At 66.7% G+C, this 114353-nt stretch carries 98 protein-coding genes (2 of these 98 only partly in view); 34 read left to right on the forward strand and 64 right to left on the reverse strand.

Annotation, left to right across the window (positions count from 1 at the left end; translation table 11 throughout):
- The 5 genes from E6C76_RS05475 to E6C76_RS05500 all read right to left on the reverse strand — a co-directional run.
- Positions 1-130: the 5' portion of a hypothetical protein gene (locus tag E6C76_RS05475; RefSeq protein WP_136347242.1), read on the reverse strand. It extends 335 nt beyond the left edge of the window; only the first 130 of its 465 coding nucleotides appear in the window; the start codon lies at positions 128-130; its stop codon lies off the left edge, out of view.
- A 917-nt stretch (positions 131-1047) separates the two neighbouring features.
- A complete protein-coding gene (locus tag E6C76_RS05485) occupies positions 1048-11940 on the reverse strand; it encodes a two-partner secretion domain-containing protein (protein ID WP_168734251.1) in 10893 nt (3630 codons plus the stop codon).
- A 19-nt stretch (positions 11941-11959) separates the two neighbouring features.
- Positions 11960-13660, reverse strand: coding sequence for a ShlB/FhaC/HecB family hemolysin secretion/activation protein (locus tag E6C76_RS05490; RefSeq protein ID WP_136347245.1), 1701 nt, complete (start codon positions 13658-13660; stop codon positions 11960-11962).
- A 303-nt stretch (positions 13661-13963) separates the two neighbouring features.
- Entirely contained in the window at positions 13964-14974 is a 1011-nt protein-coding gene (locus tag E6C76_RS05495; RefSeq protein WP_136347246.1) for a M48 family metallopeptidase, read from the reverse strand.
- On the reverse strand, positions 14974-16326 hold the full coding sequence (locus E6C76_RS05500) for a YjgN family protein (protein WP_136347247.1): 1353 nt from the start codon (positions 16324-16326) through the stop codon (positions 14974-14976). The genes E6C76_RS05495 and E6C76_RS05500 overlap by 1 nt, the downstream gene beginning before the upstream one ends.
- 172 nt (positions 16327-16498) lie before the next feature.
- Here E6C76_RS05500 and rquA point away from each other — a divergent pair, with 172 nt between their 5' ends.
- Positions 16499-17320, forward strand: a complete 822-nt coding sequence (gene rquA, locus E6C76_RS05505; protein ID WP_136347248.1) for a rhodoquinone biosynthesis methyltransferase RquA — start codon at positions 16499-16501, stop codon at positions 17318-17320.
- Positions 17259-17801: a glutathione peroxidase gene (locus E6C76_RS05510; protein ID WP_136347249.1), complete on the forward strand. Its 543-nt coding sequence runs from the start codon at positions 17259-17261 to the stop codon at positions 17799-17801. Before rquA ends, E6C76_RS05510 begins: the two co-directional genes overlap by 62 nt.
- 11 nt (positions 17802-17812) lie before the next feature.
- Here the strand turns inward: E6C76_RS05510 and E6C76_RS05515 are convergent, their stop codons facing one another.
- The 5 genes from E6C76_RS05515 to E6C76_RS05535 all read right to left on the reverse strand — a co-directional run bounded on the left by E6C76_RS05515 (position 17813) and on the right by E6C76_RS05535 (position 24609).
- Positions 17813-19915, reverse strand: coding sequence for a putative bifunctional diguanylate cyclase/phosphodiesterase (locus tag E6C76_RS05515; protein WP_136347250.1), 2103 nt, complete (start codon positions 19913-19915; stop codon positions 17813-17815).
- Positions 19916-19927: 12 nt separating this feature from the next.
- Positions 19928-20689, reverse strand: coding sequence for a substrate-binding periplasmic protein (locus E6C76_RS05520; RefSeq protein ID WP_136347251.1), 762 nt, complete (start codon positions 20687-20689; stop codon positions 19928-19930).
- A 49-nt stretch (positions 20690-20738) separates the two neighbouring features.
- On the reverse strand, positions 20739-22391 hold the full coding sequence (locus E6C76_RS05525; RefSeq protein WP_168734252.1) for a DUF342 domain-containing protein: 1653 nt from the start codon (positions 22389-22391) through the stop codon (positions 20739-20741).
- A 32-nt stretch (positions 22392-22423) separates the two neighbouring features.
- The gene (locus E6C76_RS05530) at positions 22424-23284 is read right to left on the reverse strand and encodes an HDOD domain-containing protein (RefSeq protein WP_136347253.1); all 861 of its coding nucleotides are present in this window, start codon (positions 23282-23284) and stop codon (positions 22424-22426) included.
- A gap of 176 nt (positions 23285-23460) precedes the next feature.
- Positions 23461-24609: a PQQ-dependent sugar dehydrogenase gene (locus E6C76_RS05535; protein WP_136347254.1), complete on the reverse strand. Its 1149-nt coding sequence runs from the start codon at positions 24607-24609 to the stop codon at positions 23461-23463.
- 134 nt (positions 24610-24743) lie between these two features.
- On the opposite strand from E6C76_RS05535, the gene pabB reads away from it, so the two are divergent.
- Both pabB and E6C76_RS05545 read left to right on the forward strand, forming a co-directional pair.
- Positions 24744-26522, forward strand: coding sequence for an aminodeoxychorismate synthase component I (gene pabB, locus E6C76_RS05540; RefSeq protein WP_136347255.1), 1779 nt, complete (start codon positions 24744-24746; stop codon positions 26520-26522).
- 122 nt (positions 26523-26644) lie between these two features.
- Positions 26645-29215, forward strand: coding sequence for a bifunctional diguanylate cyclase/phosphodiesterase (locus E6C76_RS05545; protein WP_136347256.1), 2571 nt, complete (start codon positions 26645-26647; stop codon positions 29213-29215).
- 45 nt (positions 29216-29260) lie between these two features.
- Here E6C76_RS05545 and E6C76_RS05550 read toward each other — a convergent pair whose 3' ends face one another.
- Positions 29261-29623 (reverse strand): hypothetical protein, encoded by a 363-nt coding sequence (locus E6C76_RS05550; RefSeq protein ID WP_136347257.1) that lies wholly within the window; start codon positions 29621-29623, stop codon positions 29261-29263.
- Positions 29624-29782: 159 nt separating this feature from the next.
- On the opposite strand from E6C76_RS05550, the gene E6C76_RS05555 reads away from it, so the two are divergent.
- Positions 29783-31054 (forward strand): bifunctional O-acetylhomoserine aminocarboxypropyltransferase/cysteine synthase, encoded by a 1272-nt coding sequence (locus E6C76_RS05555; protein ID WP_136347258.1) that lies wholly within the window; start codon positions 29783-29785, stop codon positions 31052-31054.
- A gap of 58 nt (positions 31055-31112) precedes the next feature.
- Here the strand turns inward: E6C76_RS05555 and E6C76_RS05560 are convergent, their stop codons facing one another.
- Positions 31113-34778 carry a DUF748 domain-containing protein gene (locus E6C76_RS05560; RefSeq protein WP_136347259.1) on the reverse strand — a complete coding sequence of 1222 codons (3666 nt, stop codon included), beginning with the start codon at positions 34776-34778 and terminating at the stop codon, positions 31113-31115.
- Positions 34779-35242: 464 nt separating this feature from the next.
- Between E6C76_RS05560 and E6C76_RS05565 the strand changes: the two genes are divergently transcribed.
- Positions 35243-36037, forward strand: a complete 795-nt coding sequence (locus E6C76_RS05565) for a UDP-2,3-diacylglucosamine diphosphatase (RefSeq protein WP_136347260.1) — start codon at positions 35243-35245, stop codon at positions 36035-36037.
- Here the strand turns inward: E6C76_RS05565 and E6C76_RS05570 are convergent.
- On the reverse strand, positions 36034-37233 hold the full coding sequence (locus E6C76_RS05570; protein WP_230976183.1) for an MFS transporter: 1200 nt from the start codon (positions 37231-37233) through the stop codon (positions 36034-36036). The genes E6C76_RS05565 and E6C76_RS05570 overlap by 4 nt on opposite strands.
- 152 nt (positions 37234-37385) lie before the next feature.
- Here E6C76_RS05570 and E6C76_RS05575 point away from each other — a divergent pair, with 152 nt between their 5' ends.
- The 3 genes from E6C76_RS05575 to E6C76_RS05585 are packed head-to-tail and all read left to right on the forward strand — an operon-like array spanning position 37386 to position 39351.
- Positions 37386-37853, forward strand: a complete 468-nt coding sequence (locus E6C76_RS05575) for a hemerythrin domain-containing protein (protein ID WP_136347262.1) — start codon at positions 37386-37388, stop codon at positions 37851-37853.
- Positions 37850-38080: a DUF2249 domain-containing protein gene (locus E6C76_RS05580; protein WP_136347263.1), complete on the forward strand. Its 231-nt coding sequence runs from the start codon at positions 37850-37852 to the stop codon at positions 38078-38080. The genes E6C76_RS05575 and E6C76_RS05580 overlap by 4 nt, the downstream gene beginning before the upstream one ends.
- Positions 38077-39351 (forward strand): hypothetical protein, encoded by a 1275-nt coding sequence (locus E6C76_RS05585; protein WP_136347264.1) that lies wholly within the window; start codon positions 38077-38079, stop codon positions 39349-39351. The genes E6C76_RS05580 and E6C76_RS05585 overlap by 4 nt, the downstream gene beginning before the upstream one ends.
- 12 nt (positions 39352-39363) lie before the next feature.
- Here E6C76_RS05585 and E6C76_RS05590 read toward each other — a convergent pair whose 3' ends face one another.
- The 3 genes from E6C76_RS05590 to pdsR all read right to left on the reverse strand — a co-directional run bounded on the left by E6C76_RS05590 (position 39364) and on the right by pdsR (position 42546).
- Positions 39364-39906, reverse strand: a complete 543-nt coding sequence (locus E6C76_RS05590; RefSeq protein WP_136347265.1) for a YaeQ family protein — start codon at positions 39904-39906, stop codon at positions 39364-39366.
- Positions 39907-40255: 349 nt separating this feature from the next.
- Positions 40256-41857 carry an ATP-binding protein gene (locus tag E6C76_RS05595; protein WP_136347266.1) on the reverse strand — a complete coding sequence of 534 codons (1602 nt, stop codon included), beginning with the start codon at positions 41855-41857 and terminating at the stop codon, positions 40256-40258.
- On the reverse strand, positions 41854-42546 hold the full coding sequence (pdsR, locus tag E6C76_RS05600; RefSeq protein WP_136347267.1) for a proteobacterial dedicated sortase system response regulator: 693 nt from the start codon (positions 42544-42546) through the stop codon (positions 41854-41856). Before pdsR ends, E6C76_RS05595 begins: the two co-directional genes overlap by 4 nt.
- Positions 42547-42734: 188 nt before the next feature.
- Here pdsR and E6C76_RS05605 point away from each other — a divergent pair, with 188 nt between their 5' ends.
- Positions 42735-44822 carry a marine proteobacterial sortase target protein gene (locus E6C76_RS05605; protein ID WP_136347268.1) on the forward strand — a complete coding sequence of 696 codons (2088 nt, stop codon included), beginning with the start codon at positions 42735-42737 and terminating at the stop codon, positions 44820-44822.
- 31 nt (positions 44823-44853) lie between these two features.
- Positions 44854-45543, forward strand: a complete 690-nt coding sequence (locus E6C76_RS05610) for a class GN sortase (RefSeq protein ID WP_136347269.1) — start codon at positions 44854-44856, stop codon at positions 45541-45543.
- Here E6C76_RS05610 and E6C76_RS05615 read toward each other — a convergent pair.
- The gene (locus E6C76_RS05615) at positions 45521-46696 is read right to left on the reverse strand and encodes an EAL domain-containing protein (RefSeq protein WP_136347270.1); all 1176 of its coding nucleotides are present in this window, start codon (positions 46694-46696) and stop codon (positions 45521-45523) included. The genes E6C76_RS05610 and E6C76_RS05615 overlap by 23 nt on opposite strands.
- 123 nt (positions 46697-46819) lie before the next feature.
- Positions 46820-48451 carry a methyl-accepting chemotaxis protein gene (locus tag E6C76_RS05620; RefSeq protein WP_168734253.1) on the reverse strand — a complete coding sequence of 544 codons (1632 nt, stop codon included), beginning with the start codon at positions 48449-48451 and terminating at the stop codon, positions 46820-46822.
- 220 nt (positions 48452-48671) lie between these two features.
- On the opposite strand from E6C76_RS05620, the gene E6C76_RS05625 reads away from it, so the two are divergent.
- From E6C76_RS05625 to E6C76_RS05635, 3 genes are read left to right on the forward strand one after another with little or no spacing between them, the layout of a single operon-like run.
- A complete protein-coding gene (locus tag E6C76_RS05625; RefSeq protein ID WP_136347272.1) occupies positions 48672-48914 on the forward strand; it encodes a hypothetical protein in 243 nt (80 codons plus the stop codon).
- Positions 48915-48928: 14 nt separating this feature from the next.
- A complete protein-coding gene (locus E6C76_RS05630; protein WP_136347589.1) occupies positions 48929-50926 on the forward strand; it encodes a peptidase U32 family protein in 1998 nt (665 codons plus the stop codon).
- Complete coding sequence (locus E6C76_RS05635) at positions 50923-51612, forward strand: hypothetical protein (protein WP_136347273.1); 690 nt, start codon at positions 50923-50925, stop codon at positions 51610-51612. The genes E6C76_RS05630 and E6C76_RS05635 overlap by 4 nt, the downstream gene beginning before the upstream one ends.
- On the opposite strand, the gene E6C76_RS05640 is transcribed toward E6C76_RS05635, so the two are convergent.
- The 4 genes from E6C76_RS05640 to E6C76_RS05655 all read right to left on the reverse strand — a co-directional run bounded on the left by E6C76_RS05640 (position 51606) and on the right by E6C76_RS05655 (position 55689).
- Complete coding sequence (locus tag E6C76_RS05640) at positions 51606-51830, reverse strand: SlyX family protein (RefSeq protein ID WP_136347274.1); 225 nt, start codon at positions 51828-51830, stop codon at positions 51606-51608. The two genes, E6C76_RS05635 and E6C76_RS05640, sit on opposite strands and share 7 nt — an antisense overlap.
- Positions 51820-52725 carry a ribosome biogenesis GTPase YlqF gene (gene ylqF / locus E6C76_RS05645; protein WP_136347275.1) on the reverse strand — a complete coding sequence of 302 codons (906 nt, stop codon included), beginning with the start codon at positions 52723-52725 and terminating at the stop codon, positions 51820-51822. The genes E6C76_RS05640 and ylqF overlap by 11 nt, the downstream gene beginning before the upstream one ends.
- A gap of 74 nt (positions 52726-52799) precedes the next feature.
- Complete coding sequence (locus tag E6C76_RS05650; RefSeq protein ID WP_136347276.1) at positions 52800-55151, reverse strand: putative bifunctional diguanylate cyclase/phosphodiesterase; 2352 nt, start codon at positions 55149-55151, stop codon at positions 52800-52802.
- Between the two features lie 7 nt (positions 55152-55158).
- Entirely contained in the window at positions 55159-55689 is a 531-nt protein-coding gene (locus E6C76_RS05655; RefSeq protein WP_136347277.1) for a molybdopterin-dependent oxidoreductase, read from the reverse strand.
- A 192-nt stretch (positions 55690-55881) separates the two neighbouring features.
- Between E6C76_RS05655 and E6C76_RS05660 the strand changes: the two genes are divergently transcribed.
- The 3 genes from E6C76_RS05660 (at position 55882) to moaA (ending at position 59044) form a co-directional block, all read left to right on the forward strand.
- The gene (locus E6C76_RS05660) at positions 55882-56961 is read left to right on the forward strand and encodes a 3-deoxy-7-phosphoheptulonate synthase (protein WP_136347278.1); all 1080 of its coding nucleotides are present in this window, start codon (positions 55882-55884) and stop codon (positions 56959-56961) included.
- Entirely contained in the window at positions 56958-57788 is an 831-nt protein-coding gene (gene serB, locus E6C76_RS05665) for a phosphoserine phosphatase SerB (protein WP_136347279.1), read from the forward strand. The genes E6C76_RS05660 and serB overlap by 4 nt, the downstream gene beginning before the upstream one ends.
- Positions 57789-57964: 176 nt before the next feature.
- Positions 57965-59044: a GTP 3',8-cyclase MoaA gene (moaA, locus tag E6C76_RS05670; RefSeq protein ID WP_136347280.1), complete on the forward strand. Its 1080-nt coding sequence runs from the start codon at positions 57965-57967 to the stop codon at positions 59042-59044.
- Here moaA and E6C76_RS05675 read toward each other — a convergent pair.
- Positions 59029-60273 (reverse strand): DNA recombination protein RmuC, encoded by a 1245-nt coding sequence (locus E6C76_RS05675; RefSeq protein WP_230976166.1) that lies wholly within the window; start codon positions 60271-60273, stop codon positions 59029-59031. The two genes, moaA and E6C76_RS05675, sit on opposite strands and share 16 nt — an antisense overlap.
- Positions 60274-60411: 138 nt before the next feature.
- Between E6C76_RS05675 and E6C76_RS05680 the strand changes: the two genes are divergently transcribed.
- From E6C76_RS05680 to E6C76_RS05705, 6 genes are all read left to right on the forward strand, one after another.
- Positions 60412-61674 (forward strand): EAL domain-containing protein, encoded by a 1263-nt coding sequence (locus tag E6C76_RS05680; protein ID WP_168734254.1) that lies wholly within the window; start codon positions 60412-60414, stop codon positions 61672-61674.
- Between the two features lie 114 nt (positions 61675-61788).
- Positions 61789-62343, forward strand: coding sequence for a sigma-70 family RNA polymerase sigma factor (locus E6C76_RS05685; protein ID WP_136347283.1), 555 nt, complete (start codon positions 61789-61791; stop codon positions 62341-62343).
- Positions 62340-63323 carry a FecR domain-containing protein gene (locus E6C76_RS05690; RefSeq protein WP_136347284.1) on the forward strand — a complete coding sequence of 328 codons (984 nt, stop codon included), beginning with the start codon at positions 62340-62342 and terminating at the stop codon, positions 63321-63323. The genes E6C76_RS05685 and E6C76_RS05690 overlap by 4 nt, the downstream gene beginning before the upstream one ends.
- Before the next feature lie 109 nt (positions 63324-63432).
- Positions 63433-63723, forward strand: a complete 291-nt coding sequence (locus E6C76_RS05695; protein WP_136347285.1) for a nucleotidyltransferase family protein — start codon at positions 63433-63435, stop codon at positions 63721-63723.
- Between the two features lie 125 nt (positions 63724-63848).
- The gene (locus E6C76_RS22690; RefSeq protein ID WP_211090146.1) at positions 63849-64094 is read left to right on the forward strand and encodes a HepT-like ribonuclease domain-containing protein; all 246 of its coding nucleotides are present in this window, start codon (positions 63849-63851) and stop codon (positions 64092-64094) included.
- A gap of 202 nt (positions 64095-64296) precedes the next feature.
- Positions 64297-66726, forward strand: a complete 2430-nt coding sequence (locus tag E6C76_RS05705; protein WP_136347286.1) for a TonB-dependent siderophore receptor — start codon at positions 64297-64299, stop codon at positions 66724-66726.
- Between the two features lie 351 nt (positions 66727-67077).
- On the opposite strand, the gene E6C76_RS05710 is transcribed toward E6C76_RS05705, so the two are convergent.
- From E6C76_RS05710 to E6C76_RS05870, 31 genes are all read right to left on the reverse strand, one after another.
- Positions 67078-67320 carry a DUF2274 domain-containing protein gene (locus E6C76_RS05710; protein ID WP_136347287.1) on the reverse strand — a complete coding sequence of 81 codons (243 nt, stop codon included), beginning with the start codon at positions 67318-67320 and terminating at the stop codon, positions 67078-67080.
- Positions 67317-68597, reverse strand: a complete 1281-nt coding sequence (locus E6C76_RS05715) for a TrbI/VirB10 family protein (protein WP_136347288.1) — start codon at positions 68595-68597, stop codon at positions 67317-67319. The genes E6C76_RS05710 and E6C76_RS05715 overlap by 4 nt, the downstream gene beginning before the upstream one ends.
- 2 nt (positions 68598-68599) lie before the next feature.
- Positions 68600-69592, reverse strand: a complete 993-nt coding sequence (gene trbG / locus E6C76_RS05720; protein WP_136347289.1) for a P-type conjugative transfer protein TrbG — start codon at positions 69590-69592, stop codon at positions 68600-68602.
- A complete protein-coding gene (trbF, locus tag E6C76_RS05725) occupies positions 69589-70293 on the reverse strand; it encodes a conjugal transfer protein TrbF (protein ID WP_136347290.1) in 705 nt (234 codons plus the stop codon). The genes trbG and trbF overlap by 4 nt, the downstream gene beginning before the upstream one ends.
- Positions 70294-70323: 30 nt before the next feature.
- Positions 70324-71688: a P-type conjugative transfer protein TrbL gene (gene trbL / locus E6C76_RS05730; protein WP_136347291.1), complete on the reverse strand. Its 1365-nt coding sequence runs from the start codon at positions 71686-71688 to the stop codon at positions 70324-70326.
- Positions 71685-72023 (reverse strand): hypothetical protein, encoded by a 339-nt coding sequence (locus E6C76_RS05735; RefSeq protein ID WP_136347292.1) that lies wholly within the window; start codon positions 72021-72023, stop codon positions 71685-71687. The genes trbL and E6C76_RS05735 overlap by 4 nt, the downstream gene beginning before the upstream one ends.
- Before the next feature lie 12 nt (positions 72024-72035).
- Complete coding sequence (gene trbJ / locus E6C76_RS05740; RefSeq protein WP_108497792.1) at positions 72036-72773, reverse strand: P-type conjugative transfer protein TrbJ; 738 nt, start codon at positions 72771-72773, stop codon at positions 72036-72038.
- Positions 72770-75220 (reverse strand): conjugal transfer protein TrbE, encoded by a 2451-nt coding sequence (trbE, locus tag E6C76_RS05745; RefSeq protein ID WP_136347293.1) that lies wholly within the window; start codon positions 75218-75220, stop codon positions 72770-72772. Before trbE ends, trbJ begins: the two co-directional genes overlap by 4 nt.
- A 12-nt stretch (positions 75221-75232) precedes the next feature.
- On the reverse strand, positions 75233-75505 hold the full coding sequence (locus E6C76_RS05750; protein ID WP_006472389.1) for a VirB3 family type IV secretion system protein: 273 nt from the start codon (positions 75503-75505) through the stop codon (positions 75233-75235).
- Positions 75502-75885 carry a TrbC/VirB2 family protein gene (locus tag E6C76_RS05755; protein ID WP_425268023.1) on the reverse strand — a complete coding sequence of 128 codons (384 nt, stop codon included), beginning with the start codon at positions 75883-75885 and terminating at the stop codon, positions 75502-75504. Before E6C76_RS05755 ends, E6C76_RS05750 begins: the two co-directional genes overlap by 4 nt.
- 5 nt (positions 75886-75890) lie before the next feature.
- Positions 75891-76958 (reverse strand): P-type conjugative transfer ATPase TrbB, encoded by a 1068-nt coding sequence (trbB, locus tag E6C76_RS05760; protein WP_136347294.1) that lies wholly within the window; start codon positions 76956-76958, stop codon positions 75891-75893.
- Positions 76955-77431 carry a ribbon-helix-helix protein, CopG family gene (locus tag E6C76_RS05765; protein WP_136347295.1) on the reverse strand — a complete coding sequence of 159 codons (477 nt, stop codon included), beginning with the start codon at positions 77429-77431 and terminating at the stop codon, positions 76955-76957. Before E6C76_RS05765 ends, trbB begins: the two co-directional genes overlap by 4 nt.
- Positions 77428-79443: a conjugal transfer protein TraG gene (locus tag E6C76_RS05770; protein ID WP_136347296.1), complete on the reverse strand. Its 2016-nt coding sequence runs from the start codon at positions 79441-79443 to the stop codon at positions 77428-77430. Before E6C76_RS05770 ends, E6C76_RS05765 begins: the two co-directional genes overlap by 4 nt.
- Positions 79444-79671: 228 nt before the next feature.
- Positions 79672-79917 carry an EexN family lipoprotein gene (locus E6C76_RS05775; protein WP_440607507.1) on the reverse strand — a complete coding sequence of 82 codons (246 nt, stop codon included), beginning with the start codon at positions 79915-79917 and terminating at the stop codon, positions 79672-79674.
- A gap of 14 nt (positions 79918-79931) precedes the next feature.
- Positions 79932-80876, reverse strand: a complete 945-nt coding sequence (locus tag E6C76_RS05780; RefSeq protein ID WP_033946871.1) for a LysR family transcriptional regulator — start codon at positions 80874-80876, stop codon at positions 79932-79934.
- A gap of 6 nt (positions 80877-80882) precedes the next feature.
- Positions 80883-81557 carry an MIP/aquaporin family protein gene (locus tag E6C76_RS05785; protein ID WP_136347297.1) on the reverse strand — a complete coding sequence of 225 codons (675 nt, stop codon included), beginning with the start codon at positions 81555-81557 and terminating at the stop codon, positions 80883-80885.
- Between the two features lie 150 nt (positions 81558-81707).
- Entirely contained in the window at positions 81708-82793 is a 1086-nt protein-coding gene (locus E6C76_RS05790; RefSeq protein ID WP_136347298.1) for a methyltransferase domain-containing protein, read from the reverse strand.
- 33 nt (positions 82794-82826) lie between these two features.
- Positions 82827-84587, reverse strand: a complete 1761-nt coding sequence (gene arsA, locus E6C76_RS05795) for an arsenical pump-driving ATPase (RefSeq protein ID WP_136347299.1) — start codon at positions 84585-84587, stop codon at positions 82827-82829.
- A gap of 34 nt (positions 84588-84621) precedes the next feature.
- Positions 84622-84978 carry an arsenic metallochaperone ArsD family protein gene (locus E6C76_RS05800; RefSeq protein ID WP_136347300.1) on the reverse strand — a complete coding sequence of 119 codons (357 nt, stop codon included), beginning with the start codon at positions 84976-84978 and terminating at the stop codon, positions 84622-84624.
- A gap of 124 nt (positions 84979-85102) precedes the next feature.
- Positions 85103-85435, reverse strand: a complete 333-nt coding sequence (locus E6C76_RS05805) for a PadR family transcriptional regulator (protein ID WP_211090122.1) — start codon at positions 85433-85435, stop codon at positions 85103-85105.
- Positions 85436-85645: 210 nt separating this feature from the next.
- Positions 85646-86734, reverse strand: coding sequence for a flavin-containing monooxygenase (locus tag E6C76_RS05810; protein WP_136347301.1), 1089 nt, complete (start codon positions 86732-86734; stop codon positions 85646-85648).
- Positions 86735-86797: 63 nt separating this feature from the next.
- The gene (locus E6C76_RS05815; RefSeq protein ID WP_136347302.1) at positions 86798-87163 is read right to left on the reverse strand and encodes an ArsR/SmtB family transcription factor; all 366 of its coding nucleotides are present in this window, start codon (positions 87161-87163) and stop codon (positions 86798-86800) included.
- 76 nt (positions 87164-87239) lie between these two features.
- Positions 87240-89222, reverse strand: a complete 1983-nt coding sequence (locus E6C76_RS05820; RefSeq protein WP_136347303.1) for a relaxase/mobilization nuclease domain-containing protein — start codon at positions 89220-89222, stop codon at positions 87240-87242.
- Positions 89223-89658: 436 nt separating this feature from the next.
- Positions 89659-90258 (reverse strand): S26 family signal peptidase, encoded by a 600-nt coding sequence (locus E6C76_RS05830; protein WP_136347305.1) that lies wholly within the window; start codon positions 90256-90258, stop codon positions 89659-89661.
- Positions 90255-90800, reverse strand: a complete 546-nt coding sequence (locus tag E6C76_RS05835) for a DUF2840 domain-containing protein (protein ID WP_136347306.1) — start codon at positions 90798-90800, stop codon at positions 90255-90257. Before E6C76_RS05835 ends, E6C76_RS05830 begins: the two co-directional genes overlap by 4 nt.
- On the reverse strand, positions 90797-91081 hold the full coding sequence (locus E6C76_RS05840) for a chromosome partitioning protein ParB (RefSeq protein ID WP_136347591.1): 285 nt from the start codon (positions 91079-91081) through the stop codon (positions 90797-90799). The genes E6C76_RS05835 and E6C76_RS05840 overlap by 4 nt, the downstream gene beginning before the upstream one ends.
- A complete protein-coding gene (parA, locus tag E6C76_RS05845) occupies positions 91078-91716 on the reverse strand; it encodes a ParA family partition ATPase (protein WP_136347307.1) in 639 nt (212 codons plus the stop codon). The genes E6C76_RS05840 and parA overlap by 4 nt, the downstream gene beginning before the upstream one ends.
- A 241-nt stretch (positions 91717-91957) precedes the next feature.
- The gene (locus E6C76_RS05855; RefSeq protein ID WP_136347309.1) at positions 91958-92803 is read right to left on the reverse strand and encodes a replication initiator protein A; all 846 of its coding nucleotides are present in this window, start codon (positions 92801-92803) and stop codon (positions 91958-91960) included.
- A gap of 26 nt (positions 92804-92829) precedes the next feature.
- Complete coding sequence (locus tag E6C76_RS05860; protein ID WP_136347310.1) at positions 92830-93114, reverse strand: helix-turn-helix transcriptional regulator; 285 nt, start codon at positions 93112-93114, stop codon at positions 92830-92832.
- A 111-nt stretch (positions 93115-93225) separates the two neighbouring features.
- Positions 93226-93996, reverse strand: a complete 771-nt coding sequence (locus E6C76_RS05865; RefSeq protein WP_136347311.1) for a DUF2285 domain-containing protein — start codon at positions 93994-93996, stop codon at positions 93226-93228.
- Positions 93997-94341: 345 nt separating this feature from the next.
- Positions 94342-94692, reverse strand: coding sequence for a DUF2958 domain-containing protein (locus E6C76_RS05870; protein ID WP_136347312.1), 351 nt, complete (start codon positions 94690-94692; stop codon positions 94342-94344).
- Positions 94693-94972: 280 nt separating this feature from the next.
- On the opposite strand from E6C76_RS05870, the gene E6C76_RS05875 reads away from it, so the two are divergent.
- From E6C76_RS05875 to E6C76_RS05885, 3 genes are read left to right on the forward strand one after another with little or no spacing between them, the layout of a single operon-like run.
- Positions 94973-95302, forward strand: coding sequence for a helix-turn-helix domain-containing protein (locus E6C76_RS05875; protein WP_456320486.1), 330 nt, complete (start codon positions 94973-94975; stop codon positions 95300-95302).
- Positions 95303-95310: 8 nt separating this feature from the next.
- Positions 95311-95874, forward strand: a complete 564-nt coding sequence (locus E6C76_RS05880) for a TIR domain-containing protein (protein WP_136347314.1) — start codon at positions 95311-95313, stop codon at positions 95872-95874.
- A 33-nt stretch (positions 95875-95907) separates the two neighbouring features.
- Positions 95908-96744: a macro domain-containing protein gene (locus E6C76_RS05885; RefSeq protein ID WP_136347315.1), complete on the forward strand. Its 837-nt coding sequence runs from the start codon at positions 95908-95910 to the stop codon at positions 96742-96744.
- A 100-nt stretch (positions 96745-96844) separates the two neighbouring features.
- On the opposite strand, the gene E6C76_RS05890 is transcribed toward E6C76_RS05885, so the two are convergent.
- The 6 genes from E6C76_RS05890 to radC form a co-directional block, all read right to left on the reverse strand.
- Complete coding sequence (locus tag E6C76_RS05890; protein ID WP_136347316.1) at positions 96845-97159, reverse strand: DUF736 domain-containing protein; 315 nt, start codon at positions 97157-97159, stop codon at positions 96845-96847.
- Between the two features lie 768 nt (positions 97160-97927).
- The gene (locus E6C76_RS05905) at positions 97928-98137 is read right to left on the reverse strand and encodes a hypothetical protein (RefSeq protein ID WP_136347318.1); all 210 of its coding nucleotides are present in this window, start codon (positions 98135-98137) and stop codon (positions 97928-97930) included.
- A 57-nt stretch (positions 98138-98194) separates the two neighbouring features.
- Positions 98195-100243, reverse strand: coding sequence for a ParB/RepB/Spo0J family partition protein (locus E6C76_RS05910; RefSeq protein ID WP_136347319.1), 2049 nt, complete (start codon positions 100241-100243; stop codon positions 98195-98197).
- A gap of 81 nt (positions 100244-100324) precedes the next feature.
- The gene (locus E6C76_RS05915; RefSeq protein ID WP_136347320.1) at positions 100325-101152 is read right to left on the reverse strand and encodes a DUF932 domain-containing protein; all 828 of its coding nucleotides are present in this window, start codon (positions 101150-101152) and stop codon (positions 100325-100327) included.
- Between the two features lie 757 nt (positions 101153-101909).
- Positions 101910-102293: an ATPase gene (locus E6C76_RS05925; protein WP_073673104.1), complete on the reverse strand. Its 384-nt coding sequence runs from the start codon at positions 102291-102293 to the stop codon at positions 101910-101912.
- Between the two features lie 275 nt (positions 102294-102568).
- Complete coding sequence (radC, locus tag E6C76_RS05930) at positions 102569-103078, reverse strand: RadC family protein (RefSeq protein ID WP_136347322.1); 510 nt, start codon at positions 103076-103078, stop codon at positions 102569-102571.
- A gap of 375 nt (positions 103079-103453) precedes the next feature.
- On the opposite strand from radC, the gene E6C76_RS05940 reads away from it, so the two are divergent.
- From E6C76_RS05940 to arsH, 7 genes are read left to right on the forward strand one after another with little or no spacing between them, the layout of a single operon-like run.
- A complete protein-coding gene (locus tag E6C76_RS05940; RefSeq protein WP_023912031.1) occupies positions 103454-103777 on the forward strand; it encodes an ArsR/SmtB family transcription factor in 324 nt (107 codons plus the stop codon).
- A gap of 4 nt (positions 103778-103781) precedes the next feature.
- Positions 103782-104276: an arsenate reductase ArsC gene (locus E6C76_RS05945; RefSeq protein WP_136347324.1), complete on the forward strand. Its 495-nt coding sequence runs from the start codon at positions 103782-103784 to the stop codon at positions 104274-104276.
- 42 nt (positions 104277-104318) lie between these two features.
- On the forward strand, positions 104319-104678 hold the full coding sequence (arsD, locus tag E6C76_RS05950; RefSeq protein WP_073673101.1) for an arsenite efflux transporter metallochaperone ArsD: 360 nt from the start codon (positions 104319-104321) through the stop codon (positions 104676-104678).
- Between the two features lie 13 nt (positions 104679-104691).
- The gene (gene arsA / locus E6C76_RS05955; protein ID WP_136347325.1) at positions 104692-106458 is read left to right on the forward strand and encodes an arsenical pump-driving ATPase; all 1767 of its coding nucleotides are present in this window, start codon (positions 104692-104694) and stop codon (positions 106456-106458) included.
- A complete protein-coding gene (gene arsB / locus E6C76_RS05960) occupies positions 106455-107567 on the forward strand; it encodes an ACR3 family arsenite efflux transporter (protein ID WP_136347326.1) in 1113 nt (370 codons plus the stop codon). Before arsA (E6C76_RS05955) ends, arsB begins: the two co-directional genes overlap by 4 nt.
- 14 nt (positions 107568-107581) lie before the next feature.
- Positions 107582-108004: an arsenate reductase (glutaredoxin) gene (arsC, locus tag E6C76_RS05965; RefSeq protein WP_136347327.1), complete on the forward strand. Its 423-nt coding sequence runs from the start codon at positions 107582-107584 to the stop codon at positions 108002-108004.
- Positions 107997-108719 carry an arsenical resistance protein ArsH gene (gene arsH, locus E6C76_RS05970; protein WP_136347328.1) on the forward strand — a complete coding sequence of 241 codons (723 nt, stop codon included), beginning with the start codon at positions 107997-107999 and terminating at the stop codon, positions 108717-108719. Before arsC ends, arsH begins: the two co-directional genes overlap by 8 nt.
- A gap of 8 nt (positions 108720-108727) precedes the next feature.
- Here the strand turns inward: arsH and E6C76_RS05975 are convergent, their stop codons facing one another.
- The 3 genes from E6C76_RS05975 to E6C76_RS22015 all read right to left on the reverse strand — a co-directional run bounded on the left by E6C76_RS05975 (position 108728) and on the right by E6C76_RS22015 (position 111419).
- A complete protein-coding gene (locus E6C76_RS05975) occupies positions 108728-109798 on the reverse strand; it encodes a PDDEXK nuclease domain-containing protein (protein ID WP_136347329.1) in 1071 nt (356 codons plus the stop codon).
- Positions 109795-111009: a tyrosine-type recombinase/integrase gene (locus E6C76_RS05980; RefSeq protein WP_136347330.1), complete on the reverse strand. Its 1215-nt coding sequence runs from the start codon at positions 111007-111009 to the stop codon at positions 109795-109797. Before E6C76_RS05980 ends, E6C76_RS05975 begins: the two co-directional genes overlap by 4 nt.
- A 254-nt stretch (positions 111010-111263) precedes the next feature.
- Positions 111264-111419, reverse strand: coding sequence for a hypothetical protein (locus E6C76_RS22015; protein WP_168734255.1), 156 nt, complete (start codon positions 111417-111419; stop codon positions 111264-111266).
- A 186-nt stretch (positions 111420-111605) separates the two neighbouring features.
- Here E6C76_RS22015 and E6C76_RS22695 point away from each other — a divergent pair, with 186 nt between their 5' ends.
- Complete coding sequence (locus tag E6C76_RS22695; RefSeq protein WP_136347331.1) at positions 111606-113657, forward strand: patatin-like phospholipase domain-containing protein; 2052 nt, start codon at positions 111606-111608, stop codon at positions 113655-113657.
- A gap of 294 nt (positions 113658-113951) precedes the next feature.
- On the opposite strand, the gene E6C76_RS05990 is transcribed toward E6C76_RS22695, so the two are convergent.
- Positions 113952-114353, reverse strand: partial view of a beta family protein gene (locus E6C76_RS05990; RefSeq protein ID WP_136347332.1) — the 3' portion only. It continues 726 nt past the right edge of the window; the window shows 402 of its 1128 coding nt (coding positions 727-1128); its start codon lies beyond the right edge, outside the window — the gene reads right to left on this strand; the stop codon is at positions 113952-113954.

A 114353-nucleotide genomic window follows, 5' to 3' on the forward strand; every position in this document is an offset into this window, starting at 1 on the left:
CAGCGGACGTGGCCCCAAGGGCACTGTCAATCCACACGCTTCGTCCTGCGAGCGGATACAGGAGCGCGCCCGTCGCAGCGGCGGTGACCGTCTGCCAAGCCCGGTAGTCCCCATTGTTCGGATTCGTCAATTATTCAAGCGCATCGAAGCCATCACCTACCATCACCTATATAGCCATTGCTTTATTTCAAAGCCACATAAAAAATACACCGAACACATATCCAATTATGGAAAATACAATTAAAGCCATATCGAACAAAGAAACACCCTCCCTCTTGATTTAGGCATTAAATATTTTTTGAAATACCCGCCCGCTACCACCAACACCAATGTTGCTGTTACAAATGACGCACTGGTACTCCCTTCCGAAACAGCCGGCATCCACCACAACCCAACCCACACACCCACCCCAAGAAAGAACAAAAATTCGGCAACAACAGACAACATAGAAAAAACAGACTTCATTATCTATTCTCACCAGCCGACCAACTCAAAATAAAGCTATTTAAATAACATCTGCTCACATTAATAACTTGAGCCCCTTTCGTTGAACAGACAATCTTTGACGCCGTTAAAAAACCAGAATTTCCATTAGAAATTAGCGCAATTTTATATGCACCATACGGATCCAGCTTGAACATGCCGGGGATGCTATCGTCGAGATACAGTTCGGCAAGAGCTATATATTCCGCACACCATCTTCATAGCCTTGCGCCTTATCAATGGCGCGTCTTCCATCAACAAAAAAAGGATTGATAATTTCCTGCACGCTTCAATTCATTTCACCCCAATTAACTAAGCATTCCAGCATCCTTTAGCTGTTTAATTGGGTCCCAACCATTGGATTTTATTTGATTCCTACTCCACCATTGCATCCCATTAGAAATCCATTTTTTACGTAAATCGGCATGAGCCACCACTGAATCATCATATCCAAATTCCGTCCCACAACAGGGGCATATATTATAAGAAGGGCAGCCAAAGTCATCGTACGCAGCCTCATCAAGGCAGGGGTATCCGCATACCGGGCAAACATAAGATTCACTACTATTGCGCATTGAAATAATCCAAATTAGATCCCTTACCATGAACTGCTGGATCGGGTTTGTAATATGTGCGGATATTTCCACTACTTGATATGACGCCAAATTCATCAGTAGCAGGGTTATAACGCACGACATCTCCATTAGGGCGTACTTTTTCAAGTACGCCCACAGGCTTTGAAACCGTTAAAAACCTATCCGCCTGGGATTGATACTCCAAGGCATTTCTGGCGCCAAAATCGCTACCATGGCGAGCAAAGTGATCATCAAGCTTCGCTTGATCGGCAAACTTCGCCCCGTTTCCAACTCCTTTTGCCCCCCCCTTCCCCGGCACCCCACCACTTGCTGCAGATCCGACAATAGCGGCCGCCAAAGCCGCTGCATCCGGAGACAGTCCCCGGTTCTCAAGCGCAACCTGTGCACCCGCTTGTGCCAGAACACCTGTAGCACTCAGATTCTGCATCTGGTAGACATGCAGGTCCCACTTGAACAAGCTAGGGATGCTATCGTCGAAATACAGCTCGGCCAAGCGCTCCTGGATACCCTGGCTGTCTTCCAGCAAACTGCCAAAACGTTGAATGCAATCCTGCGCATTGGCATTACATGCCGCAACGAGCCCATCATCATTTGCTACAGATAGTGCCCTGAACTTCTGTCTGACCTCGTCACAATTCCCCAGCGCCTCGCAGGAACGGGCTTCTGCTACCAAATCATCAAGGTTTTGGTGGTTCAAGTAGTTGTACTGCGTATCGTAGTTGGCGATGTCGGAGGCTAGTTGCGCATCGCCCCCCGAGACCGCCGAGGACACCGCCCCCACCAGTTGCGAGGCCATCGAGAGCAGTTGCGGATCCCCATCCACCAGCTTCGCCAGACCATCGACCAGCGCCTCGTTGGCCCCCGCCGCCAGTGCCCCGGTGGCAAAGTCCCCCGTAGCCGCTTGGCTGATCAGACCGCCCACCAGGGCCTTCACCAGGATCTTCTCGATGCTGCCGTTGTCCAGCCCGAGGTCGCCCACCAGGTTGAAGGCTCCCGCCGAGACCGTATGCACCGCCGCAGAAGTCAGCGCCGCGGCCAGGTTGTCGCTGAAGCTGCCACCGTTGATCGCCGTGCTCACCGTCGCCGACACCCCAGCGCGCGCCGCCTGATGCACCGCAAAACGGCCCACGTCCGAGAAATCGCTCAGGTTGAAGCCCGAAACCTTGCCCGTCACCGGGTCGGTCTTGCCGCCCAACGCCTCGTCGATGTACCCCGCCGTGATCCCCGCCACCAGCGCGCTGGTCACGTAGCCCTTCATGGCATCGCCCGAGAAGCTCAGCTTGAGCGCTTCGCCCAGATCCCCGCCGCTGTTGATCGTGTTGATCGCCATGTTCGACATGGCCGAGGTCGCCGCCGCGGTCAGTGCGGTGTTGGTCGCCGTACCCACGGCCGCATTGGTCACGCCCGCCACCGCACTGCTGGCCGCCCCCCACGTCATCACGGTGACCACGATCGCCACCACCAGCGCAAGCCCCGGGCCCATCCCCGAATGGCTGTACTTCCACTGGTCGTGCACTTCCTTCACGCGCTGCCAATCCACGTCCCCGCGCGCTTCCATCTCCTTCAGCCACGCCAGTTGCGGTTCGGCCTGCACCAGCGCGTCGATCGTCTGGCTCACCGTCTGCGCATTGACTTCCTTGATGTCGATGCTGATCCGGTCCGCCGCACGGATCGCCAGCTCACCTCCGGCCACCAGTTCGCTCTGGCGCAGCGTCTCGTCCGTCTTGCCCTTGCCCTTGGCGCTCTGCCAGGCGAAGCTGCTCTTGCTCTTCTGGTGGCTTTCCTGCTTCAGGTCCATCATCCCTTCGAAGGCGATCTCTCCGCCACTGTCCAGGGTCAGATCCCCGCCGCTGGTCAGCTTCGCCACCTGGTAGGTCTGGTCGCCGCCGCTTTCCAGCGTGACGCTTTCGCCCGCGCTCACCTGGCTGCCCACCTGGGTGATCACGGTCACTTCGTCGCGGCGCATCTTCTTGCGCCCGAAGCTGCCCTTTTTCTTCTTTTCGTACAGGCTGTAATCCTGGTTCTCGGCAGACAGCAGCGCCAACTCCTGCCCCGCGTACAGGTAGGCCTCGCCCCCGGCTTGCGCCGCGCTGGCCACCAGCGTCAGGTCCTCACCGGCCGCCAGCAGCAGGTTGCCCCCGGCTTCCACTTCGGCCGCCTGCTGGCGCACGCTGAGCTTTTCATCGTGGATCTTCTTGCGGCTGCTCCGGTAGCGGTAGTCCGTGTGCGAGACGTCGGCCGCCGCCTCAAGCGTCAGGTCGCCGCCGGCCAGCAGGAACGCGTCGCCCCCGGCTTGCACCCGGCTGGCGATCACCGCCAGGTCCTGGCCCGCCGACAGCGCCAGATCGCCCCCGGCGCTCACTTCGGACCCCAGCTGGGTGACGTACTCGGTCGAATAGGTGCCGCGCCGGATGCGGGCGAAGCTGCTTTGCCGGTCTTCGACTGCGGCGATGATCAGGTCGCCGCCGGCCGACAGTTCCACGCCCCCGCCGGCCGACACCACGCTGCCCAGGTTGTACAGGTCGCGCCCCGCCGACAGCACCAGATCCCCGCCCGCTTCGATGCGCCCGGCCGTATCGACCAGGCTGCGCGTGAAGGTGAGGCCGCTGGCCCGGGCGGTGAATTCGGTGACCGTGCGCTCGTTGATCAGGTCCCCGGTGAGTGCGGTGACGTCCACGTCGCGCCCCGCGAGGATGCCGCCCCGGGTGTTGAGCACGCTGTCGACCGCCAGCACCGACAACCGATCGCCCGCTTCCAGGAGGCCGCTGTTGACCACCTGCCCGGCCGTGGCCGAGAGGTTTCCGTCGGCCCGCAGCGTGCCCCGGTTGGCGAGCGTGTCCCCGGCGATCAGCGCCAGGTCGCTGCCCTGGATCAGCGCCCCGGTCGGGCCCAGCCGGCCTTCGGCCTGCGCCAGGTACAGCACCGGCACCAGCACTTCCTCCCCATTCACTTCATACGCTTCGAGCCACACAATGTCGTGCGTGAGCGCGGCCACCTGCTCGGCCGTCAGGCTCACCCCCACCGACAGGTTCAGCGCGTCCTTGCTCGCCACCGCGTTGTCCATCAGGTAGCGGTACATCGCTTCGTCCGAGCCCAGCCCGGCCAGATAGCGCTGCCCGGTACGCGCCACCACCGCTTCGCGGATCAGACGCTGCTCGTACAGCCCGTCGCCCAGCCGGCGCCAGGACGTGTCCCCGTCCTCGCCCAGCAGACCCAGCAGGTAGTCCGAGCCCAGGAAGTGGGCCAGTTCGGTCAGCGCAGGGTTCGTCTCGATCAGGTACGGGTGCTTCGGCACGCTGTACTCGACCGCCACGCCCTGGGCGCCAGGGGTGGCCGCGCCGCCGTCCGCCGCGGTGCTGGACGCCACCTGCACTTCACCGGCCTGAACGGCGGGCGCGGTCTGCGCCCGCTCGCCGGACTGAAGCTCCGTGGTGCTGGCCTGCAGGCCGCCGCCGTCGATGCGCACGCCATCGGCCTCGGGGGCGTCCACCTGCGTGGTGCGCTGCGCCTGCCCCAGCGTGCCGGCGGACAGGCTCCAGTCCGCGGCGCCGGAGGCGGTACTCGCCCCGGCCTCGCTGCCCGTCTCGCCGCTCAGGCGAAACAGGCCGTTCTGGCCCGTGGGCAGGCTGAAGCCCGGCAAGGTCAGCGGGTTGACCTGCTGCTGCGCGAGATCGGGCGGAAGCTGCGGATTCAATTCGACGACGGTGGTCGTGACCGGCGCGACGGGCACGACATCCTGCGTCTGGCCGCCTTGCTGGTAGGCGTAGTCGTGGGAGATGACGCCGTTGTTGAGGTTTTCGCTGGCGGTGATGGAAACCGCGCCCCCGGCCTGGATGACCGCGCCCTGCCCTTCGCCGGGAGTGGTGGTGGAGACTTCCAAGTCGCTCCACAATTTGAACACACTGCTCGTCGTGGGCGAAAATTCCAGCAGGTTGTCCGGGTCGTAGTAAGAGTTAGAGTAGGGAATGCCTTCGTCGTCCCACTCCAGGTAATCCGGGTTGTTGCGCAGGTTGTACGGGTAGATGTGGCTTTGGATGTAGCGACCGACCGTGCCATCGGTCACTGGGCCATGCCGGTAGATGCGGGTCCGTTCGATGGTGCCGGATACCGCGCCCTCGTTGCTGAACTGCCCGGTCTCGATGCCGATGTCGCCCGCCGCGGAAAGGGTGCTCAGCCGGTTGGCGAAGGTGGTGCCGACAAAGGAGAAATCGCCGCCCGCGGTGATGTGCGCAGGCGCGTCCGCGTCAATCTCGGTCTGGTAATACTCCCGGACGAAGTAGTCGACCGTGTAATGGTCGCCCCTGCAGTCGATGCAGCGCACCGCGATGCCTCCCGACAGCAACTTGCGGCTGATCTCGAAGACGTCGGCGGTGTTCTCCAGGGTATTCGCCCGAATGCCCATGTTTCCAACGCTTTCGATGGAGCCTGAGCGGTTTTCTATTTTTTCTGCGCTGTCCTGTGTGCCGGCCCCACGGATCAGCAGTCCGCCCAGGGCATACACATCGGCATGTCGGTTGATGAATCGGTCCGCGTGCAGCGCCATGTCGCCGCCACTGAAGATCAGCCCTTCTTCGTTGAGCAGGTCGGGCGTGTCCAGGGTCAGGTCCTCGGCACTGCCCAGGGTGCCGCGGTTGTTCAGTTGCGCGGCGGTGAAGTCGAGACTGCCGGCCGCGGTGATGCGCCCGAGGTTGTCCGCCTGTGCGCTGAACTGGAAGGTGGCCTTGCCGCCGGCGGCGATGGTGCCCAGGGCGGCCAGCTCCAGGCTGGCGGCGGAAAGGTCGAGCCCGCCCACGCTGCTCAGACGGCCCGCGCCGCCGTAGCCGCCCGTGAGCGCCAGCGAGAGCGTGCCGTCGCTGGCGATCAGGCCGTCGTTGGTCCAGTGGGTGCCGGTGCCGGTGAGCGATTCGCTGGCCAGCACCTGGCCGCTGGCGCTCTGCGTGAAGGTGCCCACCTCCAGGGTGAGGCGGCCGGCCTGCAGCACGCTGCTGTTGTGCCAGCTTTCCGCGCTCAGGGTCAGGCCACCCGCGGTGACGATGCGCCCGCCGGCCTCGGCGGCCTGCGCCGAGGCGATGCCGAATTCACCGCCGCCGGCGTGCACCAGGCTGCCGCCCTGGTTGCGCAGTTCGCTGATCTCCACGCTCAGGTCGCGGTTGGCGCTTTCCAGGACGCCGGCGCGGTTGTCGAGCAGGCCGCCCAGTTGGAGGACGGTCTCGCCCTGCTCGCCCAGCGCGCGCAACTGGCCGTCCCGGTTGTCCAGGCTGGCGGCACGGATGGCGAGCGCAGCGCTGCTTTCGACGATGCCTTCGCGGTTGTCGATGGCGCCGGAAAGGCGCAGATCGATGCTGCCGGCGCCAAGCGTGCCGGCACGGTTGTCCAGACCGCCGCCCGTGAGGCGCAGCGCGTCGCGGGCGTGGAGCACGCCCTGCCGGTTGTCGAAGGCGGCGGCGGACAGGCCGGCGTCGCCGCCGAGCGCATGGATGCGCCCGCCCTCGTTGAACAGGGTGCCGGTGGCGGCCAGATCGAGCCGCTGCCCCTGGATCAGGCCGCCCCCGTCCTGCCCGGCCGCACCGTTGTTCAGCCAGCCGGACAGCAGCGCGCGCACCTCGCCTTCCAGGCTGGCGAGGGTGCCCAGGCGGTTGTCGAGGTTGGCGGCGCGCAGGGCCACGTCGCCCGCCTGGCTCTGCAGCGTGCCGCCTGCGTTGAGCAGGTCGCCGTCTAGTTCCAGGGACAGGTCGCCCTGGCTCTGCAGGGCGCCACCCTGGTTGTCCAGGGTGCCGGCGGCCAGTTGCACCGTGGCGTCGCGGCTGTAGATCAGCCCGTCGCCGCGGTTGTCGACGGTACCGTCCACGCGGATCTCCAGCGCACCGTTGGCCGCCAGGGTGCCGCGCGCGGAATTGTCCAGGCTGCCGGCGTCCACGGTCGCCGCGTTCTGGCTGGCCACGGTCCCGCCGCGGTTGTCCAGCACCGCCGCGCTCAGGTTCAGCACGCCGCCGCTGGCGAGCTGGCCATCGGCGTTGAGCAGCGTGCCGTCGAGTTCGAGGCGGGCATCTCCCCCGGCGCCGATGTGTCCGGCGCGGTTGTCCAGGTCGCCGGCCGCAACGGCCAGCGTCTGCCCGGCACGCAGCAGGCCGCCCTGGTTGTCCACACGCCGGGCATCGATCGCCAGGGCCGTGCCGCTGTCGATCTGCCCGCCGCGGTTGTCCAGGGTGGCGCCGATTGCCAGGGTTTGCCCGGCGCCGCTGGAGAGGATGCCCTGCGCGCGGTTGTCCAGGCCGGCTGCGGCGAGGTCGAGGCGGCCGGCGGCGACCAGGGCGCCTTCGCCGCTGTTGAGCAGGTCGCCGGTCAGTTGCAGGTCGAGGTCGCCGCTGCGGCTCGAGACGGTGCCGACGGCGCGGTTGTCCAGGCTGCCGGCGCTCAGCGCCAGGCCCTGCCAGCCGGAGAGCAGGCCGCCGCGGTTGTCGGCCGTGCCGAGGATCAGGTTCAGCCAGTCGCGGCCGATGAGCGTGCCGGCACGGTTGTCCAGATGGGTGGCGGCGAGCGCCAGCACGCCCAGGCTGGAGATTTCGCCTTCGCGGTTGTCCAGGCTGCCCAGGTTCTTCAGGTCCAGCCGGCCACCACTGCTGATCAGGCCACCCTGGTTGTCCAGGTCGCCCTGGCGCAGATCCACGCTCAGCGCGCCTTCGCCGATCAGCATCCCTTGTTGCTGGACGAGCGCGCCGAGGCGCAGCTGCAGGTCGCCCTTGGCCGATACTTCGCCGCCCTGGCTGGAGTCCAGGCTGCCGGCGGTGAGTTCCAGCCCGCCCTGGCTGGTGACCAGGCCGCCGTCGCGGTTGTCCAGCGCGCCATCCAGGGTGAGCGCCAGGGTTTGCCCGGCCACCACGTAGCCGCCCCGGTTGTCCAGTTCGCTACCGCTCAGGAGCAGGCCGCCGCCGGCCTGGATCAGCCCTTCGCCGGCGTTGTGCAGGACGGTATCCACTTCGGCGGACAGGTCGTTGCGGGCAAACAGGGTGCCGGCACCGTTGTCCAGGCGGGCGGCGGCGAGTGCGAGATCCCAGGCGCTGACCAGGCCGGCGCGGTTGTCGAGGGCGCCGCCAAGCACGACGGACAGCACCTGCTCGCTGAGCAGACGGCCGCCCGCGTTGTCCAGGCGGGTCGCCGCCAGGGTGAAGCCCTTCGCGCTGGAGATTTCCCCGCCGCGGTTGCTCACTTCGCCCAGATTGCTCAGCAGCAGGTCGCCGGGGGCGCTGAGCAGTGCCCCGTCGTTGTTCAGCGTGCCGCCGTTCAGGTCCAGGCTCAGGCTGCTGCGGCTGAACAGTTCGCCGCCCGCCTGGTCCAGCCCGCTCGCGCGCACGTCGAGCGCGCCGACGCTGGCGATGCGCCCGCCGGCGTTGCCCACCTGCCCCGCCAGCAGGTCGAGGCGGTCGCTGCCGGTCAACTGGCCCTGGCTGTTGTCGAAGGCGCCGGTGGACAGCGACAGCGCGCCGGCCGCCGAGATCACCCCGCTGCGGTTGTCCAGCCCGGCGCTGCGCAGCGACAGTTCCGCGTCCGTGAGGATGCGCCCGCCCTGGTTGTACAGGGCGCCCGCCACCTCGACCGCCAGGGCGTCCGCGCTGGAGAGGCTGCCGCCCTGGTTGTCCAGGGACTTGGCCGTGACGTTCAGCGCGCCTTCGCTGGCCAGCAGGCCGGCGGCGTTGTGCAGGTCGCCGTCCAGCACCACGGACAGGCGGGTGTCGCTCGCCAGCGTGCCGCCCTGGTTGTCCAGGTCGGTGCCGTCCACCTGGACGGCCTTCTCGCCGTAGATCAGCCCTTCCTCGCTGTTGCGCACCTGCCCGGCGCTCAGGGTCAATTGGTCGGCCAGCAGGGTGCCGCCGCGGTTGTCCAGCTTGTCCGCTTCGATCCGTGCGCCCGAGCGGGTGGAAATTTCCCCGCCGCGGTTGTCGATTTCGGCGACCTTGAGGGTCAGTTCGCCGTTGGCGCCCAGTGTGCCGCCCTGGTTGTCCAGGCGCTGGCCGGACAGCGTCAGGTTGCCCTCGGCCAGCAGTTCGCCGTCGATCTGTTCGAGGTCGCCGACCTGGGCGAGCAGATCGCCCCGGCTGGCGATGCGCCCGGCGTCGTTGATCAGCTTGCCCGTCACCTGCAGGCTCAGTTCGCTGCCGCTGCGGATCAGCCCGGCGGTACGGTTGTCCACGCTGGCGGCAGACAGTGCCAGACGCTGGCCGGACAGCGTACCGGCGCGGTTGTCGAGGGCGCCGCCAAGCACGATGGATAGCACCTGCTCGCTGAGCAGGCGGCCGCCCGCGTTGTCCAGGCGGGTCGCCGCCAGAATGAAACCCTTCGCGCTGGAGATTTCCCCGCCGCGGTTGGTCACTTCGCCCAGATTGCTCAGCAGCAGGTCGCCGGGGGCGCTGAGCAGTGCCCCGTCGTTATTCAGCGTGCCGCCGTTCAGGTCCAGGCTCAGGCTGCTGCGGCTGAACAGTTCGCCGCCCGCCTGGTCCAGCCCGCTCGCGCGCACGTCGAGCGCGCCGGCGCTGGCGATGCGCCCGCCGGCGTTGCCCACCTGCCCCGCCAGCAGATCCAGGCGGCCTTCGCTGGTCACTTGTCCCTGGTTGTTGTTGAAGTCGCCTGTCTCCACCGCCAGTGCGCCGGCCGCCGAGATCACCCCGCTGCGGTTGTCCAGCCCGGCGCTGCGCAGCGACAGTTCCGCGTCCGTAAGGATGCGCCCGCCCTGGTTGTGCAGGGCGCCCGCCACCTCGACCGCCAGGGCGTCCGCGCTGGAGAGGCTGCCGCCCCGGTTGTCCAGGGATTTGGCCGTGACGTTCAGCACGCCTTCGCTGGCCAGCAGGCCGGCGGCGTTGCGCAGGTCGCCGTCCAGCACCACGGACAGGCGGGTGTCGCTCGCCAGCGTGCCGCCCTGGTTGTCCAGGTCGGTGCCGTCCACCTGGACGGCTTTCTCGCCGTAGATCAGCCCTTCCTCGCTGTTGCGCACCTGCCCGGCGCTCAGGGCCAATTGGTCAGCCAGCAGGGTGCCGCCACGGTTGTCCAGCTTGTCCGCTTCGATCCGTGCGCCCGAGCGGGTGGAAATTTCCCCGCCACGGTTGTCGATTTCAGCGACTTCGAGGGTCAGTTCGCCGTTGGCGCCCAGTGTGCCGCCCTGGTTGTTCAGGCGCTGGCCGGACAGCGTCAGGTCGCCCTCGGCCAGCAGTTCGCCGTCGATCTGTTCGAGTTCGCCGACCTGGGCGAGCAGATCGCCCCGGCTGGCGATGCGTCCGGCCGTGTTGTCCAGGCGGGCGGCGCTCAGGTCGAGAGACTGGGCGCTGACCAGGCCACCCACGTTGCCGAAGAGCTTCTCGACGCTCAGTGCAAGGCCCTGCCCGGACAGCAGTCGCCCGCCGCGGTTGTTCAGGCTGTCGGCCGACAGGCCGAGGCTTTCCACGCTGGAGATTTCCCCGCCGCGGTTGCTTGCCGCGCCCAGGTTGCTCAGCAGCAGGGGGCCGGCAGCATGGATCAGCGCCTCGTCGTTGTTCAGCGCACCGCCGTTCAGGTCCAGGCTCAGGCTGCCCTGGCTGAACAGTTCGCCGCCCGCCTGGTTCAGCCCGCTCGCGCGCACGGCCAGCCCGCTGCCGCTGGCGATGCGGCCCTCCCGGTTGTCCAGGATTTGACCGACGTCCGCCTGCAAGTGGCGGCTGGCGACCAGACTGCCGCTGTTGACCACATTCTGGCCGACGAGTTGGACGTCGCCGGCCGCGTTGCGGCTGTTGTCGGCATTCACGCCGGCCTCGACGTGCCCATGGTTGGTGAGTGTCGCGCCACTGCTCAGCACGACGGCATCGCGGGCGGCCAGCGTCTTGTGATTGACCAGGTCGCCGCTCGCTGCCAGTTCGAGCTGCGAGCCGGCGTAGAGCTGGCCGTGTGTCTCCAGCGCCCCGGCGCGGGCGTCGATCCGCCCCGCGGCCGCCGCATTGGCCACGCTCAGCTTGCCTTGTGCATCGATGCGGATGTCTCCCGCACTGGCTGCCAGATCGCCGGCAAGACGGACCCCCACGCCGGCTTCGGTGCCGAGCAGGACGATGCTGTTGGCGTACATGCCGCCCAGCGCGGAACTGTCGATGGCCAGCAGCGGCGCGCCGTCACCGGCTGCGAGCGCGGTGGCGCTCAGATCGTCCGCATCCACCTCGTTGCGCCCGGCGATCACGTTGAGCCGCTGCGCGTAGAGTTCAGCGTTGAGCCTGGCACTGCGGGTCACCAGGTCGAACTGGTCGACGTTGCTGGCATTCAGCCCGGTGCCGGCGATGGAGATTTCCCCGCCTTCGACGCGGAAGCCCGCCAGCCGGCCGTCGTCGATGAGCGGCGTGCCCGTGCTCAACGTGACGCGCGGGGTATTGAGGAAGCCGCAGCCATTGCAGGCGATCCCCCAGGGATTGGCAATGACCAGGCGCGCGGCCTTTCCGGCGATCTCGGTATAGCCGGACAGCTGGCTCGGCCGCCCGCCGGTGACTTCGTTGAGGATGAGGCTGGCCGCGCGGTCGCCGAGATGGGGGTTGCCGAGGATGTGCCCGCCCAGGCCGGTCTTCTGCACGGCGTCGGTGGCGTTGTTGAGGATCAGCCCCTGGCTGCCGACGTTGTAGTCGGTGAAGCGGTTGTGCGACAGCCCGCGTGCGTTGGGCGCGGCGATGTTGACCACCGGCACGCCGTTGCCGGCCTGGCCGAGCGTGGTCGTGCCGTTTGCCACCGTGATCTGGGCCAGCGCGGGCGCCATCGGGTTGAGGGTCAGCGTGGCGGTGAGCACCCAGGCCAGGCTGCGGCTGGCCGGGCTGTGCAGGTTCATCGGCGTTTCCGGCACAGAGGCGGTGGTGTTCTTCATGGCGGGAAAGGCGGCTCGGTCAGAGGAGGAGTTCGACGCGCAAGTGCAGCGGGTGCTCGCCGGCGGGCAGAACGTCCGGGCGCACGAGAGACTGGGCATAGGTCAGGCTGGCACGCAGGTGCTTGCCGCGTGCGCTCAGTTCGATGGCGCGGCCGCTGATGCGGCCGTGCTGGCCGGCAGGCTTGTTGTGGCGGTCGCGGGCGATGACGCCGACGTCCCACGCCAGGGTGACGCCGAACTCGCCCAGCACCGCGGGCAGCCAGGCCGCGGCGGCGGCGCCCAGCGCATCCGGGGCCACGGGCGTGCGCCAGCGCAGTTGGTTGCGCCAGTAGCCGCCGCTGTCGCCCGACAGGGACTGGTCCTGGAAGCCGCGCACCGAGCCGAGGCCGCCGATGCTGATGCGGCGCGGGCCGTAGAGCACGTCTTCGCTCTTCTGCGCGAAGACGAGGCTGTCGAAGGTGAAGGCCTGGCCCGCCAGCGCGAAGGGCTGCAGGAAGCTCGCGGTGAAGGTGTATTTGTCGTACTGCGCGTGCGGCTCGCCGGAGGCCGGGTGGCGGTCGGTCAGTCCGCCGAAGGCGCCGATGCCCCGCTGCCAGCCGAGGTCGAGGTTGACGAAGGCCGAACCGATGCGCCGGCCGTGGTTCAGGCCCAGCCCCGCTTCGGACAGGCGCGGGCTGCTGACTTTCAGCAGGCTGCCTTCGATGTAGTTGCGCGAGTCCACCTGGCCGATGGCGAAGTTCACCGCGGTCTTGCCGACGGCATCGCGGTGCAGCAGCCGCTCGGCGCGCAGTTCGTGGCTGCGGCTCTGGCCGGTGAGTGCGAAGGCGAAGCCGCTCGTCTCGTTGATGCTGCGGTAGTGACTCTGGCTGTAGGTATAGGAGAAGGTCCACCAGCCCCAGGGCAGGCCGTAGTGGAAAAAGCCGTTGTCGGAAGAAGGGTTCTTCCCGCCGTGCGTGTCGGCCCCGCCGCGCACCATGAGCTGGTCGGCCAGGCCGAGCGGGGAATCCAGCTCCAGGCCCACCGCCCATTGCTGCCGGCCGGTGCTGCGCTGGCCGTCGTTGTGCCGCGTGAAGGACAGGCGCCAGGGCTTCTCCGGCTGGTTGGCGATCACCGCGCGGCTCCCGCCGACGGCTTCGCCCGGGATCAGTTCAACGGTGGCACGGTTGGAAGGCAGGCGGTTCAACTGGTCCACCAGTTGTTCCAGTTCCCGCAGATTGAGCCGTTCTCCTTCTTGTCCGGGGAACGCCAGGTTCAGTTCGCGCACGCTCAGCCCGCTGTCCGGGCCGGGCTCGATGCGTTCCAGTTGTCCTTCGACGACGATGACTTCGAGCGTGCCGCTACTCAGATCCTGTTCGGCCAGGTAGGCCCGTGAGGTGACGTAGCCACGGTCGAGATACCAAGCAGTAATCCGCCGCAACAGTTCATTGAGATCGTCAACGGCAAGACAGCGACCTTCAAAGGGTTCCACGAGGCGGCGGCGCTCCTCTCCATCCAACAGCGTGGAGCCTTGCAGCTCGATCCGCTGGATATCAAAGCACTTCCCCGGTTCGGCGGGCTTCTCTGCGGGGGCAGGCATCACACCGGGCAATTCACGCAGTTCCTGCAGACGGCGCTGCTGTTCCTGCAGCAGGCGCTCCTGCCGCTCCCGGTTCAGATCGAGATCACCGGGAAGCAAGCTCTGCGCATGAAGGCTGGAGGCAAAGCCCGCGAGAGCGGCCATGGAAAGAAGCAGCGCCCATCGAACAGACCGATGAAAGCGGAAAACGCTGGCGGACAGGCGGTATGTAGAAAACACGATGGCAGGAAGCGGGCAGCGAACGGTGCGAACGCTGTCTTCCGGCAGGGCTCGCCAAGCGCTCGGTTTCAGGGAACGTCGATACGACCATGGCACATCACAGCTGGATAATGTATCCAACCGTAACAGGTATGTCAAAGCGATCTGTCAATGACATCCACGAAACCGGCCATCCCCAACTCCCTGCCACACCCGCACATCCGTGCCGCCAGCACGAAGCCCGCGCGCTCAGTTCCCCACAATCGCCCGCACGCGCTCGGACGTCGGCGGATGCGTCCTCAGATACGCGTTCCCCGCGCTTTTCGATGGATCCAGGCGTTGCAGGACGTCTGCCAGACGTCCGGGTTCGATGCCGTGTTCGCGCAGGGTACGCACGGCATGGCGGTCGGCTTCCACCTCGAAGGCGCGCGAATAGCCCAGTTCGGTGAGGATCAGCGGCAGCGCGGTCACCGCCGAGGATACCGACGACACGTCGCCGACCACCAGCGCGGCCAGCAGGCCCATGACCGAGGCCTGGATGGATCTGCGCATGGCATGGCGCTCCACGACGTGGCCGATTTCGTGCGCCAGTACGGCCACCAGTTCCTCGTCATGCTTGGCGAGCTTGACCAGCTGGTCGGTGAACACGATGGTGCCCGCCGGCAGGGCCATTGCGTTCGCGCCGATCGAATCCTGCGCGTCGCGGAACAGCACGCGATACGCAGCCTGTCCGTTTTCCGCCGCCACCAGGGGCGCGAAGGCCTCCAGCAGACGCGCCTGTTCGGCTTCCGGCAGCTTGCTCGGTTCCAGCATGTGGCGGTCGAGCAGTGCGAGCACGCTGCGGTCGGCGTACTCGTTGACCTCCAGCGGCAAGGCATGGGCGGCCACCTTCGCCAGTGCCGGAACGCCCCATTGCACGCTGCCCCAGACGAAGGCCACGGTGACCAGCAGGCCGATCAGCACGTAGCGCAGGCGCGATTCGAGCCGATGGGCGAGCAGCGCGCGCGCCGGGCGGTGGCGCGCCACCAGGGCATCGATGGTGTCGTTGTCGTCGCTCTCGAAGCTGGCGCCATCGGGCAGGCGCAGGTGGCGCGGGGTGTTGCCGACGCGCGAGGAGATGTTGACCTCGGCAAGCGGCACGGACTCGCGCAGCGCAGCGCCGTCCGTGCCCAGCAGGTGCAGGCGGCCATCCTCGACGAGCGCGACGGCCGTCTGGCGGCGCGAACTGCGCCCGTCGAGGTAACGCCCCTCGATCCGCATCAGAAGCCCAGGTCGACGTCGAACACGTCGCCGATTTCGCCGCCCAGCGCGGAGACGCCGTCACGCTGCGCAGAGACGAATTCGTCCAGGCTGCCCTCCGCCACCAGCCCGGTGTGCGCGGCCGCATAGCGGGCACTGCGCACGCGCGCCCAGGGGTAGAACAGCCCCAGGGTGAGCACCAGCCCCAGGGTGTTGGTGATCATCAGCAGCGCATACGAACCCAGCTGGTAGTTCGAACGCAGCGCGTGGCCGCCCAGGCGGGTGTGATTGAAGAACACGTTGGTCATCATCACGTTGAACAGGGCGAACAGGGTCAGATACATCGCCACGATGGCCACGGGCGTGAGTACCGGGAGCAGCCAGCCGAGCAGCGCCGCCAGCACCGCACCGCCGACGCTGACGCCGATCAGCGCGAGGAAGATCAGGTAGAAGCTCGCCGCCCTGGCGCCGTAGCCGAACAGCTGGGTGCCGTAGCGCGAACGCTCCACGACGAAGCGCTGCTGGCGATACAAGGCGTAGGGGAACAGCAGGCCGACGGTGAGCAGCGACAGCAGGGGCCACAGCAAGAAAACCTTGTAGGCCTCCCCCAGGCTGCCGTCGAAGCCGAAGCGCACGCCGCGCCATGCCGAATAGTGGCTGCGGAAGGCCATGGCGCGCACCATGATCCACGGCAGGATCAGGAAGAAGACCAGCATCATGGCGATGGCCAGCGGCGGCATGAACCGGTCGGCGAGCATGTAGAGAATCAGCATGCCGAAGGCGATCAGCCGCCCCTTGAGGATCTGCAGCGGCTCGGCCAGGTATTCGAAGCTGGAGCCGTCGAGCCGGGTATTGCCGTAGAAATAGCGCAGCGTGCGCACCTTGGCCCAGGCCGAATAGACGCTCAGGGTCAGGATGGTCAGCAGGATGTTGACGATCCAGATGCGGAAGAACTCGCCGCCGCGCCCGGTGAACTCGAACGGCAGATCGACGCGCGCGCCATCGGCGGCCGCACCCGGCGCGGCCGTCACGGTCCCGGCGGGCGGCACGTGGCCGGCATCGGCGCTGGGCTCGGCAACGAGCGCGAGCGGCGCGGGGGCACCCGCTTCCACGCCCGCGGCGGGCGCCGCTGCGGCCGCATCCGGCGCATGCAGGCTCACCGCCATGCCGATCCCGCTGAGCTGTTTGATGTAGGCCTGCGCCGATTGTTCGCTGAGATTGCGCTTGAGCACCACGCGCGGATGGCCGAAGATCTTCTCGACATCCTCCACGCTCAGGCCGAACAGCTCGCCAAAACGCTCCATGACCTGTTCGCGCTCGAACCCCGCAAGAATGCCGCCCTGGAACACCAGGGCATAGGCTGCATTGGACATTGCACCTCCGGAATAAAGAAAAACGTCCGCTCGAGAGCGGACAACGCAATGCCGTGAAGCGCCCGAAGTAAACCACTCGCGGGGTGGCTGGCATGACGTGATGGTATCATGCGGATTCAGTATCCCGCCAGCAATGGCGCCGCTTTCCGCCCCCGACCCGGAGTCATGCCGCATGCCCCCGCCCTCGCCCGCCGCCGCCACTTCGAACGCTCCCGCGCCGCCGCTGCCGGATTATCTGGTCGATACCTACCATTGGGCATACCTGAACCGCCGCCTGCTGCCGTGGCTGGACCGCCAGGCCGTGGTCAATGCCATCCTGTGGGGCAATGCCGACCAGTTGATCCGCGCTGCCTGTGCGGAGTTCGAGCCAGGTCAGCGGATTCTGCAGGCGGCCTGCGTGTATGGCGTCTTTTCCCCCGTGCTGGCCCGCCGTCTCGGCCCGGGCGGCCGGCTGGAGGTGGTGGATGTATCGCGCCTGCAGGTGGCCAACGCGCGCCGCAAGCTGCGCGGCCTTCCACAGGCCCGCGTGCGGCGGGCGGATCTGGTCCGTCCGCTCGGCACCACCCACGATGGCGTGCTGGCCTTCTTCCTGCTGCACGAGGTACCGCCCGGACAGCGCCGCGCCATCGTCGACAACCTGCTCGCGGCGGTCGAGCCCGGCGGCAAGGCGGTATTCGTCGATTACCACCGCCCGGCGCGCTGGCACCCGCTGGGGCCGTTGATGCATCTGGTGTTCCGCCTGTTCGAACCTTACGCGCCTTCGCTGCTCGACCAGGCCATCCACGAATTGTCCCCGCGCGCCGAAGCGTTCACCTGGAGCCGGCGCACCTGCTTCGGCGGGCTCTACCAGGTGGTGGTCGCCCGGCATCGCGGCACGAAGGCGAACCAGGACGGCGGAGAACGGTCGAACGGCCATTCACCGGAGAGCACCAATGCGCCATCTGTTCATCCTGCCGCTGCTCCTGCTGCTCGCCTCCCTGCCTGCGTCCGCTGAGCCCGGCGGCCCCGCCGCGCTGTTCGACCATACGATGCGCCGGCTGCACTCGCCGGAAACCGTCGATCTGCGCGCGAGCTATGCCGGCCAGCCGCTGCTGATCGTCAATACCGCCAGCCACTGCGGCTTCACCGACCAGTTCGGCGATCTCGAAACCATTCACCAGACCTATCGCGAACGCGGCCTCAAGGTGATCGGCTTTCCGTCCAACGACTTCCGCCAGGAGGCCGACGACGAGGCCGACACCGCGCGCGTGTGCTTCGTCAATTTCGGCGTGAGCTTCGACATGTTCGCGCCCATTCACGTGCGCGGCGACGACGCGCACCCGATCTTCCGCGAGCTCGCCCGCCAATCCAGCGCGCCGCGCTGGAATTTCCACAAGTACGTGGTCGACCGCGAAGGCCGCGTGGTGGGTGCCTTCCCGGCGCGTACCAGCCCGACCTCGCGCGAGGTCCGCGAAGCCATCGAAAGCGTGCTGTAGCGGCAGCCGCGTCAAACGCCCCGCGCAGGCGGGCCGCCCGCCTGCTGGTGTTCCAGCAGCACCGCGAAGGCCCCCGCCGGCATCGGCCGGTGAAACAGATAGCCCTGCAGCAGATCGCAGCCCAGATCACGCAGGAAGGCGTGCTGCGCGCGGGTTTCCACGCCCTCGGCGACCAGTTCCAGGCGCAGGCTGTGCGCCAGCCCGACGGTGGCCGCGCAGATGCTCGCATCGTTGGGATCGTGCTCGATATCACGCACGAAGGTCTGGTCCAGCTTCAAGCGGTCGAGCGGGAACAGTTTCAGATAGGCCAGCGACGAATAGCCGGTGCCGAAATCGTCGATCGCCAGCGACACGCCTAGGGCCTTCAGGGCCCGCAGGTTGGCAATGGTGGTTTCCGGCCGCTGCATGGCCACGCTTTCGGTGACCTCCAGTTCGAGCAGCGCCGGATCGATGCGCTGGCGCGACAGCACCCGCTCCACCAGCACCGGAAGCTCCGGGTCGCGCAGCTGGCGCGCGGACAGATTGATCGCCAGCCGCACGGGCTCCAGTCCGGCGCTCCGCCATTCGGCCAACTGCTCGCAGGCCGATTGCAGCACCCACAGGCCGATGTCGGCCACCAGTCCGCTTTCCTCGGCCACGGGAATGAAGGCTGCCGGCGAAACCAGCTCGCCACTCTCGCGCTGCCAGCGGATCAGCGCCTCGGCGGCGACGATGCGCTGCCCGGCCGGGTCCATCTGTGGCTGGAAGTGCAGGCGGAACTCGTGGCGGTCGAGCGCCTGGCGCAGTTCGGTTTCGATCTGCAGGCGGCGCGCCACCGCCTCGTTCATCACCGCTTCGAAGAAGCGGAAGCCCGCCCTGCCCTGCGCCTTGGCCTGATACATGGCGATGTCCGCATGGCGCATCAGCGCGCCGGCGTCCTGGCCGTCGTCGGGGAACAGGCAGATGCCGATGGACGCCGACAGGCGCAGCTCGAACCCCTGTACGCGCGCCGGCCGGCACGCGCAATCGAGCAGCTTCTGCGCGACCTGGGCGGCATCCTGCACGTGGGCCAGCTCGCCGAGCACCACGACGAATTCGTCGCCCCCCAGGCGGGCGACCAAGTCGCCCTCGCTCAGGCAGCCGGAAAAGCGGTCGGCGACGATGCGCAGCAATTCGTCCCCGCTGGCATGGCCGAAGCTGTCATTGACCGTCTTGAAACGGTCCAGATCGATGAACATCAGCGCCATCCGCCCGCCCTGCCGCCGGGCATGGCCGATGGCCTGCGCCAGACGCGCTTCCAGTCCGTAACGGTTGGACAGGCCGGTCAGCGGGTCGTACAGCGTGGCACGCTCCAGCGCGTGCTGGGCCTTGGCCAGGCGGCTGACGGCCTCCACCATCTCGCCCATTTCCTCGCTGTGCACCTCGGGCAGGCGCCCGGCCAGATCCTCGCCGCGCCGCCAGCCCGCCAGCGCGTCGGCGATGCGCAGCAGTGGCGTGAACAGATGGCAGCGCATCGCCACCAGCAGGATGGCGCCCAGCGCAGCGGCGGCCAGTGCGCCGGCCAGCGTGGCCGCGAGCACCATGCGCGCCCCGCGCGAGATCTCCTCGGCGGCGGTGGCCACTTCGCGCACCATGCCGGCCGCCACGTCGTCCGCCACTGCCTGCATCACCACGCGCGATTGCAGCCAGTACGCCTCGCGGCGCGCCGCCAGGGCGGCGCGCGCCTCTGGTGGGCCGCTGCCCTCCTGCTCGCGCAGGCGCAGCAGATGACTGGCCACCTCGAAGCCATCCACGCCGTCGCCGTTGCCCGCGCCGAGTGCGCCGACCGAAGGATGCAGCGCCAGCGCCTGCATGGTGAGGCCGATGTCGCGCCAGCGTCCGGAAACGGCTTCGGCCTGGAACTGATCGCCCAGGGCGATCATGCGCTCCAGGTTGCCCACCGCGCGCAGCCCTTCCATGCGCTGCGCGCTGGTATCGGCCCCGCCCCGTTCGGCCAGGCGCAGCGCGGAATGCGTCACCGTGGCGACCACCGCCACGCCGAGCAGCAGCGCCAGCACGCAGCCCAGCGCCAGCCAGAACGACAGCCGGCGCAACGAGATCCGGTAGCCTGGTCGGGGTACCGTTTCGTCACCCATGGCGGCGGCGGATCACAGGATGCTGAACGGGAAGTAGTGGCGTGCGGCGCGCTCGTGCTCGCCGTTGGCGATCAGCCGGCGCAGCGCGCGATCCACCGCGGCACGCAGCTCCGGCGCGTCCGGGCGCACGATCATATGCACCGGCCCGCCCAGCCCGGCCTCGCCCAGCGGCGCCCCCAGAAAGGCCAGGCCGTGCCCGCGCTCGCCCTGCATGAAGGGCAGCACCTGCATGGTCGGCAGCAGGGCGGCCGGGCATGCGCCGCTGCCCAGGCCGTCCAGCACATCCTGGTTGGACGGCAGCGCGCGCACCGTTTCGGCAGAAGCGCCGGCCCGTGCGAGCAGATAGCTCCATTGCGCGGAGCCGTCGATGGCGCACACGGTGGTGTCCGCCAGCAAGGATGCCAGCGGCTCCACCCGGATGCCCTGCCGGCCGACGAACACCGAGGTGGAGCGCCAGTACGGCACGGTGAAGGCCACCTGGCGCTCGCGCTCCGGTGTGCGCAGGAAGTTCGCCACGCCGAGGTCGTAGCGCCCCGCCGCGACGGCCGGCACGATTTCCGGGAACGGCAGCACCTCCAGCTTGCAGGTGCGCCCGATCTCGGCGCATACCGCGCGTGCCATATCCACGTTGAAACCGACCATCTCCCCGCTTTCGGTGAGCAGCGAGAACGGCACCGAGCGCGGCGTGAGCACCACGCGCAGTTCGTCTCCGGCGAACGCCTGTACCGCCAGCGCGCCACTCAGCGCCAGCGCCCCCATCCATCTGCGCAGCATCCTCCCTCCCTCGCGCACCGCCTCCCATGCGGCGCGCCACGGCTTTTGTTCAAGCGCCCGGAGCCGGCTCCGGCAGCGGCCCCAGTGTGCCGTCCAGCATGCCGATCACGCACGGCCCCATTTCGCCGCGCGGCCGGAAGCGGTTGGCGCCCAGTTGCACCACCACGCCTTCGTGCAGCACGTTTTCGGCACACACCGTCGCCTGGCCGGACAGCTCCATCAGGTGATTCAAGGCGTTTTCCTCGTCGCGCAGGGTTTCCACTTCGGCGGACAGGCGGCTGGCCGTGGCGCAGGCGCGCTCGACCGTGTTCGGGTCCACCTTGGTGGGATTGCGGTCGGCGAAGATCAGGTACTTGCTGATGTCCAGCAACTGTTTTTCGCGCGCGTCGCGTTCGCGCGCCAGTTCGAGGATGCGGCGGCTGGTCGCCGGCGTGACGCCGACTTCCACATGGGTGGCGATGCGGTTGGGCGAACCGATCACCTTGCCGGTGATCGACAGCGCGGCCAGCACCCGCCCGCCGATGATGTGCCCGCGCCGCCGGTTGCCCACGCGGATGTGGTTGGCCGCCGACAGGTCGCACTGCATGGCCATGTCGTCGATGAAGATGCTGTCACCCGCTTCCACGCGCGCCTGCTGGGCATAGCCAGAGGTAAACGAGCCGGCGCAGCGGATGGTGCAGTCGGCCAGTTCGGTGCGCCCCAGACCGCCGAGCGCGCCGCCCTTGATGACCACGTTGCCGCCGGCCTCCAGGTGGCAGGGATCGGCCGTGCCGCCGATCTCGATGTCGCCGGTGGCGCGGATGCGCATGCCGGCGGCCACGTCGCCGCGCACCACCACGCTGCCGTCGAAATTGACGTTGCCGCTGGCCATGTTCACCGCCGGAATGACGTACACCGGCTCGACGGTCATGCCGCCGGCCACTTCCACCGGCTGTCCGGCGATTTCGGCGAGCAACTGGTCGGGGTTCTGCGGATCGGTGCGCGCGCCCTTCAGCGCCGGTGCGAAGGCAACCTCCTGCCCGTCCGGCGCCGGCAGTTCCCTGCCCAGCACGTCGACGCCCGCCACGCCGCGCCCGGCGGGCCTGCGCACCATCAGCGGCTGGTCGGCGCGCACGGTGACGATGTCGCCGAGATCACGGAAGTCGACCTGGCCGGTCTCGGTCAGGCGGGGCACGCGCGAGCGCACCTGGGCCACCAGGCTCTCCAGCCGTCCGTTCTCGCCGGGTACCGGAGCCCGTCCGCGCGCGATCACCACGCCCTGGGCCTGGCCCGCGGCGATGGCGCGGTTGATGTCGTCGAGCAGGATGCCCTCGGTGACGCCCTTTTCCGTCAGTTGGGCAAGCACGTCCGCCTTGGTCACCGGGCGGCCGCCCTGCGCGGGCACGATGGTCAGCATGGCCTGCAGGGCATCCGGCGAAAGGATGATCGACAGGCTGGCATCGACCCGCTCGGCGATCTTCAGCGCTTCGACCGCCTGCCCACTGTTGTAGATCGCCAGCAGGCTGGTCAGCGCCATCGGCACGTAGCGCAGGCGCGCATGGCCGTCCTCCGCCAGACGCGCGTTCAGCCAGGACTCGTCGATCGGCATGGCAGCCGGGTCGGGTTCGACGCGGGCGAACAGCACCCCGCTCTCCTCGTCGAGCGAGAACGTCAGCCCCAGCCCCTTGCCGACCGCCTCGGCAGGGTCGATTTCCGCTTCCATGCACGGTTCCATCTGTTCATCCGGCTCCATCGCTAACCTCGTACGGCGGCGAGGATTTCCTCGCGCTCCGCATGCGAGGCCTCCAACAGTTGCAGCACCGCCGCCGTCTCCAGCCCCAGCCCGGCGGCAGCGGCCGGTCCGCGCGGTACCACCCGGCCCAACAGGCCGTCGACGGGATTGGGCAGTTCGGACACCAGTTCGGCCAGGCGGACCACCTGGCGAAGATCGCGCGGCGGCCATTCTCCATCATAGGCCGGCGCGCCATCCACGCTGTCGAGAATCGATTCCGGCACGTCGAAGACTTCCAGCACGGCCACGCCCACCTTGTACTGGTAGGCATCGACGAAGGCGGCAAAGCGGTCGATCTGGCTTTCCATGGCCGGGTAGTCGGACGCGCGCGCGATCAGGAACAGGGGGCCGACATGCACCATCATGCCGGCCAGCAGCGCGGCCTCCGGGTTGGCCGCGCGGGTTTCGCGCGCGAGCGCGAAGCACCACGCCGCGACATCCACGGAACGCCGCCACAGCCCATGGGCCACGGTGCGCATGTTGGGCGAGCGATGGTCCCCGGCAAGCTGTTCCGAGGCCACCGCCAGCGCCAGCGCACGCAGCGCCGACAGGCCGATGCGGCCCACCGCGTCGCGCACGTCATCAACCCGTGCGCGGTACGGATTGAGCGCCACGGTATTGGCCATCTTCAGGGTCTTCGCGGCAAGCACCGGATCGGCGCGCAGCACGGCGGCGATCTGCTCAAGCGTGGTGTCGGGATCGTCGGCCAGGCGCTTGACGCGCAGCGATACCTCCATCGACACCGGAAAGTTCAGGCGACCCGCATCCAGTTCCGCAGCGATGCGGCCGGCAAAGGCCTTCGCCTGCTCGTCGAACTCATCCATGACGTCTCCTCGCACCGTTGGAACATATGCCCTTGCGGGGTCTTCTATGTCTTACGGCCGAGTGTAGCGCGCCCTGTGCGAAATGACGAATTGGAGTGGGCTGAAGCCGTCCACGACGGACCAGACCCGTATGGCATCAAACGAATCCAGGAGCCACGAAACAGCGCCCCACCTGCTCAGTTGCCCGGCTCCAGCCGCAGGATGCGTCCGTCGGTCTCATCGAGCAGGTACAGGAAGCCGTCCGGCCCCTGGCGCACGTCGCGGATGCGGTGGCCCAGTTCGCCGAGCAGACGCTCCTCGCCCACCACCTTCTCGCCGTCCAGGCTCAGGCGCACCAGCATGCTGCCGCGCAGCGCGCCGACGAACAGGCTGCCGCGCCAGGCCGGCAGCGCGTCGGCGGTGTAGAAGGCCATTCCCGACGGCGCGATCGAAGGCGTCCATTGCAGCAGCGGCGCTTCCACGTCGGCGCGCTCGCTGCCTTCGCCGATGCGCAGGCCGGTGACGTATTCACGCCCGTAGGTGATCACCGGCCAGCCGTAGTTGCGCCCGGCGCGGGTGACATTGACCTCGTCGCCGCCCTGCGGGCCATGCTCGTGCGTCCACAGCACCCCGGTTTCCGGATGCAGCGCCGCGCCCTGCACGTTGCGGTGGCCGTAGGACCAGATTTCCGCCAGCGCGCCAGCGCGCCCGACGAAGGGATTGTCTGCCGGCACGGCGCCGTCGGCGGCGATGCGCACCACCTTGCCGAGATGGCTGTCCAGATCCTGCGCGCGCTCGCGGTGGTTGAAACGGTCGCCCAGGGTGACGAACAGGCTGCCGTCGCGCGCGAACACCAGGCGCGAACCCCAGTGATGCCCGCCGGAGGGATTGTCGCGCTGGGCGAAGATCCGCTTCACTTCCTCCAACTTGCCGCCCTGCGCATCGAGCACCGCGCGCGCGACCGCCGTGCGCGCACCGCGCGTGGTCGGTTCGGCATAGGAAAAATAGATCAGCCGGCTTTCCGCGAAGTCCGGACTCAGCACCACGTCGAGCAGGCCGCCCTGGGCGCGCGCATGCACATCCGGCACGCCGGCCAGCGCTGCGGACAGGGTGCCGTCGGGCGCGACCACGCGCATGCGGCCCGGGCGTTCGGTGACCAGCATGCGTCCATCAGGCAGGAAGGCCAGCGACCAGGGGAATTCCAGCCCCTTGGCGACCTCGACCACGCGCAGCGGCCCGGCCTGGCTGTGCACGGTGGAGACGGCGCGCTGGGCGGCGGCGCCGGCGGCGAACGCGAGCCCGCAGACGAGGACGAGCGCGGTACGCAAACGGCGCGCAGTGGACATGATGAACCTCATGGATGCAATGGCGATCAACCGGAATGACCACGGCCCGGGCGGCGAAGTTCAGCGCTCGCATGCGCAACGGCGCGGGGCGCGGCGCTTTCCGCTACCATCGCCCCTCTTTAGCGACTCCGCCGATGCTGCCCCAAGCTCCCTTTGCGCTGTTCGACGACAACCAGGACGATGCCGGCGATCTGCTGCTCGGCGGTCTGGTACGTACCTTGTCGTGCCGGCATGCCGGGGAATTGCCCGCGACGCTGGCGGCCATCGACGCGGCGCGCGCGCAGGGACACTGGGTCGCGCTGCTGGCGCGCTACGAACTCGGCTACGCGCTGGAGCCCCGCCTGGCGCCGCTGCTGCCGCCCAACCGCCAGGAAGCGCTGCTGACCGCCTGGGTATTCGCCCGCAGCGAGCGCCTGAACGCCGCGCAGACCGGGCGGAAGCTGGCGGAATCGCTCGCCGCGCTGCCTGCGCGCCAACGCATCGCCGGCCTGGCCGATCTGGCGCCGAACATCGACGAGACCCGCTACCTGGCCGACGTGCGGCGCATCCAGGAGTGGATCCGCGCCGGCGACTGCTACCAGGTCAACTACACCTTCGCCCTGCGCGGCCAGGCCTACGGCGCGCCGCTGGCACTGTACGACCGCCTGCGCCGCGCCCAGCCGGTGCGTTACGGCGCCTTCATCGCCGATGGCACACGCCACCTGCTGTCGCGCTCGCCCGAGCTGTTCCTCGAACGGCGCGGCGAGCGCCTGCGCTGCCGGCCGATGAAGGGCACCGCGCCGTGCAGCGCGGATCCCGCCACGCTGGCCGCCTCGGAAAAGAACCGTGCCGAGAACGTGATGATCGTCGACCTGATCCGCAACGATCTCGGCCGTCTGGCGCCGCCCGGTGGCGTGCGGGTGGAGGCGCTGTGCGACATCGAGGCCTACCCGAGCGTCTGGCAGATGGTGTCCACCGTGTCTGCCGCGCCGGTGCATGCCGGGCTGGGCGAGATCCTGCGCGCGCTGTTCCCCTGCGGCTCGATCACCGGCGCGCCGCGCATCCGTGCCATGGAGATCATCCACACGCTGGAAGCCGAAGCGCGCGGCGCCTATTGCGGCGCCATCGGCTGGCTGGCGCCGGATGGCGACCTGCGCCTCAACGTGGCCATCCGCACGCTGGAGATCGAGGCCGGCGGCAACGCCCGCATGGGCCTGGGCAGCGGCATCGTGGCCGATTCCGACCCGGCCGACGAATGGCGCGAATGCCTGCTCAAGGGGCGCTTCGTCCATCGCCAGCCGCCCGGTTACGCGCTGATCGAGACCCTGCGCTGCGAACCCCAGGCCGCGGCGCCCTATCCACTGCTCGAAATGCATCTGGACCGGCTGGAGCGCTCCGCCGCAGCACTCGGTTTTTCCTGCTCCAGGGCCGCCGCGCGCGCCGCCCTGCTGAATGCCGCCGAAGGGCTGCGCGGCCTCCACCGCGTACGCCTGGAGCTGACCCACGACGGCCGGATCGAGCTGCGCTGCACCGCGCTGGACGAACCGCCCGAAGTCGCCCGCCTGCAGTGCTCCCCCAGCACCATCGATTCCGCCGACGTGCTGCTGCGCCACAAGACCACCGCGCGCGAACCGTACGACCGCGAGCTGGCGCAGGCCGCCGCCACCGGCTGTTTCGACCTGCTCTACTTCAACGAACGCGGCGAACTCACCGAAGGCGCACGCAGCTGCGTGTTCGTCGAGTTCGGCGATGGCCTGCTGTACACCCCGCCGCTGTCCTGCGGGCTGCTGGACAGCGTATGGCGCCGGTACATGCTGGCCGGCGGCCGTGCCCGCGAACGCGTGCTGACCCGCGCCGATCTGAGGCGCGCCAGCCGTTTGTGGGTCGGCAATGCCTTGCGCGGCCTGCTTCCCGCGGTGCTCGAAGAATCCTGATCCGACCGAGTCACGAACGCCCTGTTTTAGGGCGTACCCTCCCCTTGATTTCACGCGTGGCGTGAAACCCCCACAAGTGATATGTTTTTGCCCGTTTTTCCATCGGGCCGGACACTCGTCGCATGAAAATCCGCAGCTTCATCCTTGCCACCTCGGTCGCCGTGGGCATCGTCTTCCTCGGCGGCAGCTGGTGGGCGATCAGTCGCGGCTTCGACGAGGCCTTCAGCGAACACGCGCGTAACCAAGCCGACGACGTCGCTGCGCTGACCTTCTCGGCGATGTACGAGATCATGAGCCGGGGGTGGACGCGCGAGGAAGCCGAGCGCTTCCTGGCCGGCATCCACCGCAATGCTGCAGACGGCGAGAGCGGCCGCCTGAAGGTGATGATCTTCCGCGCGCCCGCGGTGGTCGAACGCTACGGCGAGATCGACCAGCCCGACCCCGGCCGCCTCGCCCGCCACACCCTGGACACCGGCGAGGAAGCCGAATCCGCCGAGCTCGGCGTGTTCCGCCGCACCTTCCCGCTGAAGGCGGAAACCCGCTGTCTGGCCTGCCACGACAACGCGCAGGTCGGCGAGGTGCTGGGCGCCATCGAGGTCCGCCAGCCCTTCGAGCAGGTGCTGTGGAACGTGCGCTCCGGCTTCTACCTGAGCGCCCTGCCCAGCCTGCTGCTCGGCATGCTGGTGGCCATCGGCGCGGTATGGTGGGTGAGCCGGCGCATCGAGCGCAGCGTGGACGAGGTGGAGCGCAGCCTGGATTCGATCAACAGCTTCAGCGACCTGCGCCAGCTGTCGGTCAACAACGACCACCACACCTTCGCCGAATTCCACCACATGCACGGTTCCATCGTCGCGCTGGCCACCAAGCTGCGCTCGATCGCGGTGGACAAGGACATCCTGCTGTTCGAGATCGGCCTGCTGGAGAAATTCGTCATCACCTCCGAGGTCATCCGCGACTGGCGGGTCTACGTGGGCCGCCTGCTGGAGGACATCAACACCGTCATCGAGGCGCACGTGCTGTTCTCGGTGTTCCAGATCGACGACGAACTGTTCGACATCGAGATCTTCTGGTACGTGCGCCCGGACGACACCGCGCGCAGGCAGATCGAACAATCCATCCGCGAGGCGCTGCACGCCGACGAACGCTTCGGCGAGCCGGCCACCCTCAACATCCACCACCATGCGCCGGAAAGCACCCGCGTGCTCAGCCCCGACGAGCAGGACGCCATGGTGCTGCGCATCAAGTCCTTCTTCGTGGACCGCCCGCGCATCGGCAGCATCGTCGGCATCGGCGTGCAGTCCGACGCGCTCGCCGACCACACCCACAGCCTGGTGCTCGACAGCATCCTGTCCACGCTGCTCAACGTGGTCGGCTCCATCAAGGCCATCCACAAATACACGCGCGACCTGGAGTACTACGCCACCCGCGACCCGCTCACCGACCTGTACAACCAGCGCGTGTTCTGGGAACTGCTGGGCTACGAGATCGGCCGCAGCAACCGCCACGAGGCCAAATGCACGCTGCTGCTGCTCGACCTGGACAACTTCAAGCTGATCAACGACCACTACGGCCACGCCACCGGCGACCGCTTCCTGCAGCGCTTCGCCGAGGCGGTGGATAACTCCCTGCGCGGCGGAGACATCCTAGCGCGCTACGGCGGTGACGAATTCGTCATCGTGCTGCCGGAAACCGACATGGAACAGGGCTACGCCATCGCCCAGCGCGTGCTGGCGGCGGCCAAGTCGGTGGCCCTGGACGCCACGCCGGGCGGCGAGCAGATCCGCGGTTCGGTGTCCATCGGCCTGGCGGTGTATCCGGACCACGCGGCGGACGCCAAGGATCTGTTCCTGTTCGCCGACAACATGATGTACCGCGCCAAGGCGGAAGGTAAGGAGCGCGTCTCGCTGCCGTCCACCGAGGACGTCATGGCGGTGTTCCGCGACGTCTCCGAGATGGGCGTGGCAGTGCTCGCGGCGGTCAACGAACGCCGCGTCATTCCCTATTTCCAGCCCATCCTCGGGCTGGATGGCAACCGCCTGGCGGCGGTCGAGGTGCTCTCGCGCCTGGAGGTCAATGGCGAACTGATGCGCGCCGACCAGTTCATCGAGATCGCCGAGAAGATCGGCATCATCCACCGCCTCGACACCATCGTCATCGAAGCCGCGCTGGCCAAGATCAAGGACACCGACTTCGACGGCTACATCTTCTTCAACCTGTCGCCGCGCGCCCTGGTGCTGGCCGAATTCGCCCGCACCCTGCGCACCGTGGTGAAGGAATCGGGCATCTCGCCGGAACGCATCGTCTTCGAGATCACCGAGCGCGACACGGTGAAGAACCTGTCGCTGCTGGAACGCTTCATCACCGATCTGAAGTCCGAAGGCTTCGGCCTGGCCATCGACGATTTCGGCTCCGGCTTCTCGTCCTTCCACTACCTGCGTCGCTTCCCCTTCGATTTCCTGAAGATCGAGGGCGACTTCATCGCCAACATGCTCCACAGCGAGCGCGACCGCGTGTTCGTGCAGAGCATCACCTCGCTGGCGAAGGCGCTCAACATCAGGGTGGTGGCGGAATTCGTCGAATCTGCCGAGGTGCTCGAAGTCCTGCGCGAACTGAACATCGACTTCGCCCAGGGTTACTACATCGGCCGTCCCGAACGCGCCGTGGCGATCTCCGACGCGGTGCGCACAAGCTGAAACGCAGCGCGCCGGCCGGGAGCGGGCGCGCTGCGCTGGTGGATTTCAGGCATCCAGCCGCTGCAGCACGCAGTTGGCCGGGCACGGGCCGAGGTGATCGTCGCGCCCCACGCACAGGCAGAAGCTCTGCCCCATGCATTCCATGGGCTGCGCGGGCACATCCACGGCCTCGAAATCCTCGACGTGCACCACCTTCAGGAAACGCAGGGCGGCATCCAGACCCTTGAACACGGTGAGCCGCCCGTCGCCGGTGCACAGCCAGCGCTCGTCCATGGAAATCGCGTAGCAGCCGCCTGCCCTGTCGCTCAGCGCATGCACGCGCACCTTGCAATTCTGGCGGCGCCATTCCGGCGCCACCGCCAGTTCCAGCCAGGTCGCCACCTTGACTGCGGGGTGAACGGATTCCATGTCTCTCTCCTCTCGTGATACCGCCCGGACTGCGCCGGGGGCTCATGTTTTTGGTGCTGCATCTTTCATTATGAATACTGTCGGCACATTGGCAAGTTCCTCATGCATGCCTGCGACGCAGTTATACTCCGCGCCGCCATACCAACCGGAGGAAGACAGATGAAACTCGAAACGCTCGCCGTACACGGCGGCTATCAGCCCGACCCGACCACCAAGGCCGTGGCGGTGCCGATCTATCAGACCACCTCGTACGCGTTCGACGACACCCAGCACGGCGCGGACCTGTTCGACCTGAAGGTGCAGGGCAACATCTACACGCGCATCATGAATCCGACCACCGCAGTGCTGGAACAGCGCATCGCGGCGATGGAAGGCGGCGTGGGCGCGCTGGCGGTGGCCTCCGGCATGGCGGCGATCACCTACGCCATCCAGACCATCGCCGAGGCGGGCGACAACATCGTGTCCACCTCCACGCTGTACGGCGGCACCTACAACCTGTTTGCCCACACCTTCCCGCAACTGGGCATCGAGGTGCGCTTCGCCGACCACCGCGATCCGGACGCCTTCGCCGCGCTGATCGACGAGCGCACCAAGGCGGTGTTCTGCGAATCGGTGGGCAACCCGCTGGGCAACCTCACCGACCTGGAGCGCCTCGCCCAGGTGGCCCACGCCGCCGGCGTGCCGCTGATCGTCGACAACACCGTGCCCACGCCGATCCTGTGCCGTCCCTTCGAGCACGGCGCCGACATCGTCGTGCATGCGCTGACCAAGTACCTGGGCGGCCACGGCAACTCCATCGGCGGCATCATCGTGGATGCCGGCAAGTTCCCGTGGGCCGAGCACAAGGCGCGCTTCCGCCGCCTCAACGAACCGGACGTGTCCTACCACGGCGTGGTGTATACCGAGGCGCTCGGTGCGGCGGCCTACATCGCCCGCGCGCGCGTGGTGCCGCTGCGCAACACCGGCGCGGCGCTGTCGCCGTTCAACGCCTTCCTGATCCTGCAGGGCATCGAGACCGTGGCGCTGCGCATGGAACGCATCTGCGACAACACGCTGAAGGTGGCCGAGTACCTGCGCGGGCACGCCAAGGTGGAATGGGTGAATTACGCCGGGCTGGCCGACCACCCCGACCGCGCGCTGGCGGACAAGTACATGGGCGGGCGCGCCTCGGGCATCCTGTCCTTCGGCATCCGTGGCGGCGCCGAGGCCGGCGCGCGCTTCCAGGACGCCCTGAAGCTGGTCACCCGCCTGGTGAACATCGGCGACGCCAAGTCGCTCGCCTGCCATCCGGCCAGCACCACCCACCGCCAGCTTTCGCCGGAAGAACTCGCCAAGGCGGGGGTGTCGCCGGACATGGTGCGCCTGTCGATCGGCATCGAGCACATCGACGATCTGCTCGCCGATCTGGAACAGGCGCTGGCCGCCGCCTGATCCGCATCCGCGGCCACCGGCGTCCGGGACGCGGTGGCCGCGCTGCGCTGAAATCGGCTCAGCGCAGCGAGAAACGCGCGCAGCCCGTGCAGTCGTCGCCTTCCTTGGGTCCGACCCGGGGCGCGAGCACGAACACGCGCTCCGCCGCCACCCCGCCCTGCTCCACCAGCCAGGTGCGCGCCGCCTGGGCGCGCTGCTGGGCAAGGGTGTTCAGTTCGTCGGCGCTGATTTCCATGTGGGTCAGGATGGCTTCTTCCATCTGCTCCACCGGCACGTCGCGCACCATGCCGATCAGGTTGCGCTCCTTGGGGAAATCGCCATCCCGATACACCCGGCGCAGCAGTTCGGGATACTCGTCGGCACCCACGTCGATGTCGTCGAGCGACGGCGCTTCCTCGTTGCGCCGGATGCTTTCCTTGAGCTTCACCGCCTTCACCTGGCGCAGCATCTTCTCGCGCCGCAGGCCGTCCGGATCGCTGTCCGGATCGGCCACGCCGATGATCTCCAGACGCAGCGAAGGACGATCGGCCAGCGCTTCCGCGAGCGCCTTGGCGCGTTCCACGGCGGCCTCGTCGAGCGTGGCGCGGCCGGCCGCGTACGGCAGATTGGAGAGCTCCTCGCCGCCACCGCCGAAGGCCGAGCCGAGCAGCGCGAACGGCGCGGTGATGGCGCGGCCGAGCAGGTTCATGATGGCGCGGAACACCAGCCCGCCGATGCTGAACTGCGGATCGTCCAGCGTGCCGCTGACCGGCAGGTGGATGTCGATCTCGCCCCGGCGGTTCTGCAACAGCGCCACCGCCAGTTGCACCGGCGCCTTGATGGCATCCGGGCTGTCGGTGCGCGGCCCGAAGGTGAGCTGATCGAGGAAGATGCGGTTGGTGGCGCTCAGGCGGCGGTCCTCGATCTTGTAGCTCAGTTCCGCCGACAGCTTGCCCTTCTCGATGCCGTAGCCCACGTACTTGCCGGAATAGGCCGACACGCCGGTCAGTTCGAAATCCTTCACCGAGGCGGCGATGTCCAGATGGCGGTCCTGGCGGAACGGGTTCAGTTCGCCGCTGATGTTCACCGGCGCGCTGTTGTCCACCGTGCCGGCCAGTTCCAGCGTGGCCACCGTGGAGGGATCGGACGACAGGCCGCGCAGTTCGCCTTCCATGCCGGTCAGGTTGGCGTCGTAGTTCGGCCGGATGAAGCGGTCGCTGAACTCGATGTTGCCCTGCTTGAGCAGCACGCGGCCGATGGAGATCGGCGGCAGCGGCGCAGGAGGCGACACCTCGACCTCGGCAACCGGCGTGGGGGCCTGCCGCAGCGTGCCTTCCTCGACGGCGACGATCTCTTCGTCCCGCGCTTCGTCGCCCTCGCCCTGCGCGCCGAGGTCGCGCAGATTCAGGCGGCCATTCTCGTCGAGGATCAAGCGGGTTTGGAAATCGGTCAGCGCGATCTCGCGCACCGCCACCGACAGGGGCTCCAGCGCGACGTTGGCGCCGGCCACCCGCAGCGTGCGCCAGCGCACGAAATCGGTGGCATTGGCGCGGTCCACCGAGGCGAAGTTGGCCACGCCCAGGTCGCCCCGGAAGCGCCCCTTCCAGGCGCCGTCGCGCGCCTGTTCCAGGGACAGGCGGCCCGCCGTGGTCAGGTTGCCGCGCGAGATGGCGATGTTGGTCTGTTCCAGCACATAGGGCTGCAGCGGCAGCAGATCCACGCTGCGCAGGTCCAGCGTCAGGTCGGCGCGCAGCGGCTCCAGTCCCAGGCTGCCATTCACGCCCACGCGGCCGCGCTGGTTGATGCGTGCGCGCAGATCCACCTTGGCGTTGCTGCCGCGCGCGTTGCCCAGGCCCTCGGCGCTGAAGGCGATCTGATCGGCGTCGAGCACCACCAGCCTGCCCGCGCTGCGGTCTTCCAGGCGCACCCCGCTGTTGCCCACGCGCAGCTGTTCGAGCAGGAAGGACCACGGCTTGCCGGCATCCTGCGCGCCGCTGGAAGGCGGCATCAGGGCCAGCGCATCGAGCCGGCCTTGTGCATTGCGTTGCAGGGCCACGCGCAGGCCATCCACCGCCACCTCGCCGACCTTCACGCTGCGCTCGCCGGGCAGCACCTCGGCGGCGGCGATCTTCAGTTCGGCCAGCTGCGCGAGCGGCTGGGCACGGCCCTTGAGGCCGAGCGCCAGTTCGTGGGCGGCGAGGTTTTCCACGGTCACCGCCACGTCGGTCTGCTCGCCGGCCATGCGCAGGCGGTGGCGCACCACGCCATCGACGCGGCCGTCGCGCAGTTCGCCGGCGCCCAGCGCGCCCTGGTAATAGGGGGCGAAACGCGCCGGGCGCAACCCTTCCACGCTCACCGTGCCTTCCAGTTCGACGGGCGCCATGCGCAACTGCTGCTGGAATTCGAAGCGTTCTTCCGCGTCGGTATGGAAGTCCGCACGGATCTCGGCGATCAGGTCGCCGGCATTGGCCAGATCGCGCAGATCGAGGTTGATCGCCTGCAGTTCGGTCTTGAACGGTGCCGGGGTGCTGCGGTCCTCGAAGCGCAGCACGCCGTCGCGCACCCGCGCGGTGGATAGCAGGAAGTCGGCCGTCGAAGCCGGCGTGCTTTCCGCCGCGGCCGGCTTCGCCTTGCCGTTGGCGGATTTTCCGTTGCCGCCGCGCGCCTTGCCGTTGGCCGCCTTCTCCTGGGTGGCGGGCAGCAGGTGGGCAAGGTTCAGGCTGCCGTCGCGCAGGCGCACCAGATCGACCTCGGGCGCGTGCAGGCGCAGGCGGGTGAAATGCCACTTGCCGGCCAGGGGCTGCAGATCCGCCATCTCCACGGCGAATTCCTCGAAGGCCACCACCTGGCTGCCGGCCTGCAGATCGTCGACGCGCACGCCGGCCAGGCTGACCTCGCCGTTGAGGACGATGCGCGGCACCACGCCCGGCGGCTGCGAGAAGGACACGTCCACCCCGGTGCTGAGCGTGCCGCTGCGCAGCGCGAAGGCCGGCTCGAACGGCAGATAGGCCAGGTACGGAGCGATCTCCAGCTGGTCGAGGGCGATGTTGAAGCTGGTCTCGCGCTGTTCGGTGAAGGGCTTGCTGCGCCCCTTCAATTCCAGCGGATGGCCATTCACCTTGGCGGACAGCACCGGCTCCACGAAGGTATCGACGCGCACCGGCAGGTTGGAGAGGAAAGGCAGGCCGAGATTGATCTCGGCAAAATCGTGGCGCACGCCGGCCACGCGGTCGTCGAACACGACTCCGCCGCCCTGCACCTGGATGTTGCCCAGTGAGAAGCGCGCCTCGCCGCCCTCCTCCTCGTCCTCTTCCTTGCCGGCGGACAGTTCGGCCACGCGGTCGAACACGTCGCTCCAGTTGTAGCGCCCGCCTTCCTCGCGCACCACGCGCAGTTGCGGCGCCACCACGCGCAGTTCGTGCAGCACCGGGCCGCGCCGCAGCAGCGATTCGATTTCCAGGTTGGCGTACAGACGCTCCAGCGCGAACGCCGTCTCCCCGTCCGTGGCCTCCGGCACATGCAGGCCCTCGACGGTGAGCGCCAGCGTGAAGGGATTGAAGCGCACGGCATCGACCGTGACCTCGCGCCCGCTCAGCGCGCGCATCTGCTCCTCGCCGTAATGCCTCGCCAGCATTGGCAGGACGAGAAAACCGAACAGGGCGTAGGTCGCCGCCAGTGCGGCGGACCAGTTCAGCAGTTTGCGCGAGGGCCTCAGGCGCGCGGCCAGGGCAGCGGGCGACAGCATCGGTGACTCCAGGAGGAATGTTCAGCAGGTATTCTAGGGTCTGTTGGCATACGTTTCATGGGTCGCGCTCGGCCGAGTGGGCTTCCAGTGCAAGGCGCGGCGACGCGGATTGGGTGATTCCCAATCGAGGAGCCGCAACGCCGCAATGGGGGCCCACTCGGCCGAGCCCTTCGGGTTGCGTCCAAACGCCCCCGCTACGGCGTTGCGCGCCTTGCCAAGGGAACCACCCTTGACGGCGTCGCGCGCCTTGTAGCGAGCGCGTTTGGACACAACGCGACCCATGAAACGTATGCCAACAGACCCTACACGTATAGGGCCGCGCCAAGGCGCGCCAATACGTGCAGCGCGAAATCTATCAGGGTCTGGCGCCGATGGGCGTGCATTCTCGTAAATGTTTGGGGCATCGGCGTGGCCGGCGGCCCTGTCATCGTGGTGTCACAGCGCCCGCCTAGCCTTGCCGGGACATGAATGACAGCCTTGCTCCCGCCCCTTCCACCCTCCGGGTGCGTTCCATTTTCCTCTCCGACATCCACCTGGGCACGCGCGGCTGCCAGGCCGACGCCCTGCTCGATTTCCTGCGCCAGCACGAGGCCGAACACCTCTTCCTGATCGGCGACATCGTCGACTTCTGGGCGATGAAGCGCGGCATCCACTGGACCGCCGCGCAGAACACCGTGGTGCAGAAGGTGCTGCGCGCCGCGCGCAAGGGCACCCGGGTGGTCTTCGTGCCGGGCAACCACGACGAAGCGCTGCGCGAGTATGCCGGCATCACCTTCGGCGACATCCGCATCGAACACGACTACATCCACCGCACCGCCGACGGCCGGCGCTACCTGCTGCTGCACGGCGACGAATACGATCAGGTCACCCGCTACCACCGCTGGGTGGCGCTGGTCGGCGACGTGGCCTACAACGCGCTGGTGCGCATCAACGGCTGGCTGTCGCGCGTACGCCGGCGGCTCGGCGTGCCCGGCTACTGGTCGCTGGCCGGCTACGCCAAGCGCAAGGTCAAGCGCGCGGTGAACTTCATCTTCGATTTCGAATCCTCGGTGATCCACGGCGCGCGCGAGCGCGGCGTGGATGGGGTGATCTGCGGCCACATCCACTGGGCGGCGATGCGCGAGGTGGATGGCCTGGCCTACGTGAATTGCGGCGACTGGGTGGACAGCTGCACGGCCATCGTCGAACACCCCGATGGCCGCCTGGAACTGATCGAGTGGCGTGGCGCCGCGGCGAGCGCCGCGCCGCTGCCCGGTTAGGGCGTCTTGCGACGTTCGAAGAACGGCAGCAGCGGCACGTAGCTCAGCGCCTGCAGCGCGATCAGTCCGGCGAAGGCGATCGCCAGCGCGCCGGCCATGTCGTGCCCGGCCGCGCCCAGCAGGTCCAGCACCACGCCCAGTCCCCACTGCACGGCAAACGCGCCCATGAAGGCCATCAGGTTGATCGCCGTGCTGACGCGTGCGAACACTTCGCGCGGGAAGTGCATGGACGAGGCCAGGTAGGACTGCGAATTCACCGCCGACAGCGCCCCGAGCAGGAACCACAGGGGCGCGATCGGCCCATACCCGGAGAGGATGCCCAGCTGCACCACCAGCATGCCGGCGAAGCCGACCTGCATCAGATTCACCGGGCGCACCCCGGAACGCGCCAGGCGCGTGCCGAACAGGCCGATGGCCAGTTGCCCGGCCAGCATGCCGAAATTGAGCACCAGCAGTTGAGTGGCCGCGTCGGCCAGGCTCAGGCCATTCACGTTCATCAGCCAGGGCACCGCCCACAGACTCTGCAATGCCATGAAGCCGCCGGTGAAGAACGCCGACGATCCGGCATAGCGCAGGAAGCCCCACGACGCGTAGATGCGCGCCACCGAAAGCAGGGCCTGCCCCAGGGTGTCACGCGGGCCCTGCGCAGTCTCGTCGGGCAGGGCCGCGAAGATCCACAGCGCGATGCCCGCCGCCACCGCCGCGATCAGCCAGAACACCCCGCGCCAGCCCAGCAGCGGCAGCATCGCCTCCACCGGCGCGCTGGCGGTCAGCGCGCCCAGCGCGCCGGCGGCCATGATGAAGCCGGTCATCGAACTCTGCCGCTCGGCCGGATACCACATCGCGAAGCCCTTCAGCGCGCCCATCAGGCAGGCCGACACGCCCAGCCCGATCAAGGCGCGCGCCAGCCCCAGCGACCCCATCGATTCGCCCACCGCGAACGCCGCCGCGCCCAGCGCGGTGAGGATCAGCAGCGCGCCCTCGACGCGGCGCGGGCCATAGCGGTCCAGCGCGATACCGACCGGAATCTGCGCCAGCGCGAAGGACAGGAAATAGGTGCTGGTGAGCAGCCCCAGGTCGGCCGCCGACAGGCCCAGCTCTCCGGTGAGCACCGGCGAGATCACCGCATTGACGGTGCGCAGCAGGTAGGACAGGTAGTAGCCGAGGGCGAAAGGCAGAAAGATTCCCACCCACATCCCCGGACCGCTCGATGGCCGCATGACGCGCTCCCCGACTCGCAAACGGCGCATTCTGCCCCAATTCCATCGTCGGAAGCCGTTTGACCCGCATCAAGGCCGCCGTCCGATCAACTCGGAGAATGGGGCATCCCCGACAGGAATACAGAACAATGAGCACACTCACCGATCTGATGACGCACGATCATCGGCAATGCGACGATGCCTTCGCCAGCGCCGAACGCCATGCCGGACGCGGCGAATGGGAAGCCGCGCGCGGCGCGCTGGAGCTCTTCGCCCGCGCCCTCTGTACCCATTTCGACGCGGAGGAAAGTATTCTCTTCCCGCGCTTCGAGGAAGCCACCAGCATGACCCACGGCCCCACCCAGGTGATGCGCGAGGAGCACCGCGAACTGCGCGCCGCCCTCGGCCGCCTGCAGGATGCGCTGGAGGCGCGCGATGCCGACGAATATGCCGGCGAGGCGGAAACCCTGTTGATCATGATGCAACAACACAACATGAAAGAAGAAAGCATCCTCTACCCGATGTGCGACCGCCGCCTGCACGGCGAGCGCGAAGACCTCGCCCTGGCCCTCGGCCAGCGCCTGGCCGCCGGGGAGCCCGCAGAGGTGGCGCCATGAACGCCCCCGCCAGCCAGCGCGTGGTCGATGCGCGCGGCCTGGAGCCGCCGGAACCGTTCGAACTGGCCATGGAAGCACTCGCCGATCTGCCCAATGGCGAAGTGCTGACCCTGCTGCTCGACCGCGTGCCCTGGCCGCTGCTGCGCATCCTCGAACGCGACGGCCAGCGCCACGAGTACCGCGTCCGCGAGGACGGCGTCGTCGAAGTGCTCATTGGTGGCGCATGAGCGGCGCCCGGCGCACACTCGGCTACGAAGCCACCCCGGCGTTCCACATCCCGCTTTCCTTCTTTCTCGCCGCCACCCTGTTCGGCGTGGGCGCGGGGCTCTTCCTGCTGTTCCACCCGGACGCCCTCGATTCGCGCTGGACGCCCGGGGCGCTCGCGCTCACCCACCTGATCACCGCCGGCTTCATGCTGCTCACCATGCTCGGCGCGCTGCTGCAGATCCTGCCGGTGGTGGCCGGCGCCAGCATCCCGGCGGTCCGTCCGGTGGCCATCGGCGTACACGCACTGGTCAGCACCGGCGCCTGTTCGCTGGCCTGGGGATTCATGGCCGGCAGCCCCGCCGCGCTGCAGGCCGGCGGTGGGCTGCTCGGCGGCGGGCTGCTGCTCTTTCTCGGCGCGGCCGTCCTCGGGCTGCGGCGCAGCGAGGCCAGCCAGACCACCGGGCGCGACCTGCGCATCGCGCTGATCGGCCTCGCGGCCACCGCCGTGCTCGGCATCCTGCTGGTGCTCGTGCTGTCGCGCGGCCTGGCGCTGCCTTTCGCCTTCGGCCCGCTGATCACGCTGCACGTGGCATGGGGCTTGTTGGGCTGGGGCGGCGCGCTGCTGGCGGCAACCAGCTGGGTGGTGATTCCGATGTTCCAGATCACCCCGGAATATCCACGCTGGCTGACGCGCTTCTGGGCGCCGCTGGTGCTCGCCGTGCTGGGCGCGTGGACTGCCTTCGACCTGCTCGGCAACGAACTGCCCGCCTGGGCCGGCTCGATGATCCCGATGGCGCTGACGGCACTGTTCGCGCTGACCACCCTGCACCTGATGCGCCGCACCCGGCGCCCCAACCCGGACGCCAGTTTCCGCACCATGCAACTGGCCATGGCCTGTCTGCTCGGCGGCGCGCTGTGCACGCTGGTCGCCATCCTGCGGGATGAGGCGTTCTGGCCCCTGGCCGCCGGCATCCTGATCCTGCACGGCGGCTTCGTCAGCGCGATCACCGCCATGCTGTACAAGATCGTGCCCTTCCTGGCCTGGCTGCACCTGACCCAGGCGCGCATCAAGGCGCCGCACATGAAGAAGCTGCTGCCGGACCTGCCGATGCGCCGCCAGTTGCGCCTGCACGCCATCACCCTCGCCGCCCTGCTGGGCGCCGCGGTGGTGAACTGGAACGGCGCCACGCGCCTGGCCGGCGCGCTGGTCGCGCTGGAATTCGGCTGGCTGGCCGCCAACCTGCTGGGCACGGTGCAGCGCTGGCGGCTGACCCGCCAGGAAGCCGGCTGAACGCGCCGCCGCTCAAACCCCGCCGTGCAGCGCCACCGGCTCGATGTGCACGCTGCGCTCGCCGTCGGTCACCCACACCTGGCCGTCCTGGATGGTGAATTGCAGGCGCATGCCGCGCGCGGTCAGCGCCGCCAGCGCGGGCGCGGCCTCCGGCGCGATATTGAGCACCGTCAGGCGCTCCTGGCGGGCGAGTTTGTCGCGCACGCCCTGCCACCAGATGTCGGCGGCGCGCCCGTAGCTCAGCACCACCACCTTGCGCGCCCGCCCGCAGGCCTTGCGCACCCATTTCTCGTCGGGCTGGCCCACGTCGATCCAGCACAGGATGTCGCCGGTCAGGTCGCGCAGCCACAGGTCCGGCTCGTCGTCCACGCACAGCCCCTTGCCGCAGGCCAGCCCCTCCTCGGCATGCAGCGCGAAGGCCAGCAGGCGCACCATCATGCGCTCGTCGGTTTCCGACGGATGGCGGGCCAGGGTCAGGTTGTAGGTGCCGTAATGGTTGCGATCCAGATCGGCGATCTGCAGTTCGGCCTTGTAGATGGTTGCCTTGAGGGCCATGCGGTGCTCGGCGGCGCGTTGCGGGGGCGCCATTCTGGCAGGCCAGGGGCGTGCCCGCCAAGGAGCGGATTGCCCGGACACTCCCGGGGAAAGCTTTTCCACCCGCCAGCCCCTATCCGTTCCCGGCGTCGAGGGCCCTGGGCGGCGGCGATTTCGAGCCCGCCGCGCCGGGTGCCGTTCTCCCGGAGAAGTCCGGGCCGGCTGTCCGAGGGCGCGCAGCGCCCGAGTTCCGGCCCGGCCGGGAGAATGGCGCTCGGCGCGGGAACCCGCAGGGCGGGCGCGCATGAGCCGCCGCCCAGGGCCCTCGACGCCCACCACGGACCCAAACCGCTCGACACGCAAGGAGGGTTCAGGCCAACCGCAACACCGCCCCCACGCACACCCCGCTGCCATCCGGCAGATTGCTGGCCGTCAGGCTGCCGCCGTGGAAGGCCGCGATCATGCGCGCCACGTACAGCCCCAGCCCCAGGTGCGGCTCGCCGCTGCCTTCGGCCTTGCGCACCGACACCATGGCCTCGAACAGCCGCCCCTCCAGCGCCGCCGGCAGCAGCGGCCCCTGGTTGATGACCGCCAGCGTGGCGGTGGTGGTCTGGAACTGCAGCACGATGCGGATCGGCGTATCCGGCAGGGCGAAGTCGGCAGCGTTGGCCACCAGCTTGTCGAGCATCTGCGCGGCCAGATCGGGGGCGCCGCGCACCCACACCGGATACGGCGGCAGATCGTCCTCGAAGGCGCGCGTGGGGTGCGCCACGCGATAGCCGCGCACGCATTCGCCGACCACCGCGCGCAGATCGAAGCGCTCGCTCTCGGTGCTGGCCAGCGCCTGCTCCATGCGCGTGGCCTCGCTCATGCGCGCAAGCATGCGCGACAGCCGGTTCAGCCCTTCCTCGGCGCGCGTCATGTAGGTGCGCGCGGACGCCGGCAATTCCTCGGCGTGCAGGTTCTCCAGCGAGGAACGCACCACGGCGATGGGCGTGCGCAATTCATGCGACAGCCGGCTCGCCATGTTTTCCAGATAGGTGTGATGGCCGGCCAGGCGTTCGAGCAGCGCCGAGAAGCTGCGCGACAGATCGCCCACCTCGTCGCCCGCGTTCGAGGCCGTCAGCGGCATGGCGATGCGCCCCTGGCCGTCGATGGCGCTTTCCGCCTCGTCGCGCAGGCGGCGGATGCGCGAGGACAGCCGGGTGGCGAACCACAGCACCGGCAGCGCCACCAGGCACAGCCCGGCCAGGGTGATCAGCAGCAGGCTTTCCAGCGCGCGCTGGCGCAGCGAAACGATGGAACGCGAATCCTCTTCGACCACTACCGCGCCGATCACCCGGTTGCCCTCCCAGATCGGGTGCGCGGCGCTCACCAGCAGCACGCCGCCATCGTGGGTGGCGCGCGTCTGCGCGCCGGCGATGCCCATCAGCGCGTCATGCACCTCGCGCGCGCGCAGCGGGCTCCAGTCCGTGCCGATGGTCTCGCCGGGCGGCGGCAGGATGCGCGCGGCCAGCCTGCGCCACGCCGGCAGCCCTGCGCCCCCGCCTTCCGCCGCCGGCAGGCTGCCGGTGACCGCCAGCACGCGCAGGTCGCGGCTCACCAGGCTGATGCGCGCGCTGCTGCGCTGCACGCCGCGCAGGATGGCGACCACCTCGTCCATGCGGCGCGGCTCCTCCGCCAGCGTGGCGACCGGCGCGCGCAGGGCCTCGACGACCTCCTCGCCGGGCAGCAGGGATTGATCCACGGTGACGCGCGAGGAGCGCGTCCATTGCGGCACGCCGAGCAGTTGCGGGCGTTCGTGCAGGGCGGTGGCCACCGCGCGGGCAGTCGCCAGCACGGCCTGCTGCTGGCTGTCCACCAGAAAGGCCTCCAGCTCGACCAGATAGCGGTAGCCCACCCAGGGCAAGGCCAGCAGCGGCAACGCGAGCAGCGCCAGCTTGAGCCGCAGGCTCACGCGCGGCGTGTTCATTCCGCACTCTTCCAGCGGTAGCCCATGCCGTAGACGCTTTCGATGGCATCGAACTGCGCATCCACCACGGCGAACTTGCGGCGGATGCGCTTGACGTGGGAGGTGATGGTGCCGTCATCGACCAGGCGTGCATCGCGCATCAACTGCTCGCGGCTCTTCACGTGGCCGGGCAGTTGCGCCAGCGTATGCACCATCCAGAACTCGGTGAGCGTCAGATCCACTGCCCGGCCCTGCCAGCTTGCCGCCAGGCGCAGCGTGTCCAGGCGCAGCGCGCCGCGCTCCAGCACGTCCTCGCGCGCGCCCGGTTCGGCCAGCGCCTCGACGCGGCGGAACAGCGCGGCGATGCGCGCCAGCAGGTGCGGCATGGAAACGTCCTTGGTCAGATAGTCGTCCGCGCCCAGGCGCAGGCCGGAGACCACGTCGAAATCGCTGTCGCGCGCGGTCAGGAAGATGATCGGCAGGCGCCTGGACAGCGCGCGCAATTCCGCGCACAGCGTGAAGCCGCCTTCCGGCTCGTCGCCCAGGCCGATGTCGATCACCGCCAGATCGGGCAGGCGCGCGCGGCACGCGGCCAGCGCGCCGGGGCGGTCGGCGTGCGCGCTGACCTCGTAGCCCTGGCGGGCCAGGGCCTCGGCATAGTTGTCGCGGATGGCGGCTTCGTCCTCGACGATGGCGATGCGGCGTCCCATGGGCATTCCTGCGCTTGAATCCGGCGCCGACTATAGCACCGCCGCCGCGTCCGCCTGCCGCTGCAAGAGCCATTTTCTTGCCACATTTCGCCCGCGCGGCGCCCTTTTCTCCCCATGCCGGCGACCTTTTCCCCCGTTGAAATGCACCCACTGACAAACCGTTGGCCGCATCCAGGGAGAAAAACGCCATGAACACCCACCTGCCCGGTTCCGCCCGCCGCTGGCACGATCTGCTGGAAATCGCCGCGCTGGCGGCGCGCATCTTCCTCGGCGGACTGCTGGTCGCCTTCGCGCTCGCCGTGCTGACCCTGCTGTTCGCCGCGCCGTCCTACGCCGGCGAAGGGGACACCGGCCAGGGCACGCTGATCATCCGCCTGCCGGACGGCAACGGCGTGGCGCTGCCGGCGCTGGATACCGAGGTCGCCATCCGTGTGAACGGCCCGCTGGCGCGCACCCGCGTGGTGCAGACCTTCCACAACGCCAGCGATGGCTGGCAGGAAGGCGAATACCTCTTCCCACTGCCCGAAAACGCCGCCGTCGACCGCCTGCGCATGGTGATCGGCGAACACGTCGTCGAGGGTGAAATCCGCGAGCGCGCCGCCGCGCGCGCCGAATTCGAGCAGGCCCGTGCCAGCGGCCGGCGCACGGCGCTGGTCGAACAGCAGCGCCCCAACCTGTTCACCACCCGCGTCGCCAACATCGCCCCGGGGGCGCGCATCTCGGTGGAAATCGAATACCAGCAGACGCTGGAATGGCGCATGAATGAGGACGGCGGCCACTACGGCCTGCGCTTCCCGATGGTCGCCGCGCCGCGTTACATCCCCCTGCCCACCACCGCCGAGGAAATCGCCGACGCCCAGCGCATCACCGCCCCGGTGCGCCACCCGGCGGCAGGCCCGGCGATCAACCCGGTGCGCATGCGCGTGGAACTGGATGCCGGCATGCCGTTGTCCGCGCTGCGCAGCCCTTCCCATGCGCTGCGTGTGGATGCCCCGCACGCCAACCGCCGCGTCGTCGAATTCGCCGATGGCGCGGCCCCGGCCGAACGCGACTTCGTCCTCGAATGGACGCTGGCCGCCGGCCAGGCCCCGCGCGTCGCGCTGTTCGCCGAGCGCGGGCAGGACGTGGACCACGCCCTGCTGATGCTGATGCCCCCGCGCCTGCCCAGCGACGGCCGCCCGCTGGCGCGCGAGGTGGTGTTCGTCATCGACACCTCGGGCTCGATGGCCGGCGCCTCCATCGCCCAGGCGCGCGCCGCCCTCGCGCTCGCCCTGCGCCGCCTGCGCCCGGAAGACCGCTTCAACGTCATCGAATTCAACTCCATCACCCGCGCGCTGTTCGATGCCGCCCGCCCGGCCAGCACGGACAACGTGGAGCACGCCGCGCGCTGGGTGCGCAAGCTGGAGGCCACCGGCGGCACCGAGATGGCCCCCGCGCTGGCCGCCGCGCTGGGTGGCGCGGCCGACCCGGAACGCGTGCGCCAGGTGATCTTCCTCACCGACGGCGCGGTGGGCAACGAGGAAACCCTGTTCCGCCTGATCGAACAGCGCCTGGGCGACGCCCGCCTGTTTCCGGTGGGCATCGGCTCCGCGCCCAACGGCCACTTCATGCGCAAGGCAGCGGCTGCCGGGCGCGGCAGCTTCACCTACATCGGCCGCCTGGACGAAGTGCAGGAACGCATGAGCGCGCTGTTCGAGCGCCTCGAAGCACCCATGCTCAAAGACATCGAACTGGCCTGGCCGGACGGCGCCCAGGCCGACTACTGGCCGCGCAAGGTGCCCGACCTGTACGCCGGCGAACCGCTGGTGGTGGCCGTCGCCCTGCGCCAGGCCAGCGGCACGCTGAAGGTCGGCGGACGCGGTCCGCAGGCCGCCTGGAGCACCGAGGTCGATCTCGGTCGGGCCGCCCCCGGCAGCGGGCTGGGCACCCTGTGGGCGCGCCACAAGATCGACGCCCTGCTCGACCTGCTGCGCAGCGGCACGCCGGAAGACGAGGTGCGCCCGCAGATCGTCGAACTCGCCCTCGCCCATCGCCTGGTCAGCCGCTACACCAGCCTGGTGGCGGTGGACAAGACCCCGGTGCGCCCGGCCGACGCGCCGCTGCAGGGCGGCCAGCTGCCCCTCAACCTGCCCGCCGGCTGGCAGTACGAAAAGGTCTTCGGCCAACTGCCCACCGGCGCCACCGGCGCGCGCATGCACCTGCTGGGCGGCACGCTGACCCTCGCCCTGGGCGCCCTGCTGTTCGCCCTCACCCGCCGCCGCAACGCCTTCGCCTGAATCCCGCTCCCTGAACACACGGAGAACCGCCATGAAAACCACGACAAACTGCCACCACTGCAACGGCCGCGATTTCCTCGGCGTGGAATGCGCCTGGCCCGCTCCCGACTGCCTTGGCGACACGCGCAGGCGCGATGCCGCGCGGCGCCGCACACAGCTGCTGCGCGCCGCGCTGGTGCTCGCGCTGGCCGCCGCGCTGTGGCAGTTCGGCCAGGCCGGCTACATCCACGCCAAGGCCTGGCTGGCCCAGCACCTGATCGCCCAGGCCTGGGCGCAGACCCGCGCCGGCGGCGCGCCCGCGCGCCCCTGGCCGTGGGCGGACACCTGGCCGGTGGCGCGCCTGAGCGCACCCGCGCAGGGCGTGGAGGTGTACGTGCTGGCCGGCGCCGACGGTGCCACGCTGGCCTTCGGCCCCGGCCACATGTACGGCACCGCCGAGCCCGGCGACTTCGGCAACAGCGTGCTGGGCGCGCACCGCGACACCCATTTCGCCTTCCTGCAGTGGCTGGAGGACGGCAGCGAACTGGAACTGGAAACCGCCCATGGCGAGGTGCTGCGCTACTTCGTCACCCACCGCGAGGTGCTCGACCACCGCGACACGCGCCCGCTCGCCCAACCGGACAGCGGCCGCCAGCTCACCCTGGTGACCTGCTGGCCGTTCGACGCGGTGCGCGCGGGCGGTCCGCTGCGCTACGTGGTCACCGCGCAGGCGCGGATCTGAGACCGCCCAGCGCCTCATCCACCGGGCACGGTCGGCCGTACAGCCAGCCCTGCGCCAGTTCCATGCCGCAGCCGGCCAGCGCGGCATGCTGCGCCTCCGTCTCGACGCCCTCGGCCAGCACGCGGCAGCCCAGGGCGTGCAGTTGCGCGGTGGTGGCGCGGATTTCCTCCACCTGGCGGGCCGAACTGCCAGCGTGGCGGATCACCGTGATGCACAACTTTACGATTTCCGGCGCCAGCGCCCGCGCGCTGTCCAGGTCGGCGAAGCCGCAGCCGGTATCGTCCAGCGCCAGCAGCGCGCCCGCGGCGCGCAGGCGCTCGACCGCGCCGGCCAGGGCACCGGCCTGATCCAGCGGCAGGTGTTCGGTTAGTTCGATCACCACGTCGTTGCGCCCATGCAGCGGCAGCGCGTCGACGGCCCGGGCGAGTGCCTCCGGCCCCAGGTTGACGCTGACGAACTGCCCGGCCGGCAGCCGGCCGCGGGTGCGCTCCAGCGCCAGTTCGGCGCACAGCAGTTCCATTTCCAGCGCCTGCCCGGCCGCGTGCGCGGCGTCGAACAGGCGGTCGGGACGCTCCAGCGGCGAGCCGGCCGGCCCGCGGGTGAGCGCTTCGAAGCCAACCACCCGGCGGTCGGCCATGCGCACGATGGGCTGCAGCACGGTGCGCAGCGTGCGCCCGGCCAGTATCTCCGCCACTTCTTCAGCCGCCGGCTCTCCGCCGCTGCTCGCCGCCGCATCCTCCAGCCGGGCGGCGAGCATGGCCTGCGCCCGCGCGCCCCAGGCCGTGTGCGCACCTTCGTCCCACGGCAGCACGACGAGGCGGAAGGCGATCTGCCGCCCGCTGCCGGCGCCGAAGAGCTGCAGCAGCAGTTCATGCGCCAGCCGGCGGGCGGCGACCTCGACGGCCTCGCGGATCTCGTCCGGGTCGCGCGGGAAATCCTCGGACGCCAGCTGGAAGCATCCGCTCCAGCAGCCCCGCGCATCGTCGCGCCGGCGTTCGAGGCGCGCATGGCGGTTCAGCACGCGGTCGGTAAGCGTGTCCAGGCCCTCGCCGAGCCCGGCCAGGGCCTGCTCCATGGCCGCATCGCCGAACAGCGCGCGCAGGCGCGCCGGGTCGTCGAGGCGAAAGGCAAGCAATACGATTCGGTCCTTCATGCGGGCTCCGTCACGCCGGGCTGCCGCCGGCCGAAGCCCCGATCATGCCAGTACGCGCCGAGCCGCCTCAAGCGTACTGAAGCCCCCCCTGGGGGCAGCGAACGCAGTGAGCGTGGGGCCGTTTCATTTCAGCCTGAAGCGTCCGACGTAATCCTTCAGGCGCGCCGAGATGCGTTCCAGCTCTTCGGCCGAGCGCGTGCTGTGCTCCATCGCCCGGCTGGTCTCGCCCGACATCGTGGCGATCTGCTCGACGTTGCCGCTGATCCCGGCCGCCGCCGCGGCCTGCTCGCCGGTGGCACGCGCCACTTCATGCACATGCTCCAGCGAACTGGCTGCCTGGCTGTGGATCTCGCCCAGCATGGCACTGGCCTGATTGGCCAGCGCGAGGCCCTTTTCCACCTGTGGCGCGGCGGTTTCCATGGCGCTGACCGCCTGGCGGGTATCGGCGCGGATCTGTTCGATCATCTGGGCGATCTCGGCGGTAGCCTGGCCGGTGCGCCCGGCCAGCGTGCGCACCTCGTCGGCCACCACGGCGAAGCCGCGCCCGCTCTCGCCGGCCCGCGCGGCCTCGATCGCGGCGTTGAGCGCGAGCAGATTGGTCTGGTCGGCGATCTCGTCGATCGCCCCGGCCACGCTGCCGATCTCCTCGGAGCGTTGCTGCAGGCGGCGGATCATCTCCAGCGAGGACAGCACGGTGGTGGAAATGCGCGCCATCTCGGCCGCCGCGGATTCGACCAGCGCAACGCCTTCCTGCGACAGCGCCGAGGTACGCGCGGAATTGTCCTCGGTACGGCGGGCCACCTGCGAAACGTCGGCAATGCTCGTGGTCATCTGTTCGATGCCGGCCGCCGTGGCCGACGACAGTTCGGCTTGGCGCCGGGCCGCGGCCTGCGCCGCGCGCGAGGCCTCGCCCACGGTATACGCCTTGTCGGACAGCGCCGAGGCCAGTTCGACCATCTCGCGGAACATCGTGGCGAGCTTGTCCTGCATGCCGGCCACCGCGGCCAGCATGCTGCCGGGGCGTGCGGCATCCACCGGCGAGGCCAGGTCGCCCGCCGCGATGCGCGTCACCACGCCGGCCGCCACGTCGGGTTCGCCGCCCAGCGTGGACTTCAGGCCGTGGATGATGCGCCAGGCCACCAGCACGCTGACCGCCAGGGCCACGCCGCACAGCACCACCATCAGCCATGCGAAGCGCTTCGTCGCGGTACGTGCGCTGGCGGTGGCAGCCTGGTTCTTGTCTTCCTGATGGTCGATGAACTGGTTGATGCGCACCAGCCATTCGCTCAGCGCCGGCCCCGCCTCGTCGAGCAGCAGTGTCTGCGCGGTGAACCGCTCGCCGGCGCGGGCCTCGGCCAGCACGCGCCCGACGAGCGGCAGCGCACGCGCCTCGATCTCCTTGATGCCGGCCAGGATGGCACGTTCGGCCCGCTCGCCGTCGGCTTCCGCGGCCAGCAGGCGATCGAGCGCCTCGGCGGACTCTGCGTAGAAACGGCTCAGCCGCTCGATTTCCGCGAGCACCGCGGCAAGCTCCGTCTGGTCGCGGACCAGGGTCGCGTCGCGCAGGGCGATCGCCCGGTCATGCACGCTGCCACGGAAATTGATCGCGTAGCGCTGCTTGACCGCATTGACCTCGGTGATCCGGGTCAGCGTGTCATCGACGAAGTTCACCTCCTGGATCCCGGTGGCCGTCAGACCCACCAACATCGCCAGAACCAGGCCGAAGCCGAGCGCCAGGCGCATTCCCACCGTCATTGAAGAGTTTAACCGATTCATGGTGAAATCATTTCCAATTGCTATGGCCTCGTATCTTACCCGCGCCCTTTTCCCGCGGCGAAAAGTCATTTCCTAAGACTCGGATCGTCTATCACTATCGTCAGTCCACCTCCCCTTCATCGCCCGGAACGGCACATGGAGCCTGACGAAACCCCGCAAAGGCCGTATGCTGTCCGCCCTGCTCCATCGAACCGCCGCCATGCCCCAAGCGACCCTTCGCCAGCGCAAGACTTTCGCCCTCATCCGTGTTCTCGGCGGATTGGCCGCCGCCCTGTACCTTTGCTACGTCGTGGTCGCCAACGTGCTGGCCGGCGCGCGCCTCGAAGGCGCCCTGCTGTATAGCGCGCTGCTCGCATTCGCCGGCTTCGCCTACGCCGCCTGGTATCTGCGCGAGCTGTCGGCGGTCGCGCGCGAGGAGCGCGAAGCCGGCGGCAAGGGTTGAGCGGCCCGCCGGCCATGCTGCACAGCGAATCTCCCGCCGCCCGCCTCGAACTGCTCTCTCCGGCGCGCACCGCCGACATCGGCATCGAGGCGGTCAACCACGGCGCCGACGCGGTCTACATCGGCGGCCCGGCCTTCGGCGCGCGCGCCGGCGCGGGCAATCCGCTCGGCGAGATCGAACGTCTGGCGCGCCACGCGCACCGCTTCGACGCACGCGTGTTCGTCACCCTCAACACCATCCTGCGCGACGACGAACTGGAAGAAGCCCGCCGTGCCGCCTGGGCGGCCTACGAGCTGGGCGCCGACGCGCTGATCGTGCAGGACATGGGCCTGCTCGAAGTCGACCTGCCGCCCATCCAGCTGCACGCCAGCACGCAGACCGACATCCGCACGCCGGAAAAGGCTCGCTTCCTGCAGGACGTGGGCTTCTCGCAGATCGTCCTGGCGCGCGAACTCACCCTGAAGCAGATCCAGGCCGTGCGCGCAGCGCTCGACCCCGCGCGCTGCGCCATCGAATTCTTCATCCACGGCGCGCTGTGCGTGGCCTACAGCGGGCAGTGCTACATCAGCCATGCGCACACCGGGCGCAGCGCCAACCGCGGCGACTGTTCGCAGGCCTGTCGGCTGCCCTACAACGTGCTCGACGGCCAGGGCCGCGTGGTGGCGCATCAAAGCCACGTGCTGTCGATGAAGGACAACGACCAGTCCGCCAACCTCGCCACGCTGATCGACGCCGGCGTGCGCAGCTTCAAGATCGAAGGGCGCTACAAGGACATGGGCTACGTGAAGAACCTCACCGCCCATTACCGCCGCCTGCTCGACCGCCTGCTGGAACAGCGCCCGGAACTGGCACGCGCCTCCAGCGGACACAGCGTCCACCACTTCACCCCCGACCCGCAGCGCAGCTACAACCGGGGCGCCACCGACTACTTCGTCAACGGCCGCCAGGCCGACATCGGCGCCTTCGACGCGCCAACCTGGGCCGGCCTGCCGGTGGGCCACGTCACCTGCGTGAGCCGCGACGCCTTCGAGCTGGAGGGCGATGCCGCGCTGGCCAACGGCGACGGGCTGACCTATTTCGACCTGCAGCGCGAGCTGATCGGCTTTCGCGCCAACAAGGTGGAACGGGTTGCCGACGGACGCTGGCGCGTCTGGCCGGCCGACGGCATGGCCCGTCTGAAGGATCTGCGCGCCGGCATGGAAATCTCGCGCAATACCGACACCGCCTGGGACCGCCTGCTGGCCGGACGCTCCGCCGAGCGGCGCATCGACGTGGCGATGCACCTCGCCGAGCACCCCGACGGCCTGCAACTGGCCCTCACCGACGCCGACGGATACCGCGCGGAGGCCGTGCTGGCGCGCGCATTCGAACCCGCGCGCGACCCGCAGCGCGCCGCCGAGGCGCTGCGTGCCGGGCTGGACCGCCTGGGCAACACCATTTTCGCCGCCACGCGCATCGACATCGACCTGCCGCGCCCGTGGTTCGTGCCCGCCGGCGCGCTCAACGCCCTGCGCCGCGAGGCGGTCGAGCGCCTGGAAGCCGCGCGCGCCGCGGCCTTCCGGCCCCTGCCGCGCGCGCAGCCGGTTTCCCCGCCTCCGCAATACCCGGAAGACGGCCTGAGCTATCTGGCCAACGTGTTCAACCACAAGGCGCGCGACTTCTACGCCCGCCACGGCGTGCGGGTCATCGAGGCGGCCTACGAGAGCCACGAGGAAGCCGGCGAGGTCAGCCTGATGATCACCCGGCACTGCGTACGCTACAGCCTCAGCCTGTGCCCGAAGCAGACCGCCGGGGTGATCGGCGTGGCCGGCACCATCCGCGCCGAGCCGCTGGTGCTGGTCAACGGCAGCGAGCGCCTGACCCTGCGCTTCGACTGCAAGCCCTGTGAGATGCACGTGGTCGGCCGCATCAAGAAGAGCGTGCTCAGGCAGGCCGCCGCCACGCCGCTGCAGTTCTACCGCGCCCGGCCACCGGTCTCTGGCGCCACCACCACCGAACCCGGACATTCATGAAACCGATTCCGCTGATTCTTGCCGGCGTGGCCGCGATCATCCTGGCGCCGCTGCTCTACCTGCCCTTCGCCGATACCAGCGAGGCCCCGCCGCCCGGTTCGCTGCCCTGGCAGATCGAGGTACACGAGGACGGCGCCACCGAAGTGTTCGGCTTCGTGCTCGGCCGCAGCACGCTGGGCGAAGCCCAGACGCGTTTCGGCAAGGATCTGGAGATCGCCGTGGTCACGCCCAGTGGCGGGCGTGGTTCGCTGGAAGCCTTCAACGGCGACGCCAGGGCCGGCTTCATCACCGGCAAGCTGGTGCTCACCGCCGATCTGCCGCAGGAACGCGTGGATGCCATGCGCGAACGCGCCGTGCGCAGCGCCTACATGGACAGCAGCACGCGCAAGGCCACGCTGCACGCCGACGATCTGGCCGCGGCGCTGGACGCGCCGATCGGCGCGATCACCTTCATTCCCACCGCCGACCTGGACGAGGAAGTCATCCTCGCGCGCTTCGGCCGGCCGGCCGAGCGGCTGGCCAGCGCGGACCACCTGCAACACTTTCTGTACCCCGAGCACGGGCTGGAAGTGACCCTCGACAGCCGCGGCAAGGAAATCCTGCAATACGTCGCGCCGCGCGACTTCGAACGCCTGCGCGCGCCGCTGCTCGAAGCCGCGGACGCCCCCGCCGCCGAAGCTCAGTAATGCGGCGGGATCTCGTCCTGCGGGCCGAGCGGCGGGCCGCCGCGCGCGGACAGGTCGCGTAGCTGTTCGCCCAGGCGCAGCAGTTGCGCCTGCAGGCGCTCGATCTCGCGCTGCTGGCGATACACCGTGGTGTTCAACGCGTCGAGCAGGTCTTCCGCCTCGGCCTGGCGGCATTCCAGGTCGGTCAGGCGCTTGTCGGTTTCGTGCTCAGGATTCATCGTCGGCCTCTTCTTGCGCCGTGGCCGGCGCGGCACTGGCGGCCGCCAGCATGGCCGCGCGGCTTTCCGGAGTCTCCAGGCTGATGCGCCCGAGCGCGCCGGAGCGGAAATCGGTGAGCAGGATGTTGGCGGCCTTTTCCAGATCCAGCCCGCCGCCGCGCACCAGGCAGCCGCGCTTGCGCGCCACTTCCTCGACCACCGCGTGGCCGTCGACCGGCGGCGCCTTCAGCTTGTAGCGCGCCACCAGCGCAGCGGGATAGCGCGCCAGCAGCAGGTCGCCGAGCACCGCCGCGACTTCCTCGTCGATCACCGCGTTGCGGCCGATGGCGTGGCAGGCGGCCAGCATGAAGCCATCGGCATCGTGGGCGATCTTCGGCCACATCATCCCCGGCGTGTCGGTCAGCGTCATGTGTCCGCCCAGATCCAGGGTCTGCTGCGACTTGGTCACCGCCGGCTCGTCGCCCACCTTGGCGACGCGGCGGTTGAGCAGCGCGTTCATCAGCGTGGATTTGCCCACGTTGGGAATGCCCATGATCATCAGCCGCAGCGGCTTGGTGCCGTCCGTGCGGTGCGGCGCGAGGGCCTGGGCGAGCCTGGGCACGCGCGCCACGTCGCCCGGCTTCTTGCACGACAGCGCCACCGCGCGCACGCCGGGCTGGCGTTCGTACCAGGCCAGCCAGGCACGCGTGGCCTCGGGATCGGCCAGATCGGTCTTGTTGAGGATCTTCAGGCACGGGCGCTGACGGAATTCGCGCAGTTCGCGGATCATCGGGTTGCAGCTGGCCTCGGGGATGCGCGCGTCGAGCACTTCGATGACCACGTCGGTGCACGCCATGTTCTCGGCGGCCTTCTTGCGCGCCGAAGTCATGTGACCGGGGAACCACTGGATGGGCATGAGTGAACCTGGGGAGCCGTCTGCGGGGCGCCATTATCGCAGCAATGCGCGCGGACGCGGCAGCCGCGCGGGAATCAGTGCAGCGTGCCCAGACAGCGCAACTCCCCGATGGGTGCGGGGCGGCCGAACAGGTAGCCCTGGAAGGCATCGCAGCCGTGCTCGATGAGGAAGTCGCGCTGTGCCTCGGTCTCCACCCCCTCGGCGATCACGTGCAGGCCCAGCGTCTGCCCCAGCGCGATGACGGTGCGGGCGATGGCCGCGTCGTTGGCGTCGCTCAGCACGTCGCGCACGAAGGAGCGGTCGATCTTGATCTGGTCGAGCGGCAGGCGCTTCAGGTAGGACAGCGAGGAATAGCCGGTGCCGAAGTCGTCCAGCGAGAAGCCCACGCCGTGCGCCTTCAGCCGCCCGATGCGCTCCACGGTCTCCTCCACGTCCTCCAGCAGCAGGCTTTCGGTGAGTTCGATCTTGAGCTGCGCCGCCTCGATGCCGCTGCGCTCGATCACGCCCAGCACCGCCTCGACGAAATCCGGATGGCGGAACTGCCGCGCGCTGACGTTCACCGCCACGCCCAGCGGACGCCCGCACACCGGCTTACAGGCGGCCAGCTCCGCGCACGCGGTTTCCAGCACCCACTGGCCGAGCGGCAGGATCAGCCCGGTGGATTCGGCCAGCGCGATGAACTCGCCCGGCGGCACCAGCCCGCGCTGCGGATGCTGCCAGCGCACCAGCGCCTCCATGCCGATCAATGCGCCCCCGGCATCGAACTGCGGCTGATAGTGCAGGATGAATTCGCCCTGGCGCAGGCCCTGGCGCATCTCGGCCTCCAGCGCGGAATTCGCCGCCACCAGGGTCTGCATGGCCGGATCGAAGAAGCGCAGCGTGTTGCGGCCGGCGCCCTTGGCCTGGTACATGGCCAGATCGGCACGCTTGAGCAGATCCTCCACGCGCGTTTCCCGATCGCCGAACAGCGCCACGCCGATGCTCGGCGTGCCGTGGTATTCCTGCCCATCGACCATGTAGGGCAGATTCAGCAGGGCCAGGATCTTCTCGCCGATCTGCTCGGCCTGCGTGGCGGCCTCTTCCGGGCGGGCGCCCAGCCCTTCCAGCATGATCACGAATTCGTCGCCGCCCAGGCGCGCCACCGTGTCGTCCAGGCGCACCGACTGGCGCAGGCGGTCGGCCACCAGGCGCAGCAGGGTGTCGCCGCAGTCGTGCCCGCGCGTGTCGTTGAGCGTCTTGAAGTTGTCCAGATCGATGAACAGCAGCGCGCCCTGCGCGCCCGTGCGTGCGCACAGGGCCAGCGCGTGGCGCAGGCGGTCCATCAGCAGGCGGCGGTTGGGCAGTCCGGTGAGCGAATCGTAGAAGGCCAGGTGCTTGATCTCGTCCTCGGCCAGCCGGCGGCGCGTCACGTCGTGCGTGTAGCCATGCCACAGCAGGCTGCCGTCGGCCTCGCGGCGCGGCGTGCCGTGGCTGCTCAGCCAGCTTTCCACGCCGTCCAGGATCACGCGGTATTCGACCTGGCGGGGCTGCATGTCGCGCGCCGACTCGCGCAGGAGTTCGATCACGCGCGGGCGGTCTTCCGGGTGCATCGCCGAGAAGATCACGCCGCCGTCCGCCGCCGCGGCCTCGGGCGAGACGCCGAACAGTTCGCGCAGCCCCTGGCTGGCGTATGGGAAGCAGGAATGCCCATCCGGCCACTCGCGGTACTGGAAGATGACCCCGGGCATGTTGTCGGTGATCCGCTCCAGGCGCTCGCGCAGTTCGCGCTGCGCCACCTCGGCGGCCTGCAGGGCCAGGTCGCGCTTTTCCAGTTCGCGGATGTTGCGCTGCTGGCGCACCAGCAGCACGCCGAGCGCCATGCCCAGCCCGCCCAGCATCACGATCATTGCCGACACGGTGTTGCGCAGGCGGTCCAGGTCGGCGCGCTGCGTCACCGCCTGTCCGATGGACGCCTCGAACACCCGGCCGTTGAGTGCCCGCAGGCGCTCGCGCAGCGCACCGAAACGTTCCGCCCACGCCGCCAGGGACGCCGCGTCCGGCTGCGGATCGCGCAGGGTCTCGTCCACGCCGGCCAGCGCCGCCCCCAGATCGCGATGCAGTTCCGCCACGCCCGGCAGTTGCAGTCCGGCGTACAGGTCGCGGTTGTCGCGCTGGCGCAGGATCAGCAGATCGAGCGCGAAGGCCAGACGCTCGCGCCGGGCGGCATCGATCTCCAGCGCGCCGAGGCGCAGTTCCGTCTCCAGCCGGCCGACCTCTTCGAGCAGCACGGCGAAACTGCGCTCCTTGTGCAGCGCATCGAGCGGCAGCGCGTTCTCGATGCGCGACACCTTGGTCCATAGGTGCACCACGCTGGCGGCCACGAGCACCAGCACCAGACCGGTCAACAGCTTGAAGCGGCGGCGCCACAGGCGCGTGGCCATGCTCATCGGGCATTCATTCGGCGACCGCCTCGATGCGGGCGAGCATCCATATCCAGCGCAGGCGATACACGGCGTCGTGCAGTGCGCCGTCCATCTCGCGCGGATAGATGATGCGCAGCGGCCCCTTGTCGCGCCGGGCCATCGCCCCGCCGTCCCGCCGGCTGGCGAGCAGCACTGGCCAGGTCACCCAGTCCGCGCGCGGAATCACCTGCGAGAAACCGTCCTGCGCCACCAGTCGCACGGCGGCGGCCTCGGCCAGCCCGGCATCGCGCAGCAGCGCGGACAGCAGCACGCCCTGATAGGTACCGTCGTCGCCCGGCCAGAAGGTGGAGGTGGTGAGTTCCCAGGTGCCCAGCGCCTCCAGATCCGCCATGCTGTAGCGCTGCGTCGCGCCGTCCGGCGCGACGGTGCTGAGCACCTGCGGGCCGGCGGGGAACGCGGGCAAGGTCACCGGATACGGCGCGCCCGCCGGCGCGGCCCGCACGGCGGACACGAACAGGAACAGCGCGGCGAACGCCGCGAGGGCGTGGCGGAGACGCTTCATTTTTTTGTTCCGGCTTTTCCCGGTTGGGGTCGATCTGCCCGGCATCGGCCGGGGGGTGTCCGCCGATACTACCTTAGGCTTAGTCACGGCAACAGCGGGGCAGTTGTAACCATACGGGAACGCCGCCGCGCGTGCCGGGCGGACGGCCATCGCGGTACAATTCTCGCCCTTTGCCGTCCCGCGGAGCGCGCCATGTCCGTCGCCCAGACCGAAAACCTCAACATCCTCGCCGTTGACCACATGCCCTCGCCCGAGGAGATCAAGGCCCGCGTGCCGCTCACCGACGCCGCCGCGGCCGCCGTGCTGGCCGGACGCCGGGCGCTGGCCGACATCCTCGACCGCAAGGACGGCCGCCTGTTCGTCGTCGTCGGCCCCTGCTCCATCCACGACCCGGTGGCCGGGCTGGATTACGCCCGCCGCCTGAAGAAACTCGCCGACGAGGTCAGCGACACGCTGGTGCTGGTGATGCGCGTGTATTTCGAGAAGCCGCGCACCGCCACGGGCTGGAAGGGTTTCATCAACGATCCGCACATGGACGACTCCTTCCGCATCGACGAAGGCATGGAAAAGGCCCGCCGCTTCCTGCTCGACGTCTGCGAGGTCGGCCTGCCCACCGCCACCGAGGCGCTCGACCCCATCGCCCCGCAGTACTACGGCGACCTGATCGCGTGGACCGCCATCGGCGCGCGCACCTCCGAATCGCAGACCCACCGCGAGATGGCCTCCGGCCTGTCCACCCCGGTGGGCTTCAAGAACGCCACCGACGGCGATCTGGAAGTGGCGGTCAACGCCATCATCTCCGCCTCGCGCCCGCACAGCTTCCTGGGCATCAGCGGCAAGGGCCAGTCGGCCGTCCTGCGCACGCGCGGCAACCGCCTGGGCCACGTGGTGCTGCGCGGCGGCGGCGGCCGGCCGAACTACGATACGGTATCCATCTCGCTGGCCGAACAGGCGCTCGCCAAGGCCAAGCTGCCGGTGAACATCGTGGTCGACTGTTCACACGCCAACTCGTGGAAGAAACCCGAATTCCAACCGCTGGTGATGAAGGACGTGATCCACCAGGTGCGCGACGGCAACCGCTCGGTGGTCGGCCTGATGATCGAGAGCTTCATCGAGGCCGGCAACCAGCCGATTCCCGCCGACCTCACGCAGTTGCGCTACGGCTGCTCGGTCACCGATGCCTGCGTGAGCTGGGAGACCACCGAAGAGATGATCCGCGACGCCGCCGCCGTGCTGCGCGCCGCGCCCCGCCGCCAAGGAAGCCCCGCATGAATCTGGTCGTACAGGGCACGCGGGTCGATCCCGCCACCCTGCGGGCGCTGGCCGCGCTCACCGAGGCCGGCGCCACCGAGGAGATCGCCCCGAACGCCTGGCGGCTGACCGATGCCCGTGCGCATGCCGAAGTCGAAGCGCTGTGCGCGCGCGCCGCGCTGGACTTCGCCTGGGTGCCGGCCGGCCGCCGGCTGGCCGATTTCGGCCTGTTCGTCACCGACATGGATTCCACGCTGATCAACATCGAGTGCATCGACGAGATCGCCGACCTGCACGGCGTGAAGACCGAGGTGGCGGCGATCACCGAAGCGGCCATGCGCGGCGAACTGGACTTCCGTGCATCGCTCGCGCGCCGCGTGGCCCTGCTTGCCGGCCTGCCGGTGGACGCGCTGGAACGGGTGTACGCGGAGCGCCTGCGCCTCAACCCCGGCGCCGAACGCCTGCTGCGCGAACTGAAGAACGCCGGCCTGCGCACCATCCTGGTGTCCGGCGGGTTCACCTACTTCACCGACCGCCTGAAGACCCGCCTGGGTTTCGACGAAACCTGGGCCAACGAACTGGAAGTGGCCAACGGCCGCCTCACCGGCCGGATCGCCGGCCCGATCATCGACGCCGCCGCCAAGGCCGCCCACCTGACGCACGCGCGCGACGCGCTGGGCCTGCGCGCCGGGCAGACCATCGCCGTGGGCGACGGCGCTAACGACCTGCCGATGCTGCGCGAGGCCGGCTTCGGCGTGGCCTACCGCGCCAAGCCGGTATTGCGCGAGATGGCCGACTGCCGCCTGGACCACAGCGGCCTGGACGGCATCCTCAACGTGCTGGCCTGAACGCCGGCCGCCTCTCACTCGCCGACCGACTACCTCTTCCGGGGTACTCCCCCGCCCGCCTTGCCACGCTTCGGGCGGCTATCGATAATCGAGGCAGGTCCGCAGCGCCACGGCCCTCCGCCCCTTCCAGCAACCATCTCCAACAACCACCGGCGCGCGCGCCACACGATCCTGGCATGAAGGTCATCCCCATCCAGCAGGCGGGCTCCCTGCCCACCCTACCGGCCCACAGCACCCGCGAACCGGGAGAAGGTCCGCTGCGCGACCGGCGCGGCCGCGCGGTGCGCGATCTGCGCATCTCGGTGACCGACCGCTGCAACTTCCGCTGCATCTACTGTATGCCGCGCGCGGTATTCGACCAGGACTACCCTTTCCTGCCGCGCGCCGACCTGCTCAGCTTCGAGGAAATCGCCCGCGTGGCGAAGCGCTTCGTCGCCCGCGGCGTGCGCAAGATCCGCATCACCGGCGGCGAACCGCTGCTGCGCAAGCACATCGACCGGCTGATCGGCATGCTGGCCGAACTGGACGGCGTGGAAATCACCTTGACCACCAACGGCGTGCTGCTGCCCAAGCTCGCCCGCCCGCTTGCCGAGGCCGGCCTGCACCGCATCACGGTCAGCCTGGACTCGCTCGACGACGCCACCTTCCGCCGCATGAACGACGCCGACTTCTCGGTGCAGCGCGTGCTGGAAGGCATCGACGCGGCCGACGCCGCCGGGCTCAAGCCGATCAAGATCAACATGGTGGTCAAGCGCGGCACCAACGACCACGGCATCGTGGACATGGCCCGCCACTTTCGCGGCAGCGGGCACATCGTGCGCTTCATCGAATTCATGGACGTGGGCGCGTCCAACGGCTGGAAGATGGACGAGGTGCTGCCCTCGGCCGACGTGGTGCGGCGCATCCACGACGTCTTTCCGCTGCTGCCGGCGGACCCCAACTACACCGGCGAGGTCGCCGAGCGCTGGCGCTACGCCGACGGCAAGGGCGAGATCGGCGTGATCTCCTCGGTCACCCAGGCCTTCTGTGCGTCCTGTACACGCATCCGGCTGTCCACCGAGGGGCAGTTGTACACCTGTCTGTTCGCCCAGCAGGGCCACGACCTGCGCACCCTGCTGCGCAACGGCGCCGACGACGCCATGCTGGACACCGCCATCGCCCAGGTGTGGCGGCAGCGCGAGGACCGCTACTCTGAAATCCGCTCTGCCCACACCACCGGGCAGCGCAGGATCGAGATGTCCTACATCGGCGGCTGAGCCCCCTCGCCGCCTTCTTCCTCCTGCGCCGGTTCCTCCAGCCGTGCCGATTCGATGCGCTGGAAATGCGCGCTGATCTTGCGGCTGGAAATCTGCACTTCCTGCACGTCGCGCCCGGCCTGCTCGATGTGGCGCGCCAGCGCGTTCATGCGCTCGTCGAAGCGCTGGAAATCCTTCGCCAGCTTGCCCAGCGCGTCCTGGATCACGTGGATCTGGCGGCGCGTCTCCACGTCCTTGAGCACCGCGCGCGCGGTGTTCAGCACCGCCATCAGCGTGGTCGGCGAGACGATCCACACCCGACGCGCCTGCGCGTACTCGATGACTTCCGCGTGGTAGGCATGCACCTCGGCGAACACCGCCTCGGCGGGCAGGAACAGCACCGCGCCATCGGAGGTGACGCCGGGCAGGATGTACTTGGCGGCGATGGCATCCACGTGGCGGCGCAGGTCCGCGCGGAAAGCGGCCTGCGCGGCGCGGCGGTCGGCCTCGGCCAGTGCACCGTCGAGCATGCGGTGGTAGTTTTCCAGCGGAAACTTGGCATCCACCGCCACGTTGCCGGTGGGCGGCGGCAGCTTCAGCAGGCAGTCCACCCGCGTGCCGTTGGGCAGCGTGGCCTGAAACTCGCGCGCCTCGGGCGGCAGCGCGTTGCGCACCAGCGCCTCCAGTTGCACCTCGCCGAAGGCACCGCGCGCCTTCTTGTCGCCCAGCAGCTCCTGCAGGCTGACCACGTTGCGGGTCAGCCCGTCGATTTTCTTCTGCGCCTCGTCGATGGTCGCCAGGCGGGCCATCACGCTGGCGAAGGTCTCGTTGGTCTTGCGGAAGCCCTCGTCCAGGCGCTGGTTGACCTGCCCGCCGATGGCCTCCAGGCGCTCATTGACCGTGCGGGTGAGCGTCTCGATGTGCGCGCCGAGCTGGGTGCCCGCGTGGCGCAGGCCGCTTTCCAGCAGTTCGCGGTCGGCGCGCGCGTGTTCGGAAAGAGACTTCAGCGTCTGCCCGAGCAGATCGGCACGCATGCGCTCCAGCCCGTTGAGCGTGCGCGCGTTGTGCTCCGCCAAGCGCAAGGCCACTTCCTCGCGCTGCACCGCATGGCGCTCGCCCAGTTCGGCGCGCAGCGCTCCCAGCAGTTCGGCAAGCCGCGCATCCTGGCGCGCGGCCAGCACTTCCGGCAGTTCGCGCGCCAGGCGCGCGACACGCAACGCGGACCACACCGCCAGAACCAGCAGCGCCACGCAAACCGCCGCGACAACGGCCGGCACCCAGGGAAACTCTAGCGGCACAACGAACTCCCGACGCAAATCATGCGCGATTATAACGATTGGGGTATCGTTGAACGCCCCGCCAGAACTGCCCGCCCAGTCCGCATCACGATGTCCCGACCACCCAACGCCCCCATCGTCGATTTCGCCACGCTGCACGCCTCCACACGCCGCAGCGGCGACCGTCTGGAACTGGACTGGGCCGACTACACGCTGACCAGCCACCTGCAACCCATCGTCAGCTTCAGCCACCGCAGCGTGGTAGGCTACGAAGGCCTGGTGCGCGCCCGCGCGGCGGACGGCACCCCGATACCGCCCCCCGTGCTGCTGCGCGAAGCGGACAACGCCGCCGAACTGGTCAGCCTGGACCGCAGCTGCCGCTACCTGCACATCGGCCAGGCCACCGCCTACGGACTGGACGGCTACCTGTTCCTCAACATGCACCCGCTGGCCTTCTCCAGCATCGGCGCCACCGACGGCACCCGCTTCATCGGTGCCATCCGCGAAACCTTCCACCTGCCGCCCGAGCGCATCGTCATCGAAATCACCGAAGACGTGCTCACCGACGACTCGTCCTTCGAATCCAGCGTGCATTACCTGCGCGAACTCGGCCTGCGCATCGCGCTGGACGACTTCGGCGCCGGGCATTCCAACTTCGACCGCGTATGGCGGCTGAAACCGGAAATCGTCAAGCTCGACCGCGACTTCGCCGTGCGCGCCGCCGACGACGAAGCCGCCCGCCGCCTGCTCCCGCAGATCGTCGAACTGCTGCACGAAGCCGGCTCGCTGGTCCTGCTGGAAGGCATCGAAACCGCCGAGCAGGCGCGCATCGCCATGGCCGCCGACGTGGATTTCGCCCAGGGCTACTTCTTCGGCCGCCCCAGCGGCGAACGTCCCGAGCCGCGGCCCACCGTCGCCGCCATCGACGCCGTCTGGGCCGCCTACGACACCTCGCAGGCCGACGACACCCTGCACTACCGCGAGCGCATCGCCCCCTACGTCAATGCCATCGGCCATGCCGCCACGCTGCTGGCCAGCAGGCGTCCGCAGGAAGAAGCGCTGGAACTCTTCCTGCACCAGCCCCAGGCGCTGCGCTGCTACCTGCTGGACGAGCAAGGCTTCCAGATCAGCCGCAACATCCCCGCCCACGGCGAACCGCCTGCCGAAGGCGTCGTGCCGCACGGCGACAACTCCGCCCACTCGCGCTGGTCGCGCCGCCCCTACTTCCGCCGCGCCATGGAAACCCCCGGCCGGGTCTGCATCACCCGCCCCTACCTGTGCATCTCCAGTGCGGTGCTGTGCGTGACGGTATCGATCTGCGTGCAGATCGGCGGGCAGAAGCGCGTGCTGTGCGGGGATGTGGCCTGGGCCTGAGCCTGGCCTGACGCACCGCATGGCAAGCCCGGGCAGCCTGCCGGCGGCATATTCTCTTGTGAATATGAATTGTTCTCAATATCATCGCTTGGCCGCCGCATGCGCCCAAGCCCTATGCACACGCCCACCCACTCTCCAGAGCAGACTGCCGACGCCCTCTACCGGGACCACCACAGCTGGCTGCACGCCTGGCTTTCCCGCAAGGTCGGCTGCCCCCACCAGGGCGCCGACCTGGCGCAGGACACCTTCGTGCGCGTGCTCGGCTCGAACGAACTCGGCAGGCTCGACGAACCGCGCGCCTTCCTGATGACCCTGGCGCAGCGCGTGCTGTACAGCTTCTGGCGCCGCCGCAGCCTGGAAAACGCCTGGCTGGAAGCCCTGGCCCAACAGCCGGAAAGCTACGCTCCCTCGGCCGAGGACTACGCCCTGGTGCGCGACGCCATCGAAACCCTGGACCGCCTGCTCGGCGGCCTGCCGCTGCGTACCCGCAAGGCCTTCCTGATGAACCGCCTGGAAGACATGACCCACGTGGAGATCGCCCGCAGCCTGGGCGTTTCCGTGGCCACCATCGAACGCGACGTCAAGCTGGCCTTCACCCACTGCTACCTCGCCAGCCTCGACGCCATGCCGGACGGCACCACGGCGCACCTCGCCTCCGTACGCCCATGAACACTCCCGCCCGACGGCTCGACCCCATCACCGAACGCGCCATCGACTGGCTGGTGCGGCTCGACTCCGGCAGCGCCACCGCCGAAGACCGCAGCGCCTTCGAAGCCTGGCTGGATGCAGACCCGCGCCACCGCAACGCCTGGCAGACGATCTCCGGCCTGCTCCACCAGCCCATCGCCACCCTCCGCGAAGCGGAAAGCCATCTCCCCGGCCAGCGCCGCGCTGCCCGCCTGGCGCTGACCACCCCCCAGCGCCGCAAGGCCCTGCGCAACAGCGCGGTCGCCCTGCTCCTGATGAGCCTCGGCGGCTACGCGCTGAACCGCCAGCACCCACTCGGCACCCTGGCCGCGGACCTGCACACCGCCACCGGGGAACGCCGGCAGGTGCAGCTCGCCGACGGCAGCACCCTGGTGCTCAACGCCCGCAGCGCGGTCGACGTGGAATACAGCGCCTCCATGCGCCTGCTGCGCCTGCGCAAGGGTGAAATCCTCATCCATACCGCCCCCGACCCGGCCCGCCCGCTCGTCGTGCAGACCCTGCACGGCCAGGCCCACGCCCTCGGCACCCGCTTCAGCGTTCGGCAACTCGACACCCACAGCGAACTCGCCGTGCTCGAACACCGCGTGCAGCTCACTGCCACCAGCGGCGCGCAGCAAGTGTTCGACGCCGGCAGCACGGCGCGCTTCGATGGCACCCGCATCCAGCCCCTGGCCGCCTCTGCGACCATCCATGCCGCCTGGGCCGACGGCCAGCTCGACGTACGCGACCAGCCGCTGGGCGAAGTCGTCAACGCGCTGCGCCCCTACAAGCGCGGCCACCTGCGCGTCTCGCCCCAAGCCGCCGCGCTGCGCGTGTACGGCGTCTTCCCGCTCGACGACCCGGACGCCACGCTGCTGTCGCTGGCCGAAACCCAGCCCATCGCCATCCGGCGCTATGGGGCGCTGGTCACGCTGATTGAGCATCGCAGCGAGTCGGAATAAGCGCCTGAGGGCCGATAAAAGCACCTTTAAAGCTGGCATCCGCCAGCGCCGGAACATGCTGAAATGTTGCCAGTCATGTATCCTCCAAAGTGCTTTGAGGAGTCCGTGAATGAAACCTTCCGATGCGCTCCAATCGAACCGTGCCGCGATTCGGCAAGTGGTCGCCGCCCATCGTGCTCGCAACGCACGCGTATTCGGTTCCGTCCTGCTTGGCCAGGACGACGAAGGCAGTGATCTGGATATCCTGATCGAACCGACGGCGGAAACCACCCTGATGGACGTCGCCGCCATACAGGTGGAACTTGAGCGCCTGCTTGGCATATCGGTCGACGTGCTCACGCCCAATGCGCTTCCCGAAAAATTCCGTGCCGAGGTGCTTGCGGAAGCGGTACCCGTATGAAAAAACAGGGGCGCGTACCGGACTACCTCGAACACATTCTGCGGGCCATTGAACGTATCGAACGCTACACTCTGGATATTGACGGAAATGGTTTTCTGGGCAACGAACTGATTTAGGATGCGGTTATTCGCAATATCGAAATCATTGGCGAAGCGTCGAACAACGTCCAGCAAGTAGCCCCGGAGTTCGCCAGGCTGCACGATGAGATTCCCTGGCAGGTCATGTATACGATGCGTAACCGTGTTTCCCATGCTTACGACAAGGTCGACCTGGCAATCGTCTGGAAAACCATACAAAACGACTTGCCTGGTCTCTACCGACAGATTCAAACCGTGCAAGCGACTTTTATCGAACGCGATCAGACGGACTGACTACCGGATCAAGTAAATCCGGCGGGAAATGCCCGACCTCAAGAAGGGCTTCGACACTCGGCCGCAGCCCCTCTCAATTCAATGACCGAATCCGGCATGCCGGGATTTTTTTCAAGACCATGAGGGGTTTCGCCGGCCTCGTTGGACATGACTACTGAACCCACGCGTTCAGCCCATGTTCAACCCCCGCCGAGGAAACCCCATGACCCGCAAGCACCGCCCCAGCGCCCGCCGGCCCCACCCGCTGCGCTGCGCCATCGCCGTATCGCTCGCCCTCGCCAGCCTGACGGCCGCCGCCCAAAGCACCGCCGGCCCTACCGCCGTCGAAGCCGCCGCCCCCCGCGCCTGGGACCTCCCCAGCGCCCCGCTGGCCGACACCCTGGCCCGCATCGCCCGCGACAGCGGCCAGCGCCTGTCCGCCGATCCGGTGCTGATCTCCGGCAAGACCGCCGCACCAGTGCGCGGCAATCTCAGTCCCGCTGACGCCGCCCGCCAAGCCCTGGCCGGCACCGGGCTGGAACTGGTCGTCACCGAAGGCGGCACCCTGAGCGTGCGGCCGGCGCCGGTGCGGACGAAGGATGGGGAGGCCGTGCTGACCCCGATGACGGTGACCGCCGGCGCCGCCCCGTCCGACTCGCCGCTGGCCTACCTGTCCAAAAACGTGACAACCGGCGCCCTGGGCGACAGATCGGTCCTGGACACCCCCTTCTCCATCACGGTCGTCAGCAGCGAGGAGATCGTCACGCGGGATGCCAGAACCATCGGGCAGATTTTCGTGAACGATGCGTCGATCTACTCGCCCACATCGGCATCGACCACCAACTGGTGGGGCACACAGATCCGCGGGCTGAGGGTACGCAACACCTATATCGACGACATCCCCACGATGCATAACTACGGTAGCGACTTTCCCACCGAGGTGGTCGAGAGCGTGACGGCGCTCAAGGGTCTGACCGGCTTCATGTATGGCTTCGGGATACCGGGAGGCGCCCTCAGCTACCAACTCAAACGCGCCAAGAGCACCAACGAGACCGAGGTGGGCGTGGGCTACCGCAACCCGCGCCTGTTCTCCGCGCATGCGGACATCAGCCGGCGTACGGAGGATGGCTTCGGGGTACGCGTCAACATCGCCACCGAACAGGGCAAGGCCTACAACGAGAGCCGCATCGACCGGACGGTGGGCGCGCTGGCGCTGGACAAATCCCTTGGCTCGGCGCTGCACTGGTTTGGCAACGTGGTCTACGAAAAAAGCCGGAACACCGGCGAACCAATGCAGTTCTACATCGACAACTACGATGCCGCGGCCAGCGCGGGGCGCCTGCCCCGCCCCACCTACCGTTATGGCGATGTCAATATTGACAACGCATGGTACGAAACCGAAACCACGCTGGCGACCACCGGCTTCCAGTGGAAGATCGACGAGCGCTGGCGTTTGAAGTACCAGGTGGGTTTTTCGCGCAAAGAACACCGCTCGAACAAGTCGTTCGCCGAACTCCTGAACGCGGATGGCGACTACGCCGGCTATGGCTACAACTATGCCGGCAAGCTGGACAATCTGTTCACCCAGGCCATGTTGCAGGGAGACTTCGTAACCGGCCCCCTGCGGCACGAAGTCGTCGCCGGCCTGGGGCTACAGCGGGAAAAGGTCACCTGGAGCAACGAGTGGTACTCGGATTTCGATTTCCTCGGCAACCTGTACCAGACGCAGACCTTCCGCACCAACCGGACGGCCGACTTCTCCCTGGGGCCGCTCAGCTCGGACACCCGGCAAACCTATGCCTTCGTCAGCGACACGGTGCATTTCGGCCCGCATTGGCAGGCGATCCTGGGCCTGCGCTTCACCGACTACCGGGTGAAGGATCTGGACGACGACCCGTCGGCGGATTCAGGCTACCGGACGCGCAATGTCAGCCCGACGCTGGCGCTGATCTACAAGCCCGATGCCCGGACCAGCCTCTACGGTAGTTTCGTCGAAGGCCTGGAGGCCGGTGGCCGGGTGAACGCGATTTTCGTCAATGCCGGCACGGTGCTGGATGCCACGGTATCGCGGCAGTACGAAGTGGGCGTCAAGCGGGAAGCCGGTGGCGTGGACTACACGGCGGCGCTGTTTCGTATGGAGCATGCCAACCAGATCATCGTCTGGCGCGACGGCGGCCGCTACCTGACCCAGGATGGCCTGAGCATCTACCAGGGCGCGGAGTTTTCCGCCGCCTGGCAGGCCACCCGGCACCTGAACCTGGGGCTAGCCGCCGTCTGGCTGGACGCCAGCCTCGACGAGGTGTCCGACGACAATGCGGCGCTGCGCGGCAACAGGCCGGCCAACGCGCCCAAATGGCTGGCCGTCGCCAACGCGCAGTACCGGGTGCCGGGCGTCGATGGCCTCAAACTGCACGGCAATGTCCGCTACCACGGCAAATCGTTCGCCAACGACAGCAACACCTTGAACGTGCCTTCCCGAACCCTGGTCAACCTCGGCTTCAGCCAGGACTTCCGGGTGCAGGGCCGCAACTGGACGCTGCACGGCAACGTCTACAACCTGTTCGACAAGGAATACTGGGCGGCAGGCGGCTATGGGCAGGCGAACCTGGGTGAAGAACGCAATTTCTCGCTGATGCTGAGAACCCGCTTTTGATGCCAGGCGCCAAGACGACACTTCCCTAGCCGATGGTTGCCAGGACCGCTACCCCCTAAAAAATTACCGGTGTCAAGCGATTGTTGAAATCAGCCTGATGGCCGGAAGTCTATACGGGGCGCGGGTTTAGCTCTACTTCGGGCCGCTTTGTGGGGCTGCGGCGTTGTGGGCTGGGAGCCACATAAGAGCGTCGCGGTAGAAAGCCGGAGCGTGCTGCATCGGGGACGATTGCCAGCAGACGGCGACCACGTTTCGCCATCATAGCCCAAGCGGTCGCCGTCCTCCAGAACGAAGAACGCGCAACCTTGGGCTGCGCGTTCGAGGGATGGCCACCAGCGGAAGCCGGCTTCATCAGCTTGGCTTCGGCGGCGCGGCCTTGCCCGCGCGTCCCTTCCTGAATCCTCTGTCACCCGCCATGAAGGCTTCGAGCATGTGCGGGATCAGCGTCGCCGCATCGACTGTCTCGCCGTAGGTCTGCGCGTGCAGCGTGGCGTAGCGGTCGAGGTCGGCTTTCAGGCTGGCCGGGCAGGCAAAGGTCAGCTTCGTGGATTCCGTTTTCGGCAGCGGCCCCAGCCGCAACTTGCGCGTCGTCATCGTGAAGTCCCCCGGTTGAAGAAAAGCGGCTGGTACGGTCGCAGCACCAGATCGCGGTTGACGATGATGCGTACCGGCAAGCCGGGGCGCTCCGTCAAGGTGGGCTGGATGTTGAGGTTGCGCCGGGTCATCTCCTGGCCGACCTGATTGATGCTGTCCTGGGCGCTGTCGCGCCCGGCGATGATGATGCGGTTGCCGTCCTGGCGGTTCTCTGGCGCGGCCAGCTCGGCACCGACACCAAGCAGCGTGGTCAGCGCCGCCCCTGCGAAGATGCGGCCCCAGTGGTAATCCACTTCGTCTTCCAGCCCGGCATAACCAGCCGGGTCAGTGCCGGCCAGGTTGTCGAGCGTGAGCGATGACGTGTCGGGCAGGATGATCCGGTTCCACACCACCTGCACGCGGCTCTGCCCGTAGCTGACTTGGCTGTTGTATTTGCCCAGGATGCGCGATCCCTGCGGGATCAGCAGGAAGCGCCCGGTGGCCGTGTCATAGACCGGCTCCGTCACCGTGGCGATCACGTCGCCCGGCAAGTCCGACTTGATACCCGTCACCAAGGCACCTGCGACCACCGTTCCGGCCATGACCTGATACGGCGAAGCCGGCAGGGTCAGATTGCCGGAATTACGGGTTTCCGTGGTTCCGGCTTTCTGGAACGCCTCTTTCTGATCTTGCCGGTTCTGCACGGCGGTCGGGTCGGTGGGCTGGGCCGCCGTCGAGGCAGGCCCGGCTGCCAGCGGGTCGAAGGCCGCATTGGCGGCGAAGCCCGGCGCGGCGGCGGCTTGCGTCTGCGCCACCGGCGCGACCTTCTGCGAACCCGAGCGAAAGAACACTGATGAGGCCGCCGCCGCTTCGGCTTCCTTGCGCAGCGCATCGTTGGGGTCGTGGCCGGGGGCCGCGTAGGCGGCCGTCACCGGCTGCTGCGACTTCACGATGGCCGGGCCAAGATCGCCCGGCAGCGGCGGCCCCAGCTCTGGCACCGATGCTGGCAATGGCGGCGGCAGCTTCGAGTAGTCGGCCGGTAGCGCATCCAGCCCTTCGGACTTCGACACGCGATCGACGTTGTAAAGCTCGGTCTGCTCGCCCGCACCGCGCCGCTGCGGTTGCAGCGACCACATCAGCGCGCCGAGCACTGCGACCGACAGGGTGCCTGCGAGGATGGCCAGCGTGCGCCGGTTCAGACGTGTGACCGGGCGCGGCTGGGCGCGCAGTGCCACCGCTTCCGGGGCTACCTTGCCCGCCTGTGGCGTGGCGAGGTCGGGGGTGTCGTCCTGGCTCATGGTCAGTTCCTCCGCGCCACGCCATCCGTGCGTTCGATACGCACCACGTCGCCGCCATCACCGCCCAGGCGCAGTTCGGCTGCGCCGAACAGCCGATCCACGATGTAGTACGGCGGGCGGAAACGGTAGTTCACCAGTTGCCCGTCGCCCTGCGCGCCAATCACGAACAGCGGCGGCAACTCGCCTTGCGCTATACCCTGCGGGAACTGGATATAGACCTTCTCGCCATCATCGAAGGCGCGCAGCGGCTTCCACGGCGGATTGGTGCCGCTGACCGCGTAGCGGAAGCGGATCTTCTCCAGCGACAAGCCGGTATCGACTGGCGCGGCGGCGCTGGCCGCCTGCGACTGGCGCTGCAAGGCCAGCATCCGGTCTTTCGGGTAGTCCCAGGACACCGAAGCCATCCACGCCTTTTCCGTCGAGGTCAGTTCCAGCAGGTACGTCCTGCGGCTGGTGGTGATGACCAGATTGGTTTTGAGGCCCGAGCGGATGGGCTTGACCAGCACATTGACGCGCAGCGCGTCGCCGCTGCCGCTGGACGTGTCGCCCACGATCCACCGTACCGTATCGCCAGCAGCCACCGTCACCAGTTCTTCGCCGGGCTGGAGTGAAACTACGGTCACGCGCCCCGGCGCGGCATAGACCTGATAGAGCGCGCCGTCCGTGAAGGGCCACACCTGAATCGCATTGACGTAGCCCTCGCGGGTCGGCGCGATGCGTGCCTCGGCGTTGGCGCGGGACACGCGAACCTTCTCGTCGGCAGGCTCCGGTGCAGTCGGGGCCGTGTCCGCTTTGGGCAGCGGCTTCAACTGCGCCGGCAGCGCCAGCGGCTCGGGCACGGCAACGACTTCTACCGGCGCAGGCGGCTCCGGTAGCGGCTGCGCCTGCACCGGCTCATTGAGCGAGATGGACGGCGGCGGCTTGCCCTGCGAGGCGCAGCCAGCAAGGACAAGTAGGATCACCGGCAAGACGGATTTACGGAAAAGTGCGTTCATGGCTTGGCTCCTTCGGAAGAATCCAGTTCGCGGCTCCACGACAGGCCATTGACGTAGATACCCAGCGGGTTCTTGCGCAGGCGCTGTTCGGTGCGCGGGGTTTGCAGGACAGTGGAAAGCACGGCGTTCCACCGTTCGGTGCCAGCGGGCGCACCGTTGATGAACCTTTGTTCCATCCAGCGCACGTTGAAAGACGTGTCGCTGGCGCGGACAACGCTGGTGATCTGCACCGTCACCGACTCCTTGCCGATGCGGGCGAATGGATCGTTCTTGCTGGCGTAGTCGTTGAGCACCGCCGCGCCCTTGTCGGTGGTGTAGCCGTAGGCGTCGAGCCAGTTCTGCCGCACCACGATGGGGTCGATGGACAGGGAGCGCACCAGCGTCACGAAGCGCGCCAGGTGGTGCGCGATCTGCGCATCGGCGGGCCGGTACGGCGTGGCGGCTTCGCCGACGGCGCGCACCTGCCCCGACTGATCGACTTCGATGACATAGGGCGTGACGATGGATTGCGCCGAGCGCCACACCAGGCCGCCCGCCATCAGCAGCGCGAGCGTGAGGCAGCCGAAGGCCATGAATCGCCAGTTCTTGGCCTGGACGCGGGCCGAGCCGATGCGGTCGTCCCACACCTGCGCGGCGGATTGGTACGGGGTGGCAGGCTGCGGCGTGTCGGCATAGCGCACCTGCGGGCGTTTGAATCGCATAGGGGTTCTCCTTGGTGGTCAGGTATCGCGTCATTCATCGGGGCGCAGGCTCGGGCCTTGCCCCGAGCCGCCGCCGTCACCACCGCGCAGCGTGTGGGCGGCGGTGGTCGCGGCATGGGTGATCTGCTGGCGGCGGTGCATCCGCTTGGCCCAGGCGGGTTGCTCCTGCTTCGGTGCGCTGTCCGCGCCTTCGCCTGCGGCGGCCTGGCCGGAACCGGCAGCGCCGGCATCCGCGCCGTTCCAGCCAGCAAGGAAGGAATCGGCCACCCTCTGCCCGGCAGCGGAAACGCCCGATGCAGCGCGGCGGCCCGCGGCCTGCGTGCCGGTCTTGGCGACGTTGCCGAGGCCCGCAGCCGCGCCCTTGGCCCCGCCGCCCGCTGCGGCGGAACCGGCCTGGAATGCAGACTTGGCGTTGCTGGCCGCCGACGTGGCGGCGCGTGCGCCACTGCCCGCCAGTTTGGCGGCGGCCGGGGCCATGCGTGCGCCCGCCATGACGGCACCGCCCACGCCGGTCGCGGCGGCACCGATGGCAACGCCCGTGCCGACCGCGCCGACGGCAGCGCCGGCCATCGCGCCCGCGCCAAGCTGCGGCGCACCGGACACGAGGCCCGTGGCGATGCCAGGGCCGAAGATGCCCAGCGCCAGCAGCGCGAGCGAGGCCAGCATCACGACCAGCGCATGGTCGATGGAAGGTTCGCCGGGATGAACCTGGAACTCCGCGAACAGGCCCGAGCCAATGCCGACGATGACCGCCAGCACCAAGACCTTGATGCCCGACGAAACCACGTTGCCGAGCACCTTTTCCGCCAGGAAGCTCGTCTTGTTCCAGAGCGCGAACGGAATCAAGACGAAGCCGGCGAGCGTGGTCAGCTTGAACTCGATCAGCGTGATGAAAAGCTGTACCGCCAGCACGAAGAAGCAGAGGATCACCACCAGCCAGGCGATGAACAGCACCACGATAGGGTCGAGATTCACGAACACTTCGGGGAAACCGGCCATGTCGCCGATCTGGTCGAGGATCGGCGCGGCGGCGTCGATGCCCGTCTTCGCCAGCCGGCCCGGCTGCAAGAAGTTCTCCATCGTGATGGCGGAGCCGGTGGCAGTGATACCAAGCCCCGCAAATGACCGGAACACGATGCCGGAGAGCCAGTTGAAGTTGCCGATGATGTAGGCGAAGGCTCCGACGTAGAGCACCTTGCGCAGCAGCTTGGCAATCACGTCCTCGCCCTGGCCGGTCGCATGGCTCATGGCCCAATACAGGCCCGCGATGGTCATGTCGATGACGATCAGCGTGGCCGTCAGGAACGCGACTTCGCCTTGCAGCAGCCCGAAACCCGAGTCGATGTAGCGCGAGAAGGTATGGAGGAATCTGTCGATGATGGTCACGTCGTTCATGGCGCGTCCTCCGTAGCCGCGAACGGCACATCGCCTTCCGGCGCGTCGTCGGCGGGCGTGTCGAAGCTCGCCGGGATCGGCGGCAGTTCGGCCAGCGTCCGGTATTCGTCTGGCCCGGTCTGGCCGGCGAAGAAGCGCCGCCGGAAGGCTTCGGCGGCGGCGCGGCAGGTGTCTTCGCCTGCGGCTTGCCGGTCGGCTGCGCATTGGGCACGCAGCGCCTTGAGCCGCACGGGATCGGCGGCCAAGGTGGCGGCCAGGTCTTCGGCCCTTTGCTGGTCGGACGACTGGCCGCACGCGGTCAGCAGCACGACCAGCAGGACAGGAACGCATCGCATGGCCGCCTCCCGTCAGTTGTTGTAGAAATTGACGGTCTGCGGCGTGTACGGCGTGCCGGTGCCGAGGAAGCGCCGCCGCACTTCGCGGGCGCGTTCGGTGGCCGCCGCCTGCCGAGCCAGTTCCAGCGAGGCCGCCCGGTCTTGCGTGATCTGGAGTTGCTGGGCCTGGATGGACTGCTTGGCCTGCAAGGCGAGAAGCTGGTTCGTCGCCTGCATGGCCTGCAAAGCACCCGTGGCCGATTGGCTCTGGCTCACGAGGTCGGCCAGCGCGCTTTCGTCTTGCGCCAGGTTCTGCGACACCTGCGCCTGCATCCGCATCGCGGTGTGCAGGCCGTCGAGCGTGTTCTTCCAGCGTTCGCGTGCGTCCTGTGCCATGCGGTCGCCGCTGATGGTGGCGGCGTACTGCTCCGGGTACAGGCGCGAGAACGTGGCATCCATGCTCTGCACGTCGTAGGCCAGCCCTTGCGCTTCGGCAATCAGGCGTTCCGTGGTGGCGAGCGTCGAGCGCAGCCGGTTGACGATGTTGAAGTCCAGCTTCGTCAGGTTGCGCGCCTGGTTCATCAGCATCTGCGCTTCGTTCTGAAGCTGGTTGATCTGATTGTTGATCTGCTCCAGCGTGCGAACGGCGGTCAGCGTGTTCTGCACGAAATTGGACGGGTCGAACACCGTCAGCGCCGATGCGGGCTGCACGGCCAGCAGCGACACCGACAGCGCGGCGGCGAGCGAAACGGAAAGCACACGGGTCTTCATGGCGAAACCTCCAGCGGTTGAGTAGCGAGGAAAGAAGCCGCCGCCGGTGAGGACGGCAGCAGGTCGGCGGCCCAATCGAGGCCGCGATGGCGCAGCCACGCGCCGGCGAAGCCGGGTGCGCCGGCCTGCGTCAGCACGCGGTCTATGTCGCGTTGGTCTTGCGGTGTGGATGCGCCTGCGAAGGCGAGCGCGGCCGGCCCCAGGTCGAGGTCGAACAGGCGATTGCCCAGGCGCGATTGGTAGTAGTAGTCCTGCTTGGGCTGCGCGGTGGCGACGATCTCGATTTGCCGGCTGTTGAGGCCGAAGCCCTCGTAGATCGTGCGAATCTGTGGCTCGGTGGCTTGCGGATTGGGCAAGAAAATCCGAACGGCGCAGCTTTCGATGATGGCCGCCGCGATGCTGGAGTTCTGAATGTCCGCCAGGCTTTGCGTGGCGAAGACGACACTGACATTGCGCTTGCGCAGCGTCTTCAACCACTGGCGGATACGCGCTGCAAATACCGGGTCATCCAAGAACAGCCAGGATTCATCAAGGATCAGCAGCGTGGGCGCACCGTCGAATCGGTCATCGAAGCGGGCGAACAGGTAGCCCAGCACCGACCGCACGGCGGCGGGGCTGGCCATCAGTTCCTCCATCTCGAAGCACTGAACGTCCGCGCTGCCCAGCCGGTCGCGGTCGGCATCCAGCAGCTTGCCGTGCGCGCCACCCAGCACATAGGGCGCGAGTGCTTGGCGCAGCGCGTTCGATTGCAGCAGCACCGAAAGCCCCGTCATCGTGCGCTGTTCCACGGGCGCACCGGCAAGGCTTCCGAGCGCCGACCAGATGGCCGCCTTCTCATCCGGGCCGACGGTCACGCCTTCGTGCAGCAGGCGGCCTTCCACCCATTCGGCGGCCCAGGTGCGGTAGCCGCCCTGGTCGATCCGTGCCAGTGGCTGAAAGGCAATCCCGCCATCGGCACCCAGGTCATAGTGTTCGCCGCCCAGGCCCAGGATGGTGGCGCGGATGGAGCGGCCCATGTCGAAGACGAAGATGCGCGAGTGCAGATAGCGCCGGAACTGCATCGCCAGCACGGCCAGGAAGGCCGACTTGCCCATGCCGGTCGGGCCGACCACGGCCATGTGGCCCACGTCGCCGATGTGCGTGACCAAGCGGAACGGCGTTGCGCCGTCGGTGCGCGTGACGATCACCGGCGGGCCGTCCAGGTGCTTGTTGCGCTCCGGGCCGGCCCACACCGCCGACAGCGGCATCATGTGCGCGAGGTTCAGCGTCGAGACGATGGGCTGGCGCACGTTGGCATACGCATTGCCCGGCACCGACGACAGCCACGCATCCACGGCATTGAGCGTTTCGGGGATGGTGACGAAGCCGCGCCCCTGAATCACGCGCTCCACCATGCGCAGCTTTTCGTCGGCTATGGCCGGGTCGGCATCGAGCACCGTCACCGTGGCCGTGAGGTAGCCGAAGGCGACCTGATCGCTGCCCAGCTCCTGCATGGCGGCGTCCGCATCGGCCGCCTTGTTGCTGGCGTCGGTATCGACCAGCGGGCTTTCCTGCTGGAAGATCGTTTCGCGCAGCAGCGCGATGACGTTCTTCCGCTTCGCAAACCATTGGCGGCGCAGGCGGCCCAGTTCCTTTTCCGCCTCGGCTTTGTCGAGGCAGAGGAACCGCGTACTCCAGCGATAGGCAAAGCCCAGGCGGTTGAGGTCGTCCAGCAAGCCCGGCCAAGTAGAAGTCGGAAAGCCCCGCACCGACACCACGCGCAGGTGCTGGTCGCCCAGCATGGGCGCGAGGCCGCCGACCAGGGCGGAATCGGCCAGCAGCGCGTCGAGGTGGAAAGGCACCTCGGGCACGGCCAGCCGGTAGCGCCGCGTCGAAACCGTGGCGTGCAGATAGGTCAGCGTCGCGGCATCGTCCAGCCAGGCGATTTCCGGCATCACGCCATCGAGCAGGTCAAAGACCCGATCCGTTTCCGCCACGAAGGCATCGAGCCGGCCGCGCCAGTCCACGCCATCGCCCGGCGCGTGCTCGTAGAGCAGCTTGGCCGCACGGGCGCGGGATTCCTCGGGCGGCAGATAGGCCAGCGTCAGGTGATAGACACTCTCGAAGTGGTTGCCCGATTCCTCGAAGGCGGCGCGGCGTTCCTCGTCCACGAGCCAGGACAGCGGTTCGGGAAAGTCGGAATGCGGATAGTCCGCCGCTGGCTGGCGCTCGGCTTCCACGAACAGCGCCCAGCCTGAACCCAGCCGGCGCAGCGCGTTGTTCAGCCGCGCCGTGGTGGCGATCAGCTCGCCCTGCGTGGCGCTGTCGAGGTCGGGGCCACGGAAACGGGCTGTACGCTGAAAGCTGCCGTCCTTGTTCAAGACGACACCCGGCGCGATCAACCCAGCCCAGGGAAGCCAGTCGGCCAGCAGCGCGGGCCGCTGGCGGTATTCGGCAAGGTTCAGCATGGCGGCATCCCCCTACACGTCCAGCAGCGGCTTGTGCTTGATGTGCCGGGCGAAGACCTGCATGAACTGCGGATCGACACGCGCGCCCCACACGGCCAGCGAGTGGCCGACGATCCAGAGCACGACACCGGGAATCCAGAGTTGCAGGCCCAGCCCGACGGCGGCGGCCAGCGTACCGTTGGCAATCGCCACGGTGCGCGGTGCGCCGCCCATGAGGATCGGCTCGGTCAGCGAGCGATGTAGCGGCACCTCGAAGCCGGCCGCGAAGCTGTCCGGCCCGCTCATACGACCGCCCCGCCGGAGAAACTGAAGAACGACAGGAAGAACGAGGACGCGGCGAACGCGATGCTCAAACCGAAGACGATCTGGATGAGTTTGCGAAAGCCCCCCGACGTGTCGCCGAAGGCCAGCGCGAGGCCGGTTGCGATGATGATGATGACCGCGACGATGCGTGCCACCGGCCCCTGGATCGACTCCAGAATGGATTGCAGCGGGCCTTCCCACGGCATCGAGGAACCGGCGGCCTGCGCCGTTCCGGCCAGGAACAGCAGCAGCGCGGCCAGCAGCAGCCCTTGCCCCGCAGGGCGGGCCAGACTGCGCAGCCGCGCGAGGCCGGACAAGTGGGGAAGCGGATTTACGGAAAAGCGGAAAGCGTAAGCGTGCATCTGCGTCATGGCAGTTCTCCAGGTTGATCAGGGGACGGGGAAGGCGCAGCGGCATCGGCTGCGAGAGGCACCGGCATCAGCTCGGGAAACGGTGTTTCCAGCGCGTCCGCCAGGCGGTAGCCCACACCGTCGAAACCGACGACGCGGGCGATGCTTTCGACGCGGCGCTTGCGGCCGCGTCCGGCGATGTGGATGACGACGTTGACCGCCTCGGCGATCAGCGCACGCGGCGGGTTCACCGCCACTTCGAGAATCAACTGTTCAAGGCGCAGCAGCGCGCCCAGCGCGGAACCGGCATGGATGGTGGCGATGCCGCCAGGGTGGCCGGTGCCCCACACCTTCACCAAGTCCAGGGCTTCACCGCCGCGCACTTCGCCGACGATCACGCGGTCGGGGCGCAGGCGCATCGTGGCGCGCACCAGCTCGGTCATGGACACGACACCAGCGCGTGTGCGCAGCGGCACATGGTCGCGGGCCGCGCATTGCAGTTCGATGGTGTCTTCGAGCACCAGCACGCGGTCGCCGGTGGCGGCGATCTCCGCAAGCAAGGCATTGGCGAGTGTGGTTTTGCCGCTGCTCGTTGCCCCGGCGATCAGGATGTTCTGGCGCTCGCGCACCGCGCGGCGCAGGAAGTCCGCCTGGCCTGTGGTCAGGATGCCGTCGGCGATATAGTGATCTAGGCCGATGATGCTCACGGCACGCTTGCGCAGCGCGAAGGCCGGGCCGGGCGCGGCCGGTGGCAAGATGCCCTCGAACCGCTCGCCGGTTTCGGGCAGCTCGGCGGTCAGCAATGGCCGCCCGCGATGCACTTCCGCGCCGACGTGCGCGGCCACCAGGCGAATGATGCGCTCGCCATCGTCTTCGGACAGTTCCACGCCCAGCGGCGTGCGGCCCGATGACAACCGATCCACCCAAAGGGTGCGGTCGGGGTTGAGCATGATTTCCACCACGTCCGGGTCGGCCAGCGCGGCGGCGATGACTGGCCCCATTGCCGTGCGCAGCATCTGGATACGGCGATCCAGTGAGGCCGCGGTGGATGAGCGTTCGGGTGGGGTCTGCGGAACAGCGCTCATAAGGCACGCTCCGCTGTTCGTTCGTGGGCCTCGGCCAGCGCCGCCGCGTCGTCCATCCGCACCGGGTCGGGATGCAGTTCCTCCACCACGTCGCGCACCAGGCTTCGGCCACGCAGCAGGTGGCGGCCAAGTTGCTCCACGAATTGCTCGAAACGCGCCTTGCCTTGGGCGCGGGCCGCATCCTGATGGGCTTCGGGAACCGGCGTGCTGACGGTCAGGAAGTAGCGAATGAACAGCGCCAGCGTTTCGATCTGGATGTTCTGGTCGCGCTCCATGCGCTCGGTCTGCCGCGACAGGCGATCGAGCCGCTTGGCGATGGCCGCCTCGCGCTGATCGGCTGCATCGGGCGATAGCCACGATGCGAGCGCCGCCGCGACGATGGATGACTTGGACACGCCTTTCTTGGCGGCCAGTTCTTCGAGGCGCTTGGCGTGCTCGGGCTGGATGAACAGATTGAGGCGGTACTGGCTCATAGGTCGATTCCGTCGTTGGGGTCGAGGGAAGCCAGCCGGGCCGTGCGCTGCATCGCTGGGTCGAGCTGGCCGGGGAGAGAGGCAAAACCGGGCAGCGGCAGGTCGTCGTCGTCATCGAGCAGCGCCAGGTCGTTGCCGGCGGGCTGCGGTTCGGGGCTGTATTCGGCGACTTCGGATAGCTCCGGCTGGCGGCGCGGGCCGCCGTCGTCGGCGGTGCAGCCCAAGCCTTCGGCGGCGGCACTGGTGGCCACTGCGGGGACAGAGGGGATCGCCAGGCCGCTCCAGTCGTCAGGCCGGGCCGGTGGCACATCGGCGTACTGCCCGGCCGCAAGCGCGGGCGGCGGCAATACGCGGCTCTTGAAATTCGCGTCGGCGTAATAGCGCAGCTTCTTCGCCTTGATCGGTGCCACGCTGGACACCATGACCACTGATTCGTCGGTCGGAAGCTGCATCACTTCGCCCGGCGTCAGCAGCGGGCGGGCCGTCTCCTGCCGCGACACCATCAGATGCCCGAGCCACGGCGCTAGCCGGTGGCCGGCATAGTTGCGCTGCGCGCGCAGTTCGGTGGCGGTACCCAGCGTTTCGGAGATCCGTTTGGCCGTGCGTTCGTCGTTGGTCGCAAACGTCACGCGGACATGGCAGTTGTCCAGAATTGAATGGTTCTGGCCGTAGGCTTTGTCGATCTGATTCAGGCTCTGCGCGATGAGGAAGCTGCGAATGCCGTAGCCAGCCATGAAGGCAAGCGCCGTCTCGAAGAAGTCCAGGCGGCCCAGCGCCGGGAACTCATCGAGCATTAGCAGCAATTTGTGGCGACGCTCGATGCCGTCGCTGCCGTCGAGCGATTCGGTGAGCCGTCGCCCGATCTGGTTGAGGATCAGGCGAATGAGCGGTTTGGTGCGGGAAATGTCCGAGGGCGGCACTACCAGATACAGCGAGACGGGATGCTTGGAAGCGATCAGGTCAGCGATGCGCCAGTCGCAGCGCGAAGTCACTTCCGCCACGGTCGGGTCTCGGTACAGGCCGAGGAACGACATGGCGGTGCTCAACACGCCCGAACGCTCGTTGTCCGACTTGTTGAGCACTTCGCGGGCAGCGGACGCGACAACCGGGTGCGGTGCATCGGCCAGGTGCTTCGTCGTCATCATCCGGTGCAAGGTCAGCTCGAACGGGCTGGCCGGGTCGGAGAGGAAGTTGGCAACGCCGCGCAGCGTCTTGTCCTCGCCCGCATAGAGCACATGCAGGATGGCTCCGACCAGCAGCGCGTGACTGGTCTTCTCCCAGTGGTTGCGCTTCTCCAGCGCCCCTTCGGGGTCAACGAGAATGTCCGCGATGTTCTGCACGTCGCGCACTTCATGCGCGCCGCGCCGTACTTCCAACAGCGGGTTGTAGGCTGCCGACTTTGCATCGGTCGGGTTGAACAGCAGACAATGTGAGAAATGCGAGCGCCAGCCGGCGGTGATCTGCCAGTTCTCGCCTTTAATGTCGTGAATGACGGCGGATGCGGGCCACGAAAGCAGCGTGGGCACCACCAGGCCGACGCCTTTGCCCGAGCGCGTGGGCGCGAAGGTCAGGACGTGTTCCGGGCCTTCGTGGCGCAGGTACTCGTTGCGGTATTTGCCCAGGAACACGCCAGCCGGTTGCGTCAGCCCGGCCTTGCGAACGTCATCCGCTTCGGCCCAGCGTGCCGAGCCGTATGTGGTGACAAGGCGCGATTGCCGGGAGCGCCACACCGACATGGCGATGGCGACCACCACCGCCACCAAGCCGCTACCGCCCGCGATGGCCCCGCCAATATCGAAGACATGCGGCGCGTAGGCATCGAAGAAAAACCACCACTCGAACAGCCGCCAGGGGTGATAGACCGGCGTACCGAAGAAGTCGAACCAGGGCGAGCCAAGGCGTAGTTGATAGCCCAGGGCGGCGGCTGTCCATTGCGTTGCACTCCATACGCCGGCGATCACGATGCCGAAGACGGCGGCGATCTGCCCGAACAGCACGCCCTGAGCTTGCATGACTGACCTCCGATTCCTGCGCTATTCCTTGTTCAAGAGCGGCACAAGGACGTGCCGCATAGCGTGAGAATCGGTGCCGGGTCAGTGCCGGTCAAAGACCGTTATCGGAAGCAAGATGATGCAAAAAGCATCGTTTCAGGCTGCAAAGAAACCAGTAAAAACACCGCCGGCGCGAGCGCGCTGCGGCGTGTTGGCAAAGAAGACAGGTTTTTTTGCGAAAGACTGCGATCAGAACTTCGGTGGCGTTTCCAATGGCGTGTAGGGTGTCTTGCCGTCGCCATAGAACCGCTTGCGCGTGGCTTCGGCCACCCGGTTGCACAACACGTCGCCAAGCGTCGCGCGGTCGGTTTTGCATTGCTGGCGTAGTTCCTTCAACCGTGCCGGGTCGGCAGCCAGTTCCTCCACGGTCGGTACGTTGGCCTGCTTGGGTGTCTCCGACGGGCCGCAGGCCGTTAGCACGGCGACCACAAGCATAGGTGTTATTCGCTTCATAGCTCGAATTCCTCCTGTGATTCGGACTGAGGTGGCGGCACGGGCCTCACGCCTTCGGGCAAGTCGATCGCCTGCACCCGTTCGATGAATCGGGACAACACTTCCGAACGCTCGTCTTCGCGTCGCAACAAGTAGGTTGTCAGCATTGGCGAGCGGCCCGCCAAGGGCCGGGCCACAACGCCAGGTTCCCGGTTGGACACGATATGCGGAGCACCAGCCAGCCCCAGGGCGAAGCCGGCCGATACGACCACCATCATCAAGTCGAATGAGGCAACACGTTCGACGATCAGAGGTTCACGGTCAGAGCGGCGCAGCACACGTTCAACCTGTCGCGCGTAGCCCTCACATGCTTGCGGGTCGCAGAGAACCAGCGGAAAGTGCAGCACTTCATCCAGCGGGATGCGTCGGTGCTTGAGCAAATGATGGCGTGCTGGCACCGCCACCATCAGCGGGTCATTCCACACGGCTTCGGCGGCGATACCTTCGCCTACTTCATCCGATTGCGCGAAGCCCACGTCGTACAAGTCGTCTTGCAGCCCCTTGATTTGCTGCGACAAGGGCACCTGAAACAGCCGGATATCGACTTCTGGTTCCTCCTGTCGGCAAAGTGCGAGCAAGGTCGGTAGGCGCGGCGGCGTGATGCCATCGGACAGGGCAATACGCAACTGGCCGTGGAAGCCATTGGCCGCAGCCTTCACGCTGTCGCGGGCCTGCTGCAAGGCAGCGAACACGCGCGGAACATGCTCCAAAAACAGCTTGCCCGCCCGCGTCAGGCGCGTGCTTCGGCTGGTTCGGACAAACAACTGTTCACCCAAGTCTTCCTCCAACTCCTTGATAGTGCGCGACAGCGGTGACTGCTCGATATGCAGTCTCTCGGCGGCGCGGGCGAAGTGGAGTTCTTCAGCGACTGCAATGAAGTAACGCAGATGTCGTAATTGCATGGCCGCTCACGATTTCTTCGATTCTGCATCGCTGCATTTCGGCAGCGCGGCGGGTTTGTCCATCAAGACGAAAACCAAGACAGCGAGCAGCGCCCCGGATAACGGTGCCAGCCAATAGATCCAGTGGTTTTCCCAGTGATGGCTGAACAGCGCAGGCCCAAAACTTCGCGCCGGATTCATGCCTGCGCCTGTGATGTGTCCACCGACCAGTGCGCCCAAGAACACCACCGAACCAATGATCAGTGCACTGGTCGTTCGCAGCACGGTCAAAACCAGGAAAAAAGTCAGAATTGTCTCCACCATGAAACCGTTCGCCAGGCTGACGCCGGTGCCGATTCGGGTGGTGCCCGCTTCGATCCGTTGCCCGAAGAGGGCGAACAAAGCGGCCGACGCCAGACAGGCTCCAATGATTTGCGCGATGGTGTAATAGAGCAGGCATCTATACGAACACCTGCCAGTAGCGCAGAGCGAAAGTGTCACCACGGGGTTAAGGTGGGCACCGCTTGACGTCGAAATACCGCCAATGATGCAGGTCACGCTGACCCCAAATGCAAGCGCAACGCCGAGATAACTGACCGCGTCACCTTGCTTGCTCAGTATCGCTGCGCCCGCCCCGATAAAAATCAGCGCGAAAACCCCAATCAATTCGGACAGAAAATATTTCCACTGTGTAGGAAGCATACGAACTCCTCCGTGGACTACCCGTTCTTGTTCAATGCAGCGCCCCTTTTACGCAGCATTCCTATCCTCTTTCGCTTGAAAACGCCGAGATCAGGAAGACATGATCGGCCGTCCTGATCTCACTTCGTGTTGCACGCAAAATGGGGGCTCCTAGCATCCGCACCCAGCGGGGCCGCAAACGCCCACATCGGCCAGCGTCGGCACTGACTCGATCTGCGGCGTACCACACTGGAAAAGGCCATAGTGTCGGCGGCCGTCGCCAATCACATCGAACAAGATGCGATAACGACTCTTGCTGATCATGTCGGCCGTATTGCGACATACCGGTACCGCCCGACCGGTATCGAAAGCATGGCCGTTGTCCAGCACGAATCGGTCGGGGGCTTCCGGCAGGTTGCCTTTGTAGATGGCAACCTGCCCGTAATCCTCACAACGGTCTTCCAAATCCATCTTGAACAGGCGCAAGGTGATCGAGTACAACTTGGCACCCCCGAGCTTTGCTTCGATGGCGGGATTGGCGATGGTTTTCAGGCTCTTGGCGGTAACTCGCACATCAAGGAAGCCGGCAGCCTGTGCCAAGCGCACGAAGTCCTCGAAATACAGCGCATCACCGATGCACTCGCCGACGATAAGCGGATCGTCTTTCAACTCAGGGGCTAGCCTGCGATCTGAGAAGATATCGGCGAAGTAGATTTCGCCGCCAGGCTTGAGCAGTTTGGCCATGCCTGCCAGCACATCGGCCTTGGTCATCGACAGGTTGATCACGCAATTGGAAACGATGACATCTATGCTCTCCGGCGGCAGGTCGAGCTGATCCAAGGCTTCGATATTGCCTTGCAGAAAGCGGACGTTGCTTTCGGTGTGGCCGAAGACCTTGCGGTGGTGCTCCACATAGCTCTGCGCGAAAGCGATCTGTTCGGCTGTGGCGTCCACGCCGATGACCTTGCCTCGCTCGCCCACCAGACTGGACAGCACGAAGCAGTCGCGTCCGCCGCCGCAGCCCAAGTCCAGCACGGTTGCGCCCTCCAGCAGCGGGGGGAAGGGCGCACCACAACCGTAGAAGCGCATCTGCACGTCGTCGTGTATTTGCGTCAGGATGGCTTTGATGGCGTCTGACGGCGGCTCGTCCGCTGTGCAGACATTGGTCGCCAAATCTTGCTTATCCGTCAAGGTGTCCCCGTAGTAGTGCTGAACTTCCTCGATCCGCCGTTCCAGGGTTGGAGCTTGATTGTTCATGGACTGTCTTCCTTTGAGTTGAAGGGTTTAAGGTCAGTGGGCAGCCATGCGGCCCAACAAGTCGATGCCGACAGGCTCCTGCGCCTGCAACGGAATCATGGCGAAGCGATGGGCATGCTGGCCGCGCACTTCGGCAATCAACGGCAGTTCGCGGTTGGCGCGCGTCACCAGGAATGGCGATGCCGGACGGGCGGCAGCCAAGCTGTTGTTGATCACCCAGGCCCAAGGCTCGATCTGCGCGCGGCGCAAGTCGTGTTGCAGATTCACCGCTTCCAGCACCGGCGTGGTTTCCGCCAAGGTCACGACGATCACCTTGGTCTTCGCGGGATCTTGCAACTGGGTCATCGGCGTGACGACCTGCTCGCCGGGCTTGCCCATCTGCCGCACCATGTCGCGGTGGTAGGCACCGGTGGCGTCCAGCAGCAGCAGCGTATGTCCGGTGGGCGCCGTGTCCATGATGACGAAATGCTCGTCAGCTTCCTTGACGATGCGCGAGAACGCCTGGAATACCGCGATTTCCTCGGTGCAGGGCGAGCGCAGGTCTTCTTCGAGCACCGCCAGCCCTTCCGCATCCAATCCCTTGCCCTGGTTTTCCAGCACGAAGCGGCGGTAGTTCTCGGTTTCGACCTTCGGGTCGATACGGCTGACCGCCAGATTTTTCAGACTGCCGTCGAGCGTGTACGACAGATGGGCGGCCGGGTCGGATGTGGTCAGATGTACTTGATGGCCACGCTGCGCCAAGGCGACGGCGACTGCCGCCGCGACGGTGGTTTTGCCCACGCCGCCCTTGCCCATCATCATGACCAGGCCGTGTCCTTGCGTACTCAATTCATCGACCAGTTGCGACAAGGCCGGGAAGGTCGCCGCCGCCTGGGCATGCAAGGTTTCCAATGGCCCGTCGGTCTGCTCGCCCAGCAGCATGCGCAGGGCCTGCACGCCCATCAGGTTGAACGGCTTGAGCGGCAGGCGATCCTGCGGCAACGTGGAGAGATTCGCGGGAAGCTGATCCAGCGCACGCTGTTCCCGCTCGAAGATCGTGGCGGCCAGTGGATCGCCCTCGGCCGCTTGCTGGGAAAGCACGCCGTTGATGGCCAGGTACTGGCGGGTCAAGCCAATGCCGTGCAGTTCGTCATGAGTGTGGGAGACTTCCTTGAGCGTGGACGACTGCGCTCGCGCGACCAGCACCAAACGGGTTTGCGCAGAGTCAGCCAAAGCTTTGACTGCATCGGCATACTGACTCTGTTTCTTTTCCAGGCCGACCAATGGCCCCAGGTTCGCGGCAGCATCGGGATTATTTTCGAGATAGCCGGACCATGCACCGGGAAGCTCCAGCATGCGAATGGTATGTCCGGTGGGCGCAGTATCGAAAACGATATGGTCGAAGTCGCTGCGCAACGCTTGATTCGTCAATAAGCCGGTGAACTCGTCGAACGCGGCGATTTCAGTCGTGCACGATCCGGACAATTGCTCTTCGATGCTTTGCACGATCTCCGCCGGCATCGAATCGCGCACCGGATCGAGGACACGATCCCGGTACGCTTGCGCAGCTGCCATCGGATCAACCTCCAATGCCGACAACCCCGGCACTTGGGCAATGGCAACGACCTGGTGGCCGATCGTCTGGTCGAAGACTTGACCGACATTGGAAGCGGGGTCGGTACTGACCAGCAGCACCCTTTTACCGGCGTCTGCCAGATGCACGGCGGTGGCGCAAGCCAACGAGGTTTTCCCTACACCACCTTTCCCGGTAAAGAACAGAAAGGGCGGTGCATCGTGTAGAAATTTGAATGGCATGAGGTACTCCGTAATGTGGGTATGGGCCTGGCACTCAGGCGCGTGCGGCAGGGTTGCAGCAGGGCGTTGGCGGCGTGCTGCCGGCCTGCATGGACTCGGCACCAGACCAGCGAGCCAGTTCCTCGCGGTTCGGCAGGCGGCCCGTTAGGGCGATCACGCCATTGACCAGCGTGAGCGGCAGCGACTGCGTGCCCGATACGTCAAGGAATTCCTTGACGCGCGGATTGCTGACGAAGCTCTGCGGATTTTTCAGCAGGTTGTGGCGTTTGATCTCCAGCCCCTGCTGCCTGCACCAATCCATGTCGGCGTTGAAGTGCAGCGCGGCTTGGTCGATCACGACGCTGCTGGTGGCGCAGCATCCTGCGGGCTCGAAGATTTCGATGGTGGGCATTTGGGCTCCTTTCGAGAGGTCGGTGAAAACGGAAATGTAGTTACTTATGGTCTATGTATCGATGGTCGATAGATGGTACGTCAATACATAGATGGTCAATGCCTGTATTCAAAAAAAAACGCCATTACTGACGGGTGATGTGCGCAGCCACCTCCATCCAAGCATCTACCGCCACCGTGAAGGCTTCGCGGCCCTTGTCGGTCAACGTGTAAACCTTGCGTCCACGGCCTGCGACCGTTTCGGTATGCGCGGTGACATAGCCGCCCTGCTCGAACTCACGCAACACCGGGTAGATGGTGCCTTCGGTAGGTGCGCAACAACCTTGGGTCGAGCACTCCACTTCACGTGCGATCTCATAGCCGTGCATGGGCCGCTTTTGCAGCACGCTCAGGATGAAGAACTTGGACAGGCTCATCTTGATGATGCCGCTCCAATACAACCGGTCGGTATAGTCCACCGGTGTGCGCTCTACGGTCTTGAGGGAAGTCGTCGATTTAACCATGAGCGTAACTATATACCTTGTCCATCAAGGTATCAAGCAGCAACCGAAAAAATCCCCTCCTGGGGCGGTGCCTGGCCGGATGGAGGGCACTCCCTGTGGTGCATGAGTCTGCGGTCACAAGTGCAGGATCACGAGCCGCGATGAAGGGCAAGCCAAGCATCGAGTTCATGGCGTCCTGGCCTCTGTCGTGTTCGCCTTGCCGACTTGCTGATCGCTCTCGCGCAAGTACTCAATCAGGTACGGCATGATGTGCGCCGCATCGGCGCCCGCACCGCGCAGAGTGGCGGATGCGAAGTTGCGCTGCCGTGGAAAGCCCACGAAGTAGAGGCCGGGAATGCCTTGGGCGATGCCGTTCTGCTGTGCCAGGCGGTTGTCGGCGCTGACAGCGCCCAGTTCCCGGAGATAGGAGGCATTCGGGCGGAAGCCCGTGGCGAATAGCAGAACATCCACCTGTTCTTCGGTTCCATCTGGCCAGATCACGCCGCGCTCGGTGATGCGGGTGAACATTTCCTGGCGCTGCACCCGTCCGGTCTTGATTGCGTGACTGTATTTGCCGTTGTCGAGTACCGGCGTGCTCTGGTCGTTGAGCCAGCGCGTTTGCTCCAGGCCCGTCCACTTCACCCAGAAATGGAAGTCCAGTCCGAGGATGCGTTGCGGAAAGAAGCGGATCGGCTGCAAGGTGGCCAGCTTCACGCGGGCAACACCGGCAAGCTCCGTGGCGATTTGCACGGCAGAGTTCGCGCCGCCAACCACGACGATGCGGCTCCCCAGGAATCCCTTGGGATTCAGATACTCGGCACTGTGCAGCATGCACCCACGAAACTGCTCTTGTCCCTCGATGGCCGGAACATGGGGCATGCCAAACGCGCCGGAGGCTGCGACAAGCGTCTTGGCGCGGTAGTGTTGGCCGCTGGCCGTCACCGCCTCGAATGCGTCACCATCACGGACGACGTTCACCACCTTCTCGCCGACGCGAACCGGCAGCCGGAATTTATGCGCGTACTCGTCCAGGTAGCCCACGACTTCATCGCGGTGCGGGTAGCGCCTTTGCGGCCCCGGAAACGGCAGGCCGGGCAGCGCGGAGTAGCCAGCGGGCGAGAACAACTCCAGGCTGTCGTAGTAGCTTCGCCACGCGCCGCCGGAGCGGTCGGAGGCTTCCAGAATCAGGAAGTCAATTTGCCGTTGCGCAAGGTGCCAGCCCGTGGCCAAGCCAGCTTGGCCACCGCCGATGACGAGGGTCTGCAATATCTTCATGGTCAATTTATCATCTATATATGCGCATACATGCACACAATGAACAAAAAAAGGGGCGAACGATCATTTGTTCCTAGCCCCGTTCGCAGGGCAGCAATAGGGCGCGAGTCGGCCAACTTCACGCAAGATCACCTCGAACTTGTGCATGATCGCCGGCCCGTCTACCTCGTAGATGCGATGACGCCCTGCGCGCTCCATGCGCACGATCCCGGCCTCCAACAGCAGTTGCAGGTGCCGCGAAATCACCGAACGCTCCTGCGGCAGCTTCTCCGCGATCTGTCCCACGTCCGCCCGGCCAAGCAGCATCAGTTGCCGCAGGACGGCGACACGCGAGGTTTCCTGCAACGCCTTGAACAGCGGGTCGTCCAGCACGGCTATTGCCGAGTTGATGGCCTGGGTGCGCAGTGCTTCTTGGGTCGGGTCGTTCATCTTCTGTCGGGGCTGTCGGGGTCAGGTGGCAACATATTATATGTGCATATATGCGCACGCATAATTAATTCGATCTTTAGCCGACGGACGGGCCGCGCTGGCGACCGAGTTCCCAGGAGGCATGCCCGCCGCGGACTGTGGCAGCCAGGGATTGGCCCAGCCGCTGTTCGATGACGGGCTTCCAAGGTACGAGCGTGAAACCCAAGCCGTCGTCCAGCATGGCGAAGCGCCCGCTGGCAAGCATGATGGAGCGCCGGTAGATACCGGCCACGCGCTGCCCGTCGGCTACCGGGCGATGCTCCAGGGCGGTTTCGGCGGCAATGTCCTTGGCGGCCTGCGCCAGTTCCCGATTGCGCAGCGTGCCCAGCAGGTTGCGGGCGAGGATGACGCGCTGGCCGTGTCGTTGGGCTAGCCCCTGCTCTTCGAGGAAGTCGGCACGCTGCCGCATGGCCTGCTTGGCGTCGCCGCCAAAGCCCAGGTCGCCCAGGCCCGAGCCACCGCCGATCAACTGCTGGTCGAGCCAGGTGGCCCCGATCACGTGGGCCTGCCGCTCGATGGGCAGGTGAGATTTCAGCTCCACGGCCACGCCGCCCAGGCGCTGCGCATCGTACTGGCGGCCACGCTCGGCCAGGTCGTCCGGCACCTCCCATAGCCCTTCGGCGACGCGCTCCACGATGCCGGCCCGGCGCAGGGCTTCCAGCCGCCGGACATGCGCCGCGACAACTTCCTGTGGGTCGCGCCCGTCCTTGGCACGGCCCTGTTCGATTGCCAAGTGGTGATCGGCGCGGTACAGGCCATCGCTCGCCAGCGCGGCGATGTTTTTGTCGGCCGCGCGCACGTCGGTCGAACCCTTCACTTCCACCACCGCGCCTGTGGGATAGTTCGCCAGCTCGTCGCGGGCATTCAGCGCGACGTAGTGGGCCTTGCCGTCCGTGCCGTCGATGACCAGATAGCCCCGGTCGTGTAGTTCGTCGGCCAGCCCCTTCGCGGCCACGCGGCCAAGGATGGTTCTGCCATCGTCGCCCGGCTCGAACACTGCCAGCTCGCGCGGCTGCCCGCTCATGGCCCGCTGCATCGTGCGGATAATGTCGCCACGCTCGCCCAGGGCACGCAGGGTCTTTTCCGCATCGGCATGAATGGCCCAGGTGCCGGGCTGCGTCTCGTCGGCCAGGCCCAGACGCTGCAAGCGTTGCAAGCGGCCGATCAGCAGCAGGCGTTGGCGTTGCAAGTTCGGCTCGCTGAAGCGTTCGATCTGCACCCGGCCATCCTCGCCGGATTCGCGCTGCAAGGTGCGATCCAGGCTTGTCCACCGCGCCTGTTCCACCTCGCGCCCCAAGGTCTGCTGGATCTCCAACTCGGTGCGCGGCCCCAGCCATTCGGTCGCCAACTCGGCGGCACGATGGCGGAAACCGTGGGCGATGTAGTCGCCGGCGATGATGAGGTCTTTGCCGGTGTCGTCGCGTCCGCGCACGATCAGGTGGGTGTGCGGGTTATCGGTGTTCCAGTGATCAACTGCTACCCAGTCCAGCCGCGTGCCCAGGTCTGCTTCCATGCGGCTCACCAGATGGCGGGTATAAGTGCGCAGGTCGTCCAGCTCGGCTCCATCCTCGGGCGAGACAATGAAGCGGAAATGGTGCCGGTCGTCGGCGCAGCGTTCCTTGAAGGCGTCCAGGTCGGCTTCGTCGGCCTGCGGCCCGTAGGCCCGGCCCGGTTCGCCATCACGGCCCGCGCCGTCGCGTTCGACATAGCGCAGGTGCTTGGCGAGAGACTGTGGGCTGGCCCGCTGGTGATTGACCAGCAGCGTCTTGATGGTCACGCGCCGCGACATGGGCGTTAGCTTCGCCCCGGCGAAGCGCGCTGCCGTGTGGCCGCGCCCCAGGCGCGAGCCGGGACGCTGGCCGGTGCCAGCCGCCCCAGGACGGCGCACCGCCGACTTGCCGCTGCTGGCTTTGCCGGCCTGCTTGAGCACTTTGGAAACAAAGCTCTGCCCCTGGCCCTTGCCCCGGTTCTTCGGGGCGCTTGGGCGCACGCGGAAATCGTCGTCGCGGCGGTCGGTCATGGCCGTTCTCCCGGCAAGCTCTGGCGTGTCCAGTCGTGCGAAGCACGCGGACATGCCTGCATTGGCGCGACCTTCGCGCCGAACACGGCACGGCGGCGAAGCCGCTCCGTGCCGTGTTCCCCCCATGTGCAGACTGGCTTTCGACGCGGCCCGGTGCCGCGTCCTTTTGTCTTGCCTTCCGCCTGTGCCCCTCGCTGGCGCTCCGGGCATCGGCGGCCCGGCGGCGCTGCTGCGTGAGCAGCCAGCGCACCGGCGAACGCGGCAATGGCCGCAGGCCGGGCGCGTTCGAGGCAAGACGCCTGCACGTTGGACGGCTGCGCCGAAGGCAGCGCGACGTGCGGTGCGAATGCACCGGCACGGCAGGCGCGAAGACACGGCAGCAGACGGCAGAACGACATGCCCGATGGCACGCCGGAGCGCAGCGAATCGGCGGCCATCATGGGCGTGTCTCCAGCCAGATCGGGCGTGCAACGCCGATCACGGCGGATGCGCTGATCGGGCCGAAATACCGGCTGTCGAACGATGCCGGATTCGTCACGCTCAACAGGAACAGTTCGCCCGGTTCAAGGCGGCGGCAAAGCGGCAAGGACGGCAGCGCCCGGCCCAGCCGGTCGGCAGGCAGCACGGCGGCCGAAGGCACGCCGTCGATGCGTACCTGACCGGCGACGATGCAGACGTGTTGCGGCGCGACTGCGCCCACACGCTTGAGCAGCGGAATGCGCGTCGGCAGGTAGCCGCGCTGCGCAGCCAGCGCGGAAGCCGTGGCCGGCAGCGGCACCAGCACGATGCTGTCCACGGACAACGGACGTGGCAGCGAGGCGGTGCGACCGTCGAACGGGTCGATGCGATACCAGCCGACCGCCACGCTGTCGGACGGGTTGTAGGTCAGGCGTGGCAACGGCGACACGAAAGCCACCCAGGCCAGCGCAGCGAAGCCGATGGCGGCCAGTGTCGCCACGATGATGCGAACGCGCAGGCGCGAGCGAGGACGTGGCGCGGTGCCTGTGGTGGTGGCCGTGGTGGTCGGGGCGGTCATGGCAGCACCTTCCCGGCTAGCCAGGCGGCGTGCCGCTCGGCGGTGTAGTCGGGCAGCGCAAGGCGGGCTGCCAGACGGTTGCCCAGCGTGCGCCAGTACGCGGGCGACACGTCGATGGTGGCGATGCCCAGCGCCTCGATGCCGTCGATGCGTTCCAGCACGGCACGCACGTTGGCATCGCCTTCGGCGTGCAGCAGCAGGCGCGCGCCGGGCTGCACGCCGGGGATGCGCTGCACGGCATTGAGCGGTGTAGCGGTCTGCATCACCATGAGTTGCCAGCGGATCGTGCCGTAGTCGTTCGCCTGCCAGCGGATGCGGCAGAGCATCGCGCCCGGCAGGAACACCGCGCAACGCCGCCAGCGGTCGAGCTGGAGCGTGCGCGCAGGTTCGCCGAAGCGCAGGTAGAGCTTGAAGCGGTGTTCGAGGTAGGCCAGCGAAACGCGCGTCAGCGGCACGTTGCCGGCCTGTCCGGCGAGTGCTGCGGGATGCAGCGGCAGCGCAGCCGTGGCCGCGCCAGCGGCAGGCGAAGCGGATGTGGTCATGGTGTGTTCTCCCTGCGGTGCTCGGGAAACTCCCGCTCCAGCAGGCCGCGCAGCAGGTCGGCCACGGTTACGCCTTGCGTGAAGGCCGACACCTTGATGCGCGCCCGCATGGCGGGCGTAATGTCGAGGGTCAGGCGTGCGGTGTAGAGGTCGCCTTTGCCCAGCACATCGGCATCGCCCTGGCGAATCCACGCCTCGGCGTGCGGATTCGCGGGCGGACGTGCGCCGATGCCGACGCGCTTGCCCGTGCGTTTGTTGTTGGATGGCTGCTGCGCTGTCATGTCGGCCACCGCAGCAGTTCGTCCACCAGGACGGTGATTTCGCGGGCGGCGGCACTGTCGGGCGCTGTCTCGCGTGCGAGCCGGCCAGCGGCCACGCTGTCGGCGAAGACGATGCGCTGATGCACCTCCGAGTGCAGCGCGGGCAGCGGCTGTTCGGCGAGTGATTGCCGCGCCTCGCGGCCGATGATGGTGGTGCTGACGCGCCGGTTGATGACGAAGGCCGCGCGCAGCGCAGGCCGGAACACCTGCGCCTCGCGGATCAGCGAAACCATTTCCGAGCTGGCCCAAAGGTCGTAGGGGCTGGGCTGCACCGGGATCAGCACGCGCTCGGCCGCCAGCAGCGCGGAGCGCGCCAAGGCGGCAATGCGCGGCGGGCCGTCGATGACGACGTGATCGGCCCGCCTGGCGAGTTCTGGCGCTTCCTGATGCAGCGTTTCGCGGGCAAGGCCCACGGCGCTGAACAGCCGTGGCAAGCCTTGCTGGCTTCTGCGTTGCGTCCAGTCCAGTGATGAACCCTGCGGGTCGGCATCGAGCAGGACGACATGCTGGCCGCGCAGCGCCAGTTCGCCCGCGATGTGGGTGGCGAGCGTGGTCTTGCCGACGCCGCCTTTCTGGTTGAGCAGAGCGAGGATCATGGCGTGGCCCTCCGTGTTGGGAAGCCGGCCTGTCCGTGCCGTTTGGTGCTTGTCCACCGAAACGGCGCGCTTCTACTAAAAGTTATGTATTTATTGTTAGGTAAGTTAGAGGGGCCGCAAACCCGCGCCGTTATTGGCTTTCCGGCGTTTTCGTACTCCTGATAGCACGATAGGCGTACTCCTGATAGCACGATACCCGGTACTCCTGATAGCACGAGGCCGTCCACACCTTTTCCCGCAGTTATCCCCGTGCCGTGTGCAGCACGGGCCGGAAGGTCAGCAGCTCCGTTCCGTCGTCCGGCATCCGCTCGATGCCCAGGACGTAGCCGGGCAACGACTGCCGCGCCACCAGGGCACGCAGGTCGTAGGCGAAGTCGGAGAAGCGTGCCGCGCTTCCCGACTTGCGGTGCAGGTGCTGGAAGTCGAACTGCCAGCCGTCCGGCTGCTTGCCGCCGTGCTTGCGCACCAGGCGGTACAGCCAGCGTTCGATGCCGCCCTTCAAGCGGAAATAGGCTGGGTCGATGGTCAGCACCAGGGCGGCATCGAGCACGCCGGCATAGAACCAGTCCGGCAGGATCAGTTCGATGCCCAGCGGCACGCCGCTGGCATCGGCCAGCTCCTTCCACTCGTTGATCCACGAGAAGCGATGCAATCGCCTTCCTGTGGTTTCGCGGATGGACGTGGCAACGGTGGTCGATTGCAGCCGGTCGAGCGCGGCTTTCAGCCGCAGGTAGTCGTTGAGGGACGTGCCGCGACCGATGAAGCGCAGGATCTCGTAGGGCGTGGCCCGTATCCAGCGCGACGGGCGGATGCCCGCGTCGCGTGCCTCCACGATCTGCGAGGCGGCCCAGATCAGCACGTCGGCATCCCATATCGTGGCGATGCCATGCTCGGCTGTGCCTTCCACGCGGATGGTGATGCCGCCGGCGCGGAAATCGATCGGCGCGATGCGACGCGACTTCGCCAGCGAGAAGAACGGAAAGGCCATCAAGTCCTGGCTGTCGCGGGGTGCCATGTCGCCCGGCAGCGCACGGAACAGGTCGAGCTGTTCGCGCTGCGGCAAGGCTTGCCCTGGTGGGCTGGACATGGCAACGGCCACCCACGCGCCAGCGATCAGCGGCCATCACGGTAATCGCCCGCGTGGCGTTCGGCGTATTCCGGGTCGGAAGTCGCCTCGAAGCTGCGAGCATCGGCCCAGGCGTCGAGGTCACTCACGGCGTACATGACGCGGCGGCCGAACTTGCGGAACTTCGGGCCGCCGCCGATCACGCGCTGTTTCTCCAGCGTGCGCGGCGAAAGGCGCAGGTACTCGGCGGCTTCGTCGTTGGTCAGGTAGCGTTGGGGCTGCGCGTGCGCAGCGACAGCAGCGGCGGCAGGCCGCAAGGGAGCTGGTCGCATGGGGTGTACCTCCATCAAGCCCGGCCACACCACGCGGCCGGATAGAGGCACTTTCAAGAAAGCGAGGCTTCTTGCTAAGGGACGATCTGCGGGGGACGCAAAACGTCCCCCCTACTGCAACGGCAGCAGCGGAAGCTGTGCCAGGCGGCGATAGCCGCCGTGCATCAGCGCATTGCCACGGCGCACTAGCCGCCGCACGCGGGCACGCAAGGCGCTGTCCTTGTGCCAATCGGTCGCGACCGCATCCGCGCCGAACAACCCTTCGGCGACTTCGCGCAAGGACGCGCCCGCCAAGGTCGCATCGAGCGCCTGCAAGGTGTGCAGTTCCAGCACCGCTGCCGGCGTGGGCCGGGAATGGGCCGCCGCCGCAGGCACGGCAACCGTGGCGGCGGCCAAGGCATCCAGTTCGGCCGCGAGCGTGCGATAGCGCACGCAGGGCGTGGCGCAGGCGCGGGTGGCGTAGAGGTAGGCCATGCCGTCCTCCAGGCCCGGCCCGAGCGCGAGCCGCAGGCAGCAGCCGGGCCAATGCGATACCAGCACCAGGCGCTTGCCGTCGTGGATCAGGTGCTTGTGGCCAGGAACGCGCCAGAACTCGAAGGCATGGGCTTCGGGTGGCGGGTCTGCATCTGGATAAAGCTGCACCACGGCATCGTGATCGGGGAACCAGGCTGGATGCGCGTCGCGGGCATCCAGGGCCGGGTCTTCCAGCAGGCGCAGGCCCCAAGCCTGCGCTGCGTCTGGCCGGCGACGTCGGCGCTGCCAGTCGCGGCGGTAGCCGGGATTTCGGCGCAGGTACTCCCAGGCCAGCGTGGGGCCGTCGAGGTGCAGGACGTAGAGATAAGCCGCTGTCGGATACCAGTGTTCGGCGCTTTGATCAGTCATGGCGAAACCTCCCTGTTGCTTGGGATGCGTCGCCACGGGTTTCGCCGTGCGGGAGCCATCAAATCGCCATCATGTCGTCATCAAGCACGGATAATCTGTAACTATCGGCGTCAAGACCATTTGGCTCCGGCGCAATGCGTAAATCGTCTGAATGCGACGGCTACGCGGTCAGGAAAATGGCGCGTAGCACCGGATACCGTGCCGCAGCCTGCGTCAAGGATCAGGACTATTTGCAGCAGGGTCGCACCGCTTCGGTGCAAGAATGCGGAACAAGACTTATCCGGTCTTGACCAAGACTGAAATAGTCACGGTGCGCCCCGGCTGGCCGGGCTGCGCTGGCTTTCATCAGTCCGTGATTGAACCGTTCTCCTGCGCCAGCCGGACATACTCCGACAGCGGGCGCACCGCCTGGAAATACCGATCCCGCCGCACTGGCAGCTTGCGCGGCCCGACGATGCCAGCCAGGTCGGAGAGCTTGATCGTCCCCAACGCAGGCATCCCGATGCCGAGGTCGATCAGGCCATAGGCCGTGTCGCCATCGGCAGGATTGAGCGACACCAGCAGCCAGGTCGCATGCGCGTCCGGGGTGAACAAACGCACCACGGGCAGCGGGTCGAGCCGCTGACCAGCGGCGAGCGCCGCGCCGTGGGCCAGCAGCCGGGCGCGTTCATCAGCGGTGACAAGCGGCAAGGTCATGGGCTGCCTCCCCACGAAACCGAAGATGCGCGGATACGCTTTTGTGCCGAAGCGCAGAACCGCCGAACCGCATCCGTGCATTCGTGTGGAAGCACGGATGCACAAGTCATCGCATCCGTAGAAGAACGGAAGCGCAGAAGTGGAATTGTAGGAAGCCGGAAAGACACGGATGCGATTCCCCGGTTCTGTCGGAATCCGCAGATGCGGATTTCCGTAAAAGCACGAAAGCGGGCCAGTCAGCCATGAATGAACACTATAGATTGTAGCCCTATAGGGCGCAATGGGCTGTCATCTTGGTTTTTACGAGGAAACCAGGTTGGTGGCAGCGAAACACTCATTAGCAGCGGCAATACGGACAGTCAGGAAGGCGCGAGGCTTGAGCCAGGAAGCGTTCTCCGACGTGTCCAGCCGCACCTATATGAGTACGCTGGAGCGCGACTTGAAAAGCCCGACCCTGCACAAACTGACCGAGCTGTGCAAGGTCATGGAAGTGCATCCGTTGACGTTGCTGACGCTGGCCTACGCCGGCGACGATACGCACAAGGCCGACGAGTTGCTGGCTCAGGTGCGCCAGGAACTTGATGCGGTACTGAACCCTGATAGAGATTGAGGAGAGACATGGCATATCGAAATGGAAACTACACCGCCTTTTACGTTGCAGAGCCATTCCATACCAGCTCGCTAGGTGCCAATGCGACGAAGGATTTTCAGTATTACAACACCCTGCGGATGTGGAAAGGTGCTGATGCGACGTTCCCCTTCGTCGATTCGCATGACAAAACTTACAGTGTCCGCGATGGTAGCGATTGGGAATATACCCTGAAGCCCAGGCTCAGGGAGCGCCTTCGGAACTCAAAGAACATCATCTTCATTTTGAGTTCGATCACGTCGAATTCCCGTGCCCTTCGAGAAGAAATCGACTACGGGATCAACGATCAGGGATTGCCCGTCATCGTCATCTATCCCGAACACACCACCAAGGAAAGCCTACTTGTCGGTGGATCATTGAAGCAGGCGGTCAAGAATCTTTGGGGAAATCTTCCTGTGTTCCGGGATTCGATGAGCAAAGTGCCCACACTTCACGTACCGATGAATAAAGACCTCATAAAACAGGCGTTGCAGAACAGTGAGTTCATGGTGGGGAGTAAAGGAAATCCGAATTTTTACTGGTACACGCCGTAAGTAGCCAATCTTTAAGGCGAGTGGAAGAACCTTATGGCGAAAGTCAGTTTTGTTGACAAGCGGGTTGTTAGAAAATTCCTTGAGACCACCTCCGTCGTCAGTGGCGCACTGTCATTTGCGGTTATTTTCTATGACATTCCTGCCGAGTGGAAGCTGAACGTCGGCTTGGCTTTCTTGGCACTTCTGGCGCTCATCTACCTATTTATATGGCTCTGGTCAAACAACCTGAACAGCATCGACATCAGTGTTGAGGGCAGCGATGTTTCGATCAAGACCGGGGACATTTTTCAGCAACCAGGATTGAAGGCAATTGCCTTCAATGAGTATTTCGACACGCAGGTGGACAACAAGATTATTGGTGAGACCTCCCTGAATGGCGTTTTCATTCAGAAGCATCTTGGTGTCCCTATCTCCGAGCTGGATCGCCACATTGACGAATACGCATTTGACGGCAGTGAAGTTCTGGATGAGAACGAGGCCAGAAAACAGGGTAAGAAGAAAAGATATCAGATAGGCACGATCTGCCTGTATAAAGACTACCTCCTGACCGCATTCTCCAAGTTCGACGATAACAACAAAGCTTTGTTGACGATGCCGGAGTACCTTGAGTTTCTCATCAATTTTTGGGACAAGGTAAACAACGTATATGCGCAGCAAAGCGTATCGGCCACGATCTTCGGCTCAGGTATCACGCGAATCAAAGGACACAAGAATATTTCCGACGAGGATCTCCTGAAGATCATGCTGTGGACGTTCAGGATCAGCGAGATGCGATTCAAGTATCCCGCGAAGCTGACCATCGTGATCCACAAAGACAAGATCGACCAGATCAATCTTCTCGACATCAAATCCGCCAGGAACGGTGTGTAGTTCCGCCCTCATAGCCGCTCGGGGCGAGCCTACTTCCCGTAGGTGCCACGATCAGCAGCACCGCGCCCCGCCGCAATGGGCGGGGCGCGGTGGGTGGCCATCAGGTCGCCTTGGGCTTGCTGCGCGACCAGATCAGGTCGTGCGTGCCGTTCTCGCCTTCGATCAGGCGGGCATAGACCGTCGCCGGGAATGAAGGATCGTCGATGGCCACCGACAGGTAATCCCGCCCGGCCTCGCTGGTTTTCTTCCACGCCGCGCCGAAGTCGTGGCCGGCCGCCTGAAGGCGGAAGTCCGGGGCGCTTTCGTTCTCGCCCTTGTCGTTGGGAACCAGCTTGGCCTTGACGTTGAGGGTCAGGGTGCGGAGCTGGCCGGTGAAGCCGTCTTTTTCTGCGGTGAAGGTGCCGATGTTAGCCATGATGATTTCTCCTTTCGGGTTGAACAAGGTCGCGCCAGTGCGTCCTTGTTGTGATCCGTCCGGCGGGGGATGGGCTGGCCGCACCGCGCAGCGGTCGCAACACCGTGGAGAACCTGGAAGCGAAAAGAATTTGTCCCGCGAGGAATGCGTGCAGCGCAGGGGAAATTGTTTTCGCTGGAAGGTTGCGGCCATGAAGCCCAGCCACCGCCAGGATTCACAACAACACAAGGACGTACTGGCTGCCCGCTCCCGAATGGAGACATGGCCGACTCGGCATCCCCGCGCGACGGCTTCACCGGCCTGTACCCTGACACGGGCAAGGACAACACCCGGCGACAAGGGCGCAAGCGCCACTGACGTAGCAGGCGGCCTCTTGCATGAGGCGTAGTTTGGAAGCTCCATTGCAGGGCCGGGCGGCGTGTCGGTGAACCGTCCTTCGTGACGTACAGGCGTCGAACTGCCAGCGTCGAGGACGGCACGCATTCGTGCAACCTGTCGCAGCAAGCCGGGGCGTAGCCCCACAAGCCCTGCCCATTGCAGCGGGGCGCGTTCTGAATGTCGTCGGTGCTGTGCGCCGACGCACTTATGGGCTTCGAGAGGTTTTCCGCGCACAAGGCCACTTGTGCGCCGCCCCTTCGCCGCCTGTCCGAAGGCGGCGAAGGGGCGTTCTGGCTTTTGGCCTTGAACACCGGGCGCGGCCACTGCCGCGCCCGGATTTGCTTTTCACCGCGCTCAGGGCGGAACGACCTGGGCGCGGTGCTGATCGGGTTATTCCTTCGTCTCGACAATCCACCACGCGGCACGCGGCAAGGCGTGGCCTGTGATGGGGTGAATGTCGGTCAGGTCGGCGCGGGCCGTCCAGCCGCGAGGCGGACGATAGCCGCGCACGTCGCCATCGCCGTGCCAGCGGCGGGCACGCACGGTGCCGGGGGCATAGACTGCTGCCATGCGGGGGCTGCTTGCGGAGTTGCGGTTCATGGTGGCTTCCTCAACGTGAAGCGCCCCGATCGAACCGGGGCGCTCATCGGAGCAGGGTCACGCGGCCAATGCCTCGGCCGGCTCATCGGTCACGGCGACGGTGTCCGTGGTATCGGCTCGTGTATCCGTCGTCACGTCCTGGGGGGCTTCGGCGCGGAAGATGGCAGGCATCCAGCCGGTGCCATCGGCCAGCCGCTCGGCTTCGCTGGCAATGTCGGCCTTCTTCAACTTCGCCAGCCGGGAAACCTGCTCGGGCGCGTACTCGCCCACGGCTTGCAGGATTGCGACCTTGGGAACGTGCTTGAAGTAGCCTTCTGCGCTCGGCTGCCACCATGCGGCCATGTCGAGGCCCACGGCCTGCGCCAGTTCCTCGCCGGGCTGGTGCGGCATGGCGCGATGCGTCACCACGTCCACCGTGGAAGCCACGCACACGGCCAGAATCCGCGCCAGTTCGTCTTGCGACTTCGCCAGCAGCGCGGCGAACAGTTCGGCGCTGTCCTGCGGCAAGCCTTCACCGGCTACCTGTTGCAGTTCGCGCAGCGCCACGGCGGCGGGCGATTCCGGCCAGTCCGGGGCCATGCCTTCCAGCCGGTCTTGCACTTTCAGGCTCACGCCCAGCGGCAAGTCGTGGCCGTAGTAGCTGTCCTGCAAGACCTTCTGCACCATGCCATGCACCAGCGCGGCCAGTGCAACTTGCGGATGCCGGGCGACTTCGATTTGCAGCGCCGCCGTGCGGTGGGCGCTCAACCGCTGCGCCAGCCGGTCGGACATGGCGGCGGTCTTGGGCTGCCCGTCGCCGTCTGCGTCCTCGCCTTCGTCGTCGTTCCCAGCATCCTCGCCGCTGAAACCCTGCCGCAGCCGTTCCAGCGTGCGCAGCGCCTTGGCCTCGGCCTCGCGCAGCAGCCCGCGATGAATCACGGCCTGCCCGTTGCGGTCGATGGTGACGATGGCACCGGCTGCGGCCTTCACGGTCGGGCTGTAATCCTGCAAGCCATCTTCCAGCGCCTGCAACTGCTCGCCCACGGCTTCGCCTTCTTCCTGCAAGGCGTCGGCCTTTTCCTCGTCCTCGGCGTCCAGCGCATCATCCACGGCTGCGGCCAGTTCCTGCATCTTGGCTTGTAGCTTCTCGATGCGCTGCACTTCGCGCTTGGTGGGTTCGCGCCGCTCCCTCGGTGCACGCTGGAAGGCGTGCAGGTCGGTATGGGTCACGCCCGGCGTGGCATCCACCCATGCCCAACCCTCAGCGCGAACATTGGCGGCAATGCCTGCCAGCCGGTTTTGCGCCAGCCGTTCCAGCAGCGCGGCATCGGTCAGATACACGCCCGCGTCACCTTCCGCGAACAGGTCACGGCGCACGCCACCGCCTGCGGCCTCGTAGGTGTCCAGCCCGACGAAACGCACCAGCGGATGCCGGTAGGCGTCGATTTCCCGCTCGGTGAGACGGTCGCGCAGCGCGGACGGCTGGCGCTGCCACGTCGGCGCATCGTAGAAGGCGGCTTCCTGCGCGGCGTGGTCGTCGGTGATGGCAAGGGCCATCAACTGGTCAAGGCTCACGGCATCGGCCCGATAGTCGGCCATCAGGCGCGGCGAGACATTGGCGAGTTTCAGGCGGCGTTGCACCACCAGTGGCGTGACGGAAAAATCCGCTGCAATGTCCTCGATGGGGCGGCCTTCGGCCACCAGCGCGGCGAAGGCTTCAAACTGGTCTGCGGGGTGCATCGCTTCGCGCTGCACGTTCTCGGTGAGGCTGGCGGTGCGCGCCGTGCCATCGGCCACCAGCAGGCAAGGCACCTCCCATTCCTTGCTGATGCGGTGCTTCTTCGCCAGCAGCTTCAATGCGGCCAGCCTGCGGCCACCGGCCACGACTTCGTAATGCTCGCTATCGGCGGCGGCAATCACGATCAGGTTTTGCAGCAGGCCCACGCGCTGGATGCTCGCGGCCAGTTCGGGGATGGACATGCGCGGGGTCTTGCGCACGTTGCGGCCCGTGGGGCGCAGCACCAGCCGCGACAGCGGAACCAGAATCAGGTTCTTGGTCGGGTCGGCGACTTCCAGCATGGCGGCGGCATGGACGGCGCGGGCTTCGGTTTGGGTAACGGCGTTCATGGTGATAGCTCCTATCGGTTCAGGGGATGCAGCAGCGAGAGAAGCGGCAAGGGCTGCTGCCTGCCCCTGCCGCGTGGTGAGTCAGGCTTTCAACTGGCGCATGCCATCGGCCAGCAGCCACAGGGCGCGGTTCAGGCGCACATCGGAATCAATGCCCAGCACGGGGCGGGTTTGCTGGCGGCGTCCGTTGGCGCTGCGCCCGGACAGTCCGCCCTTGGTCAAGTTCTCCTGCGTGCGGTTGAACACGCTCCACAGGTCGGGGCGGCGGTCATCGAACCGGCGCGGCATCAGGATTTGCGATTCGGTGATGGGTGCGGGCTTGTTCGGGTCGTCGTACTTGAGGGCCAGCGCGGCGCGGGCGAATACTTCGGCTTCGCCATCGTCCAGCGTGATGCCGCGCATCAGGTCGCGGGATTCCTTCACCCGCTCGAAGCCGCTCAACACCTCGAAGGCGCCTTCGATGACGTGCCCGGCCACGTCGCCTTTGTGGGGCACGCGCACATCGGCCACGGTGTCGCCGCAGACAAGGCCATTGCTGCAAACGAACCGGAACATGCCGGCCAGCATCTGATAGCTGCTGGTGCCGTCGTGCGAGTTCAGCAGCACGATTTCATTGGCTTCCGCACCGTTGATCTGGCTGGCGTGGCGCAGGCGCAGCATGTGTTTCGTGTGCTCGCGCTTGCCTTCGTCGCGCACGCGGGTCTGCGTCACCATGAAGGGCTGGAACCCTTCTTTGCGAAGCTCGGTCAGCACGGCGGCGGTGGGGATGTAGCTGTACCGCTCGGAACGGCTCTCATGCGGGGCGTCCGCGAAGATGGACGGGGCCACCCTGCGGATTTGGTCGTCGGACAGCGGGTAATCGCTGCGCAGTGCCGGGGAACGGGAAGCGAAACGGGATGCGAGTTGCATGGTCTTTCTCCTGACAAAAAAAGGTTTGCTGTTCACACCGCACACCGGATTCCTAGATTCGGAGCCCAGCCTTTCGGCTGTTTGGTGCGGTCGGCGCGAGGAACCCGGTTGGCCCTGTTGCCACCGTCTTTCCTGAGTTCATCGCCCGCGACGGTCAGGAGCGCGCGAACGGGTGCTGTCAAGGAAACAAGCGCAGGGGGTGGTGCGGCCCGCAGCGCAGCGAGGACACGGCCCTGCGCGCCTTGACGGCACACGGGCGCGGGCTACAGTCGCGGACAAGGTGATGAAGTCAGGGGAGACGGCTGGACATGGCAACGGCCTTCCCATTGCGCTGACCGCACGGCAAGCGAAGCGCGCAGGCCCGGATCTGGAAGCCGGGCCGGAGGCGTCAGCCGAGCGGAGCGAGGGAACGATGGAAGCCCGACAGGGGCGAGACGCCGCAGGCGGCTCGATGCGCTACGCACGACAGCGCGACCGGCCATGTTTCTTGGCCGGGGACGCCCATGCAATCAACAATGGACAGCATGGGCTGGATACCCAGGATGAAATGCCACTGGTGTGCAGAGGTTGCCGCGCCGGTGCAGCCGGGGCGGCGGTATCAAGGGGCGCCAAGCGCAGCGCGGCGGGGATGGCCGCACGGCCTTCCCCTGGAGTGCAAGCGAAGCGCGCAGCGCCGCAGGCGCGAAGGCATCGGCACCGGGCGCAGCAGAAAAAAGGCGCGTCGCCCCGAAGGACAACGCGCCGGATGTTGCCGCGATCAGCGCGCAGTCATCGCCTGCAACTGCTCGATCACGCCGGGTTCAACGAACACGCATGGCTGCTTGTCCTCGATCGGGACGTTGAACACATCGGCGAACACCTCGCGTTTCAGGTGGGCCAGGCGGCCCGTGCGATATGCCTGTTCGGGCTTCATGCGGCCGCTGGCCTGCGAGCCGCTGCGCTGCGGGTCGCATTCGACCAGGGCGACAAAGCCATTGTCGGACAGCTTCTGATGTTCAGGGCACAAGCCCCAGCCTGTCGCCGTGTGGCGCTCCATGCTTGCGCGCAGGCGCTTGTCCAGCAGGATCGTGCCGGTGTCAAAGCGAGTGCCGCAGACCAGGCAAACGTGTTGTTCGAGGGAAACGTGCGATTTGTCGTTCATGACGATCTCCGGTTGCACGGGCGGAATTGCCCGGAACCGTCGCCAGCACGGCGCAGCGCAGCAGTCAGGGGTCAAGGACGGCCACGGGCCGCAAGCGTGCAAGGCACGCGCAGCCCTTGACGGCGAGAACGCCGTGGTACGGTGAAGGGAACAGCAAGACCGCCCCACACCTCCATGCTGGCCTATGAATTTCCGAAACGCTGTCTCGGATTTCCGAGGCAGCGTTTTTGCCCGGCCCGCGCCGGGCGCAGCAAAAAGGGGCCGAAGCCCCTTCGTCAGATCAGGCCGCGTTCGGCAAACGATGTGGTGTCGGTGCCCGCGACGATGATGTGATCCAGCACGCGCACGTCCACCAGCCCCAGCGCCTCCCTGAGCCGCTGGGTCAGCGCCCTGTCGGCACCGCTCGGCTCGGGATTGCCGCTCGGGTGGTTGTGCGAAACGATGACCGCCGCAGCGTTGAGCCGCAGCGCCTCCTTGACCAGCTCGCGCGGATACACCGATGCGCCGTCGATAGTGCCGCGAAACATCTCGGCGTACTCGATCAGCCGATGCTGCGTATCAAGGAACAGCACCGCGAACACCTCATGCTCGAAGCCGGCCAGCTTGGCACGCAGGTACTCCTTGACCGCCGCCGGCGACGTGAACGACGTACCGCGTTGCATCTTGCGCTCGATGGCCTGGCGCGCGGCCTCCAGAATTTGCTCGGTAGTCGCCAGCAGGTAGCGGCCCTGTGCGTCACGCACCATCAGCGAGGAATCGAACGAGGAAAAGGACAGTTGCGACATGATCGTGCTCCGGTTGCTCGGGCGGAATTGCCCGGAACCGTGGCGAGCACGGCGCAGCGCAAGCAGTCAGGGGTCAAGGACGGCCACGGGCCGCAAGCGTGCAAGCACGCGCAGCCCTTGACGGCGAGAACGCCGTGATACGGTGAAGGGAACAGCAAGACCGCCTACACCCGCCCATTGCACTCGCCCGCCTTTGAGCAAGCGGAGCGCGCAGGCCCGCCAGGGCCGAAGGCGTCAGGGGTCAAAGCCGGATGGCCGCGATTCGGCACGAAGCGCGGGGCGTAGCCCGCGAACCCGACGGCGGCACGCCGGGACGCTATGCGGTTTCGCACTGACTCTTGCCAAACAATTCAATAAATGTTGTATTATCGAACAATGAACGAAGATCAAACTGTCTCTGCCCTGAGTGCTCTGGCTCACACGCAACGACTGCGCGTATTTCGTGCCTTGGTCGTTGCCGGCCCCGAAGGGCAAACCCCCAGCGTCTTGGCCGACCAGCTCGACGTCGCCCGTAACACCTTGTCCTTCCACCTGAAAGAGTTGGCCCACGCGGGTCTAGTCACGATCGAGCAAAAGGGCCGCAACCTGATCTACCGCGCCGACTTCGCCCATATGAACGGGCTACTCAGCTATCTGACCGAGCACTGCTGCCAGGGCAACGTGTGCGAAGTCACCAATCCCCCCCACTGTGACTGCTGATGCCATGACCGACACCACATACAACGCACTGTTCATCTGCACGGGTAACTCCGCACGCTCCATCCTCGCCGAAGGCATCCTCAACGAGTTGGGCAAGGGGCGCTTCCGCGCCTACTCAGCAGGCAGCCAGCCCAAGGGTGAAGTGCATCCGCTGGCACTTGCCACGCTGGAGCGGCTGCATATGCCGACGACCGGCTACCGCAGCAAAAGCTGGGACGAATTCGTGGCGCCAGGGGCACCAGTGTTCGACTTCATCTTCACCGTCTGCGACAACGCCGCCGGCGAGGCATGCCCGTTTTGGCCAGGGAAGCCGGTATCGGCGCACTGGGGCGTGCCCGATCCCGCAGCCATCGAAGGCAGCGAAGAACAACGACTCAAGGCATTCAAGGATGCCGCGCTGACCTTGCGCCGCCGCATCGAGTTGTTTCTGTCGCTGCCACTGCAACGCCTGGACGCCATGTCGCTGCAACGCGAGTTGCGAAACATCGGCCAAGAGTAAAGAGCGTTGCTTCGTTAACAACCAGATTTGAAAGGACACCCCATGCCAAACATCCAGATTTTCGACCCGGCGCTGTGTTGCAGCACCGGCGTATGTGGCGTTGAAGTAGATCAAAACTTGGTGAATTTCGCTGCCGATTTGGATTGGGCCAAGCAAAACGGTGCCCAGGTCGAACGCTTCAACCTGGCTCAACAACCCCTTGCTTTCGCCGAAAACCCAACCGTGAAGGGCTTTTTGGAACGCTCAGGCCAAGAGTCGCTGCCCTTGATTCTGGTTGATGGAGAGGTGGCCTTGGCCGGCCGCTACCCCAGCCGAAACGAATTGACCCGCTGGGCTGGCATCGAGTCGCTCGAAGCCTCTTCAGCAAAAGACACTTGCTGCTCTGGTGGCCGCTGCTGCTGAACAAGGAGATTCCATGCACTTTCTGACCCAGCCGCCCCGTTTTCTTTTCTTTACCGGCAAGGGGGGAGTCGGCAAGACCTCCATCGCCTGTGCAGCGGCCGTGCAACTGGCAGCCCAGGGCAAGCGCGTGCTGCTCGTCAGCACCGACCCAGCGTCCAACGTGGGGCAGGTTTTCGGTGAGCGCATCGGCAACCGCATCACGGCGATTGCCGCCGTGCCGAACCTGTGGGCACTGGAAATCGACCCGCAGGCGGCCGCACAAGCGTACCGTGACCGCATTGTCGGCCCGGTGCGAGGCGTGTTGCCCGATGCGGTCGTGGATGGCATCGAAGAATCCCTGTCGGGTGCCTGCACCACGGAAATTGCTGCCTTCGACGAGTTCACGGCCTTGCTGACCGATACGGCGTTAACGCAGGACTACGAACATGTCATCTTCGACACGGCTCCTACCGGGCACACCATCCGCCTGCTGCAACTGCCGGGCGCATGGAGCGGCTTTCTGGAAGCAGGCAAAGGCGATGCGTCGTGCCTGGGGCCGCTGGCGGGCCTGGAAAAGCAGCGCAGCCAATACAAGGCAGCAGTAGAAGCGTTGGCCGACCCCTTACGCACCCGTCTGGTGCTGGTTGCTCGCGCGCAGCGCACCACGCTGCGCGAGGCGGCACGCACCCATGAAGAACTGGCCGCGATCGGCCTGTCGCAGCAACACCTGGTCATCAACGGCGTATTCCCTGCCAGCGAGGCCAAGAACGATACGCTTGCCGCTGCCATCCATGAAAGAGAGCGGGCTACGCTGGCCGCCATTCCGTCGGCACTCCAGGCGTTGCCTCGGGATCAGATCGCGCTCAAGCCGTTCAACCTCGTCGGCCTCGAAGCCCTGCGCCACCTGCTGGTTGATACCGACGCTACGCATAGTGCCGATGCCATCGAACTGCCCGAGCAGATCAATGCGCCGGACTTGTCTGCGCTGGTCGATGAGATCGCCGCTGATGGGCACGGGCTGATCATGGTGATGGGCAAAGGCGGCGTGGGCAAGACCACGCTGGCTGCCGCCATCGCGGTGGAATTGGCGGGTCGGGGGCTGCCCGTGCATCTGACCACCTCTGACCCGGCTGCGCATCTGGCCGATACGCTGGAAGGTTCGCTGCCCAGTCTGGCACTCAGCCGCATCGACCCCCAGGAAGCTACTGCACGCTATCGCCAGCACGTCATGAATACCAAGGGCGCTCAGCTTGATGCCGAAGGCCGCGCTTTGCTGGAAGAAGACCTGCGCTCTCCCTGCACCGAGGAAATCGCGGTGTTCCAGGCGTTCTCCCGCGCCATCCGCGAGGGGGGACGGAAGTTCGTGGTGATGGACACCGCGCCCACGGGCCACACCTTGCTGCTGCTCGATGCCACCGGCGCCTACCACCGCGACATCGTCCGGCAGATGGGCGAGACGGACGTTCACTTCACGACGCCGATGATGCAGTTGCAAGACCCCAAGCAGACCAAGGTGCTCATCGCCACATTGGCGGAAACCACACCCGTGCTGGAAGCGGCCAATCTGCAAGACGACCTGCGCCGCGCGGGCATAGAACCGTGGGCCTGGGTCGTCAACAACAGCGTTGCGGCTGCGCACCCGCATTCTCCACTGCTGCGCCAGCGCGCACGCAACGAATTGCGGGAAATCGACGCTGTGGCCACGCGGCACGCTCAACGCTATGCCGTAGTGCCTCTTCTGACCGAGGAGCCGGTAGGGGTAGAGCGCCTACGGGCTTTGGCAAACTGGAAAATGTCATGAATCAAGGTAATTCCCAAAGCGGACATTCGCTGCCGAATCCTCCCGCTCGCCTGTCCTTCCTGGATCGCTATCTCACCGTCTGGATTTTCGCCGCAATGGCACTGGGCGTTGCCCTGGGCACGCTGTTCGACGGTTTGCCCGATGCGCTCAATGCACTCTCGGTCGGTACGACCAACGTCCCTATCGCCATCGGTCTGATCCTGATGATGTACCCGCCACTGGCCAAGGTGCGCTACGAGACGCTGCATGAAGTCTTCGCCGACAGGCGCGTGCTCCTGCTGTCTTTGGTGCAGAACTGGATCATCGGGCCGGTGCTGATGTTCGTGCTGGCGGTGATCTTCCTGCGTGACCAGCCGGAATACATGACCGGCCTGATCCTGATCGGGCTGGCACGCTGCATCGCTATGGTGCTGGTGTGGAACCAGTTGGCGCGTGGCGACAACCAGTACGTCGCGGGGTTGGTCGCCTTCAACTCGATTTTCCAGATCCTGTTCTTCTCGACCTACGCCTGGTTCTTCCTGTCGGTGCTACCGCCTGTATTCGGCTTGCAAGGCAGTGTCATCGACGTGGGCTTCTGGACGATCACCGAAGCGGTGCTGATCTACCTGGGCATCCCGTTCCTGGCCGGCTTCCTGACCCGGCGCACACTGATCCGGCGCAAGGGACAGGACTGGTACGAGCGTGCCTTCCTGCCCCGGATCAGCCCCATCACTCTGGTGGCGCTGCTGTTCACCATCGTGGCAATGTTCAGCCTCAAGGGCGCCGACGTGGTGCGCTTGCCGCTGGACGCGCTGAAGATCGCCGTGCCGCTGACGCTCTACTTCGTGATCCAGTTTCTCATCAGCTTCTTCATGGGCCGGCTGATCCAGGCCGACTATCCACGCACCACCGCCATCGCTTTCACCGCCGCGGGCAACAACTTCGAGCTGGCCATTGCCGTGGCCATCGCAGCATTCGGCCTGGCCTCACCCGTCGCCTTCACCACTGTGATCGGGCCGCTGGTAGAGGTGCCGGTGCTCATCCTGTTAGTGCATGTTGCCTTGCGGCTGGGCCGCCGGTGGCGGTTCACTGGAGCAAGCATGTATTCCACCAACCCCACGAATCTCTGAATCGAAGCAAGGGTATGAGCCAAATTACCATCTATCACAACCCCGCCTGCGGCACATCGCGCAACACGCTGGGCCTGATCCGCAACAGTGGCGAAGAGCCGACGGTCATCGAATACCTCAAGACGCCGCCCTCGCACGCAACGCTGGTCAAGCTGCTGGCCGATGCCGGCTTGAGCGTGCGCGACGTGCTGCGCGAAAAAGGCACGCCCTATGCAGAGTTGGGCCTGGCCGATCCGAAATGGACGGATGACCAGTTGCTCGGTTTCATCGGGCAACATCCCATCCTGATGAACCGGCCCATCGTGGTCACACCGCTGGGCACGAAGCTGTGCCGCCCTTCGGAAACCGTGCTGGACATCCTGCCGCAGCCGCAGCGCGGTGCATTCAACAAGGAAGACGGCGAGCCAGTGGTGGACGCACGGGGGCAACGTGTCTGATTCCCGTATCGACTTGCCGAACCTCGACACCACGCTGTTCCAGCAACCGGACAGGGATCGACTACTGACGCCCGAGCACGCCATGCACGCGCCGCGCTTCCTGCTGCTTTATGGCTCATTGCGCGAACGCTCGTACAGTCGCCTTGTGGCCGAGGAAGCTGCACGCATCCTGCGTGCGCTGGGCGGTGAAACGCGGTTCTTCAGCCCGTCGGGCCTGCCGCTGGTGGACGATGCTACCGAAGATCACCCGAAGGTCAGGGAACTTCGCGAACTGGCGCAATGGGCCGAAGGCATGGTGTGGTGTTCGCCTGAGCGCCACGGCGCGATGACCGGCCTGATGAAGACGCAAATTGACTGGATTCCGCTATCGTCCGGCGCGGTGCGCCCGACCCAGGGCAAGACGCTGGCGGTGATGCAGGTATCGGGCGGCTCGCAGTCGTTCAACGCGGTCAACCAGATGCGCGTGCTGGGCCGCTGGATGCGGATGCTGACCATTCCGAACCAATCCTCGGTCGCCAAGGCGTACCAGGAGTTCGACGACGCCGGACGCATGAAGCCCTCAGCCTATTACGACCGCATTGTGGACGTGATGGAAGAACTGATGAAGTTCACGCTACTCACGCGCGACGCGGCTCCGTATCTGGTGGATCGGTACAGCGAGCGTAAGGAAAGCGCCGAAGCATTGAGCCGGCGCGTCAACCAGACTGCGATCTAGAACTACGCTCAAGGCTCGTCTGTGCGCTGATCCCGCTGCTCGATTTGCAACCGTGCCCGTGCTGTCGCCTGCTGCAACCGCTCGCCCAGTACGGCACGCGGCGGCAACGTGGTCAGGTACTCGGCGACATGGATGCCCGATTTATCCAGTTCCAGCAATTCGATCTGCTCGCGCTTCTTGCCGGTGCAAAGGATGATCCCCAGCGGCGAGGCCTCTTCCGGCTCCCGCTCGTGCTTGTCCAGCCAGCGAAGATAAAGCTCCATCTGCCCCTTGTAGGCCGCCTTGAACTCGCCGATCTTCAACTCCACCGCCACCAGCCGCCGCAGCTTGCGGTTGTAGAACAGCAGGTCGAGGTGGAAATCCTCGCCGTCAATCTGGATGCGCTTCTGCCGAGCCACGAAGGAAAAGCCCGCGCCCAGCTCAAGCAGGAAGGATTCCATTTCGCGGATGATTGCCGCTTCCAGGTCGGTTTCCTGCCAGCTATCTCGTAAGCCCAGGAAATCGAGGATGTACGGGTCGCGCATGACCAGGGCAGGTGTCATGCGCTGCGCATCGCGCAGGGTCGCCAGTTCCTGCGCGATGGCTTCTTCCGGCTTTTGGGACAGCGCCGTGCGCTCGTACAGCATTGAGTCGATACGCTCGCGCAACGTCCGCACGCTCCAGCGTTCGGCGCTGGCCATCTGCGCATAGTAGTCCCGCTGGAGCGGGTCTTTCAGTGGGATCAGGGCGATGAAGTGTGTCCAGCTCAATTGTCGTATCAGTGATACGACAATTCGCTCGTCCGGGTAAGCGGCGGCGAACTGCACCATGCGGCGCAGGTTCTTGATCGAAAAACTGCTGCCGTACTCCTTCACCAGTTGCGCCGCCAGGGTGGACACGACTTCTTCGCCGTAGTCGGCCCGACGCCCCTCCAAGACCTGCGTGTGGATGCGCTGGCCGATGCGCCAGTAGAGCATCGTCAGTTCGCTATTCACCGCCGAGGCGGCGCGCTGCCGCGCCGCCTCAATCAGTGCCCGAATGTCGCCCAGCAGCGCCTTCGGCGCTGCTGGCGGCACGATGGATGCCTTCCGCCTGGTCATGCCCGCGCCTCCGCCGTGTTTCGCGTGCCGGTAATTGACTGCCGCCGGCTCGCCACCAGATCGGCCGCGTCACGCACCGGCTTGTCCTCGGTGTGGACGTAGTGCATGAACATCGCCACGGTCTTGTGACCCGTCAGCGCCATGCCTACCTTGGTCGGCACGCCCGAATTGGCAATGTCGGTCGCGGCGCGGTGGCGAATGCCGTGCGTGCCGACATGCGGCACGCCAGCGGCCTTGAGCACCCGGCACCAGCCGCCGTAATACTCGCCGTGGGTCAGGTGCTTGGTCGGGTCATTGGGCGACGGCAGGACGTAGGGGCAGCCCTCCCGGCGCGGTGCCGTCGAAAGCAGCCGATAGGCTTCCTCACTCATAGGCTTGGAAATGCCACCGGTCTTGCTGTCCGGCCACACCACGCGCCGCCTCTCGAAGTCCAGCCAATCCCATTCGAGCGGGCAGATTTCAGAGCGGCGACCGGAAAACTCGAATTGCAGGCGGATCGCCAGCGGGATGACGTAGTTCTCCGTTTCCTCCGGCTCCAGCTCTCCCGCTTCCATCTTTTCCAGGTGGCGAAAGAGCAGCACCAGTTCGTCATCTACGATGAGCCGGGTTTCCTTGCCGGGCGGGAACATCGGAACATGGCGGCACGGATTCGTGCCGTCAGGGCGCAGCCCCCACACTTCGGCCAGGTTGAACATCTTGCGCAGCACGCCGAAAGTGCGGTTGGCCTCGGCCGGCTTGTAGGCCAGCTTCTTCATCAGCGCAGCTACGTCCGGGCGCTTCACGTCCTGCACCTTCATCCGTCCCATGATCGGAATGATGCAGCGGTCAATGACGCCCTGATAGCCGCGCTGCGTGCTGGGCTTGTTGCGCTGCTTGGAGTAGTCCTCCATGAAGGTGGTGCAATATTCCTTCATGGTCGGAGCCTTGCGGGCGGCCGACTTGGCTGCGCTGGGGTCGCCGCCCCGGCGAACCTCGGCCAGCCAGTCTTGCGCCATCACGCGGGCCTGCTCCACGGTCAGCTCCCCGAACAGGCCCAAGGCGGGCTTGCGGCGCTCACCGGCATTCGTGCGGTACTGGAGCATGAACACCCGGCGGCCCGCCGGAGTAATCTTGCATAGGAAGCCGGGCACCACGGTATCCCGCAGTTCGACGGCCTTGGCCTGGGGTTGCGCCGACTCCACGGCGGTCTTGGTGAGTTTGATTTTTGCCATGATGACTCCTCGGAAACCTCGGTTTCCAAGAGCCGTATGGGGGCCACGAGGACGGAAACCGGGTCAAGTTTCGGAAAGCACCGGCATATGTTGAACTCGCCTAAGTTATTGATAAACCTGCTGTAGCGGGCTTGGGCGTAGTCCAGCGAATTACCGGGCTGGAGTCATGTTGAAATAAAAAAAAGGATTTGGCTCAATTCCTAAAAACGGCACCCAGAACCGGGTGCCGTTTCTTTTCCCGCAGCCGTTCGGGCTCACTGCGCGCCGAACACTTCCCCCTGTGTCCGCGCGTCGAGGATGTTCTCGGCCCATTGCTCCAGTTTGGCCGAGGCGGCCTTTTGCAGACGATCGGTGCCGGCGGTATCGAGCGGATCGAAGCGGCGGATGAACTGGCGGGAAAGCACGGTCAAGGTAGCTGAACGACAGGAAGGAAAAACGCTCGCCGCCGAGTTCCGGCCGCTCGCGGATACGCCGGCTGCCGGCTTTTTTCGGCTGCGCATCCGTCGGCACATCGTCGGCAAGCGCTGCCCCAAACCTTGCACTCGTCATGCTTTCATGGAAAATGCAAGTACCGGCACACGTCTGGAGTCCCTGCGATGGAACATTGCGACCTTGTCATGAAGGGCGGCATTACCAGCGGTGTCATCTACCCCAAGCTGATCGCGCGCCTCGCCACCAGGTACGAATTCAAGAACATCGGCGGCACCTCCGCCGGTGCCATCGCCGCAGGGGCCTGCGCGGCCGCCGAATACGGCCGCCACAACGGGCATCCCCAGGCTTTCGATGAACTGGCGAAGCTGCCGGAGCAGTTGAGCGAGCCGACCACCCCCGATGGGCGGTCGAAGCTTTTTTCCCTGTTCCAGCCCGCCGATGCGCTACGGCCGCATTTTGCCGTGCTGGTCCGCGCCCTGAATACCCAGCCACCGGATGCAGTGCTGGCGGTGCTGATCGGGCTGGCGGGCATGTACAAAGGGCTGCTGGGCATTGGCCTGGTACTGGGCAGCCTGCTGTGCTGGCCTTTCGTTGCGGCATTCTCGCCGGCCACCGGTTCGTGGCAGACCTCCGTGCTGGCCTTGTGCATGATGCTGCTGGTAGCCGGTTTCGTGGTGGCCGGCTTCAACCGTGTGCTGCACGGACGGCCCTGGCAAACCGTGCTTCTGGCCGCCACGCTGGTAGTGCTGATCACGCTGCTGCTGGCCGGAGCCACCGGGCAAGCCGTGCGCTGGCACCAGCCGGCCCTGGCATTGGGCATGGTAGTGGTCGGACTGCTGTTCCTGACCCTGCTGCTCACCCTGGCGAGCGTGCTGTTTGCACGCGACCTGCTGGCCGGCCTGCACGGCAACTTCTACGGCCTGTGCAGCGGCCAGACACCGACCCAAACCAGCGAAGCCACCCAGCAGGGCCTGACCGACTGGCTGACGGCCTACTTCGACGGGCTGGCCGGCCTGTCGCCGGAAGACGGGCCGCTCACCTTCGCCCATTTATGGGGGCACGACGGCAACGATCCCACCTGCAAACGCGCCATCAACCTCGAAGTGATGACCTCGGCGATCAGCCAGCAGATGGTTTATGGCATTCCCTTCCGGCCCGGCACACCACCGTTCTATTACGATCCGGAAGAATGGGCGCGGCTGTTTCCGAAATCGGTGATGGATCACCTGGCAAGCTTGCGGCAACGCGACGCCGGATCCGACGGCGGCGAAACCGCATCCCTGCAGGTTGAAAGCCCCACCGGCAAACCCTTGTTTCCGCTGCCCAGGGATGGCGCCCTGCCGGTCGTGGTGGCCATACGGATGAGCCTGAGCTTTCCCGTGCTGCTGTCGGCCGTGCCGCTGCATGCCATCGACTGGAGCCTCAAGGAAAGCAAGATACGCCGCCAACAACGGCTACCGATTCCCGCCAAGCGGGTCTGGTTTTCCGATGGCGGCATCGGCAGCAACATGCCGCTGCACATGTTCGACGCGTTGCTGCCCGGGCACCCGACCTTCGCCGTCAACCTGAAACCCGAGCATGTGGACCACCCTATCGCCACGCCCGAGCAACCGGACAACAACGGCGGCCGCATCTACCTGCCCAACGACAACCGGGGCGGTCGCCAGCGTTACTGGCCGGATCCGGAAGACAAGACGCCGCTGGGCGGACTCATCGGCTTTGTAGGCAGCATCGTCAATACCATGCAGAACTGGCGGGACGAAATCATGTTCCCCTACCCCGGCTTTCGCGACCGCATCATCCAGATCAGCCAGCGCACGGATGAAGGCGGGCTGAACCTGGACATGCCCGAGGCGAGCATCACGGCCCTGGGCAACGCGGGCGAAATGGCGGCGGACAGGCTGATCGACCGCTTCCATCCCGAAGGCGGCCAGCAGGGCTTGGGCTGGGACAAGCATCTGGAAGCGCGGCTGGCGACCTTCCTCGGCACGATGCAACCGGGCAGCGCTGCCCTGGCCCCGGTACTGGACGCCACCATCTGGCGCGTCATCGTGGAGGAACGTTTGCCTAGATACAGCAAGGCTAGGCGCAAGCTGGCGACGGATTTCCTGGAGGGTGTGCAGGCACTGGGCAAGCTGGGCCAGCCGCGCGGTATTTCTCTGGACAAGGATGCGCCACGGCCGCTGGCGCAGGTGAGGATTGCGCCGAGGATTTGATAGCAGTGTGGAGATGACCGCTTGTCGGCCGGAGCTGCCTCTGAGGGTGATTCGACTCGATGGCCGGTGTGGCGTGGATTGCTGTCGTTGACGGAAAGCGTGGCTCGAAGGTAAGTTGGCCCGGCGGCGAGTTTACCCATTCGCTTCACTGCTTTCACACTGATAAATAGGGGGCAGTGAAGAAGGGCTCATTCAGCGAGGAGCAAATGTGTCGAATAGATTTTGACGCCGATGATGACTGAAACATGACAGCTTCAATTCTGCATCATCGTCAAATGAAGTACTCCTCATTTTCTACACTATCACAAGCAATGCTTCCGCACGTTCGTCAGAAGTTTCCTGTATGAAGGCGGATACCAGCCGGATCACTTGGTGTGTAACGTAGGTGAGGTGGTGATTCATGTCGGCTTTCACCCAAGTGGCGGGCGATCCATGTGAGACTTGGCGGCGCGCGCAATCGTCGAGATACGCATCGCCAATGCAGTAGCTGCGTCCCCGGAACCGCGAATCGGATCGAACAAGGGCGGCAAGATCATGGTATTGGGCATAGTCTTTTACTGGGTGAAGCAGTCCGTGTCCCCGAAAATAGAGAATCTTGTCCCCGGCCGTGTACCGTATCTTCGCATTCATGTACTTGTTCGGCCCAAGATCGCTGAAATCCGGATGAATCACACCGTAGTCGCCATAGATGGGTTT

The sequence above is a fragment of the Pseudothauera nasutitermitis genome (assembly GCF_004801295.1).
Classification (GTDB): domain Bacteria; phylum Pseudomonadota; class Gammaproteobacteria; order Burkholderiales; family Rhodocyclaceae; genus Pseudothauera; species Pseudothauera nasutitermitis.

Coding starts and splice junctions, on each gene's coding strand:
- E6C76_RS05800 (WP_136347300.1), bottom strand. CDS start 84,978: ATGCCCACCATCGAAATCTTCGAGCCCGCAGGATGCTGCGCCACCAGC.
- E6C76_RS05775 (WP_440607507.1), bottom strand. CDS start 79,917: ATGCTTGTGGTCGCCGTGCTAACGGCCTGCGGCCCGTCGGAGACACCC.
- E6C76_RS05875 (WP_456320486.1), top strand. CDS start 94,973: ATGGGCTGTCATCTTGGTTTTTACGAGGAAACCAGGTTGGTGGCAGCG.
- E6C76_RS05975 (WP_136347329.1), bottom strand. CDS start 109,798: ATGACCAGGCGGAAGGCATCCATCGTGCCGCCAGCAGCGCCGAAGGCG.
- E6C76_RS05625 (WP_136347272.1), top strand. CDS start 48,672: ATGCCCCAAGCGACCCTTCGCCAGCGCAAGACTTTCGCCCTCATCCGT.
- E6C76_RS05810 (WP_136347301.1), bottom strand. CDS start 86,734: ATGAAGATATTGCAGACCCTCGTCATCGGCGGTGGCCAAGCTGGCTTG.
- E6C76_RS05840 (WP_136347591.1), bottom strand. CDS start 91,081: ATGACAGCGCAGCAGCCATCCAACAACAAACGCACGGGCAAGCGCGTC.
- E6C76_RS05820 (WP_136347303.1), bottom strand. CDS start 89,222: ATGACCGACCGCCGCGACGACGATTTCCGCGTGCGCCCAAGCGCCCCG.
- E6C76_RS05880 (WP_136347314.1), top strand. CDS start 95,311: ATGGCATATCGAAATGGAAACTACACCGCCTTTTACGTTGCAGAGCCA.
- E6C76_RS05855 (WP_136347309.1), bottom strand. CDS start 92,803: ATGTCCAGCCCACCAGGGCAAGCCTTGCCGCAGCGCGAACAGCTCGAC.
- E6C76_RS05815 (WP_136347302.1), bottom strand. CDS start 87,163: ATGAACGACCCGACCCAAGAAGCACTGCGCACCCAGGCCATCAACTCG.
- E6C76_RS05650 (WP_136347276.1), bottom strand. CDS start 55,151: ATGAGCATGGCCACGCGCCTGTGGCGCCGCCGCTTCAAGCTGTTGACC.
- E6C76_RS05910 (WP_136347319.1), bottom strand. CDS start 100,243: ATGAACGCCGTTACCCAAACCGAAGCCCGCGCCGTCCATGCCGCCGCC.
- trbF (WP_136347290.1), bottom strand. CDS start 70,293: ATGCGATTCAAACGCCCGCAGGTGCGCTATGCCGACACGCCGCAGCCT.
- E6C76_RS05570 (WP_230976183.1), bottom strand. CDS start 37,233: ATGTGGGTGGGAATCTTTCTGCCTTTCGCCCTCGGCTACTACCTGTCC.
- E6C76_RS05710 (WP_136347287.1), bottom strand. CDS start 67,320: ATGACGACGCGCAAGTTGCGGCTGGGGCCGCTGCCGAAAACGGAATCC.
- E6C76_RS05550 (WP_136347257.1), bottom strand. CDS start 29,623: ATGGAATCCGTTCACCCCGCAGTCAAGGTGGCGACCTGGCTGGAACTG.
- E6C76_RS05735 (WP_136347292.1), bottom strand. CDS start 72,023: ATGCGATGCGTTCCTGTCCTGCTGGTCGTGCTGCTGACCGCGTGCGGC.
- E6C76_RS05695 (WP_136347285.1), top strand. CDS start 63,433: ATGAAACCTTCCGATGCGCTCCAATCGAACCGTGCCGCGATTCGGCAA.
- E6C76_RS05630 (WP_136347589.1), top strand. CDS start 48,929: ATGCTGCACAGCGAATCTCCCGCCGCCCGCCTCGAACTGCTCTCTCCG.
- E6C76_RS05515 (WP_136347250.1), bottom strand. CDS start 19,915: ATGGGTGACGAAACGGTACCCCGACCAGGCTACCGGATCTCGTTGCGC.
- E6C76_RS05595 (WP_136347266.1), bottom strand. CDS start 41,857: ATGAACACGCCGCGCGTGAGCCTGCGGCTCAAGCTGGCGCTGCTCGCG.
- E6C76_RS05770 (WP_136347296.1), bottom strand. CDS start 79,443: ATGCAAGCTCAGGGCGTGCTGTTCGGGCAGATCGCCGCCGTCTTCGGC.
- E6C76_RS05485 (WP_168734251.1), bottom strand. CDS start 11,940: ATGAAGAACACCACCGCCTCTGTGCCGGAAACGCCGATGAACCTGCAC.
- arsD (WP_073673101.1), top strand. CDS start 104,319: ATGCCAAACATCCAGATTTTCGACCCGGCGCTGTGTTGCAGCACCGGC.
- E6C76_RS05715 (WP_136347288.1), bottom strand. CDS start 68,597: ATGAGCCAGGACGACACCCCCGACCTCGCCACGCCACAGGCGGGCAAG.
- trbJ (WP_108497792.1), bottom strand. CDS start 72,773: ATGAAGACCCGTGTGCTTTCCGTTTCGCTCGCCGCCGCGCTGTCGGTG.
- E6C76_RS05560 (WP_136347259.1), bottom strand. CDS start 34,778: ATGCTGTCGCCCGCTGCCCTGGCCGCGCGCCTGAGGCCCTCGCGCAAA.
- E6C76_RS05685 (WP_136347283.1), top strand. CDS start 61,789: ATGCACACGCCCACCCACTCTCCAGAGCAGACTGCCGACGCCCTCTAC.
- rquA (WP_136347248.1), top strand. CDS start 16,499: ATGCCCCCGCCCTCGCCCGCCGCCGCCACTTCGAACGCTCCCGCGCCG.
- E6C76_RS05635 (WP_136347273.1), top strand. CDS start 50,923: ATGAAACCGATTCCGCTGATTCTTGCCGGCGTGGCCGCGATCATCCTG.
- E6C76_RS05575 (WP_136347262.1), top strand. CDS start 37,386: ATGAGCACACTCACCGATCTGATGACGCACGATCATCGGCAATGCGAC.
- E6C76_RS22695 (WP_136347331.1), top strand. CDS start 111,606: ATGGAACATTGCGACCTTGTCATGAAGGGCGGCATTACCAGCGGTGTC.
- E6C76_RS05925 (WP_073673104.1), bottom strand. CDS start 102,293: ATGAACGACAAATCGCACGTTTCCCTCGAACAACACGTTTGCCTGGTC.
- E6C76_RS05525 (WP_168734252.1), bottom strand. CDS start 22,391: ATGGAAGCGGAAATCGACCCTGCCGAGGCGGTCGGCAAGGGGCTGGGG.
- E6C76_RS05495 (WP_136347246.1), bottom strand. CDS start 14,974: ATGCGGATCGAGGGGCGTTACCTCGACGGGCGCAGTTCGCGCCGCCAG.
- arsB (WP_136347326.1), top strand. CDS start 106,455: ATGAATCAAGGTAATTCCCAAAGCGGACATTCGCTGCCGAATCCTCCC.
- E6C76_RS05940 (WP_023912031.1), top strand. CDS start 103,454: ATGAACGAAGATCAAACTGTCTCTGCCCTGAGTGCTCTGGCTCACACG.
- E6C76_RS05765 (WP_136347295.1), bottom strand. CDS start 77,431: ATGAGCCAGTACCGCCTCAATCTGTTCATCCAGCCCGAGCACGCCAAG.
- arsA (WP_136347299.1), bottom strand. CDS start 84,587: ATGCCATTCAAATTTCTACACGATGCACCGCCCTTTCTGTTCTTTACC.
- parA (WP_136347307.1), bottom strand. CDS start 91,716: ATGATCCTCGCTCTGCTCAACCAGAAAGGCGGCGTCGGCAAGACCACG.
- E6C76_RS05905 (WP_136347318.1), bottom strand. CDS start 98,137: ATGAACCGCAACTCCGCAAGCAGCCCCCGCATGGCAGCAGTCTATGCC.
- E6C76_RS05755 (WP_425268023.1), bottom strand. CDS start 75,885: ATGCACGCTTACGCTTTCCGCTTTTCCGTAAATCCGCTTCCCCACTTG.
- E6C76_RS05585 (WP_136347264.1), top strand. CDS start 38,077: ATGAGCGGCGCCCGGCGCACACTCGGCTACGAAGCCACCCCGGCGTTC.
- E6C76_RS05750 (WP_006472389.1), bottom strand. CDS start 75,505: ATGAGCGGGCCGGACAGCTTCGCGGCCGGCTTCGAGGTGCCGCTACAT.
- E6C76_RS05590 (WP_136347265.1), bottom strand. CDS start 39,906: ATGGCCCTCAAGGCAACCATCTACAAGGCCGAACTGCAGATCGCCGAT.
- E6C76_RS05555 (WP_136347258.1), top strand. CDS start 29,783: ATGAAACTCGAAACGCTCGCCGTACACGGCGGCTATCAGCCCGACCCG.
- E6C76_RS05860 (WP_136347310.1), bottom strand. CDS start 93,114: ATGCGACCAGCTCCCTTGCGGCCTGCCGCCGCTGCTGTCGCTGCGCAC.
- E6C76_RS05655 (WP_136347277.1), bottom strand. CDS start 55,689: ATGAAGCGTCTCCGCCACGCCCTCGCGGCGTTCGCCGCGCTGTTCCTG.
- E6C76_RS05605 (WP_136347268.1), top strand. CDS start 42,735: ATGAACACCCACCTGCCCGGTTCCGCCCGCCGCTGGCACGATCTGCTG.
- serB (WP_136347279.1), top strand. CDS start 56,958: ATGAATCTGGTCGTACAGGGCACGCGGGTCGATCCCGCCACCCTGCGG.
- E6C76_RS05530 (WP_136347253.1), bottom strand. CDS start 23,284: ATGGATGAGTTCGACGAGCAGGCGAAGGCCTTTGCCGGCCGCATCGCT.
- E6C76_RS05545 (WP_136347256.1), top strand. CDS start 26,645: ATGAAAATCCGCAGCTTCATCCTTGCCACCTCGGTCGCCGTGGGCATC.
- E6C76_RS05510 (WP_136347249.1), top strand. CDS start 17,259: ATGCGCCATCTGTTCATCCTGCCGCTGCTCCTGCTGCTCGCCTCCCTG.
- arsA (WP_136347325.1), top strand. CDS start 104,692: ATGCACTTTCTGACCCAGCCGCCCCGTTTTCTTTTCTTTACCGGCAAG.
- E6C76_RS05640 (WP_136347274.1), bottom strand. CDS start 51,830: ATGAATCCTGAGCACGAAACCGACAAGCGCCTGACCGACCTGGAATGC.
- E6C76_RS05870 (WP_136347312.1), bottom strand. CDS start 94,692: ATGACCTTGCCGCTTGTCACCGCTGATGAACGCGCCCGGCTGCTGGCC.
- E6C76_RS05520 (WP_136347251.1), bottom strand. CDS start 20,689: ATGCTGCGCAGATGGATGGGGGCGCTGGCGCTGAGTGGCGCGCTGGCG.
- E6C76_RS05610 (WP_136347269.1), top strand. CDS start 44,854: ATGAAAACCACGACAAACTGCCACCACTGCAACGGCCGCGATTTCCTC.
- E6C76_RS05785 (WP_136347297.1), bottom strand. CDS start 81,557: ATGCTTCCTACACAGTGGAAATATTTTCTGTCCGAATTGATTGGGGTT.
- E6C76_RS05615 (WP_136347270.1), bottom strand. CDS start 46,696: ATGAAGGACCGAATCGTATTGCTTGCCTTTCGCCTCGACGACCCGGCG.
- arsC (WP_136347327.1), top strand. CDS start 107,582: ATGAGCCAAATTACCATCTATCACAACCCCGCCTGCGGCACATCGCGC.
- E6C76_RS05885 (WP_136347315.1), top strand. CDS start 95,908: ATGGCGAAAGTCAGTTTTGTTGACAAGCGGGTTGTTAGAAAATTCCTT.
- E6C76_RS05580 (WP_136347263.1), top strand. CDS start 37,850: ATGAACGCCCCCGCCAGCCAGCGCGTGGTCGATGCGCGCGGCCTGGAG.
- E6C76_RS05620 (WP_168734253.1), bottom strand. CDS start 48,451: ATGACGGTGGGAATGCGCCTGGCGCTCGGCTTCGGCCTGGTTCTGGCG.
- trbE (WP_136347293.1), bottom strand. CDS start 75,220: ATGCTGAACCTTGCCGAATACCGCCAGCGGCCCGCGCTGCTGGCCGAC.
- E6C76_RS05790 (WP_136347298.1), bottom strand. CDS start 82,793: ATGAACAATCAAGCTCCAACCCTGGAACGGCGGATCGAGGAAGTTCAG.
- E6C76_RS05565 (WP_136347260.1), top strand. CDS start 35,243: ATGAATGACAGCCTTGCTCCCGCCCCTTCCACCCTCCGGGTGCGTTCC.
- E6C76_RS05945 (WP_136347324.1), top strand. CDS start 103,782: ATGACCGACACCACATACAACGCACTGTTCATCTGCACGGGTAACTCC.
- pdsR (WP_136347267.1), bottom strand. CDS start 42,546: ATGGGACGCCGCATCGCCATCGTCGAGGACGAAGCCGCCATCCGCGAC.
- E6C76_RS05835 (WP_136347306.1), bottom strand. CDS start 90,800: ATGACCACATCCGCTTCGCCTGCCGCTGGCGCGGCCACGGCTGCGCTG.
- E6C76_RS05890 (WP_136347316.1), bottom strand. CDS start 97,159: ATGGCTAACATCGGCACCTTCACCGCAGAAAAAGACGGCTTCACCGGC.
- E6C76_RS05705 (WP_136347286.1), top strand. CDS start 64,297: ATGACCCGCAAGCACCGCCCCAGCGCCCGCCGGCCCCACCCGCTGCGC.
- pabB (WP_136347255.1), top strand. CDS start 24,744: ATGCTGCCCCAAGCTCCCTTTGCGCTGTTCGACGACAACCAGGACGAT.
- radC (WP_136347322.1), bottom strand. CDS start 103,078: ATGTCGCAACTGTCCTTTTCCTCGTTCGATTCCTCGCTGATGGTGCGT.
- E6C76_RS05680 (WP_168734254.1), top strand. CDS start 60,412: ATGTCCCGACCACCCAACGCCCCCATCGTCGATTTCGCCACGCTGCAC.
- E6C76_RS05865 (WP_136347311.1), bottom strand. CDS start 93,996: ATGACTGATCAAAGCGCCGAACACTGGTATCCGACAGCGGCTTATCTC.
- E6C76_RS05690 (WP_136347284.1), top strand. CDS start 62,340: ATGAACACTCCCGCCCGACGGCTCGACCCCATCACCGAACGCGCCATC.
- moaA (WP_136347280.1), top strand. CDS start 57,965: ATGAAGGTCATCCCCATCCAGCAGGCGGGCTCCCTGCCCACCCTACCG.
- trbB (WP_136347294.1), bottom strand. CDS start 76,958: ATGAGCGCTGTTCCGCAGACCCCACCCGAACGCTCATCCACCGCGGCC.
- E6C76_RS05490 (WP_136347245.1), bottom strand. CDS start 13,660: ATGGCCGCTCTCGCGGGCTTTGCCTCCAGCCTTCATGCGCAGAGCTTG.
- ylqF (WP_136347275.1), bottom strand. CDS start 52,725: ATGCCCATCCAGTGGTTCCCCGGTCACATGACTTCGGCGCGCAAGAAG.
- E6C76_RS05500 (WP_136347247.1), bottom strand. CDS start 16,326: ATGTCCAATGCAGCCTATGCCCTGGTGTTCCAGGGCGGCATTCTTGCG.
- E6C76_RS05780 (WP_033946871.1), bottom strand. CDS start 80,876: ATGCAATTACGACATCTGCGTTACTTCATTGCAGTCGCTGAAGAACTC.
- E6C76_RS05915 (WP_136347320.1), bottom strand. CDS start 101,152: ATGCAACTCGCATCCCGTTTCGCTTCCCGTTCCCCGGCACTGCGCAGC.
- trbL (WP_136347291.1), bottom strand. CDS start 71,688: ATGAACGACGTGACCATCATCGACAGATTCCTCCATACCTTCTCGCGC.
- trbG (WP_136347289.1), bottom strand. CDS start 69,592: ATGAACGCACTTTTCCGTAAATCCGTCTTGCCGGTGATCCTACTTGTC.
- E6C76_RS05535 (WP_136347254.1), bottom strand. CDS start 24,609: ATGTCCACTGCGCGCCGTTTGCGTACCGCGCTCGTCCTCGTCTGCGGG.
- E6C76_RS05980 (WP_136347330.1), bottom strand. CDS start 111,009: ATGGCAAAAATCAAACTCACCAAGACCGCCGTGGAGTCGGCGCAACCC.
- E6C76_RS05660 (WP_136347278.1), top strand. CDS start 55,882: ATGTCCGTCGCCCAGACCGAAAACCTCAACATCCTCGCCGTTGACCAC.
- E6C76_RS05830 (WP_136347305.1), bottom strand. CDS start 90,258: ATGACCGCCCCGACCACCACGGCCACCACCACAGGCACCGCGCCACGT.